General features: G+C 64.3%; 100 protein-coding genes, 2 tRNA genes and 5 pseudogenes (2 of these 107 only partly in view). 48 read left to right on the top strand and 59 right to left on the bottom strand.

Annotated elements, in window-relative coordinates:
• The 7 genes and pseudogenes from KDC96_RS12050 to KDC96_RS16715 form a co-directional block, all read left to right on the top strand.
• Nucleotides 1-149: the end of a TIGR04063 family PEP-CTERM/XrtA system glycosyltransferase gene (locus KDC96_RS12050; protein ID WP_212448663.1), read on the top strand. Its footprint begins 1102 nt before the window's first position; 149 of the gene's 1251 nt are visible here — the last part of the coding sequence; the start codon falls outside the window, past its left edge; the stop codon is at nucleotides 147-149.
• Nucleotides 150-156: 7 nt separating this feature from the next.
• Nucleotides 157-1302 (top strand): hypothetical protein, encoded by a 1146-nt coding sequence (locus KDC96_RS12055; RefSeq protein ID WP_212448664.1) that lies wholly within the window; start codon nucleotides 157-159, stop codon nucleotides 1300-1302.
• Nucleotides 1303-1569: 267 nt separating this feature from the next.
• Nucleotides 1570-6209, top strand: a pseudogene (gene gltB / locus KDC96_RS12060) (glutamate synthase large subunit).
• Between the two features lie 129 nt (nucleotides 6210-6338).
• The gene (locus KDC96_RS12065) at nucleotides 6339-7775 is read left to right on the top strand and encodes a glutamate synthase subunit beta (RefSeq protein ID WP_212448665.1); all 1437 of its coding nucleotides are present in this window, start codon (nucleotides 6339-6341) and stop codon (nucleotides 7773-7775) included.
• Between the two features lie 227 nt (nucleotides 7776-8002).
• A complete protein-coding gene (locus tag KDC96_RS12070; protein ID WP_212448666.1) occupies nucleotides 8003-9412 on the top strand; it encodes a carbohydrate porin in 1410 nt (469 codons plus the stop codon).
• A gap of 1 nt (nucleotide 9413) precedes the next feature.
• Nucleotides 9414-10121 (top strand): hypothetical protein, encoded by a 708-nt coding sequence (locus tag KDC96_RS12075; protein WP_212448667.1) that lies wholly within the window; start codon nucleotides 9414-9416, stop codon nucleotides 10119-10121.
• Nucleotides 10118-10294 carry an AAA family ATPase gene (locus KDC96_RS16715; protein ID WP_212448668.1) on the top strand — a complete coding sequence of 59 codons (177 nt, stop codon included), beginning with the start codon at nucleotides 10118-10120 and terminating at the stop codon, nucleotides 10292-10294. The genes KDC96_RS12075 and KDC96_RS16715 overlap by 4 nt, the downstream gene beginning before the upstream one ends.
• Here KDC96_RS16715 and KDC96_RS12085 read toward each other — a convergent pair.
• Nucleotides 10291-10626: a TraR/DksA C4-type zinc finger protein gene (locus tag KDC96_RS12085; protein ID WP_212448669.1), complete on the bottom strand. Its 336-nt coding sequence runs from the start codon at nucleotides 10624-10626 to the stop codon at nucleotides 10291-10293. The genes KDC96_RS16715 and KDC96_RS12085 overlap by 4 nt on opposite strands.
• Nucleotides 10623-11312 carry a uracil-DNA glycosylase gene (ung, locus tag KDC96_RS12090; RefSeq protein WP_212448670.1) on the bottom strand — a complete coding sequence of 230 codons (690 nt, stop codon included), beginning with the start codon at nucleotides 11310-11312 and terminating at the stop codon, nucleotides 10623-10625. The genes KDC96_RS12085 and ung overlap by 4 nt, the downstream gene beginning before the upstream one ends.
• Before the next feature lie 85 nt (nucleotides 11313-11397).
• Between ung and KDC96_RS12095 the strand changes: the two genes are divergently transcribed.
• From KDC96_RS12095 to KDC96_RS12105, 3 genes are read left to right on the top strand one after another with little or no spacing between them, the layout of a single operon-like run.
• Complete coding sequence (locus KDC96_RS12095; protein WP_212448671.1) at nucleotides 11398-12018, top strand: ribonuclease D; 621 nt, start codon at nucleotides 11398-11400, stop codon at nucleotides 12016-12018.
• 26 nt (nucleotides 12019-12044) lie between these two features.
• On the top strand, nucleotides 12045-12710 hold the full coding sequence (gene lptC / locus KDC96_RS12100; protein ID WP_212448672.1) for an LPS export ABC transporter periplasmic protein LptC: 666 nt from the start codon (nucleotides 12045-12047) through the stop codon (nucleotides 12708-12710).
• Nucleotides 12710-13306, top strand: coding sequence for an LptA/OstA family protein (locus tag KDC96_RS12105; RefSeq protein ID WP_212448673.1), 597 nt, complete (start codon nucleotides 12710-12712; stop codon nucleotides 13304-13306). Before lptC ends, KDC96_RS12105 begins: the two co-directional genes overlap by 1 nt.
• A gap of 18 nt (nucleotides 13307-13324) precedes the next feature.
• Here the strand turns inward: KDC96_RS12105 and KDC96_RS12110 are convergent, their stop codons facing one another.
• The 5 genes from KDC96_RS12110 to KDC96_RS12130 all read right to left on the bottom strand — a co-directional run bounded on the left by KDC96_RS12110 (nucleotide 13325) and on the right by KDC96_RS12130 (nucleotide 19350).
• Nucleotides 13325-14728, bottom strand: a complete 1404-nt coding sequence (locus tag KDC96_RS12110; protein ID WP_212448674.1) for a sugar transferase — start codon at nucleotides 14726-14728, stop codon at nucleotides 13325-13327.
• Between the two features lie 102 nt (nucleotides 14729-14830).
• The gene (gene holA, locus KDC96_RS12115; protein ID WP_212448675.1) at nucleotides 14831-15895 is read right to left on the bottom strand and encodes a DNA polymerase III subunit delta; all 1065 of its coding nucleotides are present in this window, start codon (nucleotides 15893-15895) and stop codon (nucleotides 14831-14833) included.
• Entirely contained in the window at nucleotides 15892-16410 is a 519-nt protein-coding gene (lptE, locus tag KDC96_RS12120; RefSeq protein WP_212448676.1) for an LPS assembly lipoprotein LptE, read from the bottom strand. The genes holA and lptE overlap by 4 nt, the downstream gene beginning before the upstream one ends.
• On the bottom strand, nucleotides 16410-18917 hold the full coding sequence (gene leuS / locus KDC96_RS12125; RefSeq protein ID WP_212448677.1) for a leucine--tRNA ligase: 2508 nt from the start codon (nucleotides 18915-18917) through the stop codon (nucleotides 16410-16412). Before leuS ends, lptE begins: the two co-directional genes overlap by 1 nt.
• 25 nt (nucleotides 18918-18942) lie before the next feature.
• On the bottom strand, nucleotides 18943-19350 hold the full coding sequence (locus tag KDC96_RS12130; protein ID WP_249172021.1) for a DUF3576 domain-containing protein: 408 nt from the start codon (nucleotides 19348-19350) through the stop codon (nucleotides 18943-18945).
• Nucleotides 19351-19712: 362 nt separating this feature from the next.
• On the opposite strand from KDC96_RS12130, the gene KDC96_RS12135 reads away from it, so the two are divergent.
• The 3 genes from KDC96_RS12135 to KDC96_RS12145 all read left to right on the top strand — a co-directional run bounded on the left by KDC96_RS12135 (nucleotide 19713) and on the right by KDC96_RS12145 (nucleotide 22096).
• A complete protein-coding gene (locus tag KDC96_RS12135; RefSeq protein ID WP_249171783.1) occupies nucleotides 19713-20477 on the top strand; it encodes a hypothetical protein in 765 nt (254 codons plus the stop codon).
• A 124-nt stretch (nucleotides 20478-20601) separates the two neighbouring features.
• Nucleotides 20602-21324, top strand: coding sequence for an acetoacetyl-CoA reductase (gene phbB / locus KDC96_RS12140; RefSeq protein ID WP_212448679.1), 723 nt, complete (start codon nucleotides 20602-20604; stop codon nucleotides 21322-21324).
• Between the two features lie 118 nt (nucleotides 21325-21442).
• Nucleotides 21443-22096 (top strand): PilZ domain-containing protein, encoded by a 654-nt coding sequence (locus KDC96_RS12145; protein ID WP_212448680.1) that lies wholly within the window; start codon nucleotides 21443-21445, stop codon nucleotides 22094-22096.
• Nucleotides 22097-22117: 21 nt separating this feature from the next.
• On the opposite strand, the gene KDC96_RS12150 is transcribed toward KDC96_RS12145, so the two are convergent.
• Nucleotides 22118-22900 (bottom strand): DUF4019 domain-containing protein, encoded by a 783-nt coding sequence (locus KDC96_RS12150; protein ID WP_212448681.1) that lies wholly within the window; start codon nucleotides 22898-22900, stop codon nucleotides 22118-22120.
• A gap of 86 nt (nucleotides 22901-22986) precedes the next feature.
• Here KDC96_RS12150 and KDC96_RS12155 point away from each other — a divergent pair, with 86 nt between their 5' ends.
• On the top strand, nucleotides 22987-23214 hold the full coding sequence (locus tag KDC96_RS12155; protein WP_212448682.1) for a ribbon-helix-helix domain-containing protein: 228 nt from the start codon (nucleotides 22987-22989) through the stop codon (nucleotides 23212-23214).
• On the opposite strand, the gene murA is transcribed toward KDC96_RS12155, so the two are convergent.
• Complete coding sequence (gene murA, locus KDC96_RS12160; RefSeq protein WP_212448683.1) at nucleotides 23211-24494, bottom strand: UDP-N-acetylglucosamine 1-carboxyvinyltransferase; 1284 nt, start codon at nucleotides 24492-24494, stop codon at nucleotides 23211-23213. The two genes, KDC96_RS12155 and murA, sit on opposite strands and share 4 nt — an antisense overlap.
• 115 nt (nucleotides 24495-24609) lie before the next feature.
• On the opposite strand from murA, the gene KDC96_RS12165 reads away from it, so the two are divergent.
• Nucleotides 24610-25491 carry a UTP--glucose-1-phosphate uridylyltransferase gene (locus KDC96_RS12165; protein ID WP_212448684.1) on the top strand — a complete coding sequence of 294 codons (882 nt, stop codon included), beginning with the start codon at nucleotides 24610-24612 and terminating at the stop codon, nucleotides 25489-25491.
• Here the strand turns inward: KDC96_RS12165 and KDC96_RS12170 are convergent.
• The 9 genes and pseudogenes from KDC96_RS12170 to glnE form a co-directional block, all read right to left on the bottom strand.
• A complete protein-coding gene (locus KDC96_RS12170) occupies nucleotides 25488-25889 on the bottom strand; it encodes a DUF4259 domain-containing protein (RefSeq protein WP_212448685.1) in 402 nt (133 codons plus the stop codon). The two genes, KDC96_RS12165 and KDC96_RS12170, sit on opposite strands and share 4 nt — an antisense overlap.
• 74 nt (nucleotides 25890-25963) lie before the next feature.
• Nucleotides 25964-27628 carry a flotillin family protein gene (locus tag KDC96_RS12175; RefSeq protein ID WP_371815557.1) on the bottom strand — a complete coding sequence of 555 codons (1665 nt, stop codon included), beginning with the start codon at nucleotides 27626-27628 and terminating at the stop codon, nucleotides 25964-25966.
• A gap of 151 nt (nucleotides 27629-27779) precedes the next feature.
• Nucleotides 27780-28448 (bottom strand): YqiJ family protein, encoded by a 669-nt coding sequence (locus KDC96_RS12180; RefSeq protein ID WP_212448687.1) that lies wholly within the window; start codon nucleotides 28446-28448, stop codon nucleotides 27780-27782.
• 195 nt (nucleotides 28449-28643) lie between these two features.
• A complete protein-coding gene (locus KDC96_RS12185) occupies nucleotides 28644-29936 on the bottom strand; it encodes a cytochrome P450 (RefSeq protein WP_212448688.1) in 1293 nt (430 codons plus the stop codon).
• Nucleotides 29936-31480, bottom strand: coding sequence for an acyl-CoA synthetase (locus tag KDC96_RS12190; RefSeq protein WP_212448689.1), 1545 nt, complete (start codon nucleotides 31478-31480; stop codon nucleotides 29936-29938). The genes KDC96_RS12185 and KDC96_RS12190 overlap by 1 nt, the downstream gene beginning before the upstream one ends.
• 212 nt (nucleotides 31481-31692) lie before the next feature.
• Entirely contained in the window at nucleotides 31693-32388 is a 696-nt protein-coding gene (locus KDC96_RS12195; protein WP_212448690.1) for a M23 family metallopeptidase, read from the bottom strand.
• Nucleotides 32389-32552: 164 nt separating this feature from the next.
• Nucleotides 32553-33344 carry a ferritin-like domain-containing protein gene (locus KDC96_RS12200; RefSeq protein WP_212448691.1) on the bottom strand — a complete coding sequence of 264 codons (792 nt, stop codon included), beginning with the start codon at nucleotides 33342-33344 and terminating at the stop codon, nucleotides 32553-32555.
• Nucleotides 33345-33352: 8 nt separating this feature from the next.
• Nucleotides 33353-33825, bottom strand: a pseudogene (locus KDC96_RS12205) (peroxiredoxin).
• A 13-nt stretch (nucleotides 33826-33838) separates the two neighbouring features.
• Nucleotides 33839-36580 carry a bifunctional [glutamate--ammonia ligase]-adenylyl-L-tyrosine phosphorylase/[glutamate--ammonia-ligase] adenylyltransferase gene (glnE, locus tag KDC96_RS12210; RefSeq protein WP_212448692.1) on the bottom strand — a complete coding sequence of 914 codons (2742 nt, stop codon included), beginning with the start codon at nucleotides 36578-36580 and terminating at the stop codon, nucleotides 33839-33841.
• A 74-nt stretch (nucleotides 36581-36654) separates the two neighbouring features.
• Here glnE and KDC96_RS12215 point away from each other — a divergent pair, with 74 nt between their 5' ends.
• The 3 genes from KDC96_RS12215 to KDC96_RS16585 are packed head-to-tail and all read left to right on the top strand — an operon-like array spanning nucleotide 36655 to nucleotide 39555.
• Complete coding sequence (locus KDC96_RS12215) at nucleotides 36655-38358, top strand: M28 family metallopeptidase (RefSeq protein ID WP_212448693.1); 1704 nt, start codon at nucleotides 36655-36657, stop codon at nucleotides 38356-38358.
• A gap of 31 nt (nucleotides 38359-38389) precedes the next feature.
• Complete coding sequence (locus tag KDC96_RS12220) at nucleotides 38390-39379, top strand: agmatine deiminase family protein (RefSeq protein ID WP_212448694.1); 990 nt, start codon at nucleotides 38390-38392, stop codon at nucleotides 39377-39379.
• A 41-nt stretch (nucleotides 39380-39420) separates the two neighbouring features.
• Nucleotides 39421-39555, top strand: a complete 135-nt coding sequence (locus tag KDC96_RS16585; RefSeq protein WP_256439008.1) for a hypothetical protein — start codon at nucleotides 39421-39423, stop codon at nucleotides 39553-39555.
• On the opposite strand, the gene KDC96_RS12225 is transcribed toward KDC96_RS16585, so the two are convergent.
• Both KDC96_RS12225 and thrS read right to left on the bottom strand, forming a co-directional pair.
• Nucleotides 39552-40295, bottom strand: a complete 744-nt coding sequence (locus tag KDC96_RS12225; protein WP_212448695.1) for a TSUP family transporter — start codon at nucleotides 40293-40295, stop codon at nucleotides 39552-39554. The two genes, KDC96_RS16585 and KDC96_RS12225, sit on opposite strands and share 4 nt — an antisense overlap.
• A gap of 12 nt (nucleotides 40296-40307) precedes the next feature.
• Entirely contained in the window at nucleotides 40308-42320 is a 2013-nt protein-coding gene (gene thrS / locus KDC96_RS12230) for a threonine--tRNA ligase (RefSeq protein ID WP_212448696.1), read from the bottom strand.
• Nucleotides 42321-42681: 361 nt separating this feature from the next.
• On the opposite strand from thrS, the gene KDC96_RS12235 reads away from it, so the two are divergent.
• Nucleotides 42682-43290, top strand: coding sequence for a hypothetical protein (locus KDC96_RS12235; protein ID WP_212448697.1), 609 nt, complete (start codon nucleotides 42682-42684; stop codon nucleotides 43288-43290).
• Nucleotides 43287-43478 (top strand): helix-turn-helix transcriptional regulator, encoded by a 192-nt coding sequence (locus tag KDC96_RS12240; RefSeq protein ID WP_212448698.1) that lies wholly within the window; start codon nucleotides 43287-43289, stop codon nucleotides 43476-43478. The genes KDC96_RS12235 and KDC96_RS12240 overlap by 4 nt, the downstream gene beginning before the upstream one ends.
• Here the strand turns inward: KDC96_RS12240 and KDC96_RS16590 are convergent.
• The gene (locus KDC96_RS16590; protein WP_256439009.1) at nucleotides 43475-44107 is read right to left on the bottom strand and encodes an alkaline phosphatase; all 633 of its coding nucleotides are present in this window, start codon (nucleotides 44105-44107) and stop codon (nucleotides 43475-43477) included. The genes KDC96_RS12240 and KDC96_RS16590 overlap by 4 nt on opposite strands.
• On the bottom strand, nucleotides 44011-45138 hold the full coding sequence (locus tag KDC96_RS16595; RefSeq protein WP_256439010.1) for an alkaline phosphatase: 1128 nt from the start codon (nucleotides 45136-45138) through the stop codon (nucleotides 44011-44013). The genes KDC96_RS16590 and KDC96_RS16595 overlap by 97 nt, the downstream gene beginning before the upstream one ends.
• Nucleotides 45139-45218: 80 nt before the next feature.
• Between KDC96_RS16595 and KDC96_RS12250 the strand changes: the two genes are divergently transcribed.
• The 5 genes from KDC96_RS12250 (at nucleotide 45219) to KDC96_RS12270 (ending at nucleotide 54137) form a co-directional block, all read left to right on the top strand.
• Entirely contained in the window at nucleotides 45219-45965 is a 747-nt protein-coding gene (locus tag KDC96_RS12250) for an alpha/beta hydrolase (RefSeq protein WP_212448699.1), read from the top strand.
• A gap of 1 nt (nucleotide 45966) precedes the next feature.
• Entirely contained in the window at nucleotides 45967-46815 is an 849-nt protein-coding gene (locus tag KDC96_RS12255) for a tetratricopeptide repeat protein (RefSeq protein ID WP_212448700.1), read from the top strand.
• On the top strand, nucleotides 46812-47807 hold the full coding sequence (locus tag KDC96_RS12260) for an LLM class flavin-dependent oxidoreductase (RefSeq protein WP_212448701.1): 996 nt from the start codon (nucleotides 46812-46814) through the stop codon (nucleotides 47805-47807). Before KDC96_RS12255 ends, KDC96_RS12260 begins: the two co-directional genes overlap by 4 nt.
• A 357-nt stretch (nucleotides 47808-48164) precedes the next feature.
• The gene (locus tag KDC96_RS12265; protein WP_212448702.1) at nucleotides 48165-52832 is read left to right on the top strand and encodes an NAD-glutamate dehydrogenase domain-containing protein; all 4668 of its coding nucleotides are present in this window, start codon (nucleotides 48165-48167) and stop codon (nucleotides 52830-52832) included.
• 51 nt (nucleotides 52833-52883) lie between these two features.
• Nucleotides 52884-54137 (top strand): NAD(P)/FAD-dependent oxidoreductase, encoded by a 1254-nt coding sequence (locus KDC96_RS12270; protein ID WP_212448703.1) that lies wholly within the window; start codon nucleotides 52884-52886, stop codon nucleotides 54135-54137.
• Here KDC96_RS12270 and queG read toward each other — a convergent pair.
• Nucleotides 54121-55167 carry a tRNA epoxyqueuosine(34) reductase QueG gene (queG, locus tag KDC96_RS12275; protein ID WP_371815486.1) on the bottom strand — a complete coding sequence of 349 codons (1047 nt, stop codon included), beginning with the start codon at nucleotides 55165-55167 and terminating at the stop codon, nucleotides 54121-54123. The genes KDC96_RS12270 and queG overlap by 17 nt on opposite strands.
• Before the next feature lie 85 nt (nucleotides 55168-55252).
• Between queG and KDC96_RS12280 the strand changes: the two genes are divergently transcribed.
• The 4 genes from KDC96_RS12280 to msrB all read left to right on the top strand — a co-directional run bounded on the left by KDC96_RS12280 (nucleotide 55253) and on the right by msrB (nucleotide 59549).
• Nucleotides 55253-56227, top strand: coding sequence for an ABC transporter ATP-binding protein (locus KDC96_RS12280; RefSeq protein WP_249171784.1), 975 nt, complete (start codon nucleotides 55253-55255; stop codon nucleotides 56225-56227).
• Nucleotides 56224-57510, top strand: coding sequence for an ABC transporter permease (locus tag KDC96_RS12285; RefSeq protein WP_212448706.1), 1287 nt, complete (start codon nucleotides 56224-56226; stop codon nucleotides 57508-57510). Before KDC96_RS12280 ends, KDC96_RS12285 begins: the two co-directional genes overlap by 4 nt.
• 112 nt (nucleotides 57511-57622) lie before the next feature.
• The gene (locus tag KDC96_RS12290; RefSeq protein WP_212448707.1) at nucleotides 57623-58960 is read left to right on the top strand and encodes a cytochrome P450; all 1338 of its coding nucleotides are present in this window, start codon (nucleotides 57623-57625) and stop codon (nucleotides 58958-58960) included.
• A gap of 88 nt (nucleotides 58961-59048) precedes the next feature.
• The gene (msrB, locus tag KDC96_RS12295) at nucleotides 59049-59549 is read left to right on the top strand and encodes a peptide-methionine (R)-S-oxide reductase MsrB (RefSeq protein ID WP_212448708.1); all 501 of its coding nucleotides are present in this window, start codon (nucleotides 59049-59051) and stop codon (nucleotides 59547-59549) included.
• On the opposite strand, the gene KDC96_RS12300 is transcribed toward msrB, so the two are convergent.
• The 5 genes from KDC96_RS12300 to KDC96_RS12320 all read right to left on the bottom strand — a co-directional run bounded on the left by KDC96_RS12300 (nucleotide 59536) and on the right by KDC96_RS12320 (nucleotide 64438).
• Complete coding sequence (locus tag KDC96_RS12300; protein WP_212448709.1) at nucleotides 59536-61341, bottom strand: hypothetical protein; 1806 nt, start codon at nucleotides 61339-61341, stop codon at nucleotides 59536-59538. The genes msrB and KDC96_RS12300 overlap by 14 nt on opposite strands.
• Nucleotides 61342-61345: 4 nt before the next feature.
• A complete protein-coding gene (locus tag KDC96_RS12305) occupies nucleotides 61346-61783 on the bottom strand; it encodes a GtrA family protein (protein ID WP_212448710.1) in 438 nt (145 codons plus the stop codon).
• A 26-nt stretch (nucleotides 61784-61809) separates the two neighbouring features.
• Entirely contained in the window at nucleotides 61810-63432 is a 1623-nt protein-coding gene (locus KDC96_RS12310) for an NAD(P)/FAD-dependent oxidoreductase (RefSeq protein ID WP_212448711.1), read from the bottom strand.
• A gap of 112 nt (nucleotides 63433-63544) precedes the next feature.
• Complete coding sequence (locus KDC96_RS12315; RefSeq protein WP_212448712.1) at nucleotides 63545-64171, bottom strand: PilZ domain-containing protein; 627 nt, start codon at nucleotides 64169-64171, stop codon at nucleotides 63545-63547.
• Nucleotides 64172-64354: 183 nt separating this feature from the next.
• A tRNA-Leu gene (locus KDC96_RS12320) sits at nucleotides 64355-64438 on the bottom strand.
• Between the two features lie 118 nt (nucleotides 64439-64556).
• Here KDC96_RS12320 and KDC96_RS12325 point away from each other — a divergent pair.
• Nucleotides 64557-66221: a cation:proton antiporter gene (locus tag KDC96_RS12325; RefSeq protein ID WP_212448713.1), complete on the top strand. Its 1665-nt coding sequence runs from the start codon at nucleotides 64557-64559 to the stop codon at nucleotides 66219-66221.
• A 51-nt stretch (nucleotides 66222-66272) separates the two neighbouring features.
• On the opposite strand, the gene KDC96_RS12330 is transcribed toward KDC96_RS12325, so the two are convergent.
• Together KDC96_RS12330 and KDC96_RS12335 are read right to left on the bottom strand one after the other, a co-directional pair.
• Nucleotides 66273-66551 (bottom strand): integration host factor subunit beta, encoded by a 279-nt coding sequence (locus KDC96_RS12330; RefSeq protein WP_212448714.1) that lies wholly within the window; start codon nucleotides 66549-66551, stop codon nucleotides 66273-66275.
• A gap of 212 nt (nucleotides 66552-66763) precedes the next feature.
• The gene (locus KDC96_RS12335) at nucleotides 66764-67102 is read right to left on the bottom strand and encodes a GntR family transcriptional regulator (RefSeq protein WP_212448715.1); all 339 of its coding nucleotides are present in this window, start codon (nucleotides 67100-67102) and stop codon (nucleotides 66764-66766) included.
• 220 nt (nucleotides 67103-67322) lie between these two features.
• Here KDC96_RS12335 and KDC96_RS12340 point away from each other — a divergent pair.
• From KDC96_RS12340 to KDC96_RS12350, 3 genes and pseudogenes are all read left to right on the top strand, one after another.
• Nucleotides 67323-68974: pseudogene (locus KDC96_RS12340) on the top strand (peptide MFS transporter).
• Nucleotides 68975-68990: 16 nt separating this feature from the next.
• Nucleotides 68991-70390 (top strand): annotated as a pseudogene (locus KDC96_RS12345) (amidohydrolase).
• Nucleotides 70387-71715: an amidohydrolase family protein gene (locus KDC96_RS12350; RefSeq protein WP_212448716.1), complete on the top strand. Its 1329-nt coding sequence runs from the start codon at nucleotides 70387-70389 to the stop codon at nucleotides 71713-71715. Before KDC96_RS12345 ends, KDC96_RS12350 begins: the two are co-directional and overlap by 4 nt.
• On the opposite strand, the gene KDC96_RS12355 is transcribed toward KDC96_RS12350, so the two are convergent.
• On the bottom strand, nucleotides 71657-72067 hold the full coding sequence (locus KDC96_RS12355; protein WP_212448717.1) for a helix-turn-helix domain-containing protein: 411 nt from the start codon (nucleotides 72065-72067) through the stop codon (nucleotides 71657-71659). The genes KDC96_RS12350 and KDC96_RS12355 overlap by 59 nt on opposite strands.
• Before the next feature lie 79 nt (nucleotides 72068-72146).
• Between KDC96_RS12355 and KDC96_RS12360 the strand changes: the two genes are divergently transcribed.
• Entirely contained in the window at nucleotides 72147-72590 is a 444-nt protein-coding gene (locus KDC96_RS12360) for a PaaI family thioesterase (protein WP_212448718.1), read from the top strand.
• A gap of 13 nt (nucleotides 72591-72603) precedes the next feature.
• Complete coding sequence (locus tag KDC96_RS12365; RefSeq protein ID WP_212448719.1) at nucleotides 72604-73278, top strand: NnrU family protein; 675 nt, start codon at nucleotides 72604-72606, stop codon at nucleotides 73276-73278.
• On the opposite strand, the gene KDC96_RS12370 is transcribed toward KDC96_RS12365, so the two are convergent.
• The 9 genes and pseudogenes from KDC96_RS12370 to rpe all read right to left on the bottom strand — a co-directional run bounded on the left by KDC96_RS12370 (nucleotide 73275) and on the right by rpe (nucleotide 83483).
• Nucleotides 73275-74063 carry an alpha/beta hydrolase gene (locus KDC96_RS12370; RefSeq protein WP_212448720.1) on the bottom strand — a complete coding sequence of 263 codons (789 nt, stop codon included), beginning with the start codon at nucleotides 74061-74063 and terminating at the stop codon, nucleotides 73275-73277. The genes KDC96_RS12365 and KDC96_RS12370 overlap by 4 nt on opposite strands.
• Nucleotides 74064-74072: 9 nt before the next feature.
• Complete coding sequence (locus KDC96_RS12375) at nucleotides 74073-74666, bottom strand: enoyl-CoA hydratase-related protein (protein ID WP_249171785.1); 594 nt, start codon at nucleotides 74664-74666, stop codon at nucleotides 74073-74075.
• A gap of 1044 nt (nucleotides 74667-75710) precedes the next feature.
• Entirely contained in the window at nucleotides 75711-77642 is a 1932-nt protein-coding gene (gene dxs, locus KDC96_RS12380; protein ID WP_212448721.1) for a 1-deoxy-D-xylulose-5-phosphate synthase, read from the bottom strand.
• A gap of 127 nt (nucleotides 77643-77769) precedes the next feature.
• On the bottom strand, nucleotides 77770-78252 hold the full coding sequence (locus KDC96_RS12385; RefSeq protein WP_212448722.1) for a Fur family transcriptional regulator: 483 nt from the start codon (nucleotides 78250-78252) through the stop codon (nucleotides 77770-77772).
• Nucleotides 78253-78289: 37 nt separating this feature from the next.
• On the bottom strand, nucleotides 78290-78982 hold the full coding sequence (gene msrA / locus KDC96_RS12390; protein WP_212448723.1) for a peptide-methionine (S)-S-oxide reductase MsrA: 693 nt from the start codon (nucleotides 78980-78982) through the stop codon (nucleotides 78290-78292).
• Nucleotides 78982-79173, bottom strand: coding sequence for a hypothetical protein (locus KDC96_RS12395; RefSeq protein ID WP_212448724.1), 192 nt, complete (start codon nucleotides 79171-79173; stop codon nucleotides 78982-78984). Before KDC96_RS12395 ends, msrA begins: the two co-directional genes overlap by 1 nt.
• A 183-nt stretch (nucleotides 79174-79356) precedes the next feature.
• Nucleotides 79357-80945: pseudogene (purH, locus tag KDC96_RS12400) on the bottom strand (bifunctional phosphoribosylaminoimidazolecarboxamide formyltransferase/IMP cyclohydrolase).
• A 7-nt stretch (nucleotides 80946-80952) separates the two neighbouring features.
• Nucleotides 80953-82821 carry a heparinase II/III family protein gene (locus KDC96_RS12405; protein ID WP_212448725.1) on the bottom strand — a complete coding sequence of 623 codons (1869 nt, stop codon included), beginning with the start codon at nucleotides 82819-82821 and terminating at the stop codon, nucleotides 80953-80955.
• A complete protein-coding gene (rpe, locus tag KDC96_RS12410) occupies nucleotides 82821-83483 on the bottom strand; it encodes a ribulose-phosphate 3-epimerase (RefSeq protein WP_212448726.1) in 663 nt (220 codons plus the stop codon). The genes KDC96_RS12405 and rpe overlap by 1 nt, the downstream gene beginning before the upstream one ends.
• 244 nt (nucleotides 83484-83727) lie before the next feature.
• Between rpe and KDC96_RS12415 the strand changes: the two genes are divergently transcribed.
• Nucleotides 83728-84246, top strand: a complete 519-nt coding sequence (locus KDC96_RS12415; RefSeq protein ID WP_212448727.1) for a DUF2141 domain-containing protein — start codon at nucleotides 83728-83730, stop codon at nucleotides 84244-84246.
• A 9-nt stretch (nucleotides 84247-84255) separates the two neighbouring features.
• Here KDC96_RS12415 and KDC96_RS12420 read toward each other — a convergent pair whose 3' ends face one another.
• Both KDC96_RS12420 and KDC96_RS12425 read right to left on the bottom strand, forming a co-directional pair.
• Complete coding sequence (locus KDC96_RS12420; protein ID WP_371815558.1) at nucleotides 84256-85152, bottom strand: hypothetical protein; 897 nt, start codon at nucleotides 85150-85152, stop codon at nucleotides 84256-84258.
• Between the two features lie 19 nt (nucleotides 85153-85171).
• Complete coding sequence (locus tag KDC96_RS12425) at nucleotides 85172-86005, bottom strand: diacylglycerol kinase family protein (RefSeq protein WP_249171786.1); 834 nt, start codon at nucleotides 86003-86005, stop codon at nucleotides 85172-85174.
• A 379-nt stretch (nucleotides 86006-86384) separates the two neighbouring features.
• Between KDC96_RS12425 and KDC96_RS12430 the strand changes: the two genes are divergently transcribed.
• The 4 genes from KDC96_RS12430 (at nucleotide 86385) to KDC96_RS12445 (ending at nucleotide 92900) form a co-directional block, all read left to right on the top strand.
• Nucleotides 86385-87593, top strand: a complete 1209-nt coding sequence (locus KDC96_RS12430) for a M20 family metallopeptidase (protein ID WP_212448729.1) — start codon at nucleotides 86385-86387, stop codon at nucleotides 87591-87593.
• A 232-nt stretch (nucleotides 87594-87825) separates the two neighbouring features.
• A complete protein-coding gene (locus KDC96_RS12435; protein ID WP_212448730.1) occupies nucleotides 87826-90492 on the top strand; it encodes a DEAD/DEAH box helicase family protein in 2667 nt (888 codons plus the stop codon).
• Between the two features lie 605 nt (nucleotides 90493-91097).
• Nucleotides 91098-92258: a site-specific integrase gene (locus KDC96_RS12440; RefSeq protein ID WP_212448731.1), complete on the top strand. Its 1161-nt coding sequence runs from the start codon at nucleotides 91098-91100 to the stop codon at nucleotides 92256-92258.
• A 66-nt stretch (nucleotides 92259-92324) separates the two neighbouring features.
• Nucleotides 92325-92900 carry a hypothetical protein gene (locus KDC96_RS12445; protein ID WP_212448732.1) on the top strand — a complete coding sequence of 192 codons (576 nt, stop codon included), beginning with the start codon at nucleotides 92325-92327 and terminating at the stop codon, nucleotides 92898-92900.
• 13 nt (nucleotides 92901-92913) lie between these two features.
• Here KDC96_RS12445 and KDC96_RS12450 read toward each other — a convergent pair whose 3' ends face one another.
• The 8 genes from KDC96_RS12450 to KDC96_RS12485 form a co-directional block, all read right to left on the bottom strand.
• On the bottom strand, nucleotides 92914-93108 hold the full coding sequence (locus KDC96_RS12450) for a helix-turn-helix domain-containing protein (RefSeq protein WP_212448733.1): 195 nt from the start codon (nucleotides 93106-93108) through the stop codon (nucleotides 92914-92916).
• Nucleotides 93105-93311 carry an AlpA family transcriptional regulator gene (locus KDC96_RS12455; RefSeq protein ID WP_212448734.1) on the bottom strand — a complete coding sequence of 69 codons (207 nt, stop codon included), beginning with the start codon at nucleotides 93309-93311 and terminating at the stop codon, nucleotides 93105-93107. Before KDC96_RS12455 ends, KDC96_RS12450 begins: the two co-directional genes overlap by 4 nt.
• Before the next feature lie 394 nt (nucleotides 93312-93705).
• Nucleotides 93706-94332, bottom strand: coding sequence for a peptide chain release factor H (gene prfH / locus KDC96_RS12460; protein ID WP_212448735.1), 627 nt, complete (start codon nucleotides 94330-94332; stop codon nucleotides 93706-93708).
• Complete coding sequence (locus tag KDC96_RS12465; protein ID WP_212448736.1) at nucleotides 94329-95438, bottom strand: RNA ligase RtcB family protein; 1110 nt, start codon at nucleotides 95436-95438, stop codon at nucleotides 94329-94331. Before KDC96_RS12465 ends, prfH begins: the two co-directional genes overlap by 4 nt.
• Entirely contained in the window at nucleotides 95435-95911 is a 477-nt protein-coding gene (locus KDC96_RS12470; RefSeq protein ID WP_212448737.1) for a hypothetical protein, read from the bottom strand. The genes KDC96_RS12465 and KDC96_RS12470 overlap by 4 nt, the downstream gene beginning before the upstream one ends.
• A gap of 1 nt (nucleotide 95912) precedes the next feature.
• A complete protein-coding gene (locus KDC96_RS12475) occupies nucleotides 95913-96056 on the bottom strand; it encodes a hypothetical protein (protein ID WP_212448738.1) in 144 nt (47 codons plus the stop codon).
• A 163-nt stretch (nucleotides 96057-96219) separates the two neighbouring features.
• Entirely contained in the window at nucleotides 96220-96459 is a 240-nt protein-coding gene (locus tag KDC96_RS12480) for a conjugal transfer protein TraD (protein WP_212448739.1), read from the bottom strand.
• A 22-nt stretch (nucleotides 96460-96481) separates the two neighbouring features.
• Nucleotides 96482-96787: a conjugal transfer protein TraD gene (locus tag KDC96_RS12485; protein ID WP_212448740.1), complete on the bottom strand. Its 306-nt coding sequence runs from the start codon at nucleotides 96785-96787 to the stop codon at nucleotides 96482-96484.
• A 173-nt stretch (nucleotides 96788-96960) separates the two neighbouring features.
• On the opposite strand from KDC96_RS12485, the gene traA reads away from it, so the two are divergent.
• Together traA and KDC96_RS12495 are read left to right on the top strand one after the other, a co-directional pair.
• On the top strand, nucleotides 96961-99846 hold the full coding sequence (gene traA / locus KDC96_RS12490) for a Ti-type conjugative transfer relaxase TraA (RefSeq protein ID WP_212448741.1): 2886 nt from the start codon (nucleotides 96961-96963) through the stop codon (nucleotides 99844-99846).
• Nucleotides 99847-99856: 10 nt separating this feature from the next.
• On the top strand, nucleotides 99857-100615 hold the full coding sequence (locus KDC96_RS12495; protein WP_212448742.1) for a DUF6118 family protein: 759 nt from the start codon (nucleotides 99857-99859) through the stop codon (nucleotides 100613-100615).
• Between the two features lie 183 nt (nucleotides 100616-100798).
• Here the strand turns inward: KDC96_RS12495 and KDC96_RS12500 are convergent, their stop codons facing one another.
• The 4 genes from KDC96_RS12500 to KDC96_RS12515 are packed head-to-tail and all read right to left on the bottom strand — an operon-like array spanning nucleotide 100799 to nucleotide 103073.
• Nucleotides 100799-101743 carry an ImmA/IrrE family metallo-endopeptidase gene (locus KDC96_RS12500; protein ID WP_212448743.1) on the bottom strand — a complete coding sequence of 315 codons (945 nt, stop codon included), beginning with the start codon at nucleotides 101741-101743 and terminating at the stop codon, nucleotides 100799-100801.
• A gap of 24 nt (nucleotides 101744-101767) precedes the next feature.
• Nucleotides 101768-102244 carry a helix-turn-helix domain-containing protein gene (locus KDC96_RS12505; protein ID WP_212448744.1) on the bottom strand — a complete coding sequence of 159 codons (477 nt, stop codon included), beginning with the start codon at nucleotides 102242-102244 and terminating at the stop codon, nucleotides 101768-101770.
• On the bottom strand, nucleotides 102241-102867 hold the full coding sequence (locus KDC96_RS12510; RefSeq protein ID WP_249171787.1) for a GNAT family N-acetyltransferase: 627 nt from the start codon (nucleotides 102865-102867) through the stop codon (nucleotides 102241-102243). The genes KDC96_RS12505 and KDC96_RS12510 overlap by 4 nt, the downstream gene beginning before the upstream one ends.
• 11 nt (nucleotides 102868-102878) lie before the next feature.
• The gene (locus KDC96_RS12515) at nucleotides 102879-103073 is read right to left on the bottom strand and encodes a transcriptional regulator (protein ID WP_249171788.1); all 195 of its coding nucleotides are present in this window, start codon (nucleotides 103071-103073) and stop codon (nucleotides 102879-102881) included.
• 172 nt (nucleotides 103074-103245) lie between these two features.
• Here KDC96_RS12515 and KDC96_RS12520 point away from each other — a divergent pair, with 172 nt between their 5' ends.
• From KDC96_RS12520 to KDC96_RS16720, 3 genes are read left to right on the top strand one after another with little or no spacing between them, the layout of a single operon-like run.
• A complete protein-coding gene (locus KDC96_RS12520) occupies nucleotides 103246-103500 on the top strand; it encodes a multiubiquitin domain-containing protein (protein ID WP_212448747.1) in 255 nt (84 codons plus the stop codon).
• Nucleotides 103475-104668 (top strand): ThiF family adenylyltransferase, encoded by a 1194-nt coding sequence (locus tag KDC96_RS12525; protein WP_212448748.1) that lies wholly within the window; start codon nucleotides 103475-103477, stop codon nucleotides 104666-104668. The genes KDC96_RS12520 and KDC96_RS12525 overlap by 26 nt, the downstream gene beginning before the upstream one ends.
• Nucleotides 104669-104687: 19 nt before the next feature.
• Complete coding sequence (locus KDC96_RS16720; protein ID WP_371815559.1) at nucleotides 104688-105038, top strand: DUF6527 family protein; 351 nt, start codon at nucleotides 104688-104690, stop codon at nucleotides 105036-105038.
• Nucleotides 105039-105176: 138 nt separating this feature from the next.
• Here KDC96_RS16720 and rtcA read toward each other — a convergent pair whose 3' ends face one another.
• The 4 genes from rtcA to KDC96_RS12545 form a co-directional block, all read right to left on the bottom strand.
• Nucleotides 105177-106193, bottom strand: coding sequence for an RNA 3'-terminal phosphate cyclase (gene rtcA, locus KDC96_RS12530; protein ID WP_212448749.1), 1017 nt, complete (start codon nucleotides 106191-106193; stop codon nucleotides 105177-105179).
• Complete coding sequence (locus KDC96_RS12535) at nucleotides 106190-106984, bottom strand: nucleotidyltransferase domain-containing protein (RefSeq protein WP_212448750.1); 795 nt, start codon at nucleotides 106982-106984, stop codon at nucleotides 106190-106192. The genes rtcA and KDC96_RS12535 overlap by 4 nt, the downstream gene beginning before the upstream one ends.
• Before the next feature lie 43 nt (nucleotides 106985-107027).
• Nucleotides 107028-108254, bottom strand: a complete 1227-nt coding sequence (locus KDC96_RS12540) for an RtcB family protein (protein ID WP_212448751.1) — start codon at nucleotides 108252-108254, stop codon at nucleotides 107028-107030.
• Between the two features lie 746 nt (nucleotides 108255-109000).
• On the bottom strand, nucleotides 109001-110560 hold the full coding sequence (locus KDC96_RS12545) for an RNA-binding protein (RefSeq protein ID WP_212448752.1): 1560 nt from the start codon (nucleotides 110558-110560) through the stop codon (nucleotides 109001-109003).
• Between the two features lie 268 nt (nucleotides 110561-110828).
• Between KDC96_RS12545 and rtcR the strand changes: the two genes are divergently transcribed.
• On the top strand, nucleotides 110829-112415 hold the full coding sequence (rtcR, locus tag KDC96_RS12550; protein WP_212448753.1) for an RNA repair transcriptional activator RtcR: 1587 nt from the start codon (nucleotides 110829-110831) through the stop codon (nucleotides 112413-112415).
• Between the two features lie 215 nt (nucleotides 112416-112630).
• On the opposite strand, the gene KDC96_RS12555 is transcribed toward rtcR, so the two are convergent.
• Nucleotides 112631-112707 (bottom strand) — tRNA-Arg (locus tag KDC96_RS12555).
• Nucleotides 112708-112851: 144 nt separating this feature from the next.
• On the opposite strand from KDC96_RS12555, the gene KDC96_RS12560 reads away from it, so the two are divergent.
• Both KDC96_RS12560 and KDC96_RS12565 read left to right on the top strand, forming a co-directional pair.
• A complete protein-coding gene (locus KDC96_RS12560; RefSeq protein ID WP_212448754.1) occupies nucleotides 112852-113259 on the top strand; it encodes a hypothetical protein in 408 nt (135 codons plus the stop codon).
• 57 nt (nucleotides 113260-113316) lie between these two features.
• Nucleotides 113317-113611, top strand: the 5' portion of a protein-coding gene (locus KDC96_RS12565) for an MmcB family DNA repair protein (protein ID WP_212452659.1). 197 nt of this gene lie beyond the right edge of the window; only the first 295 of its 492 coding nucleotides appear in the window; it begins with the start codon at nucleotides 113317-113319; its stop codon lies beyond the right edge, outside the window.

Raw genomic sequence — 113611 nt, forward strand, 5'->3', positions numbered from 1 at the left:
GGGATGCTGTCCGCGAGCGCGGCGTCGCCCACGTCCGAACTCGCCACGACTGGGCGTGCAACGCCCGGCGTTATCAAGACGTTTACCATCTCTTGCTAGCCGATGTTAATCGCGGGGACGGGCGAGCCGCTCTCACCGCACCAGCCTAGCTGGATCATGAAGGTAGGAGCATCAAGCACCATGCTGTTTGGCAGGTCCGACACCGGGGAATTCACAGCGCGGCGCCGCCGTCGCAGGAAACCGATTGCGGCGCACCCGGCGTTCGTCCCCGTGCTTGCCGTCTGGGGCGCGGCTGCCGCCGGCCTGATCGTGCTGGTCCTGCCGCGCGACACGATCGCAAACCTCCCTGCAGCCGCCGCATTCGCCGCTTTCGGCCCCCTTGCGCATTACCTATTTGCCGCGATCGCCGCTGCCATCGGTGCGGCCTGCGCTGCTGTCTTTGCCAAACGCTGGCGCGGCAATACCCCGCCAGCCGCTGCGCAAGCCCGCGCGGATGACGACGACGTGCAGCTCCTGCGCGCGATCAATCCGGCGTCGGAACTCGGCAGCGCCAGCCTCGACGCCCCGATCGAAACCGAACCCGGCAACTCTGCCGCAACGGGCGAGGTCGATGCCGACGAAGCGATCGCCGAGGCCTGGCCGGGGTCCACCGAAGAACCGGCGTTCGATCACGACGACGATACGCTCGAGTTGTGCGAGGCCTACGAAACCGACGCGCCCTGCGAGAGCGCGGCCTGCGAGCCGGACCCACTCAGCCCTCCTGCCGACGAGATTGAAGAGAACAGCACCGACGAAGCGCCCGTCCAGCTGCGCCGTCCCGCGCGGCGGCGCCGCGACCGGGGCCGCGACCTCGAGCTGGTGCAGGCGCTGACCGATCACCGCGCACGCCAGATGGCGCACAGCTCCGGACAGCTCGACCTTGGCGTCTTCGCCCAGGTGACGGCGAACGAACCGGCCGTTGCCGGCCCCGCACAGCCAACGGCCGCTGCGGAGAAACTGCGCGAGACTCCGGTCGAGGACCTCAGCCTGGTGCAGATGGTCGAGCGGCTTGCGCTCGCGCTGCAGCAGCATCGCTCGGCAGCGCAGGCAAATGCCGAGCCTGCGCCCTCGACCGAGCGCGATGCGGCGCTGGCCGACGCGCTGCGGGCGCTGACCAGGCTGACCGAGAATAGTCTCTGCACAGCCCAGGTCGAACCGGTCGGCGACCCGGCGGAAAGCACTGTCCCAACCGGCCAGGATACCGACGAGCGCGACCTGCGCGAGGCGCTGGGCAAGCTCCAGAACCTGCGCGGCGCAGCCTGACGCTCGACCGCCGCAGGGGCATTTTCCGCAACAGTCCCGCACTTCGCTTGCGCATCGCGCAATCAACCTAAAGCTTAGCCATCGCGGAGTGAAATATTCCTTCGCTTTTCGCGGTTGCAAAATCCGCTTCCTGTCGGCATGAGGGTGCCGAACGTAGTGGGCATTCCATCAGGCAATCGCCCGCACGGCATCCTGCCGCCGAGTGCTCCCTTGCCGCAGAGCAAGCCGGGCCGCACCCGGCGGCATCTGACAGGACGGAACTTTGCCATGGGATTCCCCATCTCCCAGGGTCTTTACGACCCCGCCAACGAACACGACGCCTGCGGGGTGGGCATGGTCGCGCATATCAAGGGCGCGAAGAGCCATGCGATCGTCTCACAAGCGCTCGAGATTCTCGAAAAGCTCGATCATCGCGGCGCGGTAGGGGCCGATCCGCTGCTGGGCGACGGTGCAGGCATCCTGCTGCAGATTCCCGATCCGGTTTTTCGGAAATGGGCCGAAGCGAACGACCACGATCTGCCCCAGCCGGGCAATTACGCCGTGGCGATGTGCTTCATGCCGCAGGACAGCGCCGCGCGCGATTTCGTGACCGAGCAGTTCGAAAAATTCGTCGCAAAGGAAGGCCAGCGGCTGGTCGGCTGGCGCGACGTGCCAGTCACGCTCGACGGGCTGGGCAAGGCGGTGATCGAATCGATGCCGATGATCCGCCAGTGCGTGATCGCGCGGGGAGAGAACTGCGCCGATCAGGACGCGTTCGAACGCAAGCTGATCGTGATCCGCAAGCAGACCCAGAACCCGCTCAAGAAGCTCGAGGAAAAGCACGGCCTGCCGGGCCTGTCGAAGCTTTACATCCCGAGCTTCTCCAGCCGCACCATCGTCTACAAGGGGCTGCTGCTGGCGACCCAGGTCGGCAGTTTCTATGACGATCTGCGCGATCCCGATTGCGTCAGCGCACTGGGCCTCGTGCACCAGCGGTTCTCGACCAACACGTTCCCCAGCTGGCGGTTGGCCCACCCCTATCGCTTCATGGCGCACAATGGCGAGATCAACACCGTGCGCGGCAACGTCAACTGGATGAACGCACGCCGCCGGACGATGGAATCGTCGCTGCTGGGTGCGGACCTCGACAAGATGTGGCCGATCGTGCCGCACGGACAATCCGACACCGCCTGCCTCGACAACGCGCTCGAACTGCTGCTGCTCGGCGGATACAGCCTCGCCCATGCGATGATGATGCTGATCCCGGAAGCGTGGGCGCAAAACCCGCTGATGGACCCGGATCGCCGCGCGTTCTACGAATACCATGCCGCGCTGATGGAGCCGTGGGACGGCCCGGCGGCGGTGTGTTTCACCGACGGTCGCCAGATCGGCGCGACGCTCGATCGCAACGGCCTGCGTCCGGCGCGCTTCTGCGTGACCAGCGACGATATCGTCTGCCTCGCTTCGGAAAGCGGCGTGCTGCCCTTTGCCGAGGAAGACATCGTGCGCAAATGGCGGCTGCAACCGGGCAAGATGCTGCTGATCGACCTCGAACAGGGCCGCATCATCGAGGATGAGGAGCTGAAGGCGCAGCTCGCCGCAGCTGAGCCGTATGGCGAATGGCTCGAACAGGCGCAGTACAAGCTCGAAGACATCAGCGAGATCGAACCGGAGCTTTCGCAAATCCCCGAAAGCACCACCACGCTGCTGCAACGCCAGCAGGCTTTCGGCTACACGCAGGAGGACATTGCCCGCTTCCTCGAACCGATGGCGGTGCAGGGCGACGATCCGGTCGGCTCGATGGGCACCGACACGCCGATCGCGGTGCTCTCCAATCGCTCGCGGCTGCTGTACGATTACTTCAAGCAGAACTTTGCGCAGGTCACCAACCCGCCGATCGACCCGATCCGCGAGGAACTGGTGATGAGCCTGCTGTCGATGATCGGGCCGCGGCCGAACCTGCTCGGCCACGAAGCCGGCACGCACAAGCGGCTGGAGGTCGATCAACCAATCCTCACCAACGAAGATCTGGCCAAGATCCGTTCGGTCGAATCGGTGCTCGACGGCGCGTTCCGCTGCGAAACGATCGACATCACGTGGAGGGCGTCCAAGGGCGCCAAGGGCCTGAAAATGGCGCTCAAGGAAATGTGCTGGGCCGCGACCGAGGCGGTGCTGCAGGACCACAACATCCTCATCCTGTCGGACCGTGCACAGGGGCCGGACCGGATCCCGATGCCTGCCGCGCTCGCGACCGCCGCTGTGCATCACCATCTCGTGCGGCAGGGCCTGCGGATGCAGACCGGGCTGGTGCTCGAAACCGGCGAAGCGCGCGAAGTGCACCACTTCTGCGTGCTCGCGGGCTACGGCGCGGAAGCGATCAATCCGTATGTCGCGTTCGAAACGCTGGAGGAGATCCGCCGGAAGAAGCATCTCGAACTGGACCCGCGCGACGTCCAGCAGAACTACATCAAGAGCGTCGGCAAGGGCATTCGCAAGGTCATGTCCAAGATGGGCATCTCGACCTACCAGTCCTATTGCGGTGCGCAGATTTTCGACGCGGTCGGGCTGGCGTCCGAATTCGTCGAAAGCTACTTCACCGGCACCGCCACGACGATTGACGGCATCGGGCTGATGGAAGTCGCCGAGGAAAGCGTGCGCCGCCACGCGCAGGCCTATGGCAACAATCCGCTCTACAAGAACATGCTCGATGTCGGCGGGATCTACCAATACCGCCTGCGCGGCGAAGAGCACGCCTGGACCCCGGAGAACGTCGCGCAATTGCAGCACGCCGTGCGCGGCAACGATCACAAGAATTACGAGGAGTTCGCGAAGTCGATCAACGAGCAGAGCGAACGCCTGCTGACCATTCGCGGGCTGATGGAATTCAAGCTGGCCGACGAGCCGATCCCGCTCGAAGAGGTCGAACCGGCGAGCGAAATCGTCAAGCGGTTCAGCACCGGCGCGATGAGCTTCGGCTCGATCAGTCACGAGGCGCACTCGACGCTGGCGATCGCGATGAACCGCATCGGAGGGCGCTCGAACACCGGCGAAGGCGGCGAGGAACCATTCCGTTTCAAGCCGATGGAAAGCGGCGATTCGATGCGCAGCCGGATCAAGCAGGTCGCCTCGGGCCGGTTCGGCGTCACGACCGAATACCTCGTCAATTCGGACGATATCCAGATCAAGATGGCGCAGGGCGCAAAGCCCGGCGAAGGCGGGCAGCTGCCCGGGCACAAGGTCGACAAGCGCATCGGCGCGGTGCGGCATTCGACGCCGGGCGTGGGCCTGATCTCACCGCCGCCGCACCACGATATCTATTCGATCGAGGATCTCGCGCAGCTGATCCACGACCTCAAGAACGTGAACACCGAAGCGCGGATTTCGGTCAAGCTCGTCTCCGAAGTCGGGGTCGGCACCGTGGCGGCGGGCGTGTCCAAGGCGCGCGCCGATCACGTCACGATCTCCGGCTATGACGGCGGGACGGGCGCATCGCCGCTGACCAGCCTCACCCATGCCGGCAGCCCGTGGGAAATCGGCCTTGCCGAGACCCAGCAGACGCTGCTGCTCAACGATCTGCGCAGCCGCATCGCGGTGCAGGTCGATGGCGGCCTTCGTACCGGTCGCGACGTCGCGATCGGCGCGCTGCTCGGCGCGGACGAATTCGGCTTTGCGACCGCCCCGCTGATCGCGGCGGGCTGCATCATGATGCGCAAGTGCCACCTCAACACCTGCCCGGTCGGCGTGGCGACGCAGGATCCGGAGCTGCGCAAGCGCTTTACCGGCCAGCCCGAGCATGTCGTCAACTACATGTTCTTCGTCGCCGAGGAGCTGCGCCAGATCATGGCCGAACTGGGCTTCCGCACGGTCGAGGACATGATCGGCCGGGTCGACCGGCTCGACATGACCCGGATGCACCGCCACTGGAAGGCGCGCGGGATCGACCTCACCCGGCTGCTCCACAAGCCCGAGCTTCCCGAAGGCACGCCGCTGCGCAATGTCGAGACGCAGGACCACGGGCTCGGCGCCGCGCTCGACAACGCGCTGATCGCCGATTGCAAGGATGCGATCATTGCGCGCAAGCCGGTGCAGCTCGATTACGCGGTCCGCAATGTCAATCGCACGGTCGGCACGATGCTGTCGGGCGAAGTCGCCAAGGCGCACGGGCACGAAGGCCTGCCGCCCGACACGATCCGGGTGAACTTCACCGGGGTCGCGGGGCAGAGCTTCGGCGCGTGGCTTGCGCACGGCATCACGCTCGACCTGTCGGGCGATGCCAACGACTACGTCGGCAAGGGCCTGTCCGGCGGACGAATCATCATCCGTCAACCCGATAGTGCCAACCGGAATCCGGGCGAGAACATCATTGTTGGCAACACCGTGCTCTACGGCGCGATCGCGGGCGAGGCGTATTTCAACGGCGTCGCGGGCGAACGCTTCGCGGTGCGCAATTCGGGCGCGATCGCCGTGGTCGAGGGCGCGGGTGACCACGCCTGCGAATACATGACCGGGGGGTCGTGGTGGTGCTGGGCAAGACCGGGCGCAACTTCGCCGCGGGCATGAGCGGCGGTGTCGCCTATGTCTACGACCCGGACGGCGCATTCGGCGATCTGGTGAACCACGCGCAGGTCGACCTGCTCCCGGTTTCCGCCGAGCCCGATCTCGAAGAAGGCACCGGCCGGCCGCAGCAGCGCGGGCGCTCGGTCCACGATTTCGGGATGGGCGACATGCTGCGCCACGATGCCGAGCGGCTGCGCATCCTGGTCGAACGGCACCAGCTGCACACCGGCAGCGCGATCGCCGCCGAATTGCTGGCCGACTGGAACGCGGCGCTCGGTCGGTTCGTCAAGGTGATGCCGCGCGATTACAAGCGCGCGCTCGAAACGCTCGAAGCCGAACGGCGCGAAGCCGAAAGCGTGGCGGCGGAATGACGCAGCAAAAGCTCAACTGTCACCCCTGCGAAGGCAGGGGTCCAGATAGCGCGGCAGCAGCGCGCAACTTCAAACTCAGCTGGACCCCCGCCTGCGCGGGGGCTTCGGCCCAATCGGAGATTTGACCTCGTGGGCAAGGAAACCGGGTTTCTCGAACTGGATCGGCGCGATCGGGATTATCTCGATCCCAAGGAGCGTCTGGGCAACTACCGCGAATTCGTGGTCCAGCCGGACGATGCGACGCTCGCCGGGCAGGCGTCGCGCTGCATGAACTGCGGCATTCCCTATTGTCACAACGGCTGCCCGGTGAACAACCTGATCCCGGACTGGAACCACCTCGTCTACGAAGACGACTGGCGCAACGCGCTCGACGTGCTGCATTCCACCAATAACTTCCCCGAATTCACCGGCCGCATCTGCCCCGCCCCGTGCGAGGCGAGCTGCACGCTCAACATCGTCGACCAGCCGGTGACGATCAAATCGATCGAATGCGCGATCGTCGATCGCGGGTGGAAGGAAGGCTGGATCGAGCCGCAGATTCCCGAGACGAAGACCGGCAAGTCGGTCGCGGTGGTCGGTTCCGGCCCCGCCGGCATGGCCTGCGCACAGCAGCTCGCGCGCGCCGGGCACAGCGTCACCCTGTTCGAAAAGAACGACCGGGTCGGCGGGCTGCTGCGCTACGGCATCCCCGACTTCAAAATGGAAAAACACCTGATCAGCCGCCGCTGCATCCAGATGGAAGCCGAAGGGGTCGAGTTCAAAACGTCGAAGGAAGTCGGCGTCGATGTTTCGTTCAAGAGCCTGCAGGAAAACTTCGACGCGATCGTGCTTTCGGGCGGCGCCGAGGATGCCCGCGCGCTTTCGATCCCCGGCGCGGAAATGCCCGGCGTGCGGCTCGCGATGGAGTTCCTGACCCAGCAGAACAAGCGCAACGCCGGCGACGACGAGCTGCGCGCCGCGCCGCGCGGCAGCCTGCTCGCGACCGACAAGCATGTGGTGGTGATCGGCGGCGGCGATACCGGCAGCGACTGCGTCGGCACCTCCAACCGGCAGGGCGCGAAGAGCGTGACCCAGCTCGAGATCATGCCCAAGCCGCCGGAAAAGGAAGACAAGGCGCTGACCTGGCCCGACTGGCCATTGAAGCTGCGCACTTCCTCGAGCCACGAGGAAGGCGTCGAGCGCGACTGGGCTGTTCTCACCAAGCGCGTGATCGGCGATGGCGACACCGTCACCGGGCTCGAATGCGCGCGGGTCGAATGGGTGGATGGCCAGATGCGCGAAGTCGTCGGCAGCGAATTCACCATTCCAGCCGACCTGATCCTGCTTGCAATGGGCTTTGTCGGGCCGAAGAAGGCAGGGCTGCTCGAACAGGCGGGGGTCGAGCTGACCGAGCGCGGAAACGTGTCTGCCAACACCGAAGACTACACCACCAGCGTGCCCGGCGTGTTTGCCTGCGGCGACATTCGGCGCGGGCAAAGCCTGGTCGTGTGGGCGATCCGCGAAGGTCGACAGGCCGCGCGCGCGGTCGACGAGGCGCTGATGGGTGTGACCGAATTGCCGCGTTGAGCGCTCGTCCCGCCCCGTTTCGGGCACACGCCGCACAAAAAGTGATCGCCAGCCGATAAATTCCGTTGCGTTTTTCGCGCGATGGGTGCGTGTTGCGCGGCAGACAAACATGTTTGGGAGACGGCGTTCGGCGCTCGTCCGGGTCGCACGGCCCGCCACGGGTACCCCTCGCCGAGATAACAGGGTGGTCATGCGATTCGGGCGCGGGAACCACAGGGGAGCATGAGATGCAGGTCACTCCGGCCAATCCAAAAAACTCGCTGTGCGCTCGTGCGCTCGTTCTGGCAGCCCTTGGCGGTGGATCGCTTGCGTTGGCGAGCCCCGCATTGGCGGAGAGCGGAGCCGACCCGTTCGACTACGCCGTCGCCTTCGATGCGGAATTCGACGAGGCACAGGTGCGCCCCGCTCCTCAGGGCGGGATCGTCCTGCTGCCCGAAGACGTCGAGCGCTTCGCACAAGCTGCGTCGACCGCGCCGGTTTCCTCCGCCGCGCCGCTGCTCTCGCTGCAAGGCAAGGCGTTGATCCCGCCCGGCCCGCCGAAACCCTTTTCGGCGCGGCTGGTCGTCTCGCAATTCGTCGATGTCCCGGTCGCGGGCGATGCCGACGACGTGGTGCGCTACAGCGGGCGCGCCGATGCCTATGTCGATATCGGCGGGAGTAATTTCGGGCTCGATGACAGCTGGCAGCTGACGCTGCGGCCAGAATACACCTGGGGCAAGACTTCGAACGGCGCGATCGGGCTGATCCCCAGCAACACCTCGCTGTTCCGCCCCGAAGGCGCGGGCGATTTCGACCTGTCGGTCAGCATTTCGAAGCGCTGGAAATCGGGCGCCAAGCTAACCATCGGCAAGGTCAACGTGCTCGACATCTCGGGCTCGCTACCGGTGGTCGAAAGCGACGGGCATTACGGCTTCCAGAACCTCGGTCTGGCGCTGCCGCCGACCGCCGTGGTCCCCAACACGCTAACCGGCGCGCAGCTCGAAATTCCGACCAAGAATTTCATCTACCGCCTGTGGGTGTTCGATCCGGATTCGCAATACCAGCGCACCGGCTTCGAAACCGCGTTCGAAAGCGGCGTCGCCTTCATGGCAGCCGCCGCCTACAAGGCGCGGATCGGCAAGATGCCGGGCATCTACAATTTCGCAGTGGTCGGATCGACCCGCGACCAGTTCGCGGTCGATATCCTGCCGCGCGCGCTTACCCCGCCGCCGCAGCCGATCGCCTCGTTCGGCGACGAAAGCGGCGAGCTGGCGGTGCAGCTTTCGGCCTATCAGTTCATCACGCTCTATCCCGAAGCACCGGGCAAGGGCTGGGGCATCCTCGCCCGGTTCCAGGCTTCCAGCGGCGACCCGACCTTCCTCGATTACTCGGGCTATTTCGGGATTTCGGGCAATCCCCGCAAGCGCCCGCAGGACCGCTTCGGCCTCGCCTATTTCCAGTATTCGCTGACCGACGAGCTGGTCGACGACATCGCCTTCCGCCTGCCGATCGAGGACGAACAGGGCGTCGAGGCGTTCTACACGCTTGGCATCCACAAGGGATTCGAGCTGACGGTCAATGCGCAGCTGATCGACAGCGCGGTCGCGTTCCGCGACACCGGAGTGCTGGTCGGTGCACGTCTGACGGCAGGATTCTGAGATGCGATGCGCTGCCGGTCTCGCGCTGGCGGCAGCGCTGGTGACAGGCGGCTGTGTCCATGTCACTTCGCCGGAAGACACGGCTGACGTCGCAAAGCGCTTCGTCGGCGATTACGATGGCAGCTCGTTCGAGACATTCGCAGGTATGCGGATCACGGACGATCGCCGCTGGGAATGGGCGCTGTCAGTAGGAGCGCTAGACCTGCGCTCAAGTGGCACATGGCGCGTCGACGACACCAGCATCCATTTCACCACCGATCCTGAGCCGGTACCGGCAGAAATCCGCATGCTCGGACTGGTGCCGGGTAAAGGCGACCGGTTGGTGGACCTCGTCCACACGAATGGCGAACCCTTTGCCTACGCCGATGCCTGGATAGAGTGTGCAGACGGTTCGATCGATTTTCAGGCGGTTTCGGACGAGACTCTCCTCGATCCGGACGATCCGCCCCCGGAAAGATGCACCGAGCCGGTCGCCGTCACCGTCCGGCAGAGCAATTACAAGGTGGATTCGCCACGTTATGTATTGGCCGACATCGGCTGGACTCCTAGCCAGATGCTGAAATTCGAGTTCGTGCCCAACGATCTGGGCGTAATGAGCCTCACCGGCATGCGCGGATACCTGACCAAGGGTGATCGAATCCTGACTGTCGAGGGTCCACTGGGAACCGAGGAAATGCGCCGAGTAACAGCTGCACCTGCGGCTGAATGAAGCCACGCTTTCTGATCACCGGGTCCTCGGGCGGGGGCAAGTCCACCTTGATCGCACGCCCTGCGCAGCGCGGCGCCCGTGTCGTCCGTGAACCGGGCCTTCGCGTGAGTCAGGGCGAAGGACCGAAACCATGGGAAGATCGGGCGGAATTCGTCCTCGCGCAGGATCGCTAGCCAGCGCCTCCCGCACACCCCACGCACATCGCGACGCCGGGATCGTGGCGCAGGCGCGCTGCGGCGATCGCTTCGCCGCAGCGCACGCAATAGCCCCATTCGCCTTCGTCGAGCCGTTCGAGCGCGGCCCTGATCCGCGCCCGCTCAGCCGCACGGCGGCGTTCCTGCGCCTGCGCCATCGCCTGCTGCTGCATCGCGTCCATCCGCGAGAGCCGACCGACGCTGTCCTGCTGCAATTCGACCGTGTCGCGCGAATCCGCGTTGGTGGCGTCTTCTTGCTCGAGCTGCGCTTGCCGTTCGAGCAAAGCCTGGCGGGCCTCCTCTTCGGTCATCCCAGCGACCAGTCGATCACGCCGCGCCCGTGGCTTTCGAGAAAGGCATTGGCCTGGCTGAACGGGCGCGAGCCGAAAAAGCCGTTATGCGCCGAGAGCGGGCTGGGGTGGGGTGACGTCAGCACAAGGTGGTGCTGAGAGGTGCCAAGCGCGCGCACTCGTCCCGCTTTCTTCTTCGCATGGCTGCCCCACAGGATGAACACGGTCGGATCGCCGCGCTCGGCCACCGCCGCGACGGCGGCGTCGGTGATCGCATCCCACCCGCGACCGGCATGGCTGCCCGCCTGCCCGGCCGCCACGGTCAGCGTGTTGTTGAGCAGCAGCAGCCCCTGCTGCGCCCATTTCGACAGATTGCCGTGCGCGGGCCGTGCGATCCCGCAATCGCTCTCCAGCTCCTTGAAGATGTTGACCAGCGAGGGCGGCACCTTGACCCCGTCCTGCACCGAGAATGCGAGACCGTGCGCCTGGTTCGGCCCGTGATAGGGATCCTGCCCGAGAATCACCACCCGCACTGCGTCGAGCGGCGTCATTGCCAGCGCGGCAAGCCGGGTGCCGCGCGGCGGGTAGATAACCTTGCCCGCGTCCTCCTGCGCGCGCAGCCAGCCGCCGAGCTTGCGTGCTTCGGGCTGCGCCAGCACCGGTTCGAGCGCGTCGCGCCAGCTTTCGGGTATTGCCTCGCTCGCCATTCCGACACTGCTACACCCGGTTGCAGGGCGCGCGCGAGTGCGCCCTTTCCCTCTTTCCCCAATGGTCCTAGAGAACACAGCCGACATGACAGTGCATTTCCACGAAGAAGACCTGCCCGCAGGCGTGCTCGAGGGCGCGAGCGATCTCGCGGTCGATACCGAAACCATGGGCCTCGTGACGCCGCGCGACCGGCTGTGCGTGGTGCAGATCAGCGACGGCTCGGGCGATGAGCATCTGGTGCGGTTTGCGCCCGGCAGCGATTACGCCGCTCCCAATCTCAAGGCGATCCTCGGCAATCGCGATCGGACCAAGCTGTATCACTTCGCCCGCTTCGATCTCGCCGCGATCCACCACTACCTCGGGGTGATGGCCGGGCCGGTGTTCTGCACCAAGATCGCCAGCAAGCTGACCCGCACCTACACCGACCGGCACGGGCTCAAGAACCTGGTCGACGAATTGCTGGGCGAAACCCTGTCGAAGCAGCAGCAGAGCTCCGACTGGGGCGGCCCCGAACTCAGCGAGGCGCAGCGCGATTATGCCGCTTCCGATGTCCGCTACCTGCACCGCCTGCGCGACGAGCTCGCCGTGCGGCTGGAGCGCGAGGGGCGCACGCACCTCGCCCAGGCCTGTTTCGAATTCCTGCCCACCCGCGCGCTGCTCGACATCGCCGGTTGGGCCGATCACGACATCTTCAGCCACGCGTAAGCGCCACGGAGCGATACACCGCCGCCATGATTACCAAGCGCCGCATCGAAACCAGCGAAGCGATGGCTCTGCGCAGCAAGCGCCAGCATCTCGCCGCGCCGGGCGGATCGCACGATCGGCTGGTCGGCTTTCTCGCGCGCGCGCTGCCGATGGCGGTCGGGCTGATCGCGGCGCTGATGGTGATCACTCCGCTTTCGCCGCGCGGCGAGGTCAGCTTTCTGCTCGATCGCAACAAGGTGGCGATGATCAACGAGCGGTTGAGCGTCGACAACGCGATGTATCGTGGGCGCGACGACGAAGGGCGACCGTTCTCGATCACCGCCGGTGAAGCCGTGCAGCGCTCGAGCGTGGAAGGGCTGGTGCGGATGGACGATCTCGTCGCCCAATTGCTGCTTACCGATGGGCCGGCGCGGATCAGCGCGCCCGGCGGCACCTACGACATCGACGAGGAAGTGGTGACGATCAACGGAGAGGTGCGGCTGACTGCGGCCGACGGCTACACGATGACGGCGCGCGGCGTGTCGGTCGATCTGCAGGCGCGCACGATGCGCGGCGACAACGGGGTCGAGGGCAAGGTCCCCGCGGGTGCGTTCTCGGCGCGGGCGATCGAAGCCGATCTCGGCGCGCGCACGATCGCGCTGGACGGCAATGCGCGACTGTCGATGATCCCGGGAAAGTTGAGGGTACCGTGATGGCGAATGACACCGACCGATCGATCCAGCCGCGCCGCCACCGGTTGAGCCGGGTTGCGTTCGGATGGGCGGCAGGCGGATTTGCGCTCGGGCTGGTGGCGATCGGCGGGATCGGCCTGCAGGCGCAGGGCATCGCCAGCCACAACACCAACGCGCCGGTGAACTACGCGGCTGATCGGATCGAATTGCAGGATCGGCAGAACCGGGTGGTGCTTTCCGGCAACGTCGTGATCGACCAGGCCGGCCTGCGGGTGCAATCCGCGCGCACGCTGGTCAATTACGATGACACCGGATCCCTGCGGATCGACCGAATCACCGCGACCGGCGGCGTCACCGTCACCCGCGGCAACGAGCGCGCGAACGGGGACGTGGCGATTTACGACTTCAACCGCCGGATCATCACCATGGCCGGCAACGTGCGGCTGCGCCGCGGGACCGATACGCTCAATGGCGGACGGCTGGTGATCGACCTGCGCTCTGGCCTCGCGAGCGTCGATGGCCGGGCTTCGGGCACCGGCACGCCGGGAGCGGGCCAATCGGGCAGCGGACGGGTGACCGGCAGCTTCTCGGTGCCGCAGGACGGCGGCAGCGACTAGCCTGGGGCCGCAGGGTCGTCAGTACGCGTTTTCGTGAGTCAGCACCCACACGGTCCTGAACAGGATCGCGACGTCGTGGCCCAGCGACCAGTTGGAGATGTATTCCAGATCCGAACGCAGCCGATCGGTCAGGTCCTTTTCCTCCTCGGTCGCGCCGCGATGGCCGCGCACCTGCGCCAGCCCGGTCAGCCCCGGCTTGAGCGAGTGGCGCTTCCAGTACCGGCTGTCGACTTCCCAGAACAGCTTGCTGTTGGCGCGGCTTCCCAGAGCATGGGGGCGCGGGCCGACCACCGACATGTCGCCCTTGAGCACGTTGATCAGCTGCGGCAGTTCATCGATGCTGGTGCGGCGGATGAAGCCGCCGATGCGGGTGATGCGATCGTCGTCGCGCGAGGTCGATCGCTCGCCATCCAGATCGAGCTTGCCGGTGCGCATCGAGCGGAACTTGAGCATGTCGAAGAACTGGTTGCCGCGCCCCAGCCGACGCTGCACGAACAGGACGGGTCCGCCATCCTCGAGCTTGATCGCCAGCGCGACCAGCAACAGCACCGGAGAGAGCGCCACCAGTCCCGCCAGCGCGACAACGATATCGAACAGGCGCTTCGTGATCCGGCCTCGCAGCCCCAACGGGCCGGTCGATACCACCAGGGTCGTGCGCTCCTGCGCGGAATAGCGATGGACCCCCAGCGCGCCGAGCTCGTGCGCCGGCTCACTCACGATCTCGCCGTAGACGCCCGAAGATTTCAGCAGGAACGCCCAGCTCGCGCGCCGCTCGCGCGGGCAACTGACCACCACCTGATCCTGGTTGCGCAGCAGCTTGCCGAGTCGATCGAGCATGAAGGGATCGTGGCTGGTCGGGTCGAGCGCATACTTCGCTGCGGAGATCGTCGAACACTTCGCCAGCGAAAAGCTCGGCCCGCCATCGTTAATGACCAGCTGGTTGCGGATCCTCCCCGCCCAGAAACGATCGATGATTATCGGCACCAGCCGTCTGAACGACATCAGGGCGATGGCGCTGAATACGAGGCCGAGCGTCATGGCGACGCGCGAAAACTCTGCGTTCGCCTTGAGGTAGAATGCGACGAAATTCAGCAGTCCCGCCGAAATACCCAGTGCGATCAGAGCCTTGCGCGATGCGAACAGCCAGTCTCCGAGCGCCCTCACCCCATAGGTGGAATTGTACAGCGCGATCGTGAAATACACCGGAAGGATCGTCTGCGCAGCGAGCATGGTGCGCGGTTCCCACCATTCGCCTTCGTAAAGCAGCGACGCCAGCGCGAAGGCGAGGTTCAGCAGAACCGCGTCGATCAGCAGCATCAGGGTATAGGCACGCAGCCGACGCCGCTCGAGCGAGGGAGCGATCTTGCGTTCGACCAAGTCGGGCTGGGCTGTCGTCAGCAGCGGCCCGGTGTGCGTGTTCATGCGTGCCTGTTCCCTTGGCGAGCCACGTAGTATCCCTTAGCCGCAGCCATAGCGAAGAATTTACCGATTGTGCGAGTGCGAGCGGGATTTTTCCCGGGAAATCTACCTTTTGGCGGCGAACCGGGCGATTTCAGCGAGGTCCTGCGCCAGCAGCAGCTGCGCGGTCTGGCTGTTGGCCAGCAAGGTGCGATGCAGGTCGACGAGGCGCGGGATCAGGCGTTCCAGCTTGCTGTGCTTCGCGCCGCGCCGTTCGGGCAGGTTCCAGCATGCCAGCTGCTGGCGGATGTCGCGTTCCTCGCGCCAGAAGATTCCCAGCTGCGCCTTTTCGCCCTTGCCCAGCGCGTCGAAATCGGGGCGCGGGCCGAGTTTTGCGGTGATCTGCGCAAGCTGCGCCGCGCGCCGCTCCAGTGCCAGCAGCAGGCCGACCGGGTTGAGGCCGAGCTCTCGCAGGCGATGGATTTCCCTGTCGAGCCGACCGGTTTCTCCACCCAGCACCGCGTTGACGAGCGGCTGGAACCCGTCCTCTTCGGTCGAAGCGCCGATGTCCTCGTAATCCTCGACCGACGCGGTCTTGGGCGATTGCGGATCGGCGTCGCAATAGAGCGCGAGCTTGGTGACTTCGGACTGCGCCAGTCGCACGTCGAGCCCGGCACCGCGCGCGATCCGCTCCGCCAGGTCGCCGCCGAGCCGCAGGCCCGCCGCGTCCGCCATGCCGCGCACCGACACCGCGACCGATGCAAGATCGGGCGGGTAGAACATCGCCACCAGCGCGTCCTTGCGCTTTTCGAGCAGTTTGGCGGTGCGCGACTTGTCGGTTGCGGAGGTCGCGACGATCAGTACCGGCGCGGCCTCGCCCGCACCCGCTTCGCCCGTTTCGATCAAGGCCTTGAGCGCGTCATGCGCCTCGTCGCCGCTGGCGCGCACGAGGATGTGACGCTGATCGCCGAACAGCGATCCCGACCGGGCCTCGTCGCCAAGCATCGCCGGGTCCTTGCGCAGATCGGCTCCCGCCACATCGACCCGCTCACCCGGATCGTCGAGCGCGTCGATCACCGCCTTGGCGGCTGCGGATGCGCCCGCTTCGTCAGGGCCGCAGAAGAAGAAGATCGAGGCTTGGGCAGCGCTGCGCGGGACGCCGCGGGCGAAATCGCGCTGGTTGGCCTTCACTGGCCCGATGGCCCGTTGCGGTGGTTGCGCAATGTCAGCGCGATCCGCGTCGCCATGCGCTCGGCAACCTCTTCAGCGAGGTTTTCGAGCGCGGTCTGCTCGGCGGCGATGGTGGCGTATTCGCTCGACACCACGTCGATCCCGGCGTCGGCGCCGGACGTCGCATCGAGCAGGATCTCGCCGGTCGCAAGGTCGATCAGCTGGTAGCGCGCGCGCAGGATGCGGCGTTCGCGGCTGATCGTGTCGTCGTTGAGCACGCCGAGCGCCTCGAGGGAATCGTCGAGCCGCACGTCGAGACGGTAGGCGGGGGCGGTGTCTCCCGCGACGCCGAGCCGATCCTTCAGCGCGTTGCGCACCAGCCACCCGTCCCGACCGGGGATCGCCGGCACGTCGACCGCGGCAAGCCCCTGCGGCAAGGCAGCGTTGCTGCCGCCCGCATACATCGGTTGCAGCCCGCAGGCCGCCAAGGACGGGACGAGCGCGAGCAGCGCCGCCAAGGCGAACGGCCTGCGCATCAGGTTACGATATTCACCAGCCGGTCGGGCACCACGATCACCTTGCGCACCTGAGCTCCATCGATCGAACGCTGGACCTTCTCGGATGCGAGCGCAAGCGCTTCGAGGTCTTCCTTCGGCGCTCCCTTGGGCGCAGTGAGCGTGTCGCGCAGCTTGCCCATATGCTGGACCGCGATGGTGACTTCGTCCTCGACCAGCATCGCGGGATCGTGCTCTGGCCAGGCGGCGTCGGCGATCAGGCTGGTGTGCCCCATCTTCGCATGCGCCTCTTCGGCAAGGTGCGGCATCATCGGGCCGACCATGTGCAGGATCGCGGTGATGGCGAAGTTGCGGTCGGTGCCCGGTTGCGCCTTTTCGGCGGCCCCAGTGAGTTCGTAGAGGCGGGCGACTGCCTTGTTGAAGCCGAGCGATTCGATATCCTCGGCCACGGCGACGATGGTCTGGTGCGTCTTGCGCGCGAGCGGCTTGTCCTCTCCGGTGGCGTCCGGATCGTAGCTGTCGAACAGCCGCCACAGCCGCTGGACGAAGCGCCAGCAGCCTTCGATCCCGCTTTCGGACCACGGCAGGTCGCGTTCGGGCGGGCTGTCGGACAGCATGAACCAGCGCACCGCATCCGCGCCGTAACTGGCAATGATATTGTCGGGATCGACGACGTTCTTCTTCGATTTCGACATCTTGACGACGCGGCCGGCGGTGACCGGCTTGCCGCCTTCCACCGTCACCCAGTCGGCACCATCCTTGCGGACCTCGTCGGGGCTGAGCCATGAGCCATCGCCGAGACTGTAGGTCTCGTGCGTCACCATGCCCTGCGTGAACAGCGCGGCGAACGGCTCGGTCAGCTCGAGCTTGCCGATCCGTTCGAGCGCGCGAGTCCAGAAACGGGCGTAGAGCAGGTGCAGGATCGCGTGCTCGACCCCACCGATATATTGCTCGACCGGCAGCCAGGCGGCGACTTCCGCGGGATCGAACGGCGCATCGTCGGGCTGGCTGGCGAAGCGCAGGAAGTACCACGACGAATCCGCGAAAGTATCGAGCGTGTCGGTCTCCCGCTCAGCCTTGCCGCCGCATTTGGGGCAATCGACATGCTTCCAGGTAGGGTGCCGCACCAGCGGATTGCCCGGCGTTTCGAAGTCGATGTCTTCGGGCAGCACGACCGGCAGCTGCTCTTTCGGCACCGGCACGACGCCGCACGAATCGCAGTGAATGAACGGGATCGGCGTACCCCAATACCGCTGACGCGAAATGCCCCAGTCGCGCAAGCGCCACACGGTCGTACCCTGGCCCCAGCCACCGTCTTCGGCGCGGCGAATCACTTCGGCCTTGGCGTCTTCCACGCTCATGCCATCGAGGAAATCCGAGTTGACGCACACGCCATCGCCCGGTTCTGCCTCATCGCCCATCGGTGCATCGGCCAGCGACACATCGCTCGCTACGACGCGCTGGATCGGAAGTTCGTATTTGGTCGCGAATTCGAAGTCGCGCTGGTCGTGCCCGGGCACTCCCATCACCGCGCCGGTGCCGTAGTCCATCAGCACGAAGTTGGCGATGAACACAGGCATAGCCTGATCGCGGAAAGGGTGTTTTGCGGTGAGCTCAGTCCTGAAGCCCAGCTTCTCGGCGGTTTCGAGTTCGGCAGCGGTGGTGCCACCCTTCTTGCACTGCTCGATAAACGCCGCAACGTCGCGCTCGCCCGCCAGCGCCTGCGCAACCGGATGGTCCGCAGCGACCGCAACAAAGCTTGCGCCGAAGATCGTATCGGGACGTGTGGTGTAGACCGGCAGCTTCTCGCCGTTCGAGAGATCGAACGAAAACTCCAGTCCCTGCGACTTGCCGATCCAGTTTTCCTGCATCAGCCGGACCTTGTCGGGCCAGTCCTTCAGCTCGCCCAGCCCTGCGAGCAAATCCTCGGCGAAATCGGTGATCTTGAGGAACCACTGGTCGAGCTTGCGCTTCTCGACCTCGGCGCCCGAGCGCCAGCCCTTGCCGTCGATCACCTGCTCGTTGGCGAGCACCGTCATGTCGACCGGGTCCCAGTTGACCTCCGACTGGCGGCGATAGACCAGCCCGGCCTCGTACATGTCGATGAACAGCGCCTGCTCGTGGCCGTAATATTCGGGATCGCAGGTCGCGAATTCGCGGGTCCAGTCGAGCGCGAAGCCGATCCGCTTCAGCTGCGCCTTCATCGCCTCGATATTGGACCGGGTCCAGCTGCCGGGATGGACCTTCTTTTCCATCGCGGCGTTCTCCGCCGGCATCCCGAACGCGTCCCACCCCATCGGATGCAGCACTTCGTGCCCGCGCATCTTCTTGTAGCGCGCCAGCACGTCGCCCATCGTGTAATTGCGCACGTGGCCCATGTGGATGCGCCCGCTGGGATACGGGAACATCTCGAGGATATAGCTCTTGGGCTTGGGCGAAGCGGAATCGGCGGTGAAAGTCCCCGCCTCTTCCCATGCACGCTGCCAGCGTCCGTCGGCCGTGGACGGATCGAAACGAGTATCGGTCATGGAATATCCGCTAACGCGAAAAGGTCTATCCGGCTACGGCTTTGCGCCGCAGATCGCGGGCCTTGGTGAGGATGATGTCTTCGAGCTTCTGCACGGTCGCGGCCTGCACCGGCGCATCGACCCAGGTGCCGGTCTGCGAAACCTGCCGCGTCGCAGCCACCCGCAGCGCATCGGCGCGCAGATCCTGGTCGAGGATGGTGATGGTCAGCTTCACCCGCTCGCCCGGATTGCTGGGGTTTGCATACCAGTCTGTCACGATCACGCCGCCCGCGCTGTCTGCCTGCAGCAGCGGCGCGAAACTCACCGTGTCGAGCGCCGCGCGCCAAAGATAGGCGTTGACCCCGATCGTGTTGATCTGCGCGGATTGCAGCTCGGTCGTCGGGCGATCGTTTCCGCCGCAGGCCGCCAGCGGGAGCGCCAGCGCAGCTGCCAGTGCGAGACGGGTTGTGAACGAGAACGGAGTGTTGGCGCGTGTCACTGCAAAAAATCCCTTTTTCTGCTTGTCTGGCTCTATAAAGCTCGCGGACGCAGCGGCAAGCGTCCAAACCGCACCAGGCTCGCGAAAGCTGGCGATGGTGGTTGTCCACTGGGCCTTGCTGCAGGCTGAATTGCGACCCGCGCGGGGGAGTTCGTGTGTGCCGGGGGCAACAGTATTCCGCGGAGTCGCGAGTTAGCTTGTGGAAAAGATTGCGTTACCAGCGTTTGCGGTCCTATCCTGACAGTCTTGTAGAGAGACTCACGAGTCGTTCAGGCGGATTGCCCTATCGATGGCGCGCCTGGACAGATTGACAGGGGATGCGAGCCACGATGCCGGCATGGCCGATCAGGACAGCGAAAACGCAGCGCACGCTGCCGCTGCTTGCTGCGGTCGGCGCACTGGCGCTTGCGGTTCCCTCGACCGGTTTCGCAGTAGTCTCGCTCACCGAGCAGGGTCCCGGCTTCTCCGGTCCCGCGCTGGAATACTTCACCCCGGCTTCGGTCGATCCCGATCTCGCCGCCCGCGTCGTCAGCAAGGCGCGCGAACGCGGCATCCGGTTTACCCCGGCGACCGCGAAGTCCGGCCAGGGCGAGCGCACCGTAACCGTGGCCGTGCGGGTCGATAACCAGACCGCGCAGGCGATTTCGGTCCGCTCGGCAGTCGACGCGGTTCCAGCCGCGGCCAATCGCATCGCGGCGCTGCAACCGACCCGCTACAATCTCGGGACCGCGCGCGGTTACCAGAGCTTCGCGCGGCAGGTCGAACTGCCGAAGACCGTGCGCGACCTGAGCGTTCCCGATCTCGCGGAATTCGAACCGGCGCGCCCGGCTCGCGAAGACAAGCCCAGCCGTCTGCAGCCGCGGATCGCGCTTGAGGACAAGCAGATCGCTGGCCGATCCGAAAATACGCTCGATTCGCTCGGCGCGCAGACGGTCGATGTCGGCGGGTCGTTCCGCCTGTCGCCCAATCTCGACGTGACCGCCGGTGTCCGCCTGTCGCAGGAGCGCGAGCGGATCGACCCGCTGACCAACTCGGTGCAGGACAGCCAGGCTGTCTATGTCGGAACGCAGATTCGGTTCTGACGGCTGCGGGGTCTCGCCTCGGATCCTTTTTTCGCTCGAACCCCGCTCCGGCGGGGTTTTTCTTTGCTCGACGCTACGGCATCGCTAGTCTCCGAATCCCACATCACACCGCTGGAGGAATTGTATGAGCCGTGTCGCCATCGTCACAGGAGGAACGCGCGGGATCGGCCGGGCAATCTGCGAACAATTGAAGGCCGACGGCTTCACCGTTGTCGGCAATTACGGCGGCAATGACGAGGCTGCCAATCACTGCGCCGAAGAGCTCGGCATTCAATGTTACAAGTGGGACGTCGGCGATCACGAAGCCGCGCTGGAAGGCTGCGCCAGGGTGGCCGCAGAAGTCGGCCCGATCGACGTGGTGGTCAACAATGCCGGCATCACCCGCGATGGGACGCTGCTCAGGATGAGCTACGACGACTGGCACGATGTGATGCGCATCAACCTCGGAGGTTGCTTCAACATGGCCAAGGCGTGTTTCCCGGGCATGAAGGAGCGCGGCTGGGGACGGATCGTCAATATCGGCTCGATCAACGGGCAGGCGGGGCAATACGGCCAGGTCAATTACGCCGCCGCCAAGTCGGGCATCCACGGGTTTACCAAGGCGTTGGCGCAGGAGGGCGCGCGCTACAACATCACCGTCAACGCGATCGCGCCGGGCTATATCGATACCGACATGGTCGCCGCCGTGCCCGACAACGTGCTAGAGAAGATCGTCGCCAAAATCCCCGTCGGACGGCTTGGTCAGGCCAGCGAAATCGCGCGCGGGGTAAGCTTCCTGTGCTCCGACGATGCCGGGTTCGTCACCGGTTCGACCATGAGCATCAATGGCGGCCAGCACATGTACTGACATCGGCTTTCTCGCCGCCCCGGCTGCCGAAACCGCCCGGCCTGTTGGCAATTCGTTAACCACAGCGGGTTAGTTTTGGTTATCGAATACCACGGCGAGCGAAGGGGTCAGGTGCATTATGGCCGATACAAAGCCAGAGGTTGACGGCGGAACCTACGCGAAGAAACGCGCAGCGACCCGCAAATCCGCGATGCTGCGCATCGCCAAGGTTGTGTGCGAGGCGGGCGAATATGTCTGCCTGATCCGCGATCTGTCGGAGCTCGGGATCGGGCTCAGCTTCCTGCACGAAGCACCGCCCGAACCGCGCATCATCCTGCAGACGACCAACGGCCTGACCTACCCGCTGGAGCGTGTCTGGGCTGGCAAGCGCCAGGCCGGTTACCGGTTCGGCAGCGAGATTTCTCTCAATGATTTCCTGCACGAGGAAAGTCCTTACGAAAATCGCCCGATCCGGCTCGAAATCGCCGCGCAGGCGCGGATCACCGACGGGCGGACGATCACCCGCGTACGGCTGCTCGACATTTCGCGCGAAGGCGCCAAGTTCGAAAGCGAAGGCCTGCACCCGCAGGACCGGCTCGTCAGTTTCGAAGCGCTCGGCCTGCCGCAACGGCTCGGCCAGGTGCGCTGGCAGACAGGGACGCAGTTCGGCATGCAGTTCCAGCACCCGCTGACGATCGAAGAGCTGGCCGTGACGGCGATCCGGCTGCAACCTTTCGATCCGCGCCTGCCCGATCGGCTGGCCGGCGCGCTGGAGAATTCGCGCGCCGCCTGACCGGCTGGCAGACATCCAAGCTCAATCGATCAGATAGCCGACGACTTTCAGGCCGCTGTCCTCACGCTCGAGCGTTATCGTTTCGATCACGCCCGCGCGGTGTTCGAAATCGCTGCGGAAGCGGACAATGTGAAAGCCGCGTGGCGGTGCGTTCGCGTATTCAAACGCGATCGCCTCGCGTTTTTCGACCGTCCCCAACGGCACGCGCGCCTGCTCGGACGCGGCTATCCAGCCTGCGACAGTGTTGAGATCGCGAAACGATTTGCCTGCCGCATCAAAGCTTGCCTGCCAGTTGCCCACATCGACCAGCGCAAGCCAGGTGCGGGCGGCGCTTTCCCTCGCGGCATCGGCCTCGGCGACTGCGGGGGTGGTCACGCTGTGCGGATCGGCTGGCTCCGGGGCCAGTCCCTCCCCGAACAGCGATGAAACGACGACAAGAGCGGCAAGGATCGACATGATCGAAAGTCCTCCAATCCACAGCGCCCAGCGGGGCACCTGTCCCGGCGCCCCGGATCGAGACGCCTTGCGGGTTGAAGAAGCATCGCCTTCCGTCGCCCGACCCGCATCCCCCAAATCATCGTAGGCAGAATTTTCGGGGGTATGCGTCTCGCGTTCGAACAACATTCGCGCCGCCTCCCGGCTGCTGGTCACGTCGAGCTTGCGCCGTGCCGCGCGCAGTCGCTCGTTGATCGTATGCACCGACAGGCCGAGGTGGCTGGCCGAGGATTTCGCATCGTGCCCGCGCACGATGAGGCGCAGCGTTTCCTTCTCCTTTTCGGTGAGTTGCTCGATCGCGCGCGACATGGGCGGCCTTTTAGGCAATCCGGGGACCCGGCAGCCACCCCAAAAAACTCGTGCCGTCATTCCGCGCGCATTGTATCGCGCCATCCATGGCGACCCGCTATCATCCCCCGGTCAAGCGCTCGATCCAGATCGAAGGGCACAAGACCTCGATCAGTCTCGAGCCGATATTCTGGGACATGCTGCGCGAGGCGGCGACAAGGGAAAGCGTGCCGATCAACGCGCTGGTGGCCCGCATCGATGCCGAACGGATCAGGGCCGAGACCCCGCCCGGTCTCGCAAGCGCGATCCGGGTGTGGCTGGTGAGCCGATCCTAGTCGTCTCCGACCCGCTCGATATCGGCGCCGACCAGCTGGAGCTTTTCCTCGAGCCGTTCGTACCCGCGATCGAGGTGATAGAGCCGTCGCACCGTCGTTTCGCCCTCGGCGGCGAGCCCGGCGATCACCAGGCTCATCGAAGCCCGCAGATCGGTCGCCATCACTTCCGCGCCGGTCAGGTGATCGACTCCCTTGACGATCGCGGTTCGCCCTTCGCTGCTGACATTGGCCCCCATCCGCGCGAGTTCGGGCACATGCATGAAGCGGTTCTCGAAGATCGTTTCCTTGAGCACGCTGGTGCCTTCGGCCTTGCACAGCAGCGCCATCAGCTGCGCCTGCATGTCGGTGGCCAGCCCGGGATAGGGAGCGGTGGTGAGATCGGCAGGCTTGAGCGCGCCGTTGGTCCGGATGTCGATACCCTTGGCGTCCTCGTCGACATGCACGCCGATGCTGCGCAGCGCGTGGATCGTCGCCTGCATGTCGCTGGCCTTGGCCCCTTCGAGCCGCACATCGCCGCCGGTGATCGCTGCGGCGCAGGCATACGAACCCGCCTCGATCCGGTCGGCCATCACCCGGTAGGTCGCGCCGTGCAGCCGCTTGACCCCGTGGATCGTCAGGTCGGAGGTCCCGATCCCTTCGATCTCAGCGCCCATCGCGACCAGCAGGTTGCACAGGTCGACGATTTCCGGCTCTCGCGCAGCATTGAACAGCCTGCTGGTGCCGTTGGCGAGCACCGCCGCCATAACCGCATTCTCGGTCGCGCCGACCGAGACGACCGGAAAATCGTATTCGCCGCCGGGCAGACCGCCGTCGGGCGCGATCGCTTTGACGTAGCCCTGCGCCAGTTCGATCTCCGCCCCGAACGCTTCGAGCGCTTTCAGGTGCAGGTCGATCGGACGGTTGCCGATCGCGCAGCCGCCGGGCATCGAAACGGTCGCCTCGCCCATCCGCGCCAGCATCGGGCCGAGCACGAGGATCGACGCGCGCATCTTGCGCACCAGGTCGTAAGGCGCGACGGTCGAGGTGATCCGCGTCGCCTCCAGCGTCATCACCCGCCCGAAATCCTCGGGCCGCGTGCCCTGGATCGCGGTGGTCACCCCGAACTGGTTCATCAGGTGCTGGAACCCGTCGATATCGGCGAGCCGCGGCAGGTTGCGCAACGTGACCGGTTCCTCGGTCAGCAGCGCGCAGGGGATGAGCGTGAGCGCGGCGTTCTTCGCGCCCGAAATCGGAATCGTGCCCGACAGGCGATTGCCGCCCTTGATGATGAGTTTGTCCATGGTTTTTCGCCTTAGCGCATCGCGCATTTCGCGCAACTGACGCGCGAACCGATAGTGGACGTTGACCTTGCGAAGCGTGCACGGCACGAGGATCCGGCAAGCTGGGAGGCCGAACATGACTGCGCACAAACCGATCAAGAAAGCCGTCTTCCCGGTGGCCGGGCTGGGCACGCGATTCCTGCCTGCGACCAAGGCGATCCCCAAGGAATTGCTGCCGATCGTCGATCGCCCGCTGATCCAGTACGCGGTCGACGAAGCGCGCGAGGCAGGGATCGAGCAGATGATCTTCGTCACCGGGCGCGGCAAGACCGCGATCGTCGAGCATTTCGACGTCGCCTACGAGCTCGAAGACACGATGAAAGAGCGCGGCAAGGACATGGGCGTGCTCGAACCGACCCGCGCGACGCCGGGCGATATCATCACGGTGCGCCAGCAGGTGCCGATGGGCCTCGGCCATGCGATCTGGTGCGCACGCGCGATCGTCGGCGATGAACCCTTCGCGATCTTCCTTCCGGACGAGCTGATGATCGGCAGGCCCGGCGGCACCGGCTGCATGAAGCAGATGGTCGATGCCTACAATCAGGTCGGCGGCAACCTCATCAGCGTGCTCGAAGTGCCGATGGAAGAGGTTTCGAGCTATGGCGTGATCGACCCCGGTTCCGAGGACGGCGCGCTGACCCAGGTGAAGGGCCTGGTCGAAAAGCCGCCGCAGGCCGAAGCCCCCTCCAACAAGATCATCTCGGGCCGCTACATCCTCCAGCCCGAAGTGATGCGTGTGCTGGAAGATCAGGAAAAGGGCGCTGGCGGCGAAATCCAGCTGACCGATGCGATGGCCAGGATGATCGGCACCCAGCCGTTCCACGCCGTGACCTTCGACGGCAACCGCTACGATTGCGGCAGCAAGCTCGGTTTCGTGGAGGCGACGCTGGCGCTGGCGCTGGAGCGCGAGGACATGGGCGCCGAAGTGCGCGCGATGGCGGAAAGGTTGCTGGGTTAAGGCCCGGCGGCCTTGGCGAGACGTTCAGCGAGTCCGGCCATTTCGGCATGGAACCGATTGCTCTCCTCGTTCGGCTCGCCTTCGTTCCACAGCTCCACCAGTTCGCTGTCATCCATGACCGCTTCGAGGCTTCCACGGGCGAGCGCAATCAGTTCGGCATCCGGTTCGGCAAACCCGGCGATTTGCGCTGCAAGATCTTCGGGCAGGTCGGGATGGGCGAAACCTTTGAGCGCCGCCACGCACTCCGCAGCAACCACGATGGCACTCGCCTCGTCGACGTCGATGTAATCGGTGTTTGCCGCTTCGAACGCTCTCACCAGCACATCGGCGCCGTTCACTTCATGGACGAAATCCAGCGCCGAATCGTTCTCGAACGGTCCTGTTCCCCACGCACCCATAATGCAAAACCCCCTGATCGGCGCGAAGGCTAGTCAGGGGGAATCGCAATGTGAAGCCGCAATCGATGCGCGGTTTACTCGGCGGCTTCGTCTTTCGGATCGTCGCCCTGGACACCGAGGCCTTCGGGCGCGGCGATGTCCTTGTCGAAGGATATTTCCGACATGACTTCGCCGATCGGCTTGGACGGGTCGGCGGTCGCCGCCTGCACCAGCGTGCCGAGCGAAGAGCCGTCGAGGCCCAGCTCCTTCATCAGCCCGTCGAGTACCGGGGCCTGCGCGCGGTAGGCGAGCGCGGCCGACACCGCGTCGGTCGCAAGGTTGCCCGTGCCGCCGCCGGTGCGGCCATTGCCGCCGGAACCACCGCCGTTGGTAAGCCCGTCGACCTGCACGATCTTGATCGAATCGATCGCTTCCATTGGCTTCGCGCTTTCGCGGATGACCTCCGGCAGGACCTTGAGCAGCGCCAGCTTCGTCTGCAGGCTGATTTGATCCATCGACAGGATGTTGGCGGCTTCGTTGATCGCCTGCTGACCGGCGGCCTCGACTTCGAACCGCACCCGGTCGGCTTCGGCCTTCAGGATTTCGGCATCGGCCAGACCCTTGGCCTCGAGCCTGGCGGCTTCGGCGCGGTTGGTCGCCGCGTCCTTCTCCGCTTCGGCCTCCACCTTGATGCCGATGGCATCGCGCTCGGCCTGCTTCGCCGCTTCGATCAGCTCGATCTTCTTCTGGCGTTCGGCGATTTCGCTCTCGCGCGCGGTCGCGACCTGCTCCTCCGCAGCCACCGCCAGCGCACGCGCGGCATCGGCTTCGGCCTTGGCCTGGCTTTCCTCGCGCGACTTGTTCTGAACCGCGATCTGCTGTTCCTGCCGGGCGATCTCGAGTGCGCGCTGCTGGTCGATCCGCGCTTCCTCGACGAGCCGGTCGGCTTCGATCTGTTGCGCATCGACCTGCTTCTTGGCCTCGATCCGCGCAGCATCCGCCTCACGCTGGCGCTCGGCCTGTTCGCGGGCGATCTCGGACATTTGCGACGCCCGGCGGATTTCGACCTCGCGTTCCTGCTGGAGCCGCGCATATTCCTTGTCGCGCCCGATTTCGAAGCTGCGCGTGTCGGCTTCGAGGTTCTTGGTCTCCATCTGGACGCGGGTGTCCTGCTCGATATCGTTGCGCAGCTTCTTGCGCGCCTCGATCTGTTCGGTGAGCTTGGTCAGACCTTCGGCGTCGAACGCGTTGTTGGCGTTGAAGTGCTCGATCGAGGTCTGGTCGAGTCCGGTCAGCGAGACCGACTCGAGCTCGAGACCGTTCATCGCCAGGTCGTTCGACGAGACCTGCTGCACCTTCTGGACGAAGTCCGCGCGTTGCTCGTGCAGCTCGTTCATGCTCATTCCCGCCGCGACCGAGCGCAGCGCGTCGACGAACTTGCCCTCGACCAGGTCCTTGAGCATTTCCGGCTGCATCGTGCGCTGGCCGAGCGTCTGCGCCGCCATGGCGATCGCACCCGCATCCGGGCGGACACGAACGTAGAACTCGGCCTTTACGTCGATCCGCAGGCGGTCGAGCGTGATCAGCGCTTCGCCGTCGCGGCGGACGACGCTGAGCACCAGCGTGTTCATGTTGACCGGCATGGTCTCGTGGAACACCGGCAGCACCAGTGCGCCGCCGTTCATCACGACCTTCTCGCCGCCCACGCCCGTCCGCACGAACGCGATCTCTTTCGACGCGCGGCGATAGAGCATCGTCATCGAAATCACGATGACGAGGAAGGCGACGAATATCACTGCCGCCCAAAGTAGGATGTCGAAGAGTTCCATTATTCCTCCTGTTGCGTGTGCGGCGCGTCAGTGGGGCTTGCCGCGCGCGGATTGCTGGGGCCCGGTTTCGGTATGATCCCGATTATTCGAGACCGAGCATTGGATTTTCATACTGCACCGCGAAGAATCTTTCGCCTTCGCGGCGCACCAGGAGGACCGTTTCCCCCTCGGCAAGAATTGCGTTCGGATCGTTGGGCTCAACCATCACGAAATGCGGATGGCCGTGCCGGTCGATCACCTTCGAGCGCGCTGGCGAACCTGCCCGCGCCGTCCCGATCTGGACCTCGGCATCGCGGCGGATCAGGCTGTCGAGGCCGACTGCGCTGGTTTCGTCCTTGGGCAGCAAGGCGCCCACGGGTCGCGCCACGATCCCGGTGACGGGCAGCGTGCCGATCGCGGCGAGCACTCCCGCGAGGCCGGTGTGCAGCGGACCTCCGGTAAGGTTGATCGCCAGCGCCTGTCCCGAAACGCCGATCGCGGCGTAGACCACCAGGAACAGAGTCAGCCAGACGAGGAGCGGCACCTTGCCGAGCCCGATCAGGCTCAGCAGACCGGCGATGAACCCGCCGCCCGAAATGGCATCCGCACCGTCGATATCCGCATCGATATCGGCGTCCATGTCGAAATCGAGATCAAGGTCGGCATCTCCGCCGAACATGTCCCCCGCGCCGATGATCTGCGCGATCGCGACGAATGCCAGAAGAGCCAGAGCCACCGCGAAGGGCATGTTATAGGCTTCGAGAATGCTCATCGAATGCCCCCTGCAATCCGCCTCGACATTCCCCTGATACGCACGATGACCCCCGCTCGATCCATGAGCAATCAATTAGCACAAGTTGCCCGAAAATAACAGGAAAATCGGACATTGTGTCGTATTAGTGCACTGATTGCGTTTTTCTTTTCGCTCAGCCCTTGTTTTATTGCGCGCGCGCCCCATATTCATAGCTTAGGCCGCCGAAATGCTGATCGGCAGGCTCTTCAATCCACCCACAAACGTGCTGTTCGCCCGCCTTGCCTCGCCTGCGGGCGCGACCGTCTCGATCCGGTCGAGCAAAGCCTCGAACAGGATCCGCATTTCGAGCCGCGCCAGGTGCAGGCCCAGGCACTGATGCGCCCCAGCCCCGAACGCGAGGTGCCGATTGGGCGAACGCGCCGCATCGAACCGCCGCGGGCTCTCGAACTGCGCAGGATCATGATTGGCCGCAACGTAATTGATCATCATCCAGTCGCCCGCCTTGATCTGCTGTCCGCCGATCTCGACGTCCTTGGCGGCGGTTCGCATGAAATGCTGCACCGGCGAGGTCCAGCGGATTGCTTCCTCGACGATGCCGGGCAGCAGCGAACGGTCTGCCCGCACCCGGGCCCATTGCTCAGGGTCGCTGGCCAGCGCCTGCATTGCGCCTGCCGTCGATGCGCTCGTCGTATCGTGCCCGGCGGTTGCGACGATGATGTAATACCCCGCCATGTCGCGCGGCGGCAGCGGCTTGCCGTCGACCGTCGCATTGGCGATGACGCTGGCGACATCGTCGGTCGGATTGGCGCGGCGATCTGCGGCAAGCTGCGCGAAGTAGTCCTCGAAGCTTTTCACCGCTCCCGCAACCAGTTGCACCACCTGTTCGGGCGTCATGTTTTCCATGCCGCTGCCCGACAGGTCGGCATCCTGCCCGCCGAACAGCTGCTGGGTCAGCATCTGCATGCGCGGCTCGTCATCGGGCGGGACGCCAAGGATCTGCATCACCACGCGGAGCGGATAGGGTCCGGAGACCTGCTTGACGAAATCGAGTTCGGGGCCAGCTGCGACCATGCGGTCGACCGTACGCCGGGCCAGTTCGCGGATTTCGCCTTCGAGCCGCGCGAGATTGCGCGGCATGAACCAGTCCTGCGTCAGCTTGCGGTATTTCGGGTGGATCGGCGCGTCGAACACCACCAGCGAATCGACCAGAATGTTCGAACCCGTCGCCGCGCGGCTGAACGCGGTCGCCTGCCGGGTCGCAAAGACCACCGGTTTGGGATTGTTGAGGAAAGTGGCATTGTCCTTCGAAATCCGCATCACGTCATCGTAGCGGGTGACGAGCCAGAACGGTTCGAACGAATCGTCTTCGGCGACGACCTTCGCGACCGGCGAATCCTCGCGGAGCCGGTCGAACGTATCGAGCAGCCCGTTCCATTCGGCGTAGGATTCGGGTGCGATCACCTGGCGCGCCACATCGCTCGGCAGGGTAGCAGGAGCGCCCGCCATCAGGCGCTCTCGCTCGCCTTCGCAGCGTACTCGTCGCGCAGCTCGCGCTTGTAGAGCTTGCCGTTCGCCTCACGCGGCAGGTCGGGCCGGAAATCGAACAGCTTGGGCATCTTGATCCGCGCCAGCTGCGGGGCAAGATAATCGCGCAATTCCTTCTCGAACGCGTCGCCTGCCTCGCTCATGTCGATCGGCTGAACCACGGCAACCACCTTTTCGCCGAGGTCGGGATCGGGCGCGCCGATCACTGCTGCGTCCATCACCTTGTCGTGACTCACCAGCAGGTTCTCGATCTCCTGCGGGTAGATATTGACGCCGCCCGAAATGATCATGTGGCTCTTGCGATCGGTGAGATAGAGATACCCGTCCGTGTCGAGATGGCCGATATCGCCCAGCGTCATCCAGCCCTTGGAATGCATCGCCTCGGCGGTCTTTTCGGGATCGTTGTGATAGGTCGGCAGCAGCGCGTTCTCGAAATAGATCAGTCCGTCCGTGCCCGCCGGCACCTCCTCGCCGTCCGGACCGCAGACGTGCACCGTGCCGTAGATTGCCTTCCCGACCGAGCCGGGATGCGCGAGCCAGTCGGCAGCGCCGATCATCGTCATGCCGATCCCTTCGGAGCCCGCATAATACTCGTTCACGATCGGCCCCCACCATTCGATCATCTCGCGCTTGATCGGCACCGGGCAGGGCGCGGCGGCGTGGAGTGCGCGTTTGTGGCTCGACAGGTCGTACCGGGTCCGGATCGCCGGATCGAGCTTGAGAAAGCGCACGAAATGGGTCGGCACCCACTGGCTGTCGGTGACCTTGTATTTCTCGATCGCGGCAAGCGCACCTTCGGGATCGAATTTCTCGAGAACGATCAGCGTCGCGCCCAGCCGTTGCGCCGCGGCGCACCAGGCAAGCGGAGCCGCGTGATAGAGCGGGGCGGGCGAGAGATAGACCATCGATCCGTCGGTGGGCATCCCCGCCCCCATCGTTGCCAGTCCCAGGAACGGGATGAGCGCCTGCGGATCGGGGTCCTCGGGCGGGGCGGGGCGGATCCCCTTGGGCCTGCCGGTCGTGCCCGAACTGTAAAGCATCGTCGCGCCCGCGCGCTGGTCCGCGATCGGCTCGGCAGGATGCTGCGCCAGGGCCGCGTCGAAGCCTTCCGGTCCGTCTTCTCCGGCAATCAGCACCTCCAGGTCGGGGCATTCCTTGCGAATATCCGCCATCACACCGTCGAACATGCGCGAGGTGATGAGCAGCTTCGCACCGCTGTCGCGCAGGATGTAAACGATTTCAGGCGCGGTCAGCCGGGTCGAGATCGGAACCAGCAGGGTGCCTGCGCGCTGCGATCCCCAGACCAGCGTGAAATACTCGATCCGGTTTTCGAGCAGCACCGCGAAGGCGTCATCGGGCGCCAGTCCGCGCGCGCGCAGCAACTGGGCGAAGCGGTTCGCGGCATCGTCCATTGCGCGATAGGTCATCTGCCGTCCCGATCCCGCCATGATGACGGCGGGATGATCCGGTCGGTTCGCGGCATGGGCGATCGGATGCAGGCTCATTCAAATCTCCCGTCCAGCCTCCAGCCTGATCCGGCCGGGCTGTTTCTCTCGGGAGAAACCTAGCGGGGTGCCCCCGCCTCGCAAGTGAAATCGGATCGCGCGAGGAGCGAGGCAGCAGCACACAAAAAAGGCGGCGGGAAAACCCGCCGCCCAAACTCGGACACCCTCTCCAATGTCCGACCCGCTTCCAGGCGGGTAAACTCTTGCGGAGCTCAGTCGCCGCCCTGCCCGGTCAGCTGCTCATTGGCAGCAACCCGAGGCTCGCGATCCACCATATAGGGAATCGGGTTTACTGCAACCCCGTCGACACGCACCTCGTAATGAAGATGCGGACCGGTCGATCGCCCGGTCGAACCGACGTAACCGATCAGGTCGCCTTTGCGCACGCGCTCGCCGGCAGCAACCGCCAGGCGCGACAGGTGCGCGTAGCGCGTTTCGAGGTCCGCGCCATGATCGATGCTGATGTAAAGGCCGTAGCTCGAAAACCAGTCGGCGCGTTCGATCACGCCGTCGGCGGTGGCATAGACCGGCGTTCCGGTCGGCGCGGCGAGATCGACACCCTTATGCCGTGCGCGCCGCTTGAGCACCGGATGATCGCGCATCCCATAACCGCTGGTCATCACCGAACCGGCCAGCGGCATGCGAGACGGAATCGCTACGATCGCCCGCTCCACCGGAGCGTCCGGCCCGGCCTTGTCGAGCGCCACCCAGGTGGCGAACAGTTCGCGAAACTTCTTGTCGCCGGTGGCCAAAGTGCCGCCCTGCGCTTCGCGGATCGGTTCGGCCACATCCGCTGCGGCTGCGTTGGAAGACGAATTGGCGAGTACGGGACTCGCCGCCATCAAAGTCGCGGCAGCGAATAACGCGCCTGCGAGTTTGGAAAACTGCCGCTGAAAAAGCGTGCTCATATCTGACCCGGTCCCATCCATGCGGCGTTGTTCGCCTGCCAATATCGATCGAAGCGATAGGATTTGCCGACGTAGCAACCGTCGCAAAAGCCCAGTTCGCCTCTAGTCGAACTGGCCCCAAGACCTGCCAGATCGTGCGTGGAGACACCTATCCGGGTGATTCGTTAATGCGCAATATCTGCGTAAAATCCGCGCGACAGACCGGCTGCAAGACGGGCTGAGTCGTTGAATGGCGGCTTAATCGCTCCCCTGAAATGCGCGCGAACAAGCGATTTCCAGAGGGTTTCGGGTGATTCTCCCACGTGCTCAGAAATCCTCAAAAAGTGCTTGGTTCCGAATCGAACGTGGTTAATTTCATCGTCAAGGATGCGGGCGAGAATTCTTGCGCCATGCCGATCGCCGGCACCCGCTACCCGCTCCAGCGTCGCGGGCGTCACGTCGAGTCCCCGCGCCTCCAGAACCATCGGCACCACCGCCAGCCGGGCGGCGACATCGTGCCGGGTCTCGTGCGCGGCCTGCCACAGGCCGCCATGCGCCGGGAGCGCACCGTAATGGCTGCCGAGACGCTCGAGCTTGCGCGCCAGCAGTGCAAAATGCATCGCCTCGTCGGCGGCGACCGAGAGGAAGTCACTGGTAAATTCTTCGCCCATCTCCGCGCCGAACCGTCCCGCCATGTCGAGCGCGAGGTCGATCGCGACGAATTCGATATGCGCGAGCGAATGCCACAGCGCGATGCGTCCTCGTTCGGAACCGAACTTGCCGCGTTTGGGCATCCGGTTGGGCGGCAGGAGCTCGGGGCGGTCGGGCCGCGCCGGTTCGTCGGGCATCGGCGTGTCGAAAACCGGTGCCAGCTCGCGCCGACGCCAACGCCGCGCCACGTCGCGCGCGGCGAAACACTTGGCACGCGGCTGGCCGGTCAACAGCGCGGTGCGGATCGCGGAAGCGACGGATTGCATGCTGCCGGTCAGAGCGCCTTCGCCGCAGCGAGTACCTCTTGGGCGTGGCCCTTGACCTTCACCTTGTTCCATACCTGCGCGATCGTGCCGTCGGCATCGACCAGGTAGGTGGTGCGGACCATTCCCATGTAGGTCTTCCCGTACATCTTCTTTTCGGTCCAGATGCCGAGCGCGTCCGACAGGCCCCCTCTTCGGCGTCGGTCGCCAGCGGAGTCTCGAGATCGTGCTTGGCGATGAAGTTCTGGTGTTTCCGGGCGCTGTCCTTCGACACGCCGAGCAATTCGACACCGGCGGCGTCGAAATCGCTTTTGAGCGCGGTAAAGTCCTTGGCTTCGGTGGTGCAGCCGGGCGTGTTGTCCTTGGGATAGAAGAACACGACCAGCTTCTTGCCCCTGAAATCGGACGGTGTGACCGTGCCGCCATCGGGGGTCTCCATGGCAATGTCGGGCATCGCATCGCCGGCACCGGGGAAGTCGCTCATCATTCAGCTCCGTTCATTCGTCGTTGTCGTCTGTTACCGAGAGCGGTTGACCCAGAATTGCGTTCCATATTCCGGCAACACACTGCCGCGCCTCGCCAAGCGCTCGCAAGAGATCATCGTAGCCGGCGCTGCCGCACGCCTTCGCCATCGCGCGCGCGGCGCTCGCCGGCGGCTCCGCCCCGCCGGGGGCGAGCAGCCGCCCCGCGACCAGCATCCGCGCCATCAGGTCGTGCGCGGCCATCGCCCCCTCGGGCAGCTTTCCGGCGGCGACAAGGCCCGAGACCGCCTGCTGCAGATCGGGATCGAGTGCTTCGGGATGCGCCTGCGCCAGTTCCGCACCGTCGCGCAATTGCAGGAAATGGACCGCAAATTCGAGATCGACGAGACCGCCGCGCAGCAGCTTCACGTCGAGCGGTCCGCCCGGAATCTTGTGCTTGGCAATTTCGCCGCGCATCGTCAGCACCGCTTCGCGCAGTTCGTCCGGATCGCGCCGCTGGCGCAGCACATCGGCCATGATCGCCTCAAGCTCGGATCGTGCCGCTGCCGATCCGACCAGCACCCGCGCCCGTGCCAGCGCCATGTGCTCCCACGTCCACGCCGCCTCGCGCTGGTATTTGGCAAAGGCTTCGCAGCTCACCGCCAGCGGCCCCTGGTTGCCTTGCGGTCGCAGCCGGGTGTCGACCTCGTAGAGGGCACCCTGCGCGGTCGGAACCGAAAGCGCCGCGCTGACCCGGCTCGCGAGCCGGTTGAAGTAGTGCGTTGCCCCGAGCGGGCGGTCACCGTCGGACTGCGCGGCAAATCCGCCGGTGAACAGATAGATGATGTCGAGGTCCGATGCGTGGGTGAGCGCGCCCCCTCCCAATCGCCCCAGGCCCAGCACCAGCAATTCGTTGCCGTCGATGCGTCCGTGAACGCGCTCGAACTCGCGCACGGTCTCGCGCGCGGCAAACTGCAGCCCGGCTTCGGCAACGCGGGAAAGTGCGCGTGCAATCTCGCGCGGATCGGCGAGCCCCTCGATCAGTTGCACGCCGAGGGTGAAGCGCAACTCGCCGGTCACCACGCGAATGCTGTCGAGCACCGCCTCGTAATCGCCGCGCGCCGCGTGCGTTTCCATCTGCGCGAGAATGTCGTCGACCGTTCCCGGCAATTCGAGCGCGTTGCGATCGAGCAGGGTGTCGAGCAATTCGGGGCGACGCCCGATCTCGTCGGACAGCGACGGTGCCAGCGTCAGGGCGGCGATCAGCCGATCGAGCAGCGCCGGGCGGGCATCGAGCAGCCGGAACAGCGCGATCGCCGACGGCGCGCGTTCGAGGATGCTTTCCCACCGCGCCAGCGCGCGCGGCGGATCGTCGCTGCCGGCCATCGCTTCGAGCAGCGCGGGAAGCAGCCGGTCGAACGCTTCGAGCGCCTGCGGGCTGCGCAGCGACTGGAAACGCCCGTCGCGCCACGCTTCGATCCGGCTGGCCAGCTGATCCGGATCGTCGAAACCGAGTTCGCGGAGCCGCTCGGCGAGCGCGGTCGGTTCCGGCGCGGGCGGCGGCGCGGGCGCGGATGCGCCAATCATGTCTTCGTAGATCGATCCGCTGCGGTTGGTCAGCTCGGTCAGTTCGTCCAGCAGGGCTCCGCCGTCCGCGAGTCCCTCGAGCCGGGCGACACCATCGAGCGCGTCGCCGCCCGGCAGGCTGTGGGTCTGCCGGTCGTGAACCATCTGCAGGCGGTGCTCGATCACCCTTAGCCGGTCGTAGCTTTCGCCCAGCACGTGCGCGTGGAGCGGCTCGATCTGCCCGGCAAGCGCCAGCGCATTGAGCGCATCGCGGGTGCGCCTGACGCGCAGCGACCGATCGCGTCCGCCGTGGATCAGCTGGTGCGTCTGCGCGAAGAACTCGATCTCGCGGATGCCGCCGCGCCCGCGCTTCACGTCGAAACCAGAGGCGGGATAGAGTACGCCCTGATAGTTCTCGCGGATCCGAACGGTGAGCGCGCGGATTTCCTCCACCGCCCCGAAATCGAGCTGGCTGCGCCACACGAACGGGCGGATCGCGGCCAGAAATGCATTCCCGGCTTCGATGTCCCCTGCCGCCGCCCGCGCCCGGGTGAACGCCGCGCGTTCCCACGCCAGCGCCTGCCCCTGGTAATGCGCCAGAGCGGCTCCGCGCGGGACGACCAGCGGGCTGATCTCGCTCGCCGGGCGCAGCCGCAGATCGACCCGCAACACGTATCCTTCGGCGGTGTTTTCCGACAGCAGCTTGACGATCCGCCGGGCATAGCGCTGCGCCGCGTCGCCAGGATCTTCGCCCGGCCGCCGGGCAAGAGTATCAGGATCGTAAAGGAATATCGGGTCGATATCCGACGAATAGTTGAGCTCGCCAGCGCCCTGCTTGCCGAGCGCGAGGGCGATGAAGCCTGTCGTGCTGTCCTGATCGGTACGCTCTGCGATCGCCGCGCGGATCGCGCGGTCGAGTGCGCGGTCGGCGAAATCGGTCAGTTCGCGCACCACGCGATCCAGCGAGAACGCTCCCGCGAGATCGCCAATCGCGACCGTGGCGGCAAGCGCCAGCCGTTCGCGGCGCAGCGCGACGTCGATCTCTTCGGCGTCGCTGGCGCGCCGCCCCCATTGCAGCGCCGCTTCCGCATCTCCTCCGGCCAGCAACCCGGCGAGGTCCGGCTGGCGCTCAAGCGCGCGCGCGAGGAACGGCGCATGCGCCCGCGCCCTCTCGATCGCTCCGGTCCAGTCCGCGTCGCGTGTGTTGTCCATGGTGCTTCTCTTGCAGCGGCCCCGATGCTCTGCAAGAGAAGCGCGCAGCATATTTGGACGAGAGGACTATTCCGATGATCACACGCGCATTCGGCCTTGGGGCCGTTCTCGCGGGCGCGCTCGCGCTGGCGGGCTGCGACGGCATGATGCCGGGCGGCGACACCGCTGCCGAACTCGACATACCCGAAGTCGAAGCCGGCGACCTTTCGGTCGAGACGATGAAGGACATCACCCGCACGCTGTCGAGCGACGAATTCGACGGCCGCATGCCGGGAACCGAAGGCGAGGCCAAGACTGTCGCCGTGTTGACCGAACGCTTCGCAGCCGCCGGGCTGCAGCCGGGCAACGGAGACAGCTGGGTACAGGAAGTGCCGCTGGTGGAAATCACCAGCAAGAACCAGGCACCGCTCACCATCACCAATGGCGAAACCGATCTGGTCTACGATTTCGGGTCCGAGTGGGTCGGAGTGACCTACCGGGAAGACGCCCGCACGCAGCTCGCCAACAGCGAGATGGTGTTCGTGGGCTACGGCATCAACGCGCCCGAACGCGGCTGGAACGATTACGAAGGCGTCGACGTGAAGGGCAAGACGGTCGTGATTCTCGTCAACGATCCCGACTACGAAACCGAAGGGCTGGAAGGCACCTTCAACGGCCGCGCGATGACGTTCTACGGTCGCTGGACCTACAAGTATGAGGAAGCCGCCCGGCAAGGCGCGGCTGCCGCGCTGATCGTGCACGACACCGAACCGGCCAGCTATGGCTGGAACGTGGTCGAATCCTCGTGGACCGGCCCGCAGGCCTATCCGCAGCGCGGCGACAATGCCCCGCCGATGACGATGGTGAACGGCTGGGTCCAGAAAGACGTCGCGCGCGAGATCCTCGCCGCCGCCGGGCAGGATCTCGACACGCTGACCGCCGCCGCCAAGACCGAGAAATTCGAAGCCGTCGAACTCGGCATGACTGCCTCGACCAGCTTCGAAAACGACATGCGCAGCTTCACCTCGCAGAACGTGATCGGCATCCTGCCGGGCAGCGAGCGCCCGGACGAATATGTGCTCCACACCGCGCACTGGGACCACCTGGGTCGCTGCACCGCCGCGCCGGATGGCGACGACATTTGCAACGGAGCGGTCGACAACGCCACCGGCACCGCCGCGCTGGTCGCGCTCGCCGAAGCGCATGCCAAGGCCGGAGCGCCCAAGCGCAGCCTCGTGTTTCTCGCGGTGACGGCCGAGGAATCGGGCCTGCTCGGGGCGTATTACTACGCTTCCAACCCGGTCTTTCCGCTCGATCAGACGGTCGGCGGGATCAACATGGATGCGTTCCTGATCGCGGGCCCCGCCAAGGACGTCACCGTGGTCGGGCCGGGCAAGTCGCAGCTCGATGCCTTCCTCGAGGCCGCGCTGGTGGCCGACGGGCGGGTGGCGACGCCCAACCCCAATCCGGAAGCGGGGTATTACTATCGTTCCGATCACTTCGCGTTCGCCAAGCAGGGCGTGCCGATGCTCTACCTCGACGGCGGCGAAGACCTGATCGAGGGCGGACGCGAGGCCGGGCAGGCGGTTTCGGCGGACTACCGCGAAAATCGCTATCACGGGCCGAAGGACGAATTCGACGAAAGCTGGGACTGGTCTGGCGTCATGGCCGACCTGCAGCTGTTCTATCGCATCGGCCGGATGATGGCGGAAAGCACCAGCTGGCCGAGCTGGAACGAGGGCGACGAATTCCGCGCCACCCGCGATGAAAGTTGCGCCAGCGCCGACACCGGGTGCTGATCCGGCCTCGACCGGACGAACAGGGCGATCCATGGCGGTCCTGATGCCACCCGAATGGGCGCCGCAGGACTGGCTGTGGATCGGCTTTCCGCATCTGGCCGAAGAGTGGCCGGGCATGCTCGAGCGCGCGCAGGAACAGATCGCGGCGTTCGCCAGTGCGGTGACCGATAGCGGCCAGCAGGTGCGACTGCTGGTCCGCGACGAAGCCAACGCAGCGCGGGCGCGTGCGCTGGCCAGCGAAGCCGTTACGCTCGAGCGGCGCGTGTACGGCGACATCTGGCTGCGCGACACCGGGCCGCTGGTGGTGTTCGACGATGGCCAGCGCGCGGCGCGACAGTTCGGCTTCAACGGCTGGGGCGGCAAATACCTGATGCCCGGCGACCGGACTATCGGCGCAGACCTGGCGCACGATGCGGGCCTGGCGGGCGAAACTTCGGCGATGGTCCTCGAAGGCGGCGCGGTCGATGGCGACGGCACCGGGCTGGTCGCGACCACCGAGCAATGCCTGCTCAATCCCAATCGCAATCCGCAGCTGGGCCGCGGCGAGATCGAAGCGGAGCTGCATCGCATGCTCGGCTTCGACCGCGTGTTGTGGTTCGGTGACGGACTGATCAACGACCATACCGATGGCCATGTCGACAATCTCGCCCGGTTCGTCGCGCCCAACCGGCTGGTGGTGCCCGAGCAGACCGGACCGGACGATCCCAACGCCGCGATCTACGACGACGCGGCACTGCGGGCGCAGGCCGCCGGAGTCGAAGTCGTGCGCATCCCTTCGCCCGGCCTCGTCACCCGCGAAGGCCAGGTCGAACCGGCCAGCTATGTCAATTTCGCGATCACCACGCATCTGGTCGTCGTCCCGACCTTCGGTTCGGCGCACGATGAAGCGGGCGTGGCGGCAATTGCGGAATTGTTTCCCGACCATGCGACGATCGGCCTGCCCGCCGATGCGGTGCTGGCCGGAGGAGGGGGGTTCCACTGCGCCAGCCAGCAGATGCCCGCTGTCCGACCCCGACCCTGAATTAAGCCTTCGTTAGCATTTGCAGGCGATCATCATGCGCCATGAGCAAGGCCATCGCCCTGTCCCTGAGCACCTTCGAGGTCGCACGCCAGCGTCGGCTTGATATCCTGCGCAGCGCGATCGTGCTGGGCTGCGGCGCCGCGCTTATCCTCGCCGGGCAGGCGACGCCGCTCTAGAGCAGGCGCCACAGCGCGCCCAGCGCGGCTCCGGCCAGCACGAGTCCGACGCAGCTTCGCCAGACCGGATCGCCGATGCGGCCCGAAACGATCGTGCCCAGCCGGTTTCCGATCAGGATAACCGGCAAAAGGGCGAGCGCCAGTATCGCCAATTCGACCCGCACCAGCCCCATCAATCCTCCGGCAAGCAGCGCGACCCCCGCAGCGATCGTGAAAATCAGCAGCATCGACGCCTTGATGGTCGCACGCGGCAGCGCCCTTCCCGCGTAATACGGGACGACCGGCGGCCCCGGCATTCCGGCATAGCCGGTCATCAATCCGGAGATCATGCCGACAGCGCCGGTCGCAATCCTGCCCGGCACTTCGGCGGCGCGGCGCGGCAACAGGATCGCGAGGAAAGCCGAGAACGCGATCAGCGCGATCACGAGCCGCGCCAGGTCTGCGCTGGTTGCGGCGAGCGCCAGCAATCCCACCGGTGTCGTCAGCACGACGATCCCCGAAATCGCCCACGCGGTGCGTTCCGCCTCGCGGATGAGGCGCCGAATCTCAAGCGCGCCGATCATCAGCGACAGAAAATTGCCGAGCATGACCGCCTCGACCGGAGAGAGCGCCAGCGCGAGGACCGGCACCAGCAGGATCGCCATGCCGAAGCCGGTCAGGCCGCGAACGAACGACGCGCCGAGCGCTGCCAGCACTGCCACCGCGATCTGCGGCACGGCGAACGCGGCCAGCGATTCCATCGCGGTACGAGACTAGCGCAGGTCGGGCGGGGTTGCTTCCGCCTTCAGCAGTGCAATCGCCTCGTCCAGCGGCAGGACCCGCTGCTCCTTCTCTCCGAGCGTGCGCATCGCCACGGTGCCTTCCTCGGCTTCGCGCTTGCCGACCACCAGCAGGTGCGGGACCTTGGCGAGCGAATGCTCGCGCACCTTGTAGTTGATCTTCTCGTTGCGCAGGTCGCTTTCCACGCGAATCCCCGCAGCCTCCAGCTTGGCGACGGCGTCCTTCGCGTAGTCATCCGCATCCGAAACGATGGTCGCGACGACCGTCTGCACCGGCGCAAGCCACGCTGGCAGGCGGCCGGCATAGTGCTCGATCAGGATGCCGATGAAGCGCTCGTAGGAACCGAAGATCGCGCGGTGCAGCATGACCGGGCGGTGCTTGTCGCCATCCTCGCCCACGTAAGTTGCGTCGAGCCGCTCGGGCAGCACGCGGTCGCCCTGGATCGTGCCGACCTGCCAGGTCCGCCCGATCGCATCGGTGAGGTGCCATTCAAGCTTGGGCGCATAGAACGCGCCTTCGCCCGGAAGCTCTTCCCAGCCGAATTCCTCGTTCATCATGCCCGCCTCTTCGACGGCGTCGCGTAGCTCCTGCTCGGCCTTGTCCCAATCGGCGTCGGTGCCGAGCCGCTTTTCAGGGCGCAGCGCGAGTTTGATCGCAAACTTGAAGCCGAAATCGGCATAGACCTCGGATGCGAGCTGGCAGAAGCGGCGCACCTCTCCGACCACCTGATCCTCGGTGCAGAAGATGTGGGCGTCGTCCTGCGTGAACTGGCGCACGCGCATGAGGCCATGAAGCGCGCCGTGCGGCTCGTTGCGGTGGCAGCAGCCCATCTCGCCCAGCCGGATCGGCAGGTCGCGGTAAGACGTGATGCCCTGTTTGAACACCAGCACGTGCGCGGGGCAATTCATCGGCTTGATCGCCATCCAGTCGGCATCATCGGCCACTTTCGGAGCCTCGGACGCTGCGCCCGTGTCATCCACATCGGGCACGATATCGGGCACCGCGAACATGTTCTCGGCGTATTTCCCCCAGTGGCCGGACTGCGTCCATTGGCGCACATCCATCAGTTGCGGCGTCTTGATCTCGCGATAGCCGCCGCCGTCCATCTTGCGGCGCATATAGGCTTCGAGCTCGCGCCAGATGCGATAGCCCTTGGGATGCCAGAAGACGCTGCCATGCGCCTCTTCCTGCAGGTGGAACAGGTCCATCTCGCGGCCCAGCTTGCGGTGATCGCGCTTGGCCGCTTCCTCCAGCCGCATGAGATGCTGGTTGAGCTGCTTCTTGTTGAGCCAGCCGGTGCCGTAGATGCGCGTGAGCTGCGCGTTGCGCTGGTCGCCGCGCCAGTATGCCCCGGCGGTGCGCATCAGCTTGAAGGCCTGCGGGTCGAGCTTGCCGGTGCTTTCGAGATGCGGTCCGCGGCACATGTCGAGCCAGTCGTCACCCGACCAGTAGACCGTCAGCTCCTCGTTTTCGGGCAGTTCCCTGGCCCATTCGGCCTTGAACGCCTCGCCATCGGCTTCCCACTTCGCAATCAGGTCCTCGCGCGACCAGACTTCGCGGCGCAGCGGTTTGTCTGCCTTGATGATCTCCCGCATCTTTTCCTCGATCGCGGGGAGATCGTCCATGCCGAACGGCTCGCGAGAAGCCGGGGCCATCACGTCGTAATAGAAGCCGTCGTCGGTCGCCGGACCGAAGGTGATCTGCGTGCCCGGCCACAACGCCTGCACGGCTTCGGCGAGGATGTGCGCGTAATCGTGGCGCACCAGTTCGAGCGCGTCGGCTTCGTCCCTGGCGGTGATCAGCGCCAGCTCCGCATCGCCTTCGAACGGGCGACCGAGGTCGCGCACTTCGCCATCAACCCGGGCCGCGAGTGCCGCCTTGGCGAGGCCGGGGCCGATCGCGGCGGCGACGTCCGCCGGCGTCGAACCGGGTTCCATTTCGCGCACCGATCCATCGGGCAGGCTGATCTTGAGCAGTTCCGTCATCGAACTCTTCCAATTCCTTTGCCGCGCCCATTGCACAGAGCGGCGCGCGCTTGAAGAGCAGCGTTCTGTTTCTCGTCGATTTCAGGAGGACGCTGCGCCACCCGAAACCCAAAGTCCGGGGCGCGGCGACAGTTGCGACTAACGCGCGACCGACCGTCCCCGGACATCCGAGGTCGTAGTGGTCGTAGTCGTGGTCAGCAGCTTGGCCATGAGGCCCAGATAGCGAGCAAGCGTGCAAATGTCATTAGCGGCGCGCCATGGACCGGCAAGCGGAAAGCACCCGCTCCATTATGGAAAGTTTGCTTGACAGACACGTGAATCGATGACAAGTGTCCTTTCCATAATTGAAAGGGAGCTTGATATGGAAGATGTTGCGGTGAAGCGCGCTGGACAGAAGGTTGGCCTTGGCTCCGGGCTTGGCGGCGCGAGCCTGGGCATTATCTTTGCGCTCTGGACAAGCGAGGCGATAGACACGCCGACATTCCCCCTCCTATTGGCAATTCCAGCCGCGCTCTTTGCGCTCGCTTTGCGCAATCTCGCCAGTCTGAGGAAGGGGGGACTGAGTTCCCCGGCTACGTGGCGCTATCTCCGGGATTTCTTTGCCAGCATCGCGGTTTACATGCTCGGGCTTGGCATCGCGATCTGGCTCTGGAACAGCATTCCGGGCGCGCGCGGCTTTGCGCTTCCTATCGCCCTGCTGCCCACCTTGCCGACCTTTGCGATGGTCTATGTAATGGCGCGCTACCTCGCCGAAGAAAAGGACGAGTATCTGCGTTACCGCACAACCCAGGCAGCTCTGGTCGGGCTGGGATTCGTGCTCGTGCTCGGCAGTTTCTGGGGTTTCATGGAGACCTTTGGGGTGGTTCCAAACATCTGGGCGTGGTGGGTCGTGCCAGTCTGGGCGATAGGCTTCGGGATCGGGCAGACCTGGCTCACGCAACGAGACAACGCGGCAGGGGACGATTCGTGAAGAACCGCCTCAAGGTCCTGCGCGCCGAGCGCGACTGGTCGCAGCAGGACCTCGCCGACCGGCTCGGGGTGTCGCGCCAGAGCGTGAACGCGATCGAGAAGGGCCGCTACGACCCCTCGCTGCCGCTCGCCTTCAGCATCGCCGAAGTATTCGAATTAGCCATCGAGGAAATCTTCAGCCGCGACTAGATGTCGAGCGCGTGCGATCCGGCTTCGCTCGAAACCCGTTTGGTGCCAGCAAGCCTGGTCGAACGCTGACGGATACTCTCGACGAAGCGGAACTCGGTGGTCGCGCGCTCGGGCGTCAGTTCGACCGCCATGTAGCCGCGCTGCGAGGTGTCGGCCCATTTGAGCTGTTCGTTGGCGCTCACCGCGGCGGCCGCGAAATCGGCAGGAGGGATCGTCGCGACCGAGCGTTCCAATCCCGGTGAGGTCACGCCCGGAACTCCGAACTCCACGCCGGCCTTTGTCCCTTCGTAATCGAGCTCGAACGCCCAGCCATTGTGCGTATCGCCCGCCAGCACCAGCAGGTTGGCATCGGCCTCCAGAGCGCCCGTCAGCACCCGCGCGCGCGCCGCCGGATACCCGTCCCACGCATCCATGTTGGCGGGCAGGCCGACCTGGCTGGCGAGGGAGGCTGCGATCAGCCGCTGGCGGATCCAGTCGGGCAGCCCATCGCCCAACCCGTCGACGATGCTGGATGGCGTGCGCAGATTGCCCATCAGCACCTGCTGCACCAGCACCTGCCACGTCGTTCCGCCCGCTTTCGATGCCGCCAATCCTTCAGCCAGCCATGCCTCCTGTGCCGCGCCGAGCAAGTGCCGCTCGGGTCCATCCAGTCGCCATTTTTGAACCTGACCAGCGCCTCAAGCGCGGCCTGCGGATTGGTCTGCCCTTCGAGAACCTTGCCCAAATCGAGCTGCCGGTCGCGCCCTTCGAGCCGGGTGTCGAGCCGAAACAGGGTCGCCAGATCTCCGATGTCATAAGTCGCATAGGGCTCATCCGAGACCGGCATCCATTCGCGGTAGACCTGTTTGGCAACGGCCTTGCGCACCGCCCATTCGCCCTCGGTTTCCGGCTGGTGGTTCTGCGCGCCGTCGCGCCAGCTGTCGTTCGCGCTTTCGTGGTCGTCCCACACGCTGATCATCGGCAGCACCTGGTGCAGCCGCTGCAGGTCGGGATCGGCGCGATAGGTGGCGTAGCGCAGCCGGTAATCGGTCAGCGCGACGATCTCGGTGTCGGGATACAGGGGACGAGCGGGGTTGGCCTCGGCCGGGCCGGGGTAATTGTCTCGCCCGTATTCGTAGATGTAGTCGCCGAGATGCACCGCGAGGTCGCAATCGTTGGCTTCGGCGGCATGGGCGTAGGCGTTGAACCAGCCGAACCCGAAGTTCGCGCACGAGAATACCGCCATGCGGAATCGTTGGCTCGGCCCCTGCGGAAGAGTGCGCGTGCGACCGACCGGGGAAGCGGTTCCATCGGGCGCGACGAAGCGGAAGTAATACCAGCGATCCGCCGCGAGACCCCCGGCCACGGCCTTCGCGCACCAATCGCGCTCTGGCGATGCGGCGACCTGACCTTGCGCCACGGTGCGCACGAAGTCTTCGCTCTCCGACACCTGCCAGTCGAGCGTGGTCTCGGCCCCGGCCACGTAGCGGGTCCACAGCATCACGCTGTCCGACTGCGGTTCGCCGCTGGCGACCGAATGGGTGAAACCGCTGCCGAAGCTGCGCGCCACTGCCGGAGCGGATGCCAGCGCCGCAGAAGCGCCAGCAAGCGAGAACAGCCCGCGCCGGGTCAGCGCGGAAGCAGGTCGGGTCGGAAGGCCAGACGGGTCGTTCTTGATCATGGCGGTGGTCTGGTCCTTCCCGGTGTCGAAACTGTGACAGGTCTTGCGCAGCGCAGCCTAGCACAGGCATGAACGCACGCATGAGCGAAGTTGCGTTTCACGAAATGCCGGACGGTCGGCTGATCGCCTATCGTCTTGCGCAGGGAGCCGGGCCGGTCCTGGTATTCCTGCCCGGCTACATGTCGGACATGGCAGGCGGCAAGGCGACGGCGCTGTTCGAGGAGGCGCAAACGAGGGGACGCGCCTGCCTGCTGCTCGATTATTCGGGGTGCGGGCAAAGCGCGGGCGACTTCGCCGACGGCACGCTGTCGCGCTGGCGCGACGAGGTGCTCGGGTTGATCGCGACGCACACGTCGGGCCCGGTCCTGCTGGTCGGCTCGTCGATGGGCGGCTGGCTGATGCTGCTGGTGGGCGAGGCGCTGGCGGACCGCCTGGCAGGCATGATCGGCATTGCCGCCGCACCGGATTTTACCCGATGGGGCTATTCCGACGGGCAGCGGGCGATCCTGGCGGTCGGCGAGACGATCCATGAGGACAATCCCTACGGCCCCGAACCGACACCCACGCATCCGGGCTTCTTCGCTGACGCCGAAACGCATCTGAAGCTCGGCGGGACCATCGCGATCGATTGCCCGGTGCACCTGCTCCACGGCCAGCGCGACGCGGACGTGCCGTGGGAAACGAGCGTGAGGCTCGCATCGTCGCTGCGTTCGGGCGCGGTTCAAGTGACCCTGATCAAGGACGGCGATCACCGCCTGTCGCGCGATTCCGATATCGCGCGGCTGAAGGCGGAGGTCGCCCGCTTCTATTCCACGGACACGCCCTGACATGTCGATGCTCCTCGCTCTCCTGCTGCAAGTCGGCCCTCATGCCGGCACCGACACCCTGCCCGACCCTCACGACGCATTGCGCGACCGCGCCCCGCGCGAAACGGCGCTCGAGCCGCCCGTCGATCCGACCAGCCAATGGTTGCAGACCTGCCTCGACCTGCTCGACGAGGATGCCTCGCGCGCGCACACGCTGGCGCAGATCCGCCGCAACGAGGCAAGCGGAGCCGACCGGGTGATCGCCAACCACTGTCTCGGCCTCGCCGCGACCGAACTCGGCCTGTGGAACGACGCCCGCAGCGCCTTTCTCGCGGCGCGCGACGAGACTCCGGTGGAAGAGGCGCGGACCCGCGCCCGGTTCGGTGCGATGGCGGGCAACGCGGCGCTGGCGGGCGGCGATGCCGAAGAAGCGATCGCCCTGCTGTCGGCTGCGCAGGCCGACGCCCGCAGCGCCGCTTCGGCGACGCTCGAAGCCATCGCCGCCGCCGACATGGCGCGCGCGCTGGTAGCCCTCGACCGGCGCCAGGAGGCGCTGCTGGCGCTCGCCAATGTAACCCGGCTCGAACCCGACAAGGCCGAAGGCTGGCTGCTTACCGCGACGCTGTTTCGCCGGATGGAGCGGCTCGACGATGCGCAGGAAGCGATTGAGCGGGCGGCCATGCTCGCCCCGCAGAATGCCGAGGTCGGGCTGGAGGCAGGCGTAATCGCGGTGCTCGCCGGGCGCGAGGAATCGGCCCGGCAAAGCTGGCAATCGGTGATCGTCATGCAGCCCGATTCGCCGGCTGCAGCGACCGCGAAAACCTATCTCGCACAGCTCGGACCCGGGCCGGAGGAGCCCGCAACACCATGACCCGATTTTCCGTCCTCGATCTGGTCCCGGTCCGCGAAGGCGGCACCGTGGACGAGGCGCTGGCGGCCACCACCGAGCTTGCGCGCCATGCCGAAGCACTCGGCTGCGGGCGTTTCTGGGTGGCCGAACATCACGCGATGGACGGCATCGCGGGCGGAGCGACCTCGGTCGTTCTGGCGCATCTCGGCAACGCCACCAGCCGTATCCGGATCGGGTCGGGCGGGATCATGCTGCCCAACCACACGCCGTTCCAGATCGCCGAGCAGTTCGGCACGCTCGATGCGCTGTTCCCCGGCCGGATCGATCTCGGGCTGGGCCGCGCGCCGGGAGCCGGGCCCGAATTGCAGCGCGCACTGCGCAAGAATTTGAACGAGGCGGCGGAATACTTCCCGCAGGACGTGATCGAACTGCGCGCGCTGCTGACCGGCGACTTCGAGCTGCCGATCGCTGCAACCCCGGGTCTCGGTTCGAACGTCGAATTGTGGATGCTCGGATCAAGCCTGTTCGGCGCACAGCTCGCGGCGCGGCTCGGCATGCCGTACGCCTTCGCCGCGCATTTCGCGCCCGACCAGCTCGATACCGCGCTCGAACTTTATCGCCGCGAGTTCCAGCCGTCCGCCGCGCTCGACCGCCCGCACGTGATGGTGGCGATGAACGTGTTCGCCGCCGACAGCGACGAAGAGGCGCAGCGGATCGCTTCGAGCCAGCAGCAGAGCTTCGTGCGGCTGCGCTCGGGCAATCCGGGCAAGCTCCCGCCGCCAGTCGAGAACTATGCGGCAACGCTTCCTGCACCGGCGCGCGCGATGCTCGACCATCTCGGCCAGGCGGCCGCGGTCGGCAATCCGGAGCGGGTGAGGGAGGCAATCGCAGCGTTCGTCGAGCGCACGCGCGCAGACGAGATCATCCTGTGCGGGGCGACTTACGATCCGAATTCCCGGATCCGCTCGCTCGAACTGACCATTGAAGCCTGCACCGCCACGCAAACGGCTTGACCAGACCTCCTTCGAACGGGCGGACCCGGGGCACGGCAGGGTACCACGCAGCGACCTCCGTTGAGGGGGGTGAGGGGAGCGAGCCGCTCGACCCGTTCGGGCCCGACAGCGTGGTTCCCCTGGAGGACGCCCGAACCTTTTCGCCCGAACATCTTAAACCATGCCAAAGCATGCCCTCGGTAGTGTTCGCGCTTGCACGGACTCGGGCAAAGCGCGTATCGGCGATTGATAACAACAACCCGGCACAATAAAATTTCTCGCTGCTGGATGCCGGGAGCAGCAGGCCGGGAGCTCGGGATGGTGTCGAAAGCTGCGCAGAAGACCGCAACGAGGAAACGCGCGGCGCGACCTTCTGACATGCACGCCCTTCTCGCGCGTCACATGAGCAGCGCGATCCTGCCAGGCGACACCCCGCTCGATGGCGAACCCCTGTCACAAGCGGTCGAATTCGTGCTGAAGGCGGCACAGCAGCGCGAACCCGACCGCTCGGCGCTGCTGATCCAGTCCGCCACCGGCAAGCGGCGGATGCTGCGGCTGGCGGTGATCAACGACGACATGCCGTTCCTGGTCGATTCGATCGCGGCGACGGTCGCGGCGCAGGGGCTCAGCATCGATCGCCTGGTGCATCCCGTGGTGCCGGTTTCGCGCGATGACGAAGGCCGGCTGACCGGTCTCGGGAAATCGGGCAAGACCGCCGCCTCGCGCGAATCGATGGTCTATATCGAAACGCCCCGGATCGACGCGCGCCAGCGTCGCGAACTGCTGGCGCAGCTTCGGCTGACGCTGGGCGATGTGCGGGCGGCGGTGGCGGACTGGTCGCGCTTGCAAGCCGCGACGAAGGCGGATGCGAAGCTGCTCCAGGGCGACAAACCCGAGGCTGCGGCGCTGCTCGATTGGCTCAACGGCGGGATGCTCACCCAGCTGGGTCACCTCACCCGCCATCGCGACGGGAGCGAAACAGACGCTTTCGGGATCTGCCGCAAGAGCGCGCGCGACCTGCTGGCCGAAAGTTCGTACAAGACCGCATTCGACTGGTTCGACGCGCCCGGCAAGGGCGGCGCGCCCCGCAACATGCTGGTCATCAAGGCCAACAGGCTGTCCAACGTGCACCGCCGCGTGCCGCTCGACCTGTTTATCGTCGCCCGGCGCGAAGGCAGGGAAGTCACCGGCCTTTCGATCCATGCCGGGGTCTGGACCAGCGCCGCGTTGGCGACCCCGCCCGACGAGGTCCCGCTGCTGCGCCAGCATCTCGCCGCGCTGACAGAAGAGCTCGGGTTCGATCCGGCAGGGCATGCGGGCAAGGCGCTGGTGCATGCGTTCACCGCCTTGCCGCACGATCTGCTGGTGGCACTGGGACACAACGATATCCGCCAGCTGGCGACCGCGATCATGAGCCTGGTCGACCGCCCGCGACCGCGGCTGGTCGTGGTGCGCTCGCAGTTGCAGCGCCACGTCTTCGCTTTCGTGTGGCTGCCGCGCGACATGCTCTCGACCGCGGTCCGGCTGCAGATCCAGGCATTGCTGGTGCACGCTTCGGGCGCGGACGTGCTCGACTGGAGCCTCGCGGTCGAAGGCGGAAATCTGGCCATGCTCGAATTCGTGCTCGACACCCGCGAGACGCGCAAGGAAATCGATGCCGGCGCGGTCGAGGCGCAGATCGTGGATTTGCTGCGCGGCTGGGGCGAAGCGGTCGAGCACCATCTTGCCGCGACCGAGAAGGGCGGACGCGCCACGGCCATCGCAGCCCGCTATGCCGGCGCTTTCCCGCCGGCCTATCGCGCCCGCTACGGCGCGTCCGAAGCGGCAATCGACATCCGCCGCCTGCGCGCGCTTGCGGCGCGCGAAACCGAACTCGGCCAGCAAATGCACGATGTCCGGCTTTACCGGCTCGACGTCGACACGCCCGACATGCTGCGGCTCAAGGTCTACCATCTCCGGCGCACGCTGCTGTTGTCCGACGCTGTCCCGGCGCTGGAGAACTTCGGGTTCCGGGTGATCAAGGAGATCCCCACCCGGCTCGATCCGCTCGAGCTGGGTTCGATGCATGAATTCACGCTCGCGCTGACCGATGGCGAGGATGCCGCGCCGCTGATGGAGCGCGTCGACGCGATCGAGGCGGCCATCGCCGCAGTCCTCAACGGCGAGGCGGAGAACGACCCGTTCAACCGGTTGGTAATCGGCACCGGTCTCGCCGCGCGCGAAACCAACTGGCTGCGTGCCTTCTATCGCTACCTGCGCCAGACCGGCATGAGCTTCACGATCTACACCGTGGTCGATGCGCTCGACCGCGCGCCGCAGGTGACGCGCGCAATGATCGACCTGTTCGTAGCCCGCCACGATCCCGCGTTCGACGGCAATCGCGACGAGGCCATCGCCGCCGTATCGCAGGCGTTCACGCGCGGGCTGGCGAAGGTCACGGCGATCAACGACGACCGACTGCTGCGGCTCTACCGCGCAGTCTGCGATGCGATCCTGCGCACCAACGCGTTCGCACCGGCCGCCGCCGAGGCACTGGCGTTCAAGATCGATTCCGCGCTGGTCCCCAACCTTCCCAAACCCGTGCCGTGGCGCGAGATCTTCGTGTATTCGCGCCGGGTCGAAGGGATCCACCTGCGCTCGGGTGCGATCGCGCGCGGCGGCCTCCGGTGGTCCGACAGGCGCGACGACTACCGCACCGAAATCCTGGGCCTGATGAAGGCGCAGAAGGTCAAGAACGCGGTGATCGTGCCGACCGGGGCCAAGGGCGGGTTCTATCCCAAGCAACTGCCCTCGCCCGCCAGGGACCGCGCGGGCTGGGCCGCCGAAGGCCAGGCCAGCTACGAGGTGTTCATCCGCACGCTGCTGTCGATCACCGACAACATCGTCGATAGCGCCGTGGTTCACCCGCTGGACGTGGTCATCCACGACGGCGAGGACCCGTATTTCGTGGTCGCTGCCGACAAGGGCACGGCGAAATTCTCCGACGTGGCCAACGGCATCGCGCAATCGCGCGACTTCTGGCTCGACGATGCCTTCGCCAGCGGCGGCTCCAACGGCTACGATCACAAGGCGATGGGCATCACCGCGCGCGGCGCGTGGGTTTCGGTCCAGCGGCACTTCCTCGAAATGGGGATCGACGTCCAGACCCAGAGCGTGCGCGTTGCGGGATGCGGCGACATGTCGGGCGACGTGTTCGGAAACGGCATGCTGCTGTCAAAGGCGATCAAGCTGGTCGCCGCGTTCGATCACCGGCACATCTTCATCGATCCCGATTCCGATCCCAGGGCGAGCTGGAAGGAGCGCCGACGGCTGTTCGACCTGCCCGCATCCAGCTGGGCCGACTACAATTCCAAACTGATTTCGAGCGGCGGCGGCGTGTTCGCGCGCGATCAGAAGGTCATCAAGCTGTCGAAGAAAGCGCGCGCGGCGCTGGGGATCGAGGACAAGGAAATCGGGCCCGACGCGTTGGTCAGCGCGATCCTCAAATCGCCGGTCGACCTGATCTGGTTCGGCGGGATCGGCACCTACATAAAGGCCGAGCACCAGAACAACGCGGATGTCGGCGACCCGGCGAACGATTCGCTGCGGGTCGACGCCGGAGACGTCCGTGCCAAGGTTGTCGGCGAGGGCGCGAATCTTGGCGTGACACAGGCCGGCCGAATCGCGTTTTCGCTCAGGGGCGGACGGATCAACACCGATTTCATCGACAATTCGGCAGGGGTCGATTGCTCGGACAACGAGGTGAATATCAAGATCGCGCTCGCCGCCGCGAACCGCGCGGGCAAGCTGCCCCCGAAAAAGCGCAACGCCTTGCTGGTCGACATGACCGACGAGGTCGCGGAGATCGTACTGGAAGACAACCGGCTGCAGGCGCTGGCCCTGTCGATTGCCGAGGCAAGCGGCGCCGATGCGACCGCGTCCTATGTGCGCCTGATCGAGCAACTCGAAACGCTCGGCGATCTCGACCGGAAAACCGAAGGGCTGGCCGACGGCGAAGCGCTTGCCCGCCGAGCGGCGGACGGAATCGGGCTGACCCGGCCCGAACTCGCGGTGCTGCTGTCATCGGCCAAGCTCGCGCTGCAAGGCGCGATCGAGGCGAGCGGCCTGCCCGACGATCCGATCCTCGAAGATACGCTGATCGCGATGTTCCCGCTCCCGATGCGCAAGAAATTCGCGGTGCAGATCCGCGAGCACCGGCTGCGGCGCGAACTGATCGCGACCGACCTCGCCAACCGGATCGTAAACCGGCTGGGCCTCGTCCACGCATTCGAACTCGCCGAGGAGGAAGGCGTCGGCCTGTCGGACGTCGCGGCGGCGTTCGTGGTGGTCGAGCGGCTGTTCGATCTCGGCGCGCTCTGGGACGATCTCGACCGGACGAAGATGGGCGAAGGCGCACGGATCGCGCTGTTCGACCGGACTGCCGCAGCGGTCGGAAACCTGATGTCGGACGTGCTGCGCACCGCCGCCGGACAGGTAGAGGCGGGCGACATGATCGCAGAATTGCGCAAGGGCGTGACCATGCTTTCGGCTAACCGGGACGAGCTGCTGTCCGACCAGCCGCGCGAACGCTCCGCGCAACTCCGCACGCAATTCGTCGATCTGGGCGCGCCAGACGCGCTGGCGGGAAGGGTCGCTAACCTGTTCGATCTCGACGGATCGATCGGGCTGGCACAGCTGGCACTCAAGACCGAAATCGATGCGAAGCGGCTGACGCAGGCCTTCACCGATATCGGCGAACGGATCGGGCTCGACTGGGCGCAGAGCGTCGCGGCGCACATGTCGCCTTCCGATATCTGGGAGCGGCTGCTGGTCGACGGGCTGGCGCGCGATTTCCAGCACATGCGGCTCGATTTTCTGCGGCGGCTGATGCGGCGCAAGACCGGAAAGGACGATCCGCTGGGCGCGGTGGCAGACTGGGCCGAGCGCAACCGGGGCGCGGTCGAGCAATTCCGCTCGACCATCGTCCGGGCGCGGGCGCGCCCGCCGATCGCTCCGGCGATGCTGGCGCAGATCGCCAGCCAGGCGCGCAATCTGCTCGAGCGCTAGGGCACCGCCTCGCGCTTGACGCCGAGCGATTTTGCAGCGACGCACAGCCCCATGGAGCGAGAGAATAACGGATCGGCAGCCCACGCCGATGTGGTCATTGTCGGCACCGGCCATGGCGGCGCGCAGGCGGCGATTGCGCTCAGGCAACAGGGGCACGACGGTACCATAATGATGATCGGGCGCGATTCTGCGCCGCCCTACGAACGGCCTCCGCTGTCGAAGGAATATCTCGCCGGCGACAAGGGATTCGAACGGATCATGATCCGCCCGGAGAAATTCTGGGCCGACAAGGGAATCGAGCTGCGGCTCGGTTGCGGCGTCGCCGAGATCGATCCGCTGGAGCACAGGGTGACACTCTCCGACGGCAGCGCGATCGGCTATCGCAAGCTGATCTGGTCGGGCGGGGGCGATCCCCGGCGGCTGCCCTGCATCGGTGCCAATCGCAAGAACGTGTTCTACGTTCGCGACAAGCGCGATGCCGACGCGATGATGGCTGCGCTCGACGCCGGGGCGAAGCGGGCCGTCGTGATCGGAGGCGGATATATTGGGCTCGAAGCGGCAGCGGTGCTGCGCAAGCTCGGCTGCGCGGTGACGCTGGTCGAGAGCGAGGACCGCGTGCTCAAGCGGGTCGCGGGCGAGGAGCTGTCGCGCTTTTACGAAGACGAGCATCGCCGGCAGGGCGTCGATATCCGGCTCGGTCGCGGGGTGGAGGAAATTGTCGGCGAGAACAGTCATGCCACCGGGGTCAGGCTCGACGGGGACGAGATCCTGCCCTGCGACATGGTGGTGGTCGGGATCGGGATCGTGCCCGCAGTCGCCCCCCTGATCGCCGCCGGAGCGGCCGGATCGAACGGCGTCGACGTCGATTTCTGCTGCCGCACCACGCTCGATGATATCTACGCGATCGGCGATTGCGCCGCGCATGTGAACCCTTACGCCGACCAGGCGGTCATCCGCCTCGAATCGGTGCAGAACGCGCACGACATGGCCACCACGGTCGCGCGCGCGATCATGGGGGAGAAAGAGCCCTACAACGCGCTGCCGTGGTTCTGGTCGAACCAGTACGATCTCAAGCTGCAGACCGCCGGGCTGAGCCTCGGCTACGATGCGACGGTGCTGCGCGGCGACCCGGCGGACCGCCGGTTCACTCTTGTGTATCTCAAGGAAGGTCGCCCGATCGCGTTCGACTGCGTGAACACGATGAAGGACTATGTCCAGGGCCGCAAATTGCTCGAGAAGGGGATCGAGAAGATCGATCCCGCGTTGCTCGCCGACCCGGAGGTTCAGCTCAAGGAGCTGATCTGAGGCGGGCAAGCGCCCATTCGGCGGCGTCCCTGACCACCGGGTCCGGATCGCCTAGCAGCGATTCGACCGACCCGACCAATCCCGCATCGCCACTGTTCCCGGCGGCGTAGAGGCAATTGCGCACGAACCGGTCGCGCCCGATCCGCTTGATCGGCGATCCCGAGAATACGCGGCGGAACCCGGCATCGTCGAGCGCCAGCAGTTCGGCGAGGCGCGGCGCGACCAGTTCCGCGCGCGGCAGGAATTCGCGCGCGGCGTGCGCTTCCTGCGCAAACTTGTTCCACGGGCACACCGCCAGGCAATCGTCGCAGCCGTAGATGCGGTTGCCCAGCGCGGCGCGGAACTCCTCCGCCACCGGTCCCTTGTGCTCGATCGTGAGGTAGGAGATGCAGCGCCGCGCATCGAGCTGGTAGGCGGCGGGGAAAGCATCGGTCGGGCAGGCATCGAGACACGCCCGGCACGATCCGCACTGGTCGCGGTGCGGCTGCGAGGGCGCGAGCTCGAGCGTGGTGTAGATCGCCCCGAGAAACAGCCAGCTGCCGTGTTCGGGGCTGACGAGATTGGTGTGTTTGCCCTGCCAGCCGATCCCGGCCGCCTCGCCCAGCGGCTTTTCCATCACCGGCGCTGTGTCGACGAACACCTTCACCTCGGCCTCGGGCTGCTCCGCCACAAGCCATCGGGCGAGCGCCTTCAGCCGCCTCTTCACCACATCGTGATAGTCCTTGCCCTGCGCGTAGACCGAAATCCGCGCCCGCTCGCCATCACCGTCCAGCGCCAGCGGATCGTGCGCCGGGGCGTAGCTCATGCCCAGCGCGATCACACTTCGCGCGTCGGGCCACAGTCCTTGCGGCGAGCGACGGTGCTCAAGCCGCGTTGCCATCCACTCCATCGTGCCATGGTGGCCTTCGCCAAGCCATTCTTCGAGCCGCTCGGAACGAACCGGGTCCTCCGCTGCACTGGCAATCCCGAACGCCGCGAAACCCAGATCGTGCGCCTTCGCCTCCAGCCGTCCGGCGAGGTTAAGGGTCACCGACTCGTTAACCACGCTTGGGGTTGCTCCCGTTCAACTTCGCGCGTTAACCACCGCGCTCATGCATATGGCGATAGGCGAACACATGTCGGCGAGCAATCGGGCCGCGCTTCCCCCCGATCACCGTCCGCTCGCGATCGAGGCGCGCGGACTGGTCAAGAGTTTCGACGGAATCCGCGCGGTCGACGGGATCGATCTCGCCGTGCCCGAAGGCGCGATCTACGGCGTGCTCGGCCCCAATGGCGCGGGCAAGACCACCACGCTGCGGATGCTGCTCGGCATCATCGACCCGGACGAGGGCGTGCGCCGGGTGTTCGGGCATGACCGCCCGCACGATATCGGGCGGCTGATCGGCTATCTGCCCGAGGAGCGCGGGCTGTATCCCGCGATGAAGGCGATCGAGGCGATCGCGTTCATGGGCGCGCTGCGCGGACTGCCGCTGGCCGAAGGGCGCATTCGCGGGCGCGAATTGCTCGAACGCCACGATCTCGGTCACGCCGCAGACCGTCAGATCCGCCAGCTTTCGAAAGGCATGGCGCAGACCGTCCAGCTGCTCGGCACACTGGTGCACCGGCCCCGGCTGGTCGTGCTGGACGAGCCGTTTTCGGGGCTCGACGCGATCAACCAGGGCAAGCTCGAACGGATGATCCGCGCCCTCGCCGAAGACGGCGTAACCGTCATCTTCTCGACGCACGTGATTCACCATGCCGAGCGCCTGTGCGAAGGCGTCGCGATCATCGCCGGGGGCAAGGTCCCCTATGCCGGCAGCGTCGAGGCCGCGCGCGACCGCATCCCGGCGCAGGTGCGGCTCGAAACCCGTGCGCGCGAAGGCGCATGGACCGCCGCGCTGCCCCAAGACACGCGGCGCGAAGGCGATTTCTTCTATTTTCCGCTTCCTGAAACCGGGGTCGAGCCGCTGCTCAAGCACTTGATCGAGGGCGAAGCGGGCATCCTGTCGCTGTCGATCGAGCGTGCCGGGCTGCACGACGCCTTCGTCGCGATCGCGGGTGAGGCCGCCGCACGCCAGCTCGAAGCGGATCAGGCGGGAGACGCCCGATGAGCGCGGTCGAAACCAATCCGCGCCTCTCGCGGCTCGAAGCCGCGTGGGTGATCGCCCGGCGCGACTTCATTGCGGTGCTGTTCAGCCGCGCGTTCCTGTTCTTCCTGATCGGCCCGCTGTTTCCGGTACTTGTCGGCGGGCTTGCGGGCAGTATCGGCAAGCAGACCTCGGCCGAAGCCGTCAGCATCGAGGTCGGGCTCGCCATGAGCGCGCAGGACAACGCCGCCATGCTCGCCGCACGCAACAATCTGGCGGAACAGTTCGGTCGCGGTCTTCCGGAAATGCGCGCAGTGCCGGAAGCGCAGAGCGAAGCCGATTTCGATCCCCGGGCATTTCTGGAGCAACGGCGTGGCAACTATGTCGCCATCGTCACGGGCACGCCGCAAGCACCGCAACTGGTCGGCACCCAGGCGCAGGTCGATCGCTGGAAGGGTTCGGTCGGGCTGATCGCCGCCACGGTTTCGCAGTCGGTGCCGGCGCGCTTCCCCGAAGTGGCGCAGATCACTGTCGCCGCCAGCGCCGCGGCGGACCGCACGAGCCGCATCCGCACCGCGCAGGCGGCGCAAATGGTCCTGTTCCTGCTGACCATGCTGCTCGGCGGAATGGTGCTGTCGAACCTCGCCGAGGAAAAGGGCAACAAGATTATCGAGATCCTTGCTGCCGCGGTTCCGATGGATGCGGTGTTCATGGGCAAGCTGTTCGCCATGCTGGGGGTATCGTTCGTCGGCATTGCGGTCTGGGGCATGGTCGGCTGGGGCTTCTGGTCGCTCGCCGAAGATGCAATCGTGACCGTAACCCAGACTAATTTCAGCGAACTGCCCGGACCTGCCGTGGGTTGGCCGATGTTCGTCGCACTAGGCATCGTGTATTTCTCGATGGCGTATCTGCTGCTGGGATCGCTGTTCCTCACGATCGGATCGATGGCGAGTTCGGTGCGCGAGGTGCAGACCCTCTCGATGCCGGTTACGATGATGCAGCTGATGGTGTTCTTCCTCGCCATGGCAACCGTCACCGACACCGGGTCGGGCATGGAGCTGTTCGCCGCGATCTTCCCGCTTTCCTCTCCGTTCGCGATGCTCGCGCGCGCGGCCCTGCAGGAAACGCTCTGGATCCATGCCGCCGCGCTCGCCTGGCAGGCGGCGGCGGTGGTGCTCCTCGTCAAGGGAGGCTCGCTGCTGTTCCGCAAGCGGGTGATGAAATCGGGCGGCGCCGGTCGCGCGAAAAAGCGCCGCTGGACCCGCTCATCCGCCGGCCGCGATGCCGAGGTTCAGCCGGCCGAATAGGTCGCAAATTGCAACCGACTGTTGACATGGATGTCAGTTAGGGCAGGATGCGAATCGAGGGAGTGGTAGTGAAGGCAAAAGCTGCGGCCGCTCCCTGCGAGGAGAGACAGGTATGGCCACGATAGCCCCGCAGCGTCCCGAAGTGCGCACCAGCCCGACCGCCTACGAGGCGCTAAAAACGCATTTCGAGCAGCACCCCGAAGAACGCCCGCGCCATACGCACAAATGGGACGTGAGCCGCTCCGACATCTATTTCGAGGACAAGTGGCAGCCGATCTTCAAGGAGATGCAGGACGCCGGCCCGCTGCATTACATCCCCGAAAGCCCCTATGGCCCCTACTGGGCGGTGGTCGGCCACAAGGCGATCCAGCATATCGAAGCCCTGCCCGACACCTTCTCCTCCAGCTGGGAGTATGGCGGGATCACCATTCTCGAGCGGTTGAGCGAGGAAGAGGCTGCCGCAGCCGGGGCCGACACGCGCGAATTGCCGATGTTCATCGCGATGGACCGCCCGCAACACACCGGGCAACGTCGCACCGTCGCGCCCAAGTTCACCCCTTCGGCAATGGCCGACATGGAAGGCGAAATCCGGGCCAGAACCGGCGAATTGCTCGATACGCTGCCGCGCGGCGAGGTGTTCGACTGGGTCGACAAGGTTTCGATCGAGCTGACGACCGGAATGCTCGCCATCCTGTTCGGCTTCCCCTGGGAGGACCGCCGCCTGCTCACCTTCTGGTCAGACTGGTCGGGCGATACCGAGCTTGCCACGGTGCGCGATCTCGATGCGCAGCGCTGGCAAATCCTGCAGGAGATGGCGGCATATTTCCAGTCGCTGTGGGTCGAACGGACGATGGACAAGGAGCCCGGCAACGACCTCATCAGCATGATGATCCACTCCGAGGCGATGAACCAGATGCGCCCGGAAGAATTCATGGGCAACCTCGTGTTGCTGATCGTGGGCGGCAACGACACCACCCGCAATTCGATGAGCGGGTTCGTCCACGCGCTCGACAAGTTTCCCGACCAGCGCAAGCTGTTCGAGGAAAACCCCGACGTGATCCCGAATGCCGTGCAGGAAATGCTGCGCATGCAGACACCGCTGGCGCACATGCGCCGCACCTGCACCGAGGACACCGAGGTGTTCGGGCAAACGATCAAGAAGGGCGACAAGGTCGTGCTCTGGTATCTCGCGGCCAACCATGAGGACGAAATCTTCCCCGATCCGCACAAGCTCGACCTCAATCGCGAGAATGCCCGCCGCCACATTGCCTTCGGCTATGGCATCCACCGCTGTGTCGGCGCGCGTCTGGCCGAATTGCAGCTGCGGGTGCTGCTGGAAGAGATGCACAAGCGCCGGATGCGCGTGCATGTCGCGGGCGATGTCGAGCGGGTGCGCGCCAATTTCGTCCACGGCTTCCGCAAGCTCGAGGTCGAAATCACCGAGTTCTGAGCCCGGCATCGATTCGGTCGGAAATGTAACCTTTTCCGGTCGGCGTGCGTATCTCCTGTTGAGACCCAATCTCACACACGGGACAGTTATGCCAATCGGACCTACCCATCGTCGCACGTTCCTCATCGGCACCGCATTCGCGGCCTTGACGCCGCTCCTCGCCGGCTGTGGAGCAAGCGAGGCGAAGGCCAAGAAGACATTCCCCGTCCGCAAGACCGATGCGCAATGGCGCAAGCAGCTGACTGCGGCCGAATATCGCATCCTGCGCGAAGCGGGTACCGAGCGTGCGTTTTCCTCGCCGCTCGACGGTGAAAAGCGCAAAGGCGCTTTTGTCTGCGCAGGCTGCGGCAACCGGCTCTATTCGTCGGCGCACAAATACGACAGCGGCACCGGCTGGCCGAGCTTCTACAAACCGATCGACGCGGGCGCGGTCGGCACTGCGACCGACTACAAGATCGGCTATCCGCGCACCGAGGTTCATTGCGCCGATTGCGGCGGTCACCTGGGGCACATCTTCGGTGACGGACCCAAGCCGACCGGCAAGCGGCACTGCATCAACGGAGTGGCGCTGGACTTTATTCCGGCCTGATCCGCCAGACCTTCAGTCCGCCCGGATCGTCCATTTCCACCGGCTCAAGCCAGGCGGGCGCATCGTCTGCCAGCAGGTGTGCGGCGAATCCCTCCGGGGCCTGCCTCGCATACATGCGAACCTCGCTCAGACCGGGGCACAGCGCGACGTAGCGTGTTCCGCGCTGAATCAAGGCTGCGCGGGCCGCTTCGCTCGGACCGAGTGCGGTTTCGATCACCACGCGAATGCCACGGTGGCCACGGTGGTGGCCGGTCGCGACCACGCTGTGCCCGGTTGCGAGCAGCAGCGGCGGCCCGATATCGAGCGGCGCGTAGATTTCTCCGGTCGGCAAGTCGCCGAGCACCGCTGCCGAGCGATCAACCCGGCAGGCCGAGGCTTTCGTCGGCGGCGCGTTCGCAGCCACTCCGCCCAGCGCGGCGCGGGCCGGAATCGCGCTCGCCAGCAGCATCGCCGGGAAGGCCGGGAGCAAGGCGCAGACGACCCCGAGCATCGCCGCCACGCGCGGTGCCGGGCGCTTCATCAGCCTGATCCGACGCAGCCAGTCACGCACCTGCCAGGCGAGCGGAGCGGCGGCGAGCGCGCAGGCGACTGCGCCCGCACGGGCGACGAACAGCGAGACCAGAAAGGCTGCGGCGAGGATCAGGGCGTAATCGCTCCAGAACCGGCGCAGCCAGTCGCGCGAGCCCCGAGCCAGGTTCATCGCGGCGAGCAGCCCGATCACCGGCGTCACCGCGAATTGCAGCGCGGTGATAATCTCCTGCCGCCAGATTGGCAGCCCCTCCGCGATATGCGCAAGCCAGTAATCGCGCACGACCGGATCGAGTTCCGCGAATCCGCCGGTGGCGCATTGCGGCGCGGCGTACAGCGCGGCTCCGATCGCGCCGCCTGCAGCGACGGCAAAACCGGCCAGCAGAGTGCCGCGCGGCAGCGGCTCGAGCCGGGCCAGCAGCGTCAGTACCACCGCGCCCCAGCCGAAGATCGCGAGGTGCAGCGGGTTGATCGCATCGCAATGCGCGGCAAGGTCTCCGAATCCCCGCGTCAGCACGAACAGCGCGGCGCTTGACAGTGCCAGCGCCTGGATCGCTCCGGCCAGCCAGCCATGGGCGTTGCGGTCGCCGGTCTTTCTTGCCCGGAACCAGCGCAGCGCGAGAACGCCGAAGATTGCGGCTGCCAGCGGCAATCCCTCGATCGAGATCGCCAGCCACACCGCGCAGCTCGTCCCGATGATCCACCCGCCGACGCGCGGCGAACGGTGCATCAGCGCGTTGACGACAACGAGCGCGCAGACGATCTGCCAGCCGTGGTGATCGATCCGCAGCGGCGCGAATTGGAACAGCACCGGGATCGAGATCGCCATCACCATCGATGTGAGCGTCGCTTCCTCGTCGCCCATCAGCCGCCACGCGATCCGCGCGGCGAGGAGCATCGCGATCCCGAGCGTGGCCAGCGGCACGAACACAAGCGCTGCGGTTTCCGCCCCGGCAGCCCCCACGAACGGCGTGAGCGCCAGGATCACCAGAACCAGAGGAATGTCGACCAGCCGCGACCAGTGCATCGGTACGCCGCCAGCGGGTGCATCGCTGCGATATTGCGTCTGATCGAACCACCCTTGCCCGTCGATCAGGTCGCGTACCTGCACCAGTCGCATCGCATCGTCGGGATCGGGAAAGCGCCAGCTCGCGATCGCGCTCCAATTGACCGCGATCAGGACCGCCGAGACCAGCGCCCAGGCGATCGCGACGCGCGCGAGGAATTCGACCGGGAAAGCGTTGCGGCGGCGTTCGACCAGCATCGTCCTAGGCCTCCTTGCGTCCGGGTCCCGCGCGGAACACGATCCGTGCACGGATCAGCCAGGTTGCCAGGAAGCTCACCCCGATCGCGGCGAGCTTGGCGAGCCGCGGATCGATGCCCGCCCAGTCGCCCGCGCCGACGATCGCGGTGGTGAGCGCGAGCCCCACCAGCGCGGAAATCACGAACAGCGCCTTTTGCCGGGTCCGTGCGATGCCGCTCTCGGCGACATGATCGTGAAACACCGCGCGGCTCGACATGAGCCAGTGCGCCAGGATGCCGAGCGAATAGCCGATCGCGGAAGCGGGCGCGGCGGCAATGCCTGCGGCCAGCAAGGCAAGGAATGCCCCGACATCGACCGCGAGCGCGCCTACGCTCGCGAGCAGGTAGCGGACGAACCGGAGATCGCCGAGCCTTCCTGTCATCTTGCCGATCAGCTGTGTCATGGCTCCCCCTCGCCCGACCGATGGCCTCAGGCCGACTTGCGGACGCCCTCGTCCGCGATCTCTTCGTCGGGCCGGATGCGCTCGGGCACGCCGCGCAGCGACGTCAGCGCTGCAACCTGGTCCCCGCTCAGCGGCCTGCTTGCGGTTTCGGCTTCGCGACCCGCAAGCGAGGTCTCGGCTCCCTCGTCGCCCGCCTCGTGATATTCGGCGTCCTCGTTGACGCACCACGTGTCGTAGATTCGCTTGCCGGCGATGATGTTTTCGACCGTCAGCATCGCGGTCATCATCGCGTGATCCTGATTGTTGTAGCGATGCATGCCGTTGCGGCCCACGAGGTGCAGCGTCGGGTGCTTGGCCTCAAGCTCGGCGCGCATTACCTGCACGTTGGCCTCGTAATCGTCGTCATAGACCGGATAGGCCTTTTCCTGACGCACGACCGCGCCGCCGACGACCTGTTTCGGGTCGCACAGGCCGAGCACTTCCATTTCGCGCGTGGCCTGTTCGATCAGGTCTTCGTCAGACGAGGACCACAACCCGTCGCCTTCGAAACAGAAATACTCGAGACCGACGCAGGCCATATCCGCGTCGGGCACCATTTCGGGCGACCAGCTGCGGAAGTTCTGCACCCGGCCGACCTGCACGCGATCGTCGTGGATGTAGATCCAGTTGTCGGGGAACAGGTCTTCGGATTTGACCATCAGCGCGACGGTAAGGAAGTCGCGGTAGCGCAGATTGTTCGCCTGAAGGCTCGATTGCGGCAGCGGGTGGATACGCTTCGACAGCTCGCGCATCGGCGCGGAGCTGATCGCGTGTTTGGCGCGGATCTGCTTTTTCCCGTCCGGGCCGTTCGCCGTCATGGTCCAGCCATTGCCGTCGCTCGAAAGCCGATCGAGCGCATGGCCCATCAGCACGTCGCCCTTGCCCGTCGCGGCGATCTTGTCGCGCGCGGCGTCCCACATCATGCCCGGGCCGAGACGAGGATAGCGAAAGGTTTCGAGCAACGTCTTGACCGCCTGCCCGTCATTGGGCTGCTTGTTGAGGCCGAGCGAACGCTTCAGCCCGTCGGTCACCGCGCCCCAGAGCGAGAGCCCCTTGATCCGCTGCGCCGCCCAGTCCGCGCTCATTTCGTCGCACGGCATGCCCCACACCTTCTCGGTGTAGGTCTTGAAAAAGATCGAATAGAGCTTCTTGCCGAATTGGTTGGTGGTCCAGTCCTCGAAGCTTTTGACGTCCCTGATCGGGAACAGCTTGTACCGGAGGTAGCTCGCCATGCAGACGGTCGAGCGCCACAGGCCGAGATTGCGCAGCGCCTCGAACGCGCGCAGTGGGTAGGAGTAGAATTTGCCCTCGTAATAGATGCGGCTCATGCGCGGGCGCTGGATGAAATCGTCGGGCAGGATTTCATTCCACAAGTCCACGACCTGCTGCGACTTCGAGAAGAAGCGATGCCCGCCAATGTCGAACCGATAGCCTGCGTGTTCGACCGTGCGGCTGATGCCGCCGACATAGCGCTTGTCTTGCTCGATGATCGCGACGCTCAGGCCCTGCTTGGTCAGCAGATAGCCCGCGGTAAGGCCCGCAGGTCCCGCGCCGATAATGGCCACGTCTACGTCGATAATACCCGGCTGGTCAGCGCCAAGCTGTGTCATTCATGCCCCCGTTCGGTGCGCCATGGCTGTGGCTCACCCCCGGGAGTGAAGGAAATTGGTTAGCGAGCCGTAAACGCGGGCGTTTAATGGCCGGATTTGCGTGTCGGGGCCATCAGTGCTGAAGCAATCCGGGGGCCTGCAGGCGCGCTGCAAGCCGCGCGAAATCGCCCAGCATGAAAGTATCGTCGAACACCACCCCGTATTGCCGATCGCGGCGCCAGCGAACCTTGGCCCTGACCTCCCCGAACTCGTCGCTTTCGATCCGCAGGTTCTGGTCGATCGCGAACAGCCCGTCGCTTTCGAACCGCGCACCCTGTTGCGAAAGATTTTCGATGACCCCTTCGCTTCGCTGGCCGAGCGCGCTCACGGCTATGGGGATACAGAGCCCAAGCCGCAGTCCGCGTTTAGGGTATTCACCGGCTTCCGAAATCAGCGTCGTAACGCTGACCGGATCGGCAAATTCGAACCCCGCCTGATTGCCGCGCTCCCACACCCGGCGAATGGCATAGCGAGTGCCGCCGGGCAGCTCGAGTTCGAGCGTGCTGCAATGGGGCAATCCATGGAACAGGCGGACACTGACGCCGGTTTCGGAGACGTCGCGGATGACACAAACGAACTCGCCCTGCGCGGCGATCAGTTTGGCGGCCCGGATCAGCAGCGTGAATCGCGGTGCGGCGCGCTGGTCCGCGTCGCCAGCCGGCTTCAGCTCCGTTTCCGATGTAATCGCAAAGTTGTCCATCGCCGTTTGCCCTGCCGCGTGCCCGCTGCGGTTCTTTCTCCAGTAACAATACTTTGAGGGCCTAGTTGCAGGGCGGTTAAGGCAAGTATAATGGAAGCTAGGGATTTGGCCGCTCTCCCCAGCAAACCATCCGCTACCGGTTGAGCGAATGATGCCGGGCACCGAAGCAGCGCGGACGAGACGTGCGGGTGGTGGGACTCGAACCCACACGATCTATAGGATCAGGGGATTTTAAGTCCCCGGCGTCTACCATTCCGCCACACCCGCTACATCCGCGGCGATAGTCTGCGCGCATGTCGCAGGCAAGCAGCCGCCCCTTGCGCCGCGAACGGCGCCGCGCCATCTGGAGCGGCGTCCGGCTTCGGCCGCTTGACCAGGGGACCGCATGGCCAACGAAGTGGTGGAAACGATTCAGCCAGCCGTGGCCCTGCTCGGGCTCGGAATCGGGGCCGCGATCGTGTCGCGCGCCTGCAAGCTCAACCCGATCGTCGGCTATCTCGGTCTCGGGCTCGCGCTTTCGGCGTTGGGATTTGCCGAGGATTTCAGCGGGCCGGTGGTGGCGACCCTCGCGGAAGCGGGAGTGATGTTCCTGCTCTTCAATCTCGGGCTGCACTTTTCGCTCGGGCGCATCCGCGCCGAGGCGGCGAATATCTTCGGCTTCGGCAGCCTGCAGATGCTGATCGCAGGCGGCGCGTTCTCCGCGCTGTTCTTCGTGGTGGGGCTGCCCACCGAATTCGCCATCATCGGCGGGTTCGCGATGGGACTGTCATCGACCGCCGTCGTGATCGGGCTGGTGCGCGAGCGCGGCCAGGAGGACTGCCCGGTCGGGCGCGCCGCGCAGTCGATCCTGATTTTCCAGGATATCGCGGCGATCCTGCTGCTGGTGGCAGCCGGCGCTCTGGGCAGCGGCGGGGCGATCGCGCCAGCGCTCGGTATCGCCGGGATAAAGGCGCTCGCGGCGTTCGGCGTCGCGGTGCTGTTCGCGCGCTATCTCACCGAACCGCTGTTCCGGCTGATCGCAAAGGTCGGCAGCAGCGAGGTCTACACCGCGACCGCGCTGTTCATTGCTCTGGCCGCGGGTTGGGCAACCGGTTTCGCCGGGCTATCGCTGACGCTCGGGGCGTTTCTCGGCGGGATGGCGGTGGCGGATTCGCGCTATCGCATCATGGTCCAGACCGAGATCGATGCGTTTCGCGGCCTGTTCCTGAGCTTTTTCTTCGTCTCGGTCGGGCTCGCGATCGATCCCGCGCTGCTGGTGCAGAACTGGGTTCTGGTAGTCGCCGCCGCCTTTGGTCTGATCGTGCTCAAATGCGGTCTCAATGTGCTTGCGGGGCTGGCCAACCGCCGGTCGGTGCCGGGATCGATCCAGCTCGGCTTTCTTTTGGGGCAAGGCAGCGAGTTCGCGCTGGTGCTGTTCGCGCTGCCTGCGGTCGCAGGCCTGGTCGAGCCGCGCCTGATCTCGATCCTCGTCACCGCCATCGCAATTAGTCTCGCCTTGACGCCGCCGGTTTCGAATATCGGGCGCAAGCTGGCGGGCAAACTGCGTTCCGGACCGCCCGACGAGAAGCTCGAAGGCGATGACGCACCGGTGGTGTTAATCGGCCTGGGTCCTGCCGGGCGGGCAGTGGCCGACGCGCTCGATCTCAGCGATGTGGGCTATCTCGCGGTCGAAGCCGATCCCGCCAAGTTCGAACAGGCGGTAGCCGATGGATATCCGGTGCATCAGGCCAATCCCGCCGATCCGCGCAGCTGGGACGCGCTGGGCATGGGTCGGCGCGAAGTGGTGGTGGTCGCAACCGGAAATCTCGAAATCTCGCGCGAGCTTACTCCGCTGGTGCAAGAGCGGTTACCCGGCATCTGCCGGATCATCGCGCTGCGGGGCAGCGAGGGAATCGACGAATTCAGCGAGCTGGGCATGTTGCCGATCAACGTGGCGACCCGGCACGGAACCGAGCAGCTGATCGATGCGGTTTTCAACGAAATCGAAGTCGAGCGCAGACGCCAAGAGCGCGATCGCACTTACGCTGAAGCGGCGCTTGAGGCGGCCTGAACCGGGGCCGTCACGAATGGCCCCGCCGGTTTGTGCCCAGCCGCAGCGCCTTTATTCGTTCAGGCGGCGACGGATTTCCTTGCCCGCCTTGAAATAGGGTACGCGTTTCGCCGGCACCGCAACCGCTTCGCCGGTACGCGGATTGCGTCCGGTTCGCGCCTCGCGTTCGCGCGTCGAGAACGCACCGAAACCCCGCAATTCGACCCGACCGCCCTCGGCCAGTCGCTGCGCGATCTCGTCGAAGAACAGGTCGACAACCTGTTCGACCTCCTCCGCGCGCAACTCGGGATTGTCCTTGTGTAACGCCTGCAGCAATTCGGATCTGATCATTTCGACCTCCCCGCGACCTCATCGGCCCTGCACGCCGACCGTTCGCCCCGTGCGAGCAACCCCGCTTTTATGGTTTTCGCTCTGACCCGACGAGCAGTGTTTTCGGAGTGTGCCAGAGCGGGGCCACTCTCGCAAGCGACGGTTGTAAGATTCTAGTCTGTTACAGTTCGAATCTGACCAACGACTCGCGACAGTCCGTCGCAGCGACGGAATCAGCCGCGCTCGAGCAGGCCGGTCAGGTCGACACCGAGCCGATCCATGCGCGCGCGGATTTCGGGCCACTCCTCGCTGAGGAACTGTTTGCGCTCGCGTTCGCGCAAACGTTCGGCCGCGCCATCGACCACATACATGCCGACCCCGCGCTGGACCTCGACCAGGCCGTCGCTCTGGAACTGCTGGTAGGCCTTGGCGACGGTGAGGGGATTTGCCCCCTGTTCGGCCGCGAGTGCGCGCACCGACGGGAGCATTTCGCCTTCGGGATAGACACCTTCGATGATCGCCGCGGCGATCTGGTCGCGCAGTTTCAGGTAAACAGGGCGGCTCTGGCTCATGGGTCCCCAAACATCCTCGCTGAGGTGCATCAGTGCCATAATACAGCCATGCGCGTCAAGGCCGGCGCCGGTGCCGCGCGGCTCACCCCGGGTCATGGTTCACGCGCGGGGGAAGCAATGAAGGCTTCACACAGCCGATTTGCCCGCTAGTGTGCGCGGCTTGAACGGGCCCGGGGGACAGCGGCCCGACACGCAGAGTTTCCGGGAGGGCCGCAAGCCAATGCACGAGTTTATCTTTCAGTTCGGATCTGCCTACGAAATGTGGGCGTTCTGGATCGCTGTGGTCGCGCTGGCCGCGTTTCTGCTCGGCGGCGTGTTCCTGGTCACGCGCCCGCAGGCCGAGGTCATCGGCCATCCCAAGGGCCTGTTCCTGCTGTTCATGGCCGAAATGTGGGAGCGCTTTTCCTACTACGGGATGCGTGCGCTGCTGATCTTCTACCTTGTGCAGCACTGGATGTTCTCGGACAGCGAAGCCTCGATCATCTACGGGGCCTATACCGCTCTCGTCTACATCGCCCCGGTGGTCGGCGGGTTCCTCGCCGACCGCTATCTGGGTCAGCGCAAGGCGGTGCTGTTCGGCGCGGTCCTGCTCACCTTCGGGCACTTCTTCATGGCGTTCGAAGGCGGCGGCGGACAGGCCGACCCGATGATCAACGTGTTCTGGCTGGCGCTGGCGCTGATCATCGTCGGGTCGGGCTTCCTCAAGGCCAACATCTCGGTGATGGTCGGCCAGCTCTATCCGCGCACCGATGTGCGCCGCGACCCGGCCTACACGATCTTTTACATGGGGATTAACGTCGGGGCCGCGACCGCCTCGATCATCTGCGGCTATCTCGGCCAGACCGTGGGCTGGGAATATGGTTTCGGACTTGCCGGTTTCGGCATGCTGATCGGCCTCGTCTTCTTCGTGCTGGGCAAACCGCTGCTGCTCGGCAAGGGCGAGCCGAAGGACCCCGAAGCGATCAAGGGCGGCAAGGAATTCGGCATCTATGGCGCGGGCCTGGCGATGGTCGCGCTGTGCTGGCTCGCGATCCAGTATCAGGAGCTGGTCGGCTGGGTGCTCGGTTTCTTCGGTCTCGGCCTCGTCGCTTATGTGCTGGGCATCGCGGTCACCAAGCTCCACCCGCATGAGCGCGACCGGATTTTCGCTGCCATGTTCCTGATCTTCGTGTCGATCGTGTTCTGGGCGCTGTTCGAACAGGCGGGTTCCAGCCTCAACCTGTTTACCGATCGGCACGTGGATACGCAGGGCGTCAGCGCTTCGATGTTCCAGTCGATCAACGCGATCTACATCGTGTTGCTGGCACCGATCTTCGCGATGCTGTGGCAGGCGCTTGGTCGGAAAGGGGCCGAGCCTTCGACCCCGATGAAGTTCGGGATGGCCGTCATTCAGGTCGGGCTCGGCTTTCTCGTCCTCGTCTGGGGCGCGGAAAGCGTCGGGGTAAACCTGCCAACGCCGGTGATCTTCATCTTCCTGATCTACCTGCTGCACACGACCGGCGAACTGTGCCTGTCGCCCGTGGGCCTGTCGGCGATGAACCGCCTCAGCCCCGGTCACATGGCTTCGCTCATCATGGGACATGGTTCTTCGCATCGGCCACCGGCAATTTTGCCGCCGGGCTGATCGCGGCGGCGACCGGTGCCGAAGGCGTGGGCGAGGAAGCCGGCAAGCAACTGGTGCTGTCGGTCTATTCCACGGTCGGCTGGTATGCGGTGGCGATCGGAGTGGGCGTGATGGTGATCAGTCCGCTGGTAAAGAAGCTCATGCACCTCGACACGCTCCAGGACGACGCGCCGCTCGAAGGTGTCGCCGAAGCCGGTCTCGAACCGCAGGAGGCCGGCATTCGTCCGGCCACCCGCCCCGCCGAGTAATCTTGCAAGCAAGGGAATGCTTATGACATCCAAAGCATGGGTCGCGCTGGCGAGCGCATTGTCGCTCGCCGCCTGTGCCGCCACCGGTTCGGCCAATTCTGCCAGCGACAGCTCCGGCAGCGACGCGCCGCGCTTTGCCGCCAAGAGCGAGGCCGAGGGGCCCTTCCCCTCGACCTACCGGGCCTATCCCGGCACCCCGACGGCGCTGGTCGGTGCGACCGTGTTCGACGGGTCCGGCGGGGAAATCGCGAACGGCACGGTGCTGTTTCGCGATGGCAAGGTGGTCGCCATCGGCGGCAGCGACCTGTCGACCGAGGGCTACGCGGTGATCGACGGCATCGGCAAGTTCGTCACCCCCGGCATCATCGACATCCACTCGCATCTCGGCGATTACCCCTCACCTTCGGTCGATGCGCATTCGGACGGCAACGAGGCGACCAGCCCGACTACGCCCGAAGTCTGGGCCGAACATTCGGTCTGGCCGCAGGATCCCGGCTTTACCCGCGCGATGGCCAACGGCGGGATCACTGCGCTGCAGATTCTCCCCGGCTCGGCCAACCTCATGGGCGGGCGTTCGGTGACGCTCAAGAACGTGCCCGCGCGCACGGTTCAGGGCATGAAGTTTCCCGGCGCGCCCTATGGCTTCAAGATGGCCTGCGGCGAGAATCCCAAGCGCGTTTACGGCGGCAGAGGCCAGATGCCTTCAACGCGGATGGGTAACTTTGCGGTCAATCGCCAGACCTGGTTCGACGCGATCAACTACGCCAACGACAAGGATGCCAAACGCGATCTCGCCAAGGAAACGCTGGTGGGCGTGCTCGAAGGCGACATTCTGGTCCACAACCATTGCTACCGCGCCGACGAGATGGCGCTGGTGATGGATATGGCAAAGGAGGTCGGGTACAAGGTCACCGCTTTCCACCACGCCGTCGAAGCCTACAAGATCGGCGATCTGCTGCGCGACAACGGCGTCTGCAGCGCGATCTGGGCCGACTGGTATGGCTTCAAGATGGAAGCTTATGACGGGATTCTCGAAAACGCGGCGCTGTTGCAGAAGGAGGGGCCTGCGTGGTGATCCATTCCGACAGCGCCAACGATATCCAGCGGCTCAACCAGGAAGCCGCCAAGGCCCGCAAGGCGGGTCTGCGTATGGGAATCGACATTTCCGCCGGCACCGCGATCCAGTGGATTACCCTCAACGCCGCCAAGGCAATGGGGATCGACGCAATGACCGGCAGCCTCGAACCGGGCAAGATGGCGGACGTGGTGCTGTGGAACGGCGATCCGCTCTCGGTTTACTCGCGACCCGAGAAGGTCTGGGTAGACGGGGCGCTGCTGTTCGACGCGCTGGATCGCAAGCGCAGGCCGGTGAGCGATTTCGAGCTCGGCCAGCCCGGCGAAGGAGACGTGAAATGAAGGCGCTCCTCACGAAGCTCGGCCTCGGGGCCGTGTCTGCGCTCGCAGTCGCGGCCGCTCCCGTCGCGGCGCAGAATGTCGTCATCAACAACGCCACGCTGGTGACCGGCGACGGCTCGGAGCCAGTCGAGGGCGGGCAAGTGATCGTCCTGAATGGCGAAGTGATCCACGCCGGGACACCGCGAACCAGTCTGGCGCCGCCGGACACCGCCGTCATCGACGCGGAGGGTGCCTATGTCACCCCCGGGATTTTCGCCACGGTTACCACGCTCGGCATCTGGGATGTCGGCGCGGTCAGCGAATCGAACGACACGCGCGCCGGCGGATCGCCGTTCAGCGCGGCGCTCGACACCGCGCCGATCGTCAATCCCAACTCGCAGCACATCCTCGTCCACCGCGCGGCCGGTATAACCCGCGCCGCAACCGCGACGCTGCCATCGGGATCGATCTTTGCCGGACAGGGCGCGATTATCGACCTCGACAGCGACGGGCAGCCGGTGATGCGGGCGCGCGCGTTCCAGATGGTCGATCTCGGCGAAGGCGGCGGACAGATCGCCGGCGGAAGTCGCGCCTCGACCTACGCATTGTTCCGCGCGGCGCTGCGCGAGGCACAGGCGCTGGTCGGTGCCAGCGGCACGCCGCAGACCACCGAGATCGTCAAGGGCGACGAGGTAATGCTGAGCCGCTTCGACGCCGAAGCGCTGGTGCCGGTCGTGCGCGGCGAGCAGAAGCTCTACGTCGCGGTCGAGCGCGCCGCGGATATCCGCAGCGTGCTGCGGCTCAAGCGCGAATTCCCCCGGCTCGACCTGGTGCTGGTCGGCGCGAGCGAAGGCTGGACCGTGGCGACCGAAATCGCCGCCTCGGGCGTGCCGGTGATCGCCGACGGGCTCGATGACCTGCCGTCCGGTTTCGATCAGCTCGCTTCGACCCAAAGCAACATCGGCCGCATGGTGAAGGCCGGGGTCAGGGTGGCAATAAATGCCGCCTCCATGGAAGACCCGCGCCGATTGTCACAGGTGGCAGGAAACCTCGTCGCGCTCACCAGGGTGCCCGGAGCGGACGGGCTGAGCTGGGGCCAGGCCTTCGCCGCGATCACTTCGGTTCCGGCCGCGATCAGCGGCCTCGGCGGCCGCGCGGGCGTGCTGGCGAATGGTGCGCTGGGCGATGTGGTGATCTGGGACGGCGATCCGCTCGAGGTAGGCTCGGTGCCGACCCAGGTCTTCATCGGCGGAGTCGAGCAGCCGCTCGGCAACCATCAGAGCCGGCTCAAGGAACGCTATCGCGATCTCGACGAGAGCGATCTTCCCAAGGCCTACGACTGGTAGCGGATTGGGTATCCGGCCAGTCGGTCGGCGCGTCGCCTTCCTCGAACAGGTGCTTCGCACCCCATTCGGCCATCTCGCGGTACAGCGGGCCGAGATCGTGCGCGCGCTCGGTCAGCACGTAATGTGCCCGTTTGCCCTCGGGTGGGTCGCGCCGCATCAATCCCGCTTCCTGCAGGATCGTAAGCCTTGAGGTCAACGCCGCGCGATTGATGCCGAGACGCTCGACGAATTGCTCGAACCGGTCGACGCCGAGAAACGCCTCTCGCAGGATCAACAGCACCCAGCGATCGCCCAGCAGGCGCGAAGCGCGTCCGACAGGGCACGGAGCGCGGGAAGGGCGATAGCTTTTCATCAGGTCTGCATATCAGACTTGCGCGGCGACATGGCAAGCGCCATAACATCTGTATTGCAGACTTAATGGAGTACCCCCCATGCCCCAGTCCCGTTTCGACAGCCCCGAAGCCGCGATCGCCTACATGAAGCGCGTTGCGGTCGGGCAATCGGGCTTTTCCGGCTGGCTGCAGGTCGAGCCGGTGAAGGTGTGGGAGGGCAAAAGCGAACTGTTGCTCGAACTCCGCCCGGAAATGACCCAGCATCACGGTTTCGCGCACGGCGCCATAGTCGGCCTCATGGCGGACAATGCGTGCGCCTGGGCCGGAGCTTCGGTGGTCGGCGATGTCGTGACCGGCGGCTACACGATCAACTTCCTGCGACCAGCGATCGGGCAGAGGTTGCGGGCGAAGGGGCTGGTGATCAAGCCGGGCAAACGACAGCTTGTGGTCCGTTCGGACGTGTGGGCCGAAAGCGACAAGACCGAATCGGTGCATATCGCCACCGCGCAGGCGACAATCATTCCCACCGGGCGCGCAGGGTGATATTCTCCGCCCCATGAACGGGGCCCTGATCGAACTCACGCTCGCCAACGGCGCTTTCGTCGGAAGCCATTTCCTGATGTCGCATTCGCTGCGCCGTCCGATGGTCCGGGTGCTCGGCGACATCGGATTCCAGGTGGTCTATTCGCTGATCAGCATCGCGCTGCTGGCGTGGGTCTATTTCGCCTTCACCGCCGCGCCGCCTTCGGACCTGGCGGGAACGGGCGATCTCGGCTGGGCGATCGCCACGGTCCTGATCCTGCCCGCGCTGGTGCTGTTCGCGGGCTCCATGGTCGGGAACCCGGCGCTCGGCCTGCCCGGCTCGGAATCGATGGCCCGCGCCGAACCGAAAGGCGTGTTTCGGATCACGCGCCACCCGATGATGTGGGGTTTCGCGCTGTGGGCACTGTCACACATGGCGCTGCTGTGGAGCTGGCGCACGATGATCACGGCCTTCGCGATGGGCGTGCTGGCACTGATCGGTGCGCACCTTCAGGACCGCAAGAAGGAGCGGCTGATGGGCGAGGCGTGGATGACATGGGAGAACAGCACCAGCTTCTGGCCGCGCTGGACGAGCCTGCACAATGCCGGGGCATTGGCCTGGACCGTGGGCCTCATCCTGTTCGTATTTCTCAGCTGGCTGCACATGCCCCTGGGCGGGGTTCCGGCAGGGATCTGGCGCTGGTTCTAGAACAGGCCGAGCACCCAGTCGCGCCGCGCCTCCTGCGATCGGCGTTCGAACGAAAGGGCGTGTCCCGAACGCGCGAATGACTGGAACTTCCCGTCGCGGGCGAGCCGCACCAGCGTCTTTCCGTGCGCATCGGGGATCAGGGTGTCGGCGTCGCCGTGCTGGATCAGGACCGGCAGATCGAGCGCGGCGATCTTATCGGCGTTGCGGTACTGGTCGCTCACCAGCCAGCCTGCGGGAAGCCACCACAGGTTGCTGGCCGCCGCATCGGGCAGCGACGTGAACGGCGCGACGAGCGCGAGCGCCGCCGGATCGTGCCGCCGCGCCATTTCGACCGCGACCCCGCCGCCGATCGAATTGCCGATGATAACCGTTTCCTCGGGGCCGATCCCCTGCGCCGCGAGCCATTGCATCGCCGCCTCGCCATCGCGATAGAACCCTGCTTCCGCAGGCTCGCCCGGATTGCCGCCATAGCCGCGATACTCGACCAGCAGTGCTCCGATCCCGGCTTCGACCAGCGCCGCGTTGGAAACGCTCGCCCCGCTCAGGGTCCCGCCATTGCCATGGAAATAGACCACGGTCGGCCGATCGCCCTCCGCCGGGTTATAGAAGGCGCGCAGGGTCAGGCCATCGGCCGTTTCGAGCTGCACTTCGGCATAGCCGGGCGTAAGCGGCGCGGGCGTTTGCGGCGCGGGATAAAGCAGGCGCGACTGCATCGACCACAGCAGGATCGCCACCGCGACATAGGTGAAGACCACGAAGCCGAGCGAGCGGATCACCAACGTCACCGATGCAACCTACTCGCCTCTGAAATGCGGCGCGCGCTTCTCGATCAGCGCGGCGACGCCTTCGGCATGGTCGGCTGTCATGTGCATCATCGCCTGGGTGTTGGCCGCCATTTCGAGCGCGGTGTCGTAGGAGGTCTGCTGCCCCTGGCGCAGCAGGTTCTTGGCATGGCGGAGCGCGTGCGGCGGTTGCGCGGCGATGCTGGTGGCGAGCGCCTGCGCTTCGGTGAGCAGGTCGTCATGCGGCACCACCCGGCTGACCAGCCCCCAGTCCTGCGCTGTCGCTGCGTCGATCACGTCGCCGGTGTAGAACAGTTCCGCCGCGCGGCTCTGCCCGATCACGCGCGGCAGGATCCACGTCCCGCCATCGCCGGGGATGATGCCGAGCTTGAGGAAGGTGACGCCGAACTTGGCCTTGTCGGAGGCGATGCGGATATCGGCGAGGCAGGCGACATCGCAGCCCAGCCCGATCGCCGGGCCGTTGACCGCCGCGATCACTGGCACGCGCAGGCCATACAGCGCGCGCAGCATCTGGTGGATGTTGTCGCGATACCCATCCGAGATCGCCGGAGGAGTCCCGCCGAACGTGCCCGACTTGTCGCGCATCGCCTTGATATCGCCCCCGGCGCTGAACGCCCGCCCCGCCCGGTCAGGATGACGCAGCGCGTTTCGAGATCGCGATTCATCGCATCGCAGGCGGCGCGGAATTCGTCCCCGTCGCCGGGAGCACCGAGCGGATTCATCGTCTCGGCACGGTCGATGGTAAGCGTGGTGACGGGGCCGTCACGGATGATCTGGAGGAGGGGCATCACGTTCCTCGATTGTGAGAGCTGTCGTGGTCTAGCACAGCCGCTGGCGATGGACAGCGCGCCAAAGTTGACACACTTGACACTGTGTCAAGCGCGATTTCGAGCAATTTATTTCTGTATATCAATGCGTTGGTGCGAAAAAGCGAAGTTGACACTTCTCCAACTCGAAACGCGGATTCTGGAAGGAGAATGAGTTCGTCCATCATGGCGGTGCGACATTGGCAGCACGCGGCGAAGTAGGAAACCACCCACCTTCTTCGTCACCCCGGACTTGATCCGGGGTCCAGCTTTTTCTTGCCGTTTAAGAGATGACGAAGGAAAGCGGGATCCCGGCTCGGTGGCCGGGATAACGGAGACGTTGCCTCAGTCCAGCTTGCATTCGCCCCAACGGACAGCCAGCGTGGTGTCCTCTCCACCAGGGTATTCCCATCCTGCATGGTAAAAGCCGTAGCTCGCATCATCGCTTGATCGGTCGAATTCGTATAGCACGAAGAATGACTGCCCATCTGCTGACGTGAATTTACGCCCATCACCAACATAGACGTCGTGCAAAACCGAGTTTGCTGTGCCGTAATCAGTTGGATCCCCATCAGCCCCGTATATTCCATTTCAGAAAGCGAGAGGGCACCCGATCCCGAATCTCCCGCCGTTACGACAATCCTGAACCGGATAGGATCCTCATTAGCGACAAAGGCTTGAGGTTGGGGCGCGTTTTCCAAGTGAACGGACGCAATTCCGGCCTTTTCAATGACTGTGCAAAGATAAGCTCCAGTCTGAGCGACTTCTGCACCGGAGGATTCAGAGCATGCAGCGATAGCCAAGCAGCCTGCGGCAATCTGTCTCAAGCCGTCGCTTCTTCCACGCCCTCGACGCTCGCGCTGTTGTGCTTCAGCGCTTTCAGCACCGTCTCGACGATGTGCGGCGCCGTCAGTCCCGCCTCTTCGTATTGCTTGTCGGGCGAATCCTGGTCCTGGAACATGTCGGGCAGGCGCATGGTGCGGACTTTCAAACCGTTGTCAGTCAGGCCTTCGTCCGAGGCGTAGGTGAGTACGTGCGCGCCGAGGCCGCCGATGGCGCCTTCCTCGATCGTGACGACCACTTCGTGTTCGCGCATCAGGCGGGCGATCAGGTCGGTGTCAAGCGGCTTGGCAAAGCGCATGTCTGCGACGGTGGTCGACAGCCCCTTGGCCTCGAGCGTGTCGGCCGCCTTCTTGGCTTCCTCGAGCCGCGCGCCCAAGGACAGGATCGCAACCTTGGAGCCTTCGCGCACGATCCGGCCCTTGCCGATTTCGAGCTTCTGCGGGACGTCGGGCAGCGGCACACCCACACCGTTGCCGCGCGGATAGCGGAACGCGATCGGGCCGTCGTCGTGCTCGGCGGCGGTGTAGGTCATGTGCACCAGCTCCGCCTCGTCGGCGGCGGCCATCACCACGAAGTTGGGCAGCGTCGCGAGATAGGTGATGTCGAAGCTGCCCGCATGGGTGCAGCCATCCGCACCGACCAGACCGGCGCGGTCGATCGCGAAACGCACCGGCAGGTTCTGGATCGCAACGTCGTGCACCACCTGATCGTAGGCGCGCTGGAGAAAGGTCGAATAGATCGCGGCGAAGGGGCGCATGCCCTGCGCGGCTAGGCCGGCGGCGAAGGTCACGCCGTGCTGTTCGGCGATGCCGACGTCAAAGCTGCGTTCCGGGTGACGCCTGGCGAAACGATCCACGCCGGTGCCAGAGGGCATGGCGGCGGTGATCGCGCAGATGCGGCTGTCGCTGTCGGCGAGGTCCGCGAGCGTATCGCCGAACACGTTCTGATAGGCTGGCGGGCCGGCGGAGCCCTTCTGCTTCTCGCCCGTCACCACGTTGAACTTGGGCACGCCATGATACTTGTCGGCGCTTTCCTCGGCGGGCGCATAGCCCTTGCCCTTGGTGGTGACGACGTGAATCAGCACCGGGCCTTCGGATGTGTCGCGGACGTTTTCGAGCACCGGGATCAGGTGATCGAGATTGTGCCCGTCGATCGGGCCGACGTAATAGAAGCCGAGTTCCTCGAACAAGGTCCCGCCGGTCACCATTCCGCGGGTGTATTCCTCGGCCTTGCCGATCGCTTCGTGCATCCGGCGGCTCATCTTCTTGACCGCGCGCGAGGCGAGGCTGCGCAGGCCGAGATACTCGCTCGAGGATACCATCCGCGCGAGATAGGCGGACAGACCGCCGACCGGCGGTGCGATCGACATGTCGTTGTCGTTGAGGATCACGACCAGGCGATTGCCCGCCTGCGCCGCGTTGTTCATCGCTTCATAGGCCATCCCGGCGCTCATCGCGCCGTCGCCGATCACCGCGATCCCGCGACCGGGTTTGTCGTTCAGCTTGTTGGCGATCGCGAAGCCGAGCGCGGCCGAAATCGACGTCGAGGAGTGCGCCGCGCCGAACGGATCGTATTCGCTCTCGGCACGCTTGGTGAAGCCGCTGAGGCCCCCGCCCTGCCGCAGGGTGCGAATCCGGTCGCGCCGCCCGGTGATGATCTTGTGTGGGTAGCACTGGTGGCCGACATCCCACACCAGTTTGTCGTCGGGCGTGTTGAACACGTAGTGGATCGCCACGGTCAGTTCGACCACGCCGAGGCCCGATCCGAGATGCCCGCCGGACGTACTGACCGCGTCGATCATTTCCGCGCGCAGTTCGTCGGACAATTGCCGCAGCTGTTCGGGTTTGAGTTGGCGAAGCTCGGAGGGGGTAGGGACCTGATCGAGCAGGGGTGTTGCGGGTGGTAGACTCATGACAACCGGCCTTACACTGTCCAATCCTGCCTGTCGATGAACGACTCATCGCCGCTGAGGCACGTTTCGTCGTGATAATGTGCCGTTGTCGCGAGCGACGAAATGTCCAGCCGGGTTGACAGCTGCGTCACGCGCAGGCGCGGCACAGCCCCCGGATCTCGAGCACCGGCCGCTCGGGCCTGAAGCCGCGTCCGGCCGCGAGCGCGCGGACCGTCTGGCTGACCTGCTCGTCGTCGATATGCGTGGCCTCGCCGCATTCGTCGCAGACGAGGAAGATGCAATCGTGCGCGCAGCCCGGATGGGTGTTGGCGAGATACGCGTTCGAGCTTTCGACCCGCAGCGCGAGATTGTTGGTCACGAACAGGTCGAGAATGCGGTAAACGGAGTTGGGTGCGACCCGCTTGCCGCGTGCCTGCGACAGGTTGTCGGCAATGTCGTAGGCCGAGACCGGGCGTTCGTGCCGCGCAAGCTCGGTGAATACCGCCTCGCGCATGCCGGTCCATTGCTCGCCCGAACCGGTCAGCGCCTGCCGCGCCGCTTCGACGAGACCCGGCCCGCTGTGCTCCTCATGTGCGTGATGCTGATGCGCGCTCTTGAGATCCTGATCCATCCCGCACGATATAGTCGCTCGGGCGGGGCGATGCCAGTCAGCCGTCGCGCAGGAAGGAAGTGCGGTAGTCCGAGGGGAACATTGCCTTCAGCGCGCGGACCTTGGGCGCATCCCAGCGCAGGATGTACCCGTGGCGCGGATTTTTCGCCATGAAGTCCTGGTGATAGGTCTCGGCCGGATAGAAGGTCTTGTGGCTTTCGATCCGGGTGACGATCGGCTTGTTCCACACCCCCGAAGCGCCCATCTGCTTGAGATAGGCGGTCGCCACCGCGCGCTGTTCGGCGTTCATCGGCACCAGCGCGGTGCGATAGTGCGCGCCGACATCGGGGCCCTGGCGGTTCTTGAGCGTCGGGTCGGCAACCACCGAGAAGAAGATCCGCAGCAGCTCGTCATAACGGATCACGTAGGGATCGTAGGTGATCTTGACCGCTTCGGCGTGGTTGGTCGTGCCGGTGACGATCGTGTCGTATTTCGCGGTGCCCGCCTTGCCGCCGTGAAAGCCCGACACGGCGGACTTCACGCCCTTGACGTGGCTGAACACGGCTTCGACGCCCCAGAAACAGCCGCCGGCGAAGATCGCGGTCTTGAGGCCGACGCCCTCCTTCGCGATGCGCTTGGGCGCGGGAGCGTTGACGGGTTCTTCGGCGAATGCGGGCGCGGCGCATCCGCCCACCGCGAGCGACGCGGCGGCAAGGGCAAGCGCACCGCGCTTGAAAAAGGTCCGGGACATTAGTCTTCCTCGATCAGGAATTCGCTGGCGATCTCGACGTCGGGCTGCGTCATTTCCGCTGCTTGCGCGGACGTGGCGAGGCTGGCGTCAACCGCCGTCCAGTCGTCGATCGAAGTTGCGCCGATCAGCACCGCACCGGCAAGAAAGCCGATGCCGAAATTGCGATACAGGTCGGAACTGAACAGGCGCATTTGCGAATCTCTTCGAGGGTCTTTTGGTGTGGTGGAGGCGGTCATACCGCGTAGCCCTTTCCGCTCGGTGAACATCTCGTGCAGAATGCCATTCGCGACAAACCGCGACAAAGTTACGCAGGCAATGCGAAAAAAGCTGCGCGGCGCTGGCCTCAAGCGCCCGACGCCTGAACGCGCGGCAGACTAATGCCGGAAGTGGCGCATTCCGGTGAAGACCATTGCGAGGCCCGCTTCGTCGGCGGCGGCGATCACTTCATCGTCGCGGATCGAACCGCCCGGCTGGATCACCGCAGTTGCGCCTGCCTCGGCGGCGGCAATCAATCCGTCGGCGAAGGGGAAGAACGCATCCGACGCGACCGCGCTGCCGACCGTCCTGGGCGCAGCCCACTCATAACTTTCGGCGGCTTCCTGAGCCTTGATCGCGGCGATGCGCGCCGAATCGCGGCGGTTCATCTGCCCCGCCCCGATCCCCGCTGTCGCGCCATCCTTGGCGTAGACGATCGCATTCGACTTCACGTGCCGCGCGACGGTCCATGCGAACAGGCAGTCCTTGAGCTCCTGCTCGGTGGGCGCGCGCCTGGTCACGACCCTCAGGTCCTCTGCGGTGACCGCACCATTGTCGCGCGACTGGACCAGCAGCCCGCCCGCGATGGTCTTGATCGCCAGCCCGCCCCGGCGCGGGTTTGGCAATTCCCCGCATTCGAGCAAGCGCAGGTTCTTCTTCCTGGCAAAGATTTCGCGCGCCTCGGCGCTGACCTTGGGCGCGATCACGACTTCGGTGAAGATGCCGGCAATGGCTTCGGCGGTCGCTCCGTCGAGTTCGGTATTGACCGCGACGATCCCGCCAAAGGCCGAAACACTGTCGCATTGGAGCGCGTCGTTCCACGCCGCGAGCAGCGAACCGCCCTGCGCCACGCCGCAGGGGTTGGCGTGCTTGACGATCACGACTGCGGGATCGCCGCCGCCGAACTCCGCCACCAGTTCGAGCGCGGCATCGGCGTCGTTGAGGTTGTTGTAGCTGAGTTCCTTGCCCTGCAGTTGCTCGGCCTGCGCCACCCCGCGCGCATGCGGTCCGGTGGGGGTGTAGAATGCCGCCATCTGGTGCGGGTTCTCGCCATAGCGCAGCACCGTGGGGCCTTGCCGTTGACCGCCAGAAACTCGGGGAACATCTGCTGCTGATCGGCAAAGCCGAACCACTGGCTGATCATCGCATCATACGAAGCCGTGGCAGCAAAGGCGCGCGCCGCCATTTGCTTGCGGAACTCCAGCGAGGTCGCGCCGCCATGCGCTTCGAGTTCGGACATCAGCGTGTCGTAATCCGCCGGATCGGTCACGATCGTCACGAACCCGTGGTTCTTCGCGGCAGAGCGCACCATGCTCGGTCCGCCGATGTCGATATTCTCGATGATCTCGGGCCGTTCGGCCCCGCGCATCACGGTCGCTTCGAACGGGTAGAGATTGACCACCACCAGATCGATGGCGCCAATCCCGTGCTCGGTCATCGAGGCGACGTGTTCGTCGTTGTCGCGCAGTGCCAGCAATCCGCCGTGCACCTTGGGGTGAAGCGTCTTGACCCGCCCGTCCATCATCTCGGGAAAGCCGGTGAGATCGGACACGTCGCGGACTTCGAGCCCCGCGTCGCGCAATGCCCTGGCGGTGCCGCCGGTGCTCACCAGCTCCACTCCGCGCGCAGCCAGTGCCGCGCCCAGCTCCGCCAAACCGGTCTTGTCGGACACCGAGAGCAGCGCCCGCCTGATCGTTACCTCTGCCATCCGGCCCTTATCCCATTTTCTTGAGCAGCCAGGAGAATTGCCCCCCGCCGCGCGACGTCATTCCTTCGATCACCAATTGCTCGGTGGCATGCGGCCGGCCATCGCCATCGACCCACAGGCTGTCTTCGCAGGACAGCCTGGTATCGGCCGCCCGCGCCGAATCGGCACCCAGCCGGAATTGCCACAGTCGCCCGTCGGGGGTGAGCAGGCTGGCGCCCCGACCGTCTTCGGATAGGTGCGCCTCCACACCGCGCCCCAGGTGAAAGCGGATGGCGAATCCGATCTTGCCGCGCTTGCCTTTGCGCGAGGCGGGGACGAGGATGTCCTCCCCCGCCAGCTGCTGTCCATCGCCGTTGAGGGTCAGGATTCGTCGGTGATTCAATCCGAACCGCGCGGCATACCCATCGTGGCTGGCCTCGACCCGTTGCGCTTCCCCGCCCCCCTTGCGCAGCATCCGGACTTCGGTCTCGACCAGCTCGACCCCCTTGCCGAGCTTGCCGTGGAGCAGCACCGCGGTCGAATTGGCATTGTCGAGCACCAGCGTCGAATGCGCCGCGGTGGCGCGCAGGCCCTGTCCGATCCGCGCCGGCACCTGCCCGCCCGCCATGGCGGCCCCGCCGCAATTGACGATCAGGCGGGCCGGCCCATCCGACAGTTCGAACGCCAGCGTCGACGCGCAGCCGGTCCGCGCGTGGCGCGCACGTGGCGGGGGCGCAGCATCGAATTGCAGGACTGTGTCGCCGCACTTGATCCGCTGGAACCCCCAATGCTGGACATCCTTGAGCGGGCGCGTGCGCACCCCGGTCGCCGCGATCAGCGCCGCGACGCGGTCGGCGCAAATGGCACCCTGCCCCTGCCAGTTTCCGAGTGCGCCGTCGCCGTGGCGCAGCGACAGCAGCGGCGGCACCAGCAACTCGCGCATCACGCCAAGCGCTGCGGGCGGCGCAATTTCGACGGCTTCGTAGCAGGCGAGGAGTTTGGTCAGCAGCGCGATCGCATCCATCTGCGCCGCCGGGCATCGCGACAGCACCCCGCCGTCCTCGGCGACCAGATCGCCCAGCGCCTTGATCAGCGCTGCCTCGCCAAACAGCCTCCGGGGCTTGCCTCCGGGCAGCAGCAATCCCGCTGCCGTCACCGCAGCCCAGCCCGCCACCTGGCAGAAACCGGCGCCGTCGCGGGCCGCTTTGCGATCGAGCCAGCTGGCCGTCTCGGCGATCGCCGCCAGCAGGCGCGGCTTGAGCTCGCCCTCCTGCCCGGCCAGCACGATCGGCGCGTGGACCAGCCATGCCATCAGTCGCAATCCGGCATGTTCGACGGTCCAGGCCGCGCCCTTCCCGGGCGATGGATTGGCGGCCAGCCACAGGCCGGTAATCCGCTCTGCCACCGCGCGGCAATCGTCACGCGGCGCGCTGGCGGCCAGATCGTCCAGCCACGCAAAACTGTGCAGCGCGCGTTCGAGCCCCGGACAATGGCGCGCGGCGCTGTCGAAATCGATCTGCCCGATCGGGGTCTTGACTCCGTGGACCAGGAAATGCCCGGCGCGCAGAGCCGTGCCAGCCGCCCTGTCGCCGCGGATCGGGCTCTCTACCGTCGCCATTACCCGTAACGCCGGCGGCCTGCGGAACGGCGCCGACAACGTGTGGCCGGGCACGCCGAGCCGATAGGCGAGGCGAATCATCGTTTCGGCGGCGCTGGCGCGCGGTGCAATGACGTCGGTCAGCGCGAGCGCGCGCGACGGCTCGACGGTGTCTTCGGTTGCCGGATCGCGGACCGGTTGCGCGCCGCCATCGCCCAGCGCCAGTGCTGGCCGCTCGCTCGCATCGTCGGCGGCGGAATCGAGCAGCTGCTCCTCGGCGTCCTGGAACAGCGATTCCATCATGCGGCCCCTTTGAGGGCGGCGATATTGGCCGCGTATTGCCCCGGCCCGCCCTTGAACGTGGCCGACCCCGCCACCAGCACGTCCGCCCCGGCCGCGACGCATTGCTGCGCGGTGTCCGGATTGACCCCGCCATCGACCTCGAGGTGGATCGGCCGCCCTTCGGCCTCGATCATGGTCCGGATGCGGCGGATCTTGTCGAGCTGCGAGGGGATGAAGCTCTGCCCGCCGAAGCCGGGATTGACGCTCATCACGAGCACCAGGTCGACCAGGTCCATCAGGTTGTCGAGCACCTCCACCGGGGTGCCGGGATTGAGCACCACGCCCGCTTTCTTGCCCAGCGACCGGATGGCCTGAAGGGTGCGATGAATGTGCGGCCCCGCCTCGGGATGGACGGTGATGATGTCGGCCCCTGCGTCCGCGAACGCTTCGAGATAGGGATCGACCGGCGCGATCATCAGGTGCACGTCGAACGGCTTGGCGGTGTGCGGGCGCAGCGCCTTCACCACCGCCGGGCCGATCGTGATGTTGGGCACATAGTGGCCGTCCATCACGTCGACATGGATCCAGTCGGCCCCGGCCTCGTCGATCGCACGCACTTCTTCGCCCAGCCGCGCGAAGTCGGCCGACAGGATCGAAGGGGAGATCAATGGGGCAGGCATGAACGGCTCGTGCGCCTCTTGTCGCGTCGTTAACGCAATACGGTAGCCGCGAATCACCCCACAAGCGCACGGCTGCGCCTTTTCCACCGTGCTAGGCCGGGGAACGGTCCTTAACGGGCGTTCGCGACAAAATTCATGTGCAATTCAGCGCCTGATCGGCATTGGTCGGAGCATATTCGCGGCAACGGCGGCCTATCGCTGTGACCATGCCGCACCGCGCAATCACTTGAACAGACGGACTGACATGAAAGCATTTGCAACAGGATTGGGTGCGCTCGCACTGCTGGCGACGGGATCCGCCGTTCCGGTAGCCCCGGTCGCGGCGCAGGCGACCAGCACCAGCGATTATCGCAACACGATCAGCAACAACATGCGCAACTGCGCGCCGGGCAAGGGCCCGGCGGTGCGCCTCACCGTGAGCGGCGTAAAGAGCTCGACCGGGAAGGTGCGGGTGCAGGTCTATCGCGGCACCAAAAGCGACTGGCTGGAAAAGGGGCGCTGGCTGAACCGCATCGAAGTGCCTGCCCGGCGCGGCAGCATGACCTTCTGCATGCCGGTTCCCGCGAGTGGCCCCTACGCCATCGCCGTCCGCCACGACGCCAATGGCAATGGCGATACCGACATCCGGCAGGATGGCGGCGCGATGTCGAACAACCCCTCGATCAACCTGTTCAATCTCGGCAAGCCGGGCGTCGACAAGACCCGCTTCGATGTCGGCTCGGGGGTGACCTCGATGTCGATCGTGATGAAATATTTCGGCTAAGGCCGGCGGTCAGCCCTGGCGGCGGCGATGCCGCCACAGGCTCCACAGCACGCCGGGCGCGGCGAGGATCGGATAGCGCTCGCGAAACGGCGTGATTTCGACCGGCATCCCGGTGTGCCGCTCGATCTTCCAGGCGGCATAGCGGCTCGCGCCGTCGAACGTGGTGCTCGCCTTGAGCAAGCGGATCAGGTTCAGCGGCTTGCCGAACCGGCGACGATGGTTCCACCACGCAAGAGTGCCCGCCCGTTGCTGCGCCGGCATCCCGGGCCGCAGGCGCTCGCCGTCGCGCTCGAACGCGATCCCGGCTGCATCGAGCGCGAGCGGCAGAAGCCCGGCGAAATGCGCTTCGTTGACCGCCAGGATATCGTTTTCGCGCCCGGCTTTCTCGACCCGGAACTCCGCCCGGTAGGTCGCGCGGAACAGCGCGCGCCAATAATCCTCCGGCGGCCCTTCCGCCGGGCCCAGCGCCACCGCCAGCCGCGCTGCGGTTTGCGCCGCATCGGCGATCGCGGCGACGACAGCGCCGCGCGCCTCATCGTCGCGGCACCAGATCAGCGCCGAGGGCTGCACGAACCGCGCCCAGATGGTCGTATCGAGCAATTCGCCGCGCGCCGCTTCGGCAAAGGTCGCGAGCGCCATCGTCGCGATCTTGGCGCGCAGGATCGCGCCCTCCTGCTCCCATTCGCGATAACTGACGCGCGGCCAGATCCGCTCGCGCCGCTCGCCCGGCAGCAGCACGTAGTAGTCCAGTACCCCGTCGAGCGACCCGGTGCGCAGGTTGGAGCCGTAGAACAGCACCGCGACTGCGCCGCTTTCCTCCGCCAGCCGCGCCGCGAAGTGCTCCACCGCCGAATCGACCGGCACGGCGAGGCGGGCGGAAATGCGCTCGGCGAGCGCCGACATCAGCGGATCCGGCGCGTGACGGTCATGATCGGGGCGGGGCGACGAACGCCAGCTCGGGTCCCTGCCCGATCCGGTAGCTGCCGGCCGGAAACGCCTCTCCGTCGAGGATGAACTGGTCGTCGATCGTCAGCTCGAAATCGGGAACGCTGACCTGGTGAAACCCGCGTTCGCGCAGGCCTTGGCTGATCCAGCCCATCATTATCAGCGGAATGAGCAGCAGCGAGCGGCGCGAGACCTGATCGATGGCGACCAGCTTCAGCCCCTTGCGCAACGGACCGAACGGATTGATCCCGGCCGGCATCCGCTCGAGCGACGAGGCGAACAGCAATTGCCGATATTCCGGATCGCCGATGCCGCTGTGCGCCATCGCTGCACCGTGCGGGCCGAGCGCGATGGTCATCGGCGCGCCCTTGCGCCAGGGGTTGCGGCGGCTGCCGAACAGCGATTGCGCGATGGTCCACGCGGTCGTCACTCCGACTGCGAGGCTGTTGAACGCGCCGAGCCGGTGCGCACCCTGTCCCGCGCGGGTCGCCCGGGTGAACGCGCCCGCACCGAAGATGAAGCCGAGCACGCTGGGTGCCGATTCATCGCTGGCCGCGATCTCGATCGGGCGGCGCAGCACCCGTTCGCCCGCTTCGTAGGCATCGATCGCGTCCTGCAGCGTCCATTCGGACGGCACGCCGAGATCGACCGTCAGCGCGTTGGTCTTGCCCTTGGGCAGCACCGCGATCGCAGGCCAGTCGTCGCCAAAGATTCCGCGCCCGCAGGTCAGCACGTCGCGCACCGTGCCATCGCCGCCGTTGATCACCAGCAGATCGATACCGCGCGCCGCAAGCTCGGCCAGCGCCTCGGGCAATTGCGAACGGTTGCCGGGTTGAGCGATGAAGACATGCGGGCAAATCCCGCAATCGAAGTCGGCACCCTTGTTGCGATGGCTGCGGGGTTGTAGATCACCCCCACCTTCGGCGCCTGCCCGGGAGCCCGCTGACGGTGCGTGCCATCCCAGCGTTCACGCCCGGCCTGGATCCGCGGCATCTGCGCAAATTCGTAGATCGGCGTCGCCATAACAGCCCTTTAACCGAGTTACCGCAGCTCTGTCACTGCCGTGTTACCTGACCTGTGCACCGTTCGGTCGCGATCGATGCCGGGTTACATCGGACCTGATGAAAATTTTGCAAGCCGGTATGCGGGCGAATTCGGCTGTTCTGCGCGATCACCAGGTGTAGAATGGCGTCATGCTGACCGAAAACCTGCTCGAATCCGCCCGCGCGCTCGCCCCCGAAATCACGTCGCTCAGGCGCGCGATCCACGCCGAGCCCGAGCTGGGCCTGCACACCCCGCTGACCATGGCGAAAGTGCGCGAGGCGCTGGCGGACTTGCCGCTCGAATGGCGCAGCGGCTCGTCGACCACCGGGGCGGTGGCCACTCTCGTCGGCGGCAAGAGGGGCGGCGAGGGCCCGCGCGTGCTGCTGCGCGGCGACATGGACGCGCTGCCGATGGACGAGAAAACCGGGCTCGATTTCGCGTCGACCATCCCCGGCCGCATGCATGCCTGCGGGCACGATACCCACACCGCAATGCTGGCGGGTGCGGTGCGGCTGCTGGCGGGGCAGCGCGACGAACTGGCCGGGACGATCGACTTCATGTTCCAGCCGGGCGAGGAAGGGCATCACGGCGCACGCTTCATGCTCGACGATGGGCTCATCGACCCGTTGCCCGATGCCGCCTTCGCCCTGCACATCATGCCCAACGCACCGTATGGTGTGTTTGCTGGGCGCGCCGGCCCGCTGTTGGCGGCCGCTGACCAGTTCACCATCACCGTAAGCGGCCGGGGCGGGCATGCTTCCATGCCGCACGATTGCGCCGACCCGATTCCCGCCGCCGCCGCGATCGTCGGCGCGATCCAGGCGATGGTCACCCGCCGCTTCAGAGCGACCAACGCGGTGGTGGTGACGGTGACCCAGATTCACGCCGGGACGGCGCACAACGTCATCCCGGACGAGGTGATGCTCGCCGGCACGATCCGCACCCTCAGCGCCGATCACCGCGACAAGGTCCATGCGCTGATTGCGGAAACCGCGCAGCAGACTGCGGCCGCCTACGGGGTCGAGGCGGACTGCAAGCTCGAACTCGGCTTTCCGGTGACCGTCTGCGATGCGCGCGCGGTGGCTCTCGGCGCCAAGGTCGCGCGCAAACTCGGCGGCGCACAAGGATGGCGCGACATGGCCGATCCGATCATGGGCGCAGAGGATTTCTCCTATGTGCTCGAACAGGTGCCGGGCGCGATGTTCTTCCTCGGCGTCGCGCCCGATGGCGAGGACTGGACGCAATGCTGCGCCATCCATTCGCCGCGCATGACGGTGGACGAGACCGCGCTTCCCACAGGCACGGCGATGCTGGCCGGGTGCGCGTTGGAATTCATCGCCAACGGATTCGAAGACTGACCAGCCAGGAAGGCGCTGCGCACACGGTGCGTAGCGGGGCGAGGCCGCCTTTCGCCGCACCGACGTGTTCGACCGGCGGCATAGGTTGATGGCCGTGTGGGCGGACCTCGCGCGCACATCGGAACAATCGGACCGTCGTCCGGACGTCTGGCAACGATCTGCGCCCAGCTAACCTGAGGACACTATCGGCGACGCAATGGTCGGAGAGCGTACAGATCGCTATTTCGGCAGAATGCTCAATGACATGAACTTCAATGGGACCTGGCGCGATTATCAGGCCCGCGTCCTTCAAGAGATGGACGAGCATTTTGGCGACGGAAGACTGCATGTCGTGGCGGCCCCGGGCGCCGGAAAGACGGTTCTCGGTCTGGAGATCGTGCGCCGTATCGGAAGGCCGGCGCTGGTATTTGCGCCGACAATCGCCATTCGCGAACAGTGGGCGCACCGCCTTTGTCCATTGTTTCTCGACACTCCGCCCGAAGCCGCGACGATCTCCCGCGATCTGGCGGATTTTCGGGACCTGACGCTGGCGACATACCAGTCGCTCGATAGCCTGCGGCGCGGCGAGGAACTCGATGCGTTGATCGAGACGCTGAATGGCCGAGGACCTCTGACGCTGGTTCTGGACGAAGCACATCACCTGCGGCGCGAATGGTGGAAATGCCTCAACGCGCTGGCCAACCGTCTGGTGGATGTCCGCCTGGTCGCGCTGACGGCAACGCCCCCTTATGATGCGAGCTTCGCCGAATGGTCGCGCTACGAAGAACTGTGCGGACCGATAGACCTGGAAATCGGCATTCCCGAACTGGTCCGCAATGGCGATCTGTGTCCGCATCAGGATCACCTGATCCTGTCGGAGCCCACGGAAGATGCGCTGGCCCTGCTTGCCAGAAGGCGTGAGGCCATTGGCCGGCTGCATATGGAATTGCGGGCGAATGACGGGTTGCTCGACTGGCTGGCCGCGCACCCGTGGCTGACGGATTCCGAAGCGCATGTCGAAGAGATCCTCGAAGCCCCGGAGATGCTCTCGGCAGTGCTGGTTCTGCTGGCATCAGCTGGACGCGCGCTGCCGCGCCCGCCGCTCAAACTGCTCGGCGTGTCGGCGCGCAATGTGCCTCCGCCCTCGCTGTTCTGGCTGGAACGATTGCTGGACGGCCTGGTTGCGCAGCAAACGGCGGACTTTCCACTCGACCCGGCGTGGCTCAAGGGCCTGCGTGACCGGCTGAATCGTCATGGCCTCATCGAAGGAGGGCGGGTCCGCCTGCACCACACGCGCTCGGTCTTCAAGCTGATGACCTCCAGCCTCGCCAAGCTGGATTCGATAGTAGAGATCGCTGAAGCCGAAAAGCAAGCGCTGGCAGGAGACCTGCGCATGGTCGTGCTGTCCGATCACATTCGCGCCGGCGACTTGCCGAAAGGTCCGGATGCACAATTCAAACCTGCCAAGCTGGGCGTGATTCCGATATTCGAGAAGCTGCGGCGCTCGGCAATTGCCGAAGAGCATCTGGGGGTCTTGACCGGAAGCATAGTCATCCTTCCCAAGAGCGTTCTGGCGAAGCTCACCGACATTGCGAACGATCTGCACGTCGATCCTGGCGACTTCAGAACAAGCAATCTGCCGGGATGCCCCGGCCACGTGCGTATCGAATGCAGGACCGGCGGCACCGCTCAATTGGTTCGCCTCGTCACTGCTCTCTTCACACGTGGCGATGTTCGCATACTCGTCGGCACGCAGTCGCTGCTTGGCGAGGGGTGGGACGCGCCCGCACTCAACAGCCTTGTCCTGGCAAGCAACACGGCGTCGTTCATGCTCTCCAATCAGACGCGCGGCCGGGCGATCCGGATCGATCCGGCCAAGCCTGCCAAGGTGGCGAACATTTGGCACCTGGCGACCGTCGATCCGGAAGATCGCGAGAGCTGGGATGCGGTGGTATCGGCCTTCAACTGGGGTTTTCTCAACGATGGGGGCGCGCCGGGGCTATCCGACATCACGGTCGTCGCGCGGCGTTTCAAGGCATTTGAAGGGATTTCCAACGGAACCTCCACCCTCATTGAAGATGGCATTGCCCGCCTGGGACTTGATCCATCGAAACCGGCGGCGTCCACGAACCTCCGGACCTTTGCCATCGCGGCAGACCGGCACGCCATTGCGGGGCGCTGGAAGGCTTCGCTCGGTCAAGGGGCAGCGCGATCGCAGGTGCGCGAGACGGCAGCCCCCCGTTATGCTCCCCGTGCCTTAAGCTGGTTCGATACGATACAGGCTCTGGGCTGGAGCGCTGCAGGCAGCGGGGTGTTTGCAGCGGCCAATGAGTTGCGCGGCCTGGCATCCTATGCAGGGATTGGGGCCATCGCGATGGGGCTGGCCGGTGCAGCCACGCTGGCAAGCCTGCCGCGCCTGGCGAGAGCTGGCAGGCTCGTCTGGCGAAACGGATCGCTCGAAGGCAGCTTGGAAGCCGTAACCGGAGTTGTCTTGCAGGCGCTGGTCGATGCCGAAGTCATCAGCGCGCGCGAACTGAGCGGCGCCCATGTCGAAATCCGTACGAGCCTGGACGGACGCAAGGATATCGTCCTTACCGGAGTGAGCCGGGCTACCGAACGGCAGGTGATGCAGGCAGTGGCGGAAATTCTGGGGCCGGTGCAGAACCCGCGCTACCTGCTGGTGCGCAATTCATGGCTCGGCCTCAAGAGGCGGGTCGATTACCACGCTGTGCCTGCCGCGCTGGGCGCTCGCAAGGAACACGCAGAACGCTTTGCCGAACTTTGGCGCGGGGGTGTTGGCTCATCGAAGCTCGTGTTCACGCGGACGGCGGACGGCAGACGGACAATGCTGAGAGCACGGGCGTCCTCCTTCGCGGCGGGATTTCAGCGGGTTGTGGATCGCCGCTCCGTGTGGCTGTGATCGGGGTGACATATCGCCCTGCTGCCCAGCCTCGGCAGACCGCTTCCCGAAGCGCCGGATCACCGCCGGCATCTGCGCGCCATGCGGCGGCGGCTCGGTTGGTCTTGGTCCGGAGCGACTCAACGGGTCTCTCGGCAACGTAGCAACGGACGGAGCCATCTACGCGCCCGATGATGCCCAGCCGGTCCCATTTCGGAGCATTGGGCGAACGTCCGGGTCGGCTGGCGGACCAAGAACCTGCTGATTTCAGCGCTCAATTGTCGCGCTATTCTGGCTATTTCGATTGTAGACCGATGTCCTGCGTCCGCTGAAGCGAGACAGGAATTCGAGGTTTCCCGCCAGCATTGAGCCGGAACCGGCGATACGCACTCCTTGTGCCTACTCATTCCTTTCGGAATGAATGGTGAGATCCGAATTCGCTCAAAAGCTGGCGCACCCGACATTGCTAAAACTTATGTCGCAGGCAGTGTCGGGACGTCCCTAACTACTCTGTAAAATCAGGGATTTGTCTTCTACCGTGTTCACGGCTGATCGTCCCCGTTTGCCTGCAATTCGATCACTTTGTGGGATCGAATGTTGGATCAATTTTATGGTGTGTGTAACCTATGGCCCTGTCAGCATTGAAGGTGAAGAACGCTAAGCCCGGTCGCTACGTTGATGGCCGTGGTTTGTGTCTTTTCGTGAAGGAAAGCGGTTCCCGTAGTTGGGTCTTGCGGATGCAGCACAACGGCAGGCGGCGCGACTACGGATTGGGATCGGCACTCGATGTATCGCTGACCGAAGCGCGGGACGCCGCAGCCGCATTGCGCCGCCAGGTTCGCGCCGGGATCGATCCGGTTGCCGAGCGACGGAAGTCGCGCAAGGTGGTGCCGAGCTTCGAAACCGCAGCGCGCGAATGTTACGAGGCGTTGAAGGACGGCTGGAAGAACCAGAACTACCGCAACTGGATCGCCAGCATGGAAAACCATGTCTTCCCGCTGATCGGCAGGAAGCCCGTCGATCAGGTGGACAGCACCCACGTCGTCGAGGTGCTCACGCCCATCTGGCTCGAAATCCCCGACACCGCTCGCAAAATTCTCCAGCGTATCGGTGCCGTACTCGACTTCGCGCATATCAGGGGATGGCGGGAAGAGGAGGCCGCGCTGCGCTCTGTCCGCAAGGGATTACCGCGCCAGACCGACAAGGTCGAACACTTCAAGGCCATGCCCTATGCAGAGATTCCGGCGTTCATGAAGGAGCTGGCGACCGCATCACCCAGCACGGGCCGCGATGCCCTGCGTTTCACCATCTACAACGCCGTGCGGTCGAGCGAAACGCGCAACGCCGTCTGGACTGAGATTGACCTCGACAAGGCGGTCTGGACCATCCCCGGCGAGCGCATGAAGGCAAAGGAAACGCATGTGGTGCCGCTCTCTAAGGCAGCGGTTTCCATTCTGCGTCGGCGCTGGAAACTGCGGACGAGCGACGATGGCCTCGTCTTCTCCAACAATGGCGAGAAGCCCATCAGCGACATGACAATGACCAAACTGTTGCGCGATGCCGGGATTAAAGGCGCGACCGTCCATGGCTTCCGCTCCGCTTTCACCGATTGGGCTGCGGAGAAGACCGACTTTCCGAAGGAGGTGGCGGACAAGGCCTTGGCGCACAAGCTGAGCAACCAGGTCGAAGCCGCCTATCGCCGCACCGACTTTGTCGAAAAGCGGCGCGAGTTGATGGGGGCGTGGGCAGCTTATCTCAACCTTGCTAGAACCATTACAAATGGTTGATTTAGGATAAGGTCGCGTTCGAGCAGATTTGCACGATACGCCAGCGCCTAGGAATGGGTTAGCACTATGAGTGATTCAAATTTCGTCGCACATTTCACAAAGGGCGAGGGTGACGTTCCCTATGAGAATCTTGTGAAGATTCTTGAAGGGAAGGCACTGAAAGCTGGGTCGTTGCCGTGGACGGGCAATCCGGCAGTTTGCTTCACCGAATGCCCTTGGTCGAGCCTGCTGTCCCATGTGGGCCATTATTCAGCCTTTGGATTAGGGTTCACAAAGCCGCATGTGTTTGCGGCTGGTGGCGGACCTGCTTACTACGTACGCGCAGATCACTGGGAAAAGCAGCAGTGGGATAACCACGTTCGAACTTTCGTGACCCCATTTTGGCCAGCATATCGGCCTCAATCGGAAAAGTTCAAAAAGCAACTTGGCGGCAAATCCATCGACTTTGCCCATGAGCGGGAATGGCGAGTTCCACACGACTTCACCTTTGAATATGAACAGGTTCAGTTCGTCGTTCTCCCCGGATATGAGGAAATGGCGCGATTTCCAAAGGAACTAAAGGACGCGGTCGGACGCGAAAAGTTCATTCTTGTTGATGTCTACAAGCATATTGAAAAGCTCTGGCCGACACACATTGTTTGAGCGCTGACAGAGTTTAGCGCGTGACTTGCATTCGGCGAATGAGCCCGTGCAAGCTAGCGGTGGTGATGCGCGTTGCCTTGCCGATCTTCACCGTTTCGAGTTCGCCGCTGGAGATCAGCTCATAGAGCTTCGTGCGCCCAACGCCTATCATGCGGGCAGCATCATTGATCCTGACGCAGATCGGCTCGACAGGTTGATGGCCGTTCATTCCGCCGGTTCCTCTTCACAATAGTGTACGGGATCGGCGATCCAGCGATTGATGGCTGACTCGTGCCAGCCCGCGCCATGGATGCTGATCTTGACCTGCGACGGGAATGTGCCCTCGGCGATCTTGCGATAAATGGTGGAGCGGGAAAGGCCGGTGCGGTCGAGCACGGTCTTGAGCCGGATAATGCGTTCGGTATTCGACATGGGGCATTCTCACTTTGATACTGGCGGCCCTCACCGGAACATAATGAGAACTTTTTGACGCAACACAAGGGTCGGTTTGAATTGGAATTCTGCCAATTCATTAGTGATTTGCGTGATTTGAACCGCCTATGGACGGGTAGAGACTTTTACGGACAAACCGCCGCGCCGTCTTCGGTTTTGGAAAATTTTTCGTTCGGCCCGATTCTGCGACCGACATGCGAAGAAATGCGACGGCAGTGGCGGATTTCCGCGCCAGCGTTGCTCATATTTTGCGCACGACTCGAAACGCCGCTGGTTTACGAAGTCGCCCAAACACCAAGTTAGGCTTGGTCATCACGGCAGTTCGTAAACCAGTCCGGCAACCCAGTTCATGAGTGCAATTGGAAACCTGCCACTACCCGCCCTTCCTCAGCTTGAACTTCGGACCAGTGTACGTGCGCACCGGGTTTCCGCGCTCCAGTTGCTGGTGAAGTGACCACCGCTCGTGTCGCACATCGTCACTTGCGCCTGAACGACGATCTTCCAACAGCATGGCCAATTTTAGTTTTGCCAATTTGCGGTTTGCGTGCTGTGATCGCTGCTCCTGCGCGGTTGCAACCAAGCCAGTTGGCCGGTGTGTCGCGCGTACAGCGCTGTCAGTCTTGTTGACGTGCTGTCCTCCAGGACCGCTTGCTCGCATCGCCTGAAAGTCAATGTCGCTATCGCGCAAGTCTGGCACGTCATCTGGTATAGGCGCGAGCGAAACGCCGACAAACCAGTTACGGCGCTTGTGCCTGGGGCGAAAAGGACTTTCGCCGATCCAGAGGATCGTTCCCGTCCGCTCCCTCACAAAGGCGAGCGCCCCATCACCTGAGACGCGCATGAAAAGCGAAGCCGGAAGCTCCTCTTGAGCATCGAGCACCTCACAGGTCACACCGATCCTTGCGGCTTCGTCAGCAAAAGCTTTGGCCAGCTGCGCAACCACCCAACGGCATTCAGCAGGGCCTTTACCAGAGGTCAGATGCAATATCGCTTCTGTCATGACGCCCTCGTCTTATAGCTAAGCAGAGGGCGAAGGCGGGCGACCACCCGAACCAAGCCAGCGGCCTCCAGATCGGCAATGACACCGGCGATATCCTTGTACGCTTCCGGAGCTTCTTCAAAGATCAGGCGGCGGTCCTCGCAAATCACATGGCTGGACAATTTCGTGCGCTGCAAGTCAGCGATGCGATATCGGCGAGAGAGGCGCGCATGGGCATCCTTGCGGCTCCATTTGCGGCCCGCCCCATGCGCAAGCGAGCATAAGGCATCATCGGCGCGGTCGGGCACGGGCTCAACCAGATAGCTGAAATCTCCCCTTGACCCTGGTATGACGACCATGCCGCAATCCGCCGGTGCGGCCCCCTTTCGGTGCAACCAGCCTTCGCGGTGCCGCGTGACGCTATTATGCACGATGTCGAGCATGCATTTGCCAGACATGCCGAGGGCATCAAGAAACCGGCCAGCGATAACCTTCCGGTTCACGACCGCCCATGCCACGGCCTGATTGTGCCGCTGCAAATAGGCGTCAGCGTCCTGAGTGCCATCATGGAGACCCTCCGTTCCATGCCTGGCCATTTGCTCTTGCAGTATAGCCTGTCCTAGCCCACGCGAACCGCTGTGAACCATCATCAGGCCGCGGTCATCCTTTAGGCCAAGCTCGGCAAATCGAACTGGCGCGACGACCTCCTCGATGCGCTGGAACTCAACAAAGTGGTTTCCGCCACCGATGGTGCCGAGAGCTGGGCTGGCAAGTTCAGGCGGCAATCCCGCTTCGGCCAGTGCATGTTCTGCCGGTCCATCCCAAGGCTCATCAAGACCGTGCAGCTTGCGCTCGACCTTGCCGACCCGGAACTTTCGCACAGCCAGGCTGGTCTCCCAGAGAGCCATTCCGCAGCCGATATCGCTCCCGACAAGATGCGGCCAGATGCGCTTCTGAGACCAGAAAGCAGCGCCCACGGCGATCCCGTTGCCCGCGTGGAGATCGGGCAAGCCGACAACACGATCCATCCCTTTAAGACGGGAAGTAGCTTCGAGTTGATCAAGTGCCAAAGGATCGAAGCGGGCGGGATCGCGCGCGATCAGCGTAAGCGAATTTTGCTCGTTCATGCTCGCCCTCCCGCTGACTTGCGATTTGCCGCCGGCAGTCGCTTGGCTAGCAAAGCATAGTCCTTGAGAATGCCATCATCCGGATCGACGAAGAATTCGCGGCGCCTGAACCACATGCCGTGGGCGCCGAGAACCTCTCCTTCAAACATCCACTCGCCGTGCCGTCCGATTGAGATCCGGGTGAGAACGAAATCTTCAAGGTGCTCGCGAACGTGCATCTTGACCGTGCTCCCCGTATCGAGGCGCTCGCAAATCTCGCTGAAAACGCTGTCCCACGGTTGCCCCCTCCGACTGCGCAGGAAGCGAACCAATGGAGCAAGGTTCTCATTGAGTGATTTTGTGTAGGGCGCGTTTTCGAAGGCGTGGCGCTTGTGCCCGATGTGCTTCAGCGTGGGATCTTTGGTCCTCTTTAGTTTTGGCGACGATGCATGGCTTGCGCCCCAGCGCGGTCGCTCGACGATGACCTTGAACATGTCAGAACGCATGGCGGGCCTCCATAGCAATGGAGGTCACCTTGCACTGCGCATGCAAAAGGCCCGGAATGGTGAAATGCGCAGCGTTCAATCCGCTGCGAAGGAAGATCAGGCGTGCTTGTCCGCCCGACAGGAAATTGCCCATGCAATATGTTCCTGAATATTATGGATCGGGAAATCGGTTGTGAGACGAACGATCACTGCTCGCATGATTTGCTCCTTTCCATTTTCAGAAACACGCCGGGATTGGCTGACGCGGCCCGTTATAAGAAACTACGGGACAAATCAACTCGTTTGGCGATGCAAATCTATTTGGAGGCTGCTTCGTCCTGCTCCGCCTCAAATGCCCGCTTTCCCTTGCGCCGGAAGAGCACCAGCGCCTGCGCGCCATCCGGCCCGCGCAGCTTGGCTGCAACGGTGAGGAATGCGCCGTAGAGCGCGGCGCGGTCATCATCGGTCAGTTCGACCAGATCGGCCTTGGCGACCAGGCCGCCCAGCTCGATCAGTTGCCGGGTCCGTTCGCGGCGTTTCACTTGCCATTCGCGCATGTCGGTTCGTGCCTTAGCTGCCTCAAGCCGATGCCGCGCCGCCGTTGAGCGGCAGAGTGCCTTCTGGCTGCTGGCGAGGTCCGCTTGAAGTGTCGCGTGGTTTGCCCTGAAAGAACGCCGCACCGCGCTTGCGCCAGCCCTCCCCCGTGGCCTTGTCAGTGTTGGCAACCGCGTCGAGCAGCACGCCAGCCAGGACATCGGCATCGAGCACGTCGGCTCCGGTTGCTGTGACCAGCGCGCCGAGGTCGCGCACGCGGCGCTCCTTCAACTGTTTGGCCTTGTCGGCCAGTGCCTTCAGTTCCGAATCAAAATCGCGGGGTTTGCGCATGTGCTGTCTCCATCGTTGGTGTGATGGAGCCATGATAATCGTGCCTGTAATCCAATGCAGTAAGGTCGCCGGGACAGTGTGATACAGCGTAGTCCCGATCAGGATTTTATCATGAGAGGGCGCGCTTATACGTCGTGCCGACGCAGGCTTTGGAGTGTAACTGGATTGCCGTCATGGCAATCTTTCACTTCAGCGCAAAGGTCATCGGAAGGTCGAGCGGACGCAGTGCCGTGGCGGCTGCGGGCTATCGCGCGGGCGAACAACTGCACGATGAGCGGATTGATCGAACCCACGATTTCACCAACAAGGCAGGCGTCCTTCATTCCGAGGTGATGCTGCCGAAAGGCGCGCCCGAAGCTTTCGCCGACCGCGCCACACTTTGGAACGCGGTCGAGGCCGCCGAGAAGCGCAAGGACGCACAGCTTGCCCGCGAGGTCGAGTTCGCCCTGCCCCGCGAGCTGGCGAAGAAGGACAACATCAAGCTGGCGCGCGAGTTCGTGAAGGCCGAGTTCATCGAGAAAGGCATGATTGCCGATCTCAATGTCCATTGGGATATCGGAGAAGACGGCGAGGCCAAGCCGCACGCGCATGTGATGCTTACCATGCGCGAAGTCACCAAAGAGGGATTTGGCGCAAAGGTCCGCGACTGGAACAAAACCGCGCTCATCGAACAATGGCGCGAGCGCTGGGCCGATCACGTCAATCGAGCACTAGCCGAACGCGACATTGATGCGCGGATCGATCATCGCAGCCTGGAGGCGCAGGGCATTGCGCTGGAGCCGCAGGACAAGATCGGTCCTGCCGCATCGCGTATTGGCGGACGCGGACTGGAAGCCGAACGGATCGAGGAACACCGCGCCATCGCCCAGCGCAATGGCGAGCGGATCATCGCCACCCCCGCGCTGGCATTGGATGCGATCACGCACCAGCAGGCAACGTTCACCAAGCGCGATCTTGCCGCCTTCGTTCACCGACATAGCGACCGCAAGGAGCAGTTCGATGCCGCCTACAATGCAGTGCGTGCATCGCCTGAAATAGTCGCTTTGGGCAAGGATGGGCGCGGGCAGAACCGCTTCACTTCGCGGGCGATGATCGAGACCGAACAGCGTCTACATCGCGCTGCCGACGCGATGGCGCAGCGCGCGAAACACAGCGTCAGTGATGTCCAACGAAACGCCGCTTTCGCCGGTGCTGCGGCGCGCGGCCTAGTCCTGACGGGTGAACAGAAATCGGCCTTCGAGCATGTCACCAACAGCAAGGGTCTTGCGGTGGTCGTTGGCTATGCCGGAACCGGCAAGAGCGCCATGCTCGGCGTGGCGCGCGAGGCATGGGAAAGCGCTGGCTACGCTGTGCGCGGCGCAGCGCTTTCCGGCATTGCCGCCGAGGGTCTGGAGAATGGCTCCGGCATTGCTTCGCGCACCATTGCCAGCCTTGAGCATCAGTGGGGCAAGGGGCGCGAACATCTCACTGGGCGCGACGTGCTCGTCATCGACGAAGCGGGCATGGTTGGCACGCGGCAGATGGAGCGCGTGCTTTCCCATGCCGCCAATGCCGGTGCGAAGGTTGTTCTGGTCGGCGACCAGCAGCAGCTTCAAGCCATCGAGGCTGGCGCGGCGTTTCGAGCAATCCACGAGCATCACGGTGGGGTCGAAATCAGCGAAGTCCGCCGCCAAGTTCACGCATGGCAGCAGGATGCGACCAGGCAGCTTGCAACAGGCCGCACCGGCGAAGCGATCCACACTTACGAGGAACGCGGCATGGTCCATCCGGGCGAGACGCGCGAGGTCGCGCGGGAAGATCTGATCGAGCGTTGGGATCAGGAACGGCGGACCAGCCCCGCCGACAGCCGGATCATTCTTACCCACACCAATGACGAGGTGCGCGCGCTGAACCAAATGGCACGCGGGAAGATGCGTGTAGCGGGCGTGCTTGGGGCGGATGTAACGATCAAGACAGCGCGTGGTGAGCGTGAGTTCGCGTCGGGCGACCGCATCATCTTCCTGCGCAACGAACACGGGATTGGGGTGAAGAACGGGACGCTCGGCACGGTCGAACAGGCCAGCGCAAAGAGCATGGCGGTGCACACCGACGATGGCCGCGAAGTTGCCTTCGACACCAAGGACTATGCTCATATCGATCATGGCTACGTCGCCACGATCCACAAGGCCCAAGGCATGACCGTGGACCGCGCCCATGTGCTCGCCACTCCCGGAATGGATAGCCATTCAGCCTATGTCGCCATGTCGCGTCACCGCGACAGGCTGGCGCTGCATTATGGACGCGATGATTTTGCAGGCCAGACCAAACTTGTCCGCACGCTGAGCCGGGAACGGGGCAAGGACATGGCGGGTGACTACAAACCCGAACAGGCCTTCGCCGAATTACGCGGCATCAGGTTCCGCGAGCGGGTCATCGAGATGGTCCGGCAGGTGCCGGAGAAGGCCAAATCGATCTTCGGAAACTTCCGTCCGCAGGCCCGCCAGCTTGAGCCGATTTCGGCACAAGCGATCACGCAGAACGAGCAGCGCCGCGCGGTTGAACGCTACGCTCGCGCGCTGGGCGATATGGGCACGATGCAGGCCCAGGGCTTGCCCGTTCTCCCGCACCAGAAGAACGCGCTGGAGAAGGCCGGAAAGGCGCTCGAAGCGATCCGACCCCATGCCGCCACCGATCTCGCCAAGGCACTGGATCGGCGTCCCGAGCTGATTGCAGAGGCCGCTGGCGGGGGCAGCCAGGAGGCCATGCGCGCCATGCAGCATGAGGCTGCCGTGCGCACCGATCCGGCGTTGCGATCCGAGCGTTTTGTCAGCGACTGGCAGAGGTTGAGCGCGGCGCGCAATCAGCTTGAACAGCAAGGTGACCGTGCAGGTGCGGCCCGCGTGTCCGCGAAGCAGAACGAACTGGCGAAGGGGCTGGAGCGCGATCCGCAGGTCGAAGGTCTGTTGCGCGGCAAGACCCGCGAACTCGGCATTGATCGGAAGCCCGAACGCAGCATCGCCAATGAACTCACCGCAACCCTCGCCCGCGAGCGCACACGCGCTTTCAACATGGGCATTTAGGAGAAACGACATGGAAGACGACCAAATCGAAGAAGTGCAACTGGACCTCGAAGTCGAGGAACCGCCGACGCCGCAGCCTGAGCCGCCAACGGTTGCAGAAACCGATCCGGCAACGGAAGCCTTCGCCCGTCTTGAAGGCGAAATGGCGATGGTGCGCCATACGGTCCAGAACATGGCGAGGGAGCGAGCCGATATCGTTATCCCGGACTACACCGCAACGCTGAGCCAGATGGCCGATCAGCTGGCACAGGTCTCCAAGACGTTAGGTGCAATTGGCGACAAACCTGCCATCGAACTGACACCGGAAGACATTGCGGTTCAGATCAAGCGCGCCTCGCTCGACATGCTGCGCGATGCCAGCGACCTGTTCCGGCACGGACGCAGGGACTTCGACAGCGCTACCGCGCAGCTCAGTGCGATGGTGGGGCGCGTCCACGCCGAGGACGAACAGAAGCGCCAAACATGGCGCTTTGCAGGAATGGGGCTGGCTGCCGGTATCCTGCTCTGGTCAATCCTACCGGGCACTATCGCCCGCGCCGTGCCCGAAAGCTGGCAGATGCCAGAGCGGATGGCTCGCAATGCCACAGGAGAGCCGACCATCGTGGAAGCGGGCATCCGCTTGATCCGGTCACAGAATCCGGAAGCATGGGAGGAATTGGCGGCAGCGCAGCGTATTCTGAGCAGTAACCGCGAAACTTTGATGCGGTGTAAGGAACGGGCCCGGAACGCGAAGGGGCCGACTAAGTGTTCAGTTGCGATCTTGCCTTGAGTTTGCTGCGAATCGATTTCGCGCTTTGCACGTGGAGGCGTTGTGCTCAAATTCCGGACATTCGATCTCGGCGGAAGCGACACCGATAGCGGATCGTTTGGGCCGTAGAGAACTTTGCGGTTGGGTGTGGTCTCCGAACATATCAAGAAGACCACAAAGAACAGATCTTGTTTGCTCGAAAAGCTAAGAAGTCGATGCCGCTGCCAATATCTTGGTGGGTTCCGGCTGGAGATAAGATCCAAGGGTAAGAGCGTCATATCGGTTGAAGAATGTTTCAAAGAAAAATCGGTGTTCGGCACCGTTGTCATCGTTGAGAATCAATTCGCTTTCTCCAAGCGGCCCGCCGCCCTGCGCGCCGCAATAACTTGCGATCGTTCGGAAAAGCTCGACTTCTGATTGGCGGCTGAAGCGTTCGGCGAATGCTGGCGACTGAATGAAATGCCGGCAAGGCTTGGCTGGATCAAAGCCAGCTGGACGCTTTGATCGATGGGGGTGAGCACTAATCATCCCCACCATTGGTACTTCCCGACCGCGTAGTTCGACAAAGCGGTAGAGAGTTGTCGAGAACGTATTGCCGAAAGCGCCCTTCAGACCCTTTACGTTCTCAAGCGTCGGAGCGAGATCCATCGCCTCATTTGCGAAGCGACCTTGGAGAAACAAGAGCTGACCAGCGGCGTAGTTCGCCTCAGTTTCGATCTGATCGTGGCAATCGTGTGAGAGGGTGAAGCCATCGTCTCCGAGCATGACGTCGTGATGCCAAGGCAGCAAACTATGGCCGATCTCGTGCCCTTCATTCCATCGGTGCTTTAACTCAGGTTCGTCCTGATCGAGAAGAATTCGCCGCTGGTCTGGAAGATAGAGCGCTTTTAGCGACATTTTTTTGATGGCATCTAGGAGGAGTTTGGGCCGCTCGTAAATTTGAACTGTCGCGACCTTGATCCGGCTCACAGTCTCTCGAACTGCACTAGTGTCAGCCGTCGTGTAAAATTGCCTGTCGAGACGGAGGAGCTGACGGACATCGGCAAGCGTGAGCGGAGGCTCTGGGTTGCCAAGTCCATCTAGGACCTTCGCAACCCGCCGATCGATATCAGCCGCCGTTCTTTCCGAAAGAATTCGGTTTTTTGCCAATTCTGCCCCCTTGGCAACGTCGTATCAATTGTCCGCACTTAACTGCGAGACAAATTCTTCCAACGCAGCGCGTTCTTCGTTCGTCAGTTCTGCCATTGGATCGGAGCGTGCAGCAAATCGTTCCATTTGCCTTTCGATGTTATCATTACGCGCCTTCGCCAACCCGGCAACTTGCATAAGCTTTGCGCTAGGTACCTTGAACACACCGGATAGCTGATAAACCGACCGGACATCTGGCTTGTGCCGAACGTCGTCCTCGATCTCGATGAGTTCTAATATATCAATATCAGCATTCTGCGCGAGCTCCTCCCGCGACATTCTTCTCGAACGCCTCATAAGTCGCACAAATCGACCAAAGGCGACATTCGCTTCGTCCTCATTGTTATCCTTAGGCGTGTCTTCCATGATTGGATCGAAAGCCAATGCTCCTGCGGCGATGGACGCATCGCCTTCGAGCTCAGCCATTCTAAGGCACCATTCCTTGCTGATCTCCATGCTCATCGGTGGTTTCCTTTCGCGATGAACGCTTCTGCCTGCGCAGAAGTCATCTCATAATAACGTAGTCCTTGTTTTGCTGGGTCGGGCCCGAGATCGGTCATTCCACAGGTCGCACCGTAGAACGCTTCTGCTTGCGGAAGAGCATGCAGTCCGATGCGACCCTTAAATTCCTCGGCGAGGCTGTGTTCGATCGCAGCGCGAACTAAAATGCTGCCTACACCCCGATAACGAGGCCTCTGCTCGAGTTCCGGTCTGTTCCAGGGCGCATTCTCGACGTAGTCAATATATACGAGATTGCGCTTCTCGTTTTCAGGCAACCGGCAGCGATAGCCGGTCGTATCGATCAGCATCAAACCCTCGGTCGTATCCTGGCAGGTTACGCAGTAGCCATCATGCGATAGCAGGCCCTGGAGTTGCTCGACTTTCTGTCGCCAGTTCCAATGCGCGTTCTCGGTGCCAGGCCATTCGGCCACAGGCTTTCCTGACCGTTTGAAGTCGCGGAAACGGTCATAGAGCGCCGGCTTCCACTCGCCCTCTACATCGGTCAGCTGCTTCTCGGTAATCGATGCATGCAGCTCAGCTTCGCGCGCTTCTCCTGTCGCGGTATCGAGCAGAGCAACCTTCATAGGCCACGCGCTCATACCATCATTATCTCAGCTTTGTCCTTCGTCACTTCGTTCTCGACATAGAGCTTGTCGCCTTTCTCGACGCGCGCTTCGAGCAATTGATAAAGCCGAAGCGCCTGCCGCATGACAGCCGTCTTACTCATGTCCTTCCGGGCGCTGAACTCCTCGACCACCTGCATCTCCGCGTCTGTGAGATTCAGGGTCATTGTCCTCTTTGTCGTCATGTCCTGTCTCCATTTGGCTAGTCGCCATACACTGCGCAGCCAAAATGTCAATGTCATATAGCTGTTGACTAGCTATTTTCTAGCTATTATCTAGCCATTCAGTGATGAAGCGGCGCTGAACATGGTGGCGTGTCACAACATGAAAGGCAGCCACATGGCCAAAGACGAAAAGAAGGAAGTGACAATCTACGTCGAGGGCACTCCTCACCCCTGGCCGAAGGGCGAGATCAGTTACGAAGAGGTCGTGACGCTGGAAGAGCCCGGCTACGCCAACAACCCCAGCATCACCTACTCGGTGACCTATAAGAGGGGCGTGGGCAACAAGCCGGAAGGCACGCTCGTTGCTGGCGCTTCGGTGAAGATCAAAGACGGGATGCGGTTCAGTGTTTCAGAAACTGGTCAGTCGTAATCCGGACCTCGCTCGACTTGTCGAGCGAGGTTACGCCGTCGCTTTCGACCAAGGCCACCTCATTGTGAGGGACATTCCCTATCTGGACTCGGCTGGGAATTTGGAGTCAGGCGCAATTGTTTCCAAACTTGTGGCGGTCGATGGCGAGGTGATGCAACAGCACGATCACCAGATCTATTTTGCAGGGTCGCATCCGCATGACCTCAAAGGTCAACCCATTCCGAACTTAGGTGGTGGAGCGACTTCCATCGCGTTGGCTACTGAGCATTCTGACTTTGTCGTGCAGCGCTCGTTCTCGAATAAGCCAAAGAGCACCGGAAAATTCGTCGACCATTTCGCTAAAATAGAGAGCTACGTTACCATTATTTCTGGTCCGGCGATCGAGAAGTATGGAGTCACGCCCTACACATACAGAGCAGACAAGACCGAAGTGACGGATTCGATATTCAAACTCCAGGACACATTGACCAGCAGAGCGGGCATCGCGGAACTTAATGTGGGGTTTGCCAACGAGAAAATCGCAATCATCGGGCTGGGTGGTACAGGTGCATTCCTCCTCGACTATGCGGTGAAGGCCCGAATTCCGGAAATCGTCGGGTTTGATGGCGACGATTTTCACGTCCATAACGCCTACCGATCGCCAGGGAAGCTCGACAAGGAAGAACTCGGCCGCAATAAGGCGGATGTCTATCAAGCGCGATACGAACCTTTCCGGCATGGCCTCACGCTAAAGGCCACCTACATCACAAGCGAGTCAGTTGATGAGTTCAAGGGGGTTACGTTTGCTTTCGTTTGCGTCGACAAAGGCTCCGCGCGAAACGAAATCTTCGACCTACTGATCGGGCTCGGCATCCCGTTCATCGACGTCGGAATGGGCCTAAAGCGCAAGGATGGGCCTATTAGCGGAATGATGCGGACCACATATTTCCAGCCTGTCACCGCAAGTGAGCTAAAAGCTAAAGGATTGGCCGAGACGGCAGATGGCGCGGACAATCTCTATCGCGACAACATCCAAATCGGTGAACTCAACGCACTGAACGCTTGTCTTGCCATGATCCGCTATAAGCAGATTCGCAAATTCTACCGAAGTGATGAGGGAAGTCTCAACAGTCTCTTTGAAATAACGGACCTAAGCATCATCAACGTGAGATCGATCGATGAACTTTGAGGTAGAGCGCGTCCATTTCATGCCGAAGCAGCTCGAGCCTGGGATATTATATGTGTCCGACGAATTCGAGACCGCTGCGCATTTGTGCGCGTGTGGTTGCGGTTCGAAGATACGCACGCCTATCCTTCCAACTGAATGGCGTTTGGCCGGTCCGGATTCTAGACCTACGCTGCGCCCTTCCATCGGCAACTGGCAGAGGCCATGCCGCTCGCACTATTTCATTACGAATGGTCAAGTTGAATGGTGTGCGCAATGGACAGAAGAAGAAATCCTAGCAGGTAGGCGAGCCGAACAGGTTCGCCGCAAACGCCATTACGACGATCTCTACGCTCCATGGTGGAAGCGCCTTTGGAGATGGATCACACGGTAAATCAGACAGCAGCATTGGCTGCTTCATGCCTTCGCGCAGAAGCAGAATTCCAGCCAAATTGCGAGCCTGCTCAACGTCTGATTGCCCAGCCTGCAAGCAAGGCTCCAGTCAGCGCGCTGACGGCCCACTTCGCGCCGATCAGCAAACCTCTGCCAAATGTGCTCCGTCGCGGGTTTCCGAGAAGCGAAAATCCCTCCCCGAAAATCGTTCGATCAGCTTCACTGCGGTGCGGGTGTGCTCACTGAGCTTGACTGTGGTGAACGCTCCACGGCCCGCCATTGCGAACGGCAGCAGCAACTGGTCTTGGAGGTAAGGTCCAGCAAAGGCCTGCGACGCCAGATAACCGGCCATCCGCCTGGCCGCTGTCTTTGCCAGGCGCTCAGCAGGTACGCCAAGCTTGCCAAAACCCGACATGACTTCGGTGACATGTTCGAATTCGGCTTCCATGAGCAGGGCATTCCCCGGGCCATTCTCGGCCGGGAGTTGCACTGGAGCGAAGGCTTCGTCCGGCCATTCGGCCAGCACCTTGCGCGCCGCCTTCAGTTCGCGATCAGCGATGTCGAACGGAATTCCGGCAACCAGCGCTTCTACCTTGCCAGCCTTGAACTCGCCGCGCGTCACGCATTCGATCGGGCGCAGCGGCGCTGGATCGATGTCCACGACAATGCACCCGCCGCCGCGCGGGTAGAAGCCGTGACGCTCGAGCGTGATGGAAATCTGTGGGCCCATCCGCTCCAGCACCGGCAGCAGCGTCTTTTGCAGGAATTCGAACGGCGGCGCGGCCATCGCATGCGTCCCGCCCTCGATCACCAGTTTCGACGGCGCATCGGCTAGCATCAACGGCACCAGCACGGTCTGGAGTACCAGCCCGGTCGAACCAGCTGTGCCGACGGCAAAATGATATTCACCCGGCGAAACGCTGCCAGGCCGAAAGGTCAGTTCGCTCGCACCAACCGTCAGCCCGGAGCATTCCGCTCCGCCGATGGCGCAGGCCGCTTCCAGCGCGGTGACATGCTGGCGCATCAGGCCGGGCTTAGCCCTGCCCCCGCGGATGTTCTGGATGGTGAAGGGCTCGCCGGTCAGCAGCGAAAGGGCTGCGGAATACCGCAACACCTGTCCGCCACCCTCACCCTCGGAGCCGTCGATCGTGATCATTCTTTTTCTACCAATTCAAGGAAAAGCGCTTCGGCCTCTTCCGCAAAGTTCGTGTTGTCGGTGCGCTCTGGCACTTCGCCAGCGCGTGAGAGCTCATCTGCTACCAACCGTTCGATATCGGGCAGCCTAATGGTGTTTCCCGCTTCGTTGGTTTTCGCCTTTCGAGCGATCAGTTCATCAACCTGATCCACCAAGACCCGATCCAGGTCAGCCGCCTGCATCAGAGGCACCATGCTCATCGGCGGACGCCTTGACGGATCGAGGCGCAGCGCACGTACAGAGAGCGCCGGTCGCAGCGCATAGAAATAGCGCTTCACGGCGATCTCGCCGCCTGGTCCGAGCCAGCGATCTGCCGAGCTCCTTCCAAGGCTGGCATAATGCAAGGCATAGCCGCGAGGGTTAAAGTGGCGGTTGGCAAGGTCAGCAAGCTGCTCAACCACCGGATCGTCAGCAATGTAGCGGATCGAGCTTTCGATCCACTCCGACAGCACCGCGTTGTGCTTGAGCATAAGGCCCAGCGCCTTGCGAATATCCCAGCCGTTCAGATCGATCTCATCGACAATGGGCCGTTCGACCACATCGCGGACCGGCTTAAGCGCGAGATAGTCCCGGCGAGGCCGGATGTAGAGAAAGCGTACATCGTAATCGCTGTCAGGCGATGGAAAACCCCAAGCGCGCGAACCGGATTCCACCGCCATCAGCAGGCGCACGCCGTCCTCGCTCGCCACACGGGCGAGACGGGCTTCGATATCGGCGCGCACTTCGGGCGCGATGGCTAGCGTATCCTGCATCGAAATTATCTTTGGTCTCTTGGCGGTAGCGGCGTGAAGGGTGTTACCCCTTCACGCACACCACCTGTTTCAAGGTATGGACGATCTCAACCAGGTCGGCCTGTGCGGCCATCACGGCTTCGATCGGCTTGTAAGCCTTGGGCGTTTCATCGATCACGCCCTCGTCCTTGCGGCATTCGACGCCGGCGGTATCGGCGATATGCTCGTCGAGGCTCACCAGCTTCTTCGCCTGCGTCCGGGACATGACCCGGCCCGCGCCGTGCGAGCAGCTGTCGAAGCTCTCGGCATTGCCGAGCCCGCGCACGATAAAGCTTTTCGCCCCCATCGATCCGGGGATGATGCCCATCGTGCCCTTAGCCGCCCGCACCGCACCCTTCCGGGTCACAAGCACGTTTTCGCCGAAGTGGTGCTCGCGCGTCACGTAGTTGTGATGGCAATTCACCGCTTCGCATTCGGCCTCGAAAGGCTTGGCGATCTGGCTGCGCAGCGCGTCGAGCACGTGCGTCATCATCACGCGCCGGTTGAGCGCTGCGAAGTCCTGCGCCCATTCGACAGCTTCGACATAATCGTCGAAATGGTCGGTCCCTTCCGGGAAATAGGCGAGGTCCTGATCCGGCAGGTTGATATGCCACTTGCGCATGTCCTGCTTGGCCAGCTCGATGAAGAACGTGCCGATCGCGTTACCCACCCCGCGCGAGCCGGAGTGGAGCATGACCCACACACGCTGCTCGGTATCGAGGCACAGCTCGATGAAGTGGTTGCCGGTTCCCAGCGTCCCCAGATGCACGAGGTTGTTCGTGTTCTTGAGCCGCGGATACTTGGCGACGATCCGGCCGAAGCGTTCGGCAAGCTTTGCCCAGGCATCGACCACCGCGGCAGGCGGGTCGCCCCACGAACCCTTGTCACGCTTGCCGCGCCCGACATCGCGACCATGCGGCACCGCCGCCTCGATCGCGGAGCGAATACCGGCAAGGTTGTCAGGCAGGTCGCTCGCGACGAGCGAGGTACGCGCGGCCATCATGCCGCAGCCAATGTCGACGCCGACCGCAGCCGGGATCACCGCGCCTTTGGTCGGGATCACCGAACCGACGGTCGCGCCGATCCCCACATGCACGTCGGGCATGGCCGCAACATGCTTGAAGATGAACGGCATCTTCGCCGCCTTGGTGAGCTGCTCACGCGCCTTGTCGTCAACGGGAACACCGCGGGTCCACATCTTGATCGGCGACCCGCCTTCCACGTCCTGATATTCATACGTCGTCTGGGTCATCGCGACCTCCTCATGCTTCTTCATAGGTGCTGGCGACAAGTTTTGGCGAGACTTCTCCGCGTGCTGCCATGCGGGGGCGGGTTCGAACCGCCTGGTTACCGATGTAGTCCCGACCGGCATTCGCCAGCGCTGATGTAATTCTGCGCTATCGCTTCGCTGCGTGAGCGCGGGGTGCTGGCGGCGAGTGATTGATGAGACGCTTTACTGAGCTACTCCGGTTGCCCGGGGGCGGACTCGGACCGCCGACCTCCTGCTTTCGCAGGCGCTCTACCCATGTAGTCCCACCGGCATCCGCCAGCGATTTGTATTCAGGTTCACGGCGACGAGGTTTTGGAAAGACGTTCCTGCTCTATCCGCTGAGCTACAGGCCCATAATTGGTGGACCTGGCGGGATTCGAACCCGCGACCTGGCGATTACAAGTCGATGTAGTCCTTCCGGCATTCGCCGTGAATTTGGAAAAGGTCGGGGCAACGAGTGTTGGTGAGACAATCGGCCCTTAAGCTACGTTCCAGCGGCGGGATTCGAACCCACATCTCCCCGCAGGATTGCTCCCATGGGGCGCTTTACTCGTCGGGCCTATCATGTGGGAGATGTAGTCCCACCGGCATTTGCCCCGGCCCTTTCCAAAATCAATCTATTCAAAGGTCGCGGCGACGAGACTTGGGAAAGACCGGCGCCCCTTTTCAGAGACCACCATCGTGACAGGATGTAGTCCTTCCCGGCATTCGCCGCGACCTTTGATGTTTCAAACCTCCACTTCGTTGACGATCTCGACCCAATCTTTCGCATCGCCATTGGTGAAGCGTGCCATTGCGTCGAACACCGCGTCGGTGAAACCACCGACATTCATGATGTCCTTACGATCCTTGGCCTGCGTCGAGCCATAGGGCTGGATGTCGATGCAGATCAGCTTCGCACCCGGGTTACGGGCCTTCAGCTTGTTCCACTCCTTCATCGTCGCCGAAGCATCGCCATAGGACCACCGACGCGGTGCATCGAACCAGGACTCATTGTCCGAAACGATGACTACGCAATCGACCATCGCCTTCTCGCGATTCAGCAAGGCAAGCGGGGCCGAGACATTCGTTCCGCCACCGCCGACCCCTGCCAGCTTTGCGGCATTCACCGCCACGCGGGCCTTGGGATCAAGCTTGAGCTTCACCACGTCTACTTCGAACGGCAGCACGCGGGTCTGCGAATTGCTCCGCAGCATCGCGGCTGAAACCAGCGCGGCGATGTCGATGCAGCGCACAACCGAAGTCGCGCCCTTGCGGTAGCCGGTCGCGGGCGAGCCCATCGAGCCCGACACGTCCGGACACACTACGACATTGCCTTCCAGCACCGGGACCTTCGCAAGCGACAGGTCCAGAGCCTTCTCAAGCGCGGCCTGCACCGCCAGCGGGACGCCGTCACCGACCTGAGTCAGTGCAGTCATCAACTGGTAGGGCATCGGCTTCACGCGGGCGATTGCATCTGGATCGGCCAGCCGCGCAGAAACCATCTCGGTCACTCCGTCGATCTGGAACACTCCCTTACGCGCCAGCGTGTTGAGATTCATCCGCAACGCCTGCCACCCGATGCGCTCTGCCAACACAGCCCACTGCTTCGCGGTGAGCTCGAAGGCGGTCAGCCATTCAAAGGGCACATCGGGCAGGGGCCGCGAACGGTCCGCCTTCCACGCCTCGAATTCGGCGACCTCCTTTGGCAGCGCCGCGACATCATAGGGCTTGCCTATCAGCCAGCCATAGAAGGCGCGCCGTTCGACCGAAGCCGGAGCCGGGTGAACCATCTTCACGATATCGGCCAAGCTCGGATCATTGCCCGTTGCCGCCTGCATCAGCTGGCGGGTCGAGGCATTTTCCAGCCATTCACGCACCAGCCGCTTCGGCCGCGAGCCAAGCGACGTCCGCCCGGTCTGGCCCGAACGCATGATCTGCACAAAGTTGCGCAGCATGCGGCCGTTATCGATCACGCGCTTGAACACCGGGACCATCAGGTCCGGATCGGACATTGACAGCACTGCGGTCAGCAATGCCGGCATATCCTTCATCGCGCCCGACTGGCGAGCATAGATCGCACACTTGGCGACCCATTCGGCGTCCACAGCCCAAGCCGCTTCGAGCGCCTTGGCAAGCTGGTCCTGCGCATCGGCGTAGAAACCGTCCGACAAAGTGCCGGTTGCGGCTAGCTGCGCGAGCAGGGCTTCGGGGCCATAGGCATAGGCATTGCCGCCTGCCTGGTTCACTGTATCAGTGCGCGGCAGGAACTTCGCCTGCGCCGAGGAAAAAAGCGTCTTGTTGGCCATAGTCCAACTCCATCATCAAACTTCATCGGGCTTTGGGCGGCCGGCCCATTCCGGCCGCCCATTTCCCGCGTCTCGCCGGGTGTTCGACTTACCCGACGGTTTGGATAGAGCATGAGGCGTGCCAATTTCGAGACGATCACTGCGGATTTCGTATAGTGCACTGAAATATATACGCTTCTTGAGACCCAGCCCTCTCAACAGCGCATCGTAAATTTGCGAGATATCTATTCTCTTGTATCGTTTATGATAAAATTTTATCAAGGCGGGCATGAAGCCCACTACTGTCATTGGTTTTCTCGGCTCAACACTCGATGCCGCAAAGTTTGGTCCGTCACGCTGGAACAAGTGGCGGCCGACGGTCTCCATCTGCATGCAGGAAGACCTGCGGGTGGATCGGTTTGTGCTGATCCACGGCAGCTATCACCGACGCCTCGCCGAATTCGTCATGCAGGATATTCGGGATGTTTCGCCCGAGACCGAGGTCGTCCCCCACGTCATGGATTTCGAAGACGCATGGGACTTCGAGGAGGTTTATGGAAAGCTGCTCGATTTCGCGCGTGATTTTGCGTTCGATCCGGACTCACAGGATTACCTGATCCACATTACCACCGGCACACATGTGGCACAGATCTGCCTCTTCCTGCTGACCGAGGCGCGCTATCTTCCGGGAAAACTGCTTCAAACGCAGCCTAGCAGGGGAGCGCCGCAACCGATCGGCACCTGGGCCTCGATCGATCTCGACCTTTCCCGTTACGATTCCATCGCCAGTCGCTTCGCTGAGGCGAGCGCGGAAAGCACCAGTTTCCTCAAAAGCGGGATCGAAACCCGCAACGCAGCCTTCAACCGCATGATTGAGGAAATCGAACAGGTTGCTGTCCGCAGCCGCGCGCCGATCCTGCTGATGGGCCCGACCGGCGCAGGCAAAAGCCAGCTCGCGCACAAGGTCTACGAGCTCAAGAAGCTGCGCCACCAGGTCGAAGGGCCATTCGTGGAGGTCAACTGTGCGACGCTGAAGGGCGACAGCGCCATGTCTGCCCTCTTCGGCCACAAGAAGGGTGCCTTCACCGGTGCGGTGCAGGACCGGCCCGGCTTGCTCAAGAGTGCTGACAAGGGCCTTTTGTTCCTCGACGAAATTGGCGAACTGGGGCTTGACGAACAGGCGATGATCCTGCGCGCGATCGAGGAGGGGCGCTTCCTTCCGGTTGGCGCGGATAGCGAGGCAAAGAGCGAATTCCAGCTGATCGCCGGAACCAACCGCAATCTTATGGATGAAGTCGCCGCCGGGAATTTCCGCGAAGACCTGTTCGCACGACTTAACCTATGGACTTTTGCTCTGCCCGGTTTGGCCGAGCGACGCGAAGATATCGAACCCAACCTCGACTACGAACTTGAGCGTTTCGCCGAACGTGAAGGCACGCGTGTTACGTTCAACAAGGAAGCGCGGGATCGGTATCTCACTTTTGCCGAGAGCCCGTCTGCACGATGGCAAGGCAATTTCCGCGACCTAGCCGCCAGCGTAACCCGCATGGCAACACTTTGCCCCACCGGCCGGATCGACCGCGAGGCTGTGGATTTCGAAACCGCCCGCCTCGCACGGCTCTGGTCAGGCGACAAGGCAGAGATGGGCGCGTTGACCGACTTGCTCGGAAAGGATCAGGCTCAGGCGATTGATCCGTTCGACCGAGTGCAACTGGACTATGTGGTGAAGGTGTGCCGACGCTCGGCCAGTCTTTCTGACGCAGGACGCACCCTGTTTGCCGCCTCACGCGAACAGCGCACATCGACCAATGATTCTGATCGCCTGCGGAAATACCTCGCTAAATTTGGGTTGGACTGGGGTGCCATCACCCAATGACATGAGCGGCTGCAATCTGAACCGATTCTCGAAAAGTGCGACGCAATCGAGGCGCCCGAATCCCAAGGCCCTCAAATTGTATTGTAGTGTCGGAACATCCCGCAGCGGCCCCGAAAAGACCATTCAAGCCCGCACATTATGTGGGGTCAATCGTAGGAACGCATTCTACGGCTTCTTTGGAAATCGCGCAGAATCAACGCACTAACGCAGTTGACTGGTGCACCCGACAGGATTCGAACCTGTGACCTCTGCCTTCGGAGGGCAGCGCTCTATCCAGCTGAGCTACGGGTGCGTGGCGCCTTAACGGTGCCGGGCGCGGCGCTTAGCAACTCCGGTGCGCCTGCGCTACCCAATTATCGCCCCGACGGCGCAGCACAGGTCGACCGCGCATTGGTGCTTAACCAATCGGCAAGGCGCAATGGCTAATCGGGTGCGCATGTCCGCACTACCCCCAGACCAGTTCCGGATCATGCGTGAAACTGTGCAGCGCGCCGCACGGCCGCTCGGCGCGCTCGCCGACCGGTGGGACGCGCTGCACGTGCAGGCCGGGCAGCTCGCCGAACTCGCGCAGATCGCACCAGAGCGCGCGGGGTCTTCGCGCGCGGCGTTTTCCGAACGTCTCGCAGCCGCGAGCGAGGCCCAGCGCCAGCTCGCGTGGCAGGGCATGGAGGACATCGACGCGATGATGCAGCCTGGTCTGACCGCGCTGCGCACCATCACCGCCCGCGGCCAGGATGCCGCCGCGCCAGCACTTGCGCTGTGGCGCGAATTCCACGCGGCGCGCGATGTGGTGCTTTTCGCGTTGGGCGTCGAGGCGCGATTCGAGTCCGCCGACGCCGCCTGACCGGGCATTCGCCGCTCCCTGCTTGACTGTGTTCGTCGTATGTTCCAGCAATGGGGCATGGTCGAAACCGTTTCCGCTTCGCTCGATTCGCCCGCTGCAGTGACGGCCGGCGACGTTGCGCGCGGCATCATGCGGCTGTTCGCGCGCAACGGTATCTGGTGCCTGCCCGAAATGCCGCTCAAGAATGGACGACGCGCCGACCTGATGGGGGTCGACGCCAAGGGACTGATCGTGATCGTCGAGATCAAGATTGCGCGCGGCGATCTGCTGGGCGATTGCAAGTGGCCGGACTACCTCGATTTCTGCGACCGGTTCTTCTGGGGCGTTCCGCCCGGTCTCGATCGCGCGCCGC

Source organism: Erythrobacter sp. JK5 (assembly GCF_018205975.1).
Lineage (GTDB): Bacteria > Pseudomonadota > Alphaproteobacteria > Sphingomonadales > Sphingomonadaceae > Erythrobacter.

Excerpts from the sequence above, each read along its gene's own strand:
- KDC96_RS12155 (WP_212448682.1), top strand. The coding sequence starts at position 22,987 with ATGGCGACCCGCTATCATCCCCCGGTCAAGCGCTCGATCCAGATCGAA.
- prfH (WP_212448735.1), bottom strand. The coding sequence starts at position 94,332 with ATGACAGAAGCGATATTGCATCTGACCTCTGGTAAAGGCCCTGCTGAA.
- KDC96_RS12480 (WP_212448739.1), bottom strand. The coding sequence starts at position 96,459 with ATGCGCGAATGGCAAGTGAAACGCCGCGAACGGACCCGGCAACTGATC.
- KDC96_RS12165 (WP_212448684.1), top strand. The coding sequence starts at position 24,610 with ATGACTGCGCACAAACCGATCAAGAAAGCCGTCTTCCCGGTGGCCGGG.
- traA (WP_212448741.1), top strand. The coding sequence starts at position 96,961 with ATGGCAATCTTTCACTTCAGCGCAAAGGTCATCGGAAGGTCGAGCGGA.
- rtcA (WP_212448749.1), bottom strand. The coding sequence starts at position 106,193 with ATGATCACGATCGACGGCTCCGAGGGTGAGGGTGGCGGACAGGTGTTG.
- KDC96_RS12255 (WP_212448700.1), top strand. The coding sequence starts at position 45,967 with ATGTCGATGCTCCTCGCTCTCCTGCTGCAAGTCGGCCCTCATGCCGGC.
- KDC96_RS12465 (WP_212448736.1), bottom strand. The coding sequence starts at position 95,438 with ATGAACGAGCAAAATTCGCTTACGCTGATCGCGCGCGATCCCGCCCGC.
- KDC96_RS12105 (WP_212448673.1), top strand. The coding sequence starts at position 12,710 with ATGGCGAATGACACCGACCGATCGATCCAGCCGCGCCGCCACCGGTTG.
- KDC96_RS12350 (WP_212448716.1), top strand. The coding sequence starts at position 70,387 with ATGAAGGCGCTCCTCACGAAGCTCGGCCTCGGGGCCGTGTCTGCGCTC.
- KDC96_RS12450 (WP_212448733.1), bottom strand. The coding sequence starts at position 93,108 with ATGAACGGCCATCAACCTGTCGAGCCGATCTGCGTCAGGATCAATGAT.
- KDC96_RS12235 (WP_212448697.1), top strand. The coding sequence starts at position 42,682 with ATGGAAGATGTTGCGGTGAAGCGCGCTGGACAGAAGGTTGGCCTTGGC.
- glnE (WP_212448692.1), bottom strand. The coding sequence starts at position 36,580 with ATGGACAACACACGCGACGCGGACTGGACCGGAGCGATCGAGAGGGCG.
- KDC96_RS12190 (WP_212448689.1), bottom strand. The coding sequence starts at position 31,480 with ATGAGCCTGCATCCGATCGCCCATGCCGCGAACCGACCGGATCATCCC.
- rtcR (WP_212448753.1), top strand. The coding sequence starts at position 110,829 with ATGAAGCCCACTACTGTCATTGGTTTTCTCGGCTCAACACTCGATGCC.
- lptE (WP_212448676.1), bottom strand. The coding sequence starts at position 16,410 with ATGCGCAGGCCGTTCGCCTTGGCGGCGCTGCTCGCGCTCGTCCCGTCC.
- KDC96_RS16585 (WP_256439008.1), top strand. The coding sequence starts at position 39,421 with ATGAGCAAGGCCATCGCCCTGTCCCTGAGCACCTTCGAGGTCGCACGC.
- KDC96_RS12395 (WP_212448724.1), bottom strand. The coding sequence starts at position 79,173 with ATGCGCCTGTTCAGTTCCGACCTGTATCGCAATTTCGGCATCGGCTTT.
- KDC96_RS12070 (WP_212448666.1), top strand. The coding sequence starts at position 8,003 with ATGCAGGTCACTCCGGCCAATCCAAAAAACTCGCTGTGCGCTCGTGCG.
- KDC96_RS16595 (WP_256439010.1), bottom strand. The coding sequence starts at position 45,138 with ATGATCAAGAACGACCCGTCTGGCCTTCCGACCCGACCTGCTTCCGCG.
- phbB (WP_212448679.1), top strand. The coding sequence starts at position 20,602 with ATGAGCCGTGTCGCCATCGTCACAGGAGGAACGCGCGGGATCGGCCGG.
- KDC96_RS12435 (WP_212448730.1), top strand. The coding sequence starts at position 87,826 with ATGCTCAATGACATGAACTTCAATGGGACCTGGCGCGATTATCAGGCC.
- KDC96_RS12415 (WP_212448727.1), top strand. The coding sequence starts at position 83,728 with ATGAAAGCATTTGCAACAGGATTGGGTGCGCTCGCACTGCTGGCGACG.
- KDC96_RS12405 (WP_212448725.1), bottom strand. The coding sequence starts at position 82,821 with ATGGAATCGCTGTTCCAGGACGCCGAGGAGCAGCTGCTCGATTCCGCC.
- murA (WP_212448683.1), bottom strand. The coding sequence starts at position 24,494 with ATGGACAAACTCATCATCAAGGGCGGCAATCGCCTGTCGGGCACGATT.
- KDC96_RS12225 (WP_212448695.1), bottom strand. The coding sequence starts at position 40,295 with ATGGAATCGCTGGCCGCGTTCGCCGTGCCGCAGATCGCGGTGGCAGTG.
- KDC96_RS12485 (WP_212448740.1), bottom strand. The coding sequence starts at position 96,787 with ATGCGCAAACCCCGCGATTTTGATTCGGAACTGAAGGCACTGGCCGAC.
- KDC96_RS12220 (WP_212448694.1), top strand. The coding sequence starts at position 38,390 with ATGGCGGTCCTGATGCCACCCGAATGGGCGCCGCAGGACTGGCTGTGG.
- KDC96_RS12095 (WP_212448671.1), top strand. The coding sequence starts at position 11,398 with ATGACAGTGCATTTCCACGAAGAAGACCTGCCCGCAGGCGTGCTCGAG.
- KDC96_RS12535 (WP_212448750.1), bottom strand. The coding sequence starts at position 106,984 with ATGCAGGATACGCTAGCCATCGCGCCCGAAGTGCGCGCCGATATCGAA.
- KDC96_RS12470 (WP_212448737.1), bottom strand. The coding sequence starts at position 95,911 with ATGTTCAAGGTCATCGTCGAGCGACCGCGCTGGGGCGCAAGCCATGCA.
- ung (WP_212448670.1), bottom strand. The coding sequence starts at position 11,312 with ATGGCGAGCGAGGCAATACCCGAAAGCTGGCGCGACGCGCTCGAACCG.
- KDC96_RS16715 (WP_212448668.1), top strand. The coding sequence starts at position 10,118 with ATGAAGCCACGCTTTCTGATCACCGGGTCCTCGGGCGGGGGCAAGTCC.
- KDC96_RS12330 (WP_212448714.1), bottom strand. The coding sequence starts at position 66,551 with ATGATCAGATCCGAATTGCTGCAGGCGTTACACAAGGACAATCCCGAG.
- KDC96_RS12310 (WP_212448711.1), bottom strand. The coding sequence starts at position 63,432 with ATGACACAGCTTGGCGCTGACCAGCCGGGTATTATCGACGTAGACGTG.
- KDC96_RS12110 (WP_212448674.1), bottom strand. The coding sequence starts at position 14,728 with ATGAACACGCACACCGGGCCGCTGCTGACGACAGCCCAGCCCGACTTG.
- KDC96_RS12280 (WP_249171784.1), top strand. The coding sequence starts at position 55,253 with ATGTCGGCGAGCAATCGGGCCGCGCTTCCCCCCGATCACCGTCCGCTC.
- KDC96_RS12265 (WP_212448702.1), top strand. The coding sequence starts at position 48,165 with ATGCACGCCCTTCTCGCGCGTCACATGAGCAGCGCGATCCTGCCAGGC.
- msrB (WP_212448708.1), top strand. The coding sequence starts at position 59,049 with ATGCCAATCGGACCTACCCATCGTCGCACGTTCCTCATCGGCACCGCA.
- KDC96_RS12145 (WP_212448680.1), top strand. The coding sequence starts at position 21,443 with ATGGCCGATACAAAGCCAGAGGTTGACGGCGGAACCTACGCGAAGAAA.
- KDC96_RS12520 (WP_212448747.1), top strand. The coding sequence starts at position 103,246 with ATGGCCAAAGACGAAAAGAAGGAAGTGACAATCTACGTCGAGGGCACT.
- KDC96_RS12175 (WP_371815557.1), bottom strand. The coding sequence starts at position 27,628 with ATGACGATGCTCTATCGCCGCGCGTCGAAAGAGATCGCGTTCGTGCGG.
- KDC96_RS12285 (WP_212448706.1), top strand. The coding sequence starts at position 56,224 with ATGAGCGCGGTCGAAACCAATCCGCGCCTCTCGCGGCTCGAAGCCGCG.
- KDC96_RS12455 (WP_212448734.1), bottom strand. The coding sequence starts at position 93,311 with ATGTCGAATACCGAACGCATTATCCGGCTCAAGACCGTGCTCGACCGC.
- KDC96_RS12360 (WP_212448718.1), top strand. The coding sequence starts at position 72,147 with ATGCCCCAGTCCCGTTTCGACAGCCCCGAAGCCGCGATCGCCTACATG.
- KDC96_RS12540 (WP_212448751.1), bottom strand. The coding sequence starts at position 108,254 with ATGACCCAGACGACGTATGAATATCAGGACGTGGAAGGCGGGTCGCCG.
- rpe (WP_212448726.1), bottom strand. The coding sequence starts at position 83,483 with ATGCCTGCCCCATTGATCTCCCCTTCGATCCTGTCGGCCGACTTCGCG.
- KDC96_RS12335 (WP_212448715.1), bottom strand. The coding sequence starts at position 67,102 with ATGAGCCAGAGCCGCCCTGTTTACCTGAAACTGCGCGACCAGATCGCC.
- KDC96_RS12375 (WP_249171785.1), bottom strand. The coding sequence starts at position 74,666 with ATGCGCGACAAGTCGGGCACGTTCGGCGGGACTCCTCCGGCGATCTCG.
- KDC96_RS12355 (WP_212448717.1), bottom strand. The coding sequence starts at position 72,067 with ATGAAAAGCTATCGCCCTTCCCGCGCTCCGTGCCCTGTCGGACGCGCT.
- KDC96_RS16720 (WP_371815559.1), top strand. The coding sequence starts at position 104,688 with ATGCCGAAGCAGCTCGAGCCTGGGATATTATATGTGTCCGACGAATTC.
- KDC96_RS12505 (WP_212448744.1), bottom strand. The coding sequence starts at position 102,244 with ATGAGCATGGAGATCAGCAAGGAATGGTGCCTTAGAATGGCTGAGCTC.
- lptC (WP_212448672.1), top strand. The coding sequence starts at position 12,045 with ATGATTACCAAGCGCCGCATCGAAACCAGCGAAGCGATGGCTCTGCGC.
- dxs (WP_212448721.1), bottom strand. The coding sequence starts at position 77,642 with ATGAGTCTACCACCCGCAACACCCCTGCTCGATCAGGTCCCTACCCCC.
- KDC96_RS12305 (WP_212448710.1), bottom strand. The coding sequence starts at position 61,783 with ATGACACAGCTGATCGGCAAGATGACAGGAAGGCTCGGCGATCTCCGG.
- KDC96_RS12200 (WP_212448691.1), bottom strand. The coding sequence starts at position 33,344 with ATGCAATCCGTCGCTTCCGCGATCCGCACCGCGCTGTTGACCGGCCAG.
- KDC96_RS12545 (WP_212448752.1), bottom strand. The coding sequence starts at position 110,560 with ATGGCCAACAAGACGCTTTTTTCCTCGGCGCAGGCGAAGTTCCTGCCG.
- KDC96_RS12315 (WP_212448712.1), bottom strand. The coding sequence starts at position 64,171 with ATGGACAACTTTGCGATTACATCGGAAACGGAGCTGAAGCCGGCTGGC.
- KDC96_RS12135 (WP_249171783.1), top strand. The coding sequence starts at position 19,713 with ATGCGAGCCACGATGCCGGCATGGCCGATCAGGACAGCGAAAACGCAG.
- KDC96_RS12385 (WP_212448722.1), bottom strand. The coding sequence starts at position 78,252 with ATGGATCAGGATCTCAAGAGCGCGCATCAGCATCACGCACATGAGGAG.
- msrA (WP_212448723.1), bottom strand. The coding sequence starts at position 78,982 with ATGTCCCGGACCTTTTTCAAGCGCGGTGCGCTTGCCCTTGCCGCCGCG.
- KDC96_RS12515 (WP_249171788.1), bottom strand. The coding sequence starts at position 103,073 with ATGACCCTGAATCTCACAGACGCGGAGATGCAGGTGGTCGAGGAGTTC.
- KDC96_RS12185 (WP_212448688.1), bottom strand. The coding sequence starts at position 29,936 with ATGGCGGGCGCTCCTGCTACCCTGCCGAGCGATGTGGCGCGCCAGGTG.
- KDC96_RS12195 (WP_212448690.1), bottom strand. The coding sequence starts at position 32,388 with ATGAGCACGCTTTTTCAGCGGCAGTTTTCCAAACTCGCAGGCGCGTTA.
- KDC96_RS12250 (WP_212448699.1), top strand. The coding sequence starts at position 45,219 with ATGAGCGAAGTTGCGTTTCACGAAATGCCGGACGGTCGGCTGATCGCC.
- leuS (WP_212448677.1), bottom strand. The coding sequence starts at position 18,917 with ATGACCGATACTCGTTTCGATCCGTCCACGGCCGACGGACGCTGGCAG.
- KDC96_RS12445 (WP_212448732.1), top strand. The coding sequence starts at position 92,325 with ATGAGTGATTCAAATTTCGTCGCACATTTCACAAAGGGCGAGGGTGAC.
- KDC96_RS12260 (WP_212448701.1), top strand. The coding sequence starts at position 46,812 with ATGACCCGATTTTCCGTCCTCGATCTGGTCCCGGTCCGCGAAGGCGGC.
- KDC96_RS12510 (WP_249171787.1), bottom strand. The coding sequence starts at position 102,867 with ATGAAGGTTGCTCTGCTCGATACCGCGACAGGAGAAGCGCGCGAAGCT.
- KDC96_RS12365 (WP_212448719.1), top strand. The coding sequence starts at position 72,604 with ATGAACGGGGCCCTGATCGAACTCACGCTCGCCAACGGCGCTTTCGTC.
- KDC96_RS12150 (WP_212448681.1), bottom strand. The coding sequence starts at position 22,900 with ATGTCGCGCGCGATCGAGCAACTCACCGAAAAGGAGAAGGAAACGCTG.
- KDC96_RS12270 (WP_212448703.1), top strand. The coding sequence starts at position 52,884 with ATGGAGCGAGAGAATAACGGATCGGCAGCCCACGCCGATGTGGTCATT.
- KDC96_RS12085 (WP_212448669.1), bottom strand. The coding sequence starts at position 10,626 with ATGACCGAAGAGGAGGCCCGCCAGGCTTTGCTCGAACGGCAAGCGCAG.
- KDC96_RS12170 (WP_212448685.1), bottom strand. The coding sequence starts at position 25,889 with ATGGGTGCGTGGGGAACAGGACCGTTCGAGAACGATTCGGCGCTGGAT.
- thrS (WP_212448696.1), bottom strand. The coding sequence starts at position 42,320 with ATGACGGAACTGCTCAAGATCAGCCTGCCCGATGGATCGGTGCGCGAA.
- KDC96_RS12560 (WP_212448754.1), top strand. The coding sequence starts at position 112,852 with ATGTCCGCACTACCCCCAGACCAGTTCCGGATCATGCGTGAAACTGTG.
- KDC96_RS12215 (WP_212448693.1), top strand. The coding sequence starts at position 36,655 with ATGATCACACGCGCATTCGGCCTTGGGGCCGTTCTCGCGGGCGCGCTC.
- KDC96_RS12475 (WP_212448738.1), bottom strand. The coding sequence starts at position 96,056 with ATGGGCAATTTCCTGTCGGGCGGACAAGCACGCCTGATCTTCCTTCGC.
- KDC96_RS12495 (WP_212448742.1), top strand. The coding sequence starts at position 99,857 with ATGGAAGACGACCAAATCGAAGAAGTGCAACTGGACCTCGAAGTCGAG.
- KDC96_RS12180 (WP_212448687.1), bottom strand. The coding sequence starts at position 28,448 with ATGAGCATTCTCGAAGCCTATAACATGCCCTTCGCGGTGGCTCTGGCT.
- KDC96_RS12075 (WP_212448667.1), top strand. The coding sequence starts at position 9,414 with ATGCGATGCGCTGCCGGTCTCGCGCTGGCGGCAGCGCTGGTGACAGGC.
- KDC96_RS12290 (WP_212448707.1), top strand. The coding sequence starts at position 57,623 with ATGGCCACGATAGCCCCGCAGCGTCCCGAAGTGCGCACCAGCCCGACC.
- KDC96_RS12055 (WP_212448664.1), top strand. The coding sequence starts at position 157 with ATGAAGGTAGGAGCATCAAGCACCATGCTGTTTGGCAGGTCCGACACC.
- KDC96_RS12325 (WP_212448713.1), top strand. The coding sequence starts at position 64,557 with ATGGCCAACGAAGTGGTGGAAACGATTCAGCCAGCCGTGGCCCTGCTC.
- KDC96_RS12440 (WP_212448731.1), top strand. The coding sequence starts at position 91,098 with ATGGCCCTGTCAGCATTGAAGGTGAAGAACGCTAAGCCCGGTCGCTAC.
- KDC96_RS12430 (WP_212448729.1), top strand. The coding sequence starts at position 86,385 with ATGCTGACCGAAAACCTGCTCGAATCCGCCCGCGCGCTCGCCCCCGAA.
- KDC96_RS12300 (WP_212448709.1), bottom strand. The coding sequence starts at position 61,341 with ATGCTGGTCGAACGCCGCCGCAACGCTTTCCCGGTCGAATTCCTCGCG.